106 protein-coding genes, 1 tRNA gene and 1 pseudogene (1 of these 108 cut by a window edge) are annotated in these 113,829 nt (G+C 71.2%); 46 read left to right on the top strand and 62 right to left on the bottom strand.

What is annotated here, in order from left to right:
- The 6 genes from hemQ to hemE form a co-directional block, all read right to left on the bottom strand.
- On the bottom strand, positions 1-261 hold the 5' portion of the coding sequence (gene hemQ / locus HP445_RS12625; RefSeq protein ID WP_175330816.1) for a hydrogen peroxide-dependent heme synthase. 507 nt of this gene lie to the left of the window's left edge; the window shows 261 of its 768 coding nt (coding positions 1-261); the start codon lies at positions 259-261; its stop codon lies beyond the left edge, outside the window.
- Positions 262-329: 68 nt separating this feature from the next.
- Positions 330-560 carry a DUF3618 domain-containing protein gene (locus tag HP445_RS12630; RefSeq protein ID WP_027467026.1) on the bottom strand — a complete coding sequence of 77 codons (231 nt, stop codon included), beginning with the start codon at positions 558-560 and terminating at the stop codon, positions 330-332.
- Positions 561-601: 41 nt separating this feature from the next.
- Positions 602-1,060, bottom strand: coding sequence for a phage holin family protein (locus tag HP445_RS12635; RefSeq protein ID WP_071404474.1), 459 nt, complete (start codon positions 1,058-1,060; stop codon positions 602-604).
- Entirely contained in the window at positions 1,057-1,311 is a 255-nt protein-coding gene (locus tag HP445_RS12640; protein WP_017887727.1) for a hypothetical protein, read from the bottom strand. The genes HP445_RS12635 and HP445_RS12640 overlap by 4 nt, the downstream gene beginning before the upstream one ends.
- 100 nt (positions 1,312-1,411) lie before the next feature.
- Entirely contained in the window at positions 1,412-2,728 is a 1,317-nt protein-coding gene (locus HP445_RS12645) for a protoporphyrinogen/coproporphyrinogen oxidase (RefSeq protein WP_128780275.1), read from the bottom strand.
- Complete coding sequence (gene hemE / locus HP445_RS12650; RefSeq protein WP_128780276.1) at positions 2,725-3,861, bottom strand: uroporphyrinogen decarboxylase; 1,137 nt, start codon at positions 3,859-3,861, stop codon at positions 2,725-2,727. Before hemE ends, HP445_RS12645 begins: the two co-directional genes overlap by 4 nt.
- A gap of 38 nt (positions 3,862-3,899) precedes the next feature.
- Here hemE and HP445_RS12655 point away from each other — a divergent pair, with 38 nt between their 5' ends.
- Together HP445_RS12655 and HP445_RS12660 are read left to right on the top strand one after the other, a co-directional pair.
- Positions 3,900-5,222 carry a glutamyl-tRNA reductase gene (locus HP445_RS12655; RefSeq protein ID WP_128780277.1) on the top strand — a complete coding sequence of 441 codons (1,323 nt, stop codon included), beginning with the start codon at positions 3,900-3,902 and terminating at the stop codon, positions 5,220-5,222.
- Between the two features lie 35 nt (positions 5,223-5,257).
- A complete protein-coding gene (locus HP445_RS12660; protein WP_128780278.1) occupies positions 5,258-5,656 on the top strand; it encodes an NUDIX hydrolase in 399 nt (132 codons plus the stop codon).
- Positions 5,657-5,659: 3 nt separating this feature from the next.
- Here the strand turns inward: HP445_RS12660 and HP445_RS12665 are convergent, their stop codons facing one another.
- Together HP445_RS12665 and HP445_RS12670 are read right to left on the bottom strand one after the other, a co-directional pair.
- Positions 5,660-6,928, bottom strand: coding sequence for a Fic family protein (locus HP445_RS12665; protein WP_206647597.1), 1,269 nt, complete (start codon positions 6,926-6,928; stop codon positions 5,660-5,662).
- Positions 6,929-6,997: 69 nt separating this feature from the next.
- The gene (locus HP445_RS12670) at positions 6,998-7,273 is read right to left on the bottom strand and encodes a hypothetical protein (protein WP_071404469.1); all 276 of its coding nucleotides are present in this window, start codon (positions 7,271-7,273) and stop codon (positions 6,998-7,000) included.
- Positions 7,274-7,372: 99 nt separating this feature from the next.
- Between HP445_RS12670 and HP445_RS12675 the strand changes: the two genes are divergently transcribed.
- A complete protein-coding gene (locus HP445_RS12675; RefSeq protein ID WP_128780279.1) occupies positions 7,373-8,059 on the top strand; it encodes a DUF4232 domain-containing protein in 687 nt (228 codons plus the stop codon).
- Positions 8,060-8,173: 114 nt separating this feature from the next.
- Here HP445_RS12675 and HP445_RS12680 read toward each other — a convergent pair whose 3' ends face one another.
- The 3 genes from HP445_RS12680 to HP445_RS12690 form a co-directional block, all read right to left on the bottom strand.
- Positions 8,174-10,384: an MMPL family transporter gene (locus HP445_RS12680; RefSeq protein WP_128780280.1), complete on the bottom strand. Its 2,211-nt coding sequence runs from the start codon at positions 10,382-10,384 to the stop codon at positions 8,174-8,176.
- A gap of 135 nt (positions 10,385-10,519) precedes the next feature.
- Positions 10,520-11,179, bottom strand: coding sequence for a response regulator transcription factor (locus tag HP445_RS12685; protein WP_111022404.1), 660 nt, complete (start codon positions 11,177-11,179; stop codon positions 10,520-10,522).
- Entirely contained in the window at positions 11,176-12,342 is a 1,167-nt protein-coding gene (locus tag HP445_RS12690) for a sensor histidine kinase (RefSeq protein ID WP_128780281.1), read from the bottom strand. The genes HP445_RS12685 and HP445_RS12690 overlap by 4 nt, the downstream gene beginning before the upstream one ends.
- A 129-nt stretch (positions 12,343-12,471) precedes the next feature.
- On the opposite strand from HP445_RS12690, the gene HP445_RS12695 reads away from it, so the two are divergent.
- A complete protein-coding gene (locus tag HP445_RS12695) occupies positions 12,472-12,666 on the top strand; it encodes a hypothetical protein (RefSeq protein WP_111022407.1) in 195 nt (64 codons plus the stop codon).
- Between the two features lie 197 nt (positions 12,667-12,863).
- Here the strand turns inward: HP445_RS12695 and HP445_RS12700 are convergent, their stop codons facing one another.
- Positions 12,864-13,802 carry a serine hydrolase gene (locus tag HP445_RS12700; protein ID WP_128780282.1) on the bottom strand — a complete coding sequence of 313 codons (939 nt, stop codon included), beginning with the start codon at positions 13,800-13,802 and terminating at the stop codon, positions 12,864-12,866.
- On the bottom strand, positions 13,802-15,766 hold the full coding sequence (locus tag HP445_RS12705) for a M13 family metallopeptidase (protein WP_128780283.1): 1,965 nt from the start codon (positions 15,764-15,766) through the stop codon (positions 13,802-13,804). The genes HP445_RS12700 and HP445_RS12705 overlap by 1 nt, the downstream gene beginning before the upstream one ends.
- An 81-nt stretch (positions 15,767-15,847) precedes the next feature.
- Here HP445_RS12705 and HP445_RS12710 point away from each other — a divergent pair, with 81 nt between their 5' ends.
- On the top strand, positions 15,848-17,185 hold the full coding sequence (locus HP445_RS12710) for a uracil-xanthine permease family protein (protein ID WP_128780284.1): 1,338 nt from the start codon (positions 15,848-15,850) through the stop codon (positions 17,183-17,185).
- 165 nt (positions 17,186-17,350) lie between these two features.
- Here the strand turns inward: HP445_RS12710 and HP445_RS12715 are convergent, their stop codons facing one another.
- Positions 17,351-18,115, bottom strand: a complete 765-nt coding sequence (locus tag HP445_RS12715; RefSeq protein ID WP_128780285.1) for a hypothetical protein — start codon at positions 18,113-18,115, stop codon at positions 17,351-17,353.
- Positions 18,115-18,690 carry an RNA polymerase sigma factor gene (locus HP445_RS12720; RefSeq protein WP_056072533.1) on the bottom strand — a complete coding sequence of 192 codons (576 nt, stop codon included), beginning with the start codon at positions 18,688-18,690 and terminating at the stop codon, positions 18,115-18,117. The genes HP445_RS12715 and HP445_RS12720 overlap by 1 nt, the downstream gene beginning before the upstream one ends.
- A 213-nt stretch (positions 18,691-18,903) precedes the next feature.
- On the opposite strand from HP445_RS12720, the gene HP445_RS12725 reads away from it, so the two are divergent.
- The 3 genes from HP445_RS12725 to HP445_RS12735 all read left to right on the top strand — a co-directional run bounded on the left by HP445_RS12725 (position 18,904) and on the right by HP445_RS12735 (position 21,949).
- Positions 18,904-20,238 carry an MATE family efflux transporter gene (locus HP445_RS12725; RefSeq protein ID WP_372496369.1) on the top strand — a complete coding sequence of 445 codons (1,335 nt, stop codon included), beginning with the start codon at positions 18,904-18,906 and terminating at the stop codon, positions 20,236-20,238.
- A 68-nt stretch (positions 20,239-20,306) separates the two neighbouring features.
- Positions 20,307-21,527 carry a lipopolysaccharide biosynthesis protein gene (locus HP445_RS12730; RefSeq protein WP_128780286.1) on the top strand — a complete coding sequence of 407 codons (1,221 nt, stop codon included), beginning with the start codon at positions 20,307-20,309 and terminating at the stop codon, positions 21,525-21,527.
- Complete coding sequence (locus HP445_RS12735) at positions 21,524-21,949, top strand: hypothetical protein (RefSeq protein WP_128780287.1); 426 nt, start codon at positions 21,524-21,526, stop codon at positions 21,947-21,949. Before HP445_RS12730 ends, HP445_RS12735 begins: the two co-directional genes overlap by 4 nt.
- Positions 21,950-22,119: 170 nt before the next feature.
- Here the strand turns inward: HP445_RS12735 and HP445_RS12740 are convergent, their stop codons facing one another.
- Complete coding sequence (locus HP445_RS12740; RefSeq protein ID WP_175330817.1) at positions 22,120-23,253, bottom strand: substrate-binding domain-containing protein; 1,134 nt, start codon at positions 23,251-23,253, stop codon at positions 22,120-22,122.
- Between the two features lie 115 nt (positions 23,254-23,368).
- On the opposite strand from HP445_RS12740, the gene HP445_RS12745 reads away from it, so the two are divergent.
- A complete protein-coding gene (locus HP445_RS12745) occupies positions 23,369-24,685 on the top strand; it encodes an MFS transporter (RefSeq protein WP_128780288.1) in 1,317 nt (438 codons plus the stop codon).
- A gap of 12 nt (positions 24,686-24,697) precedes the next feature.
- On the opposite strand, the gene HP445_RS19180 is transcribed toward HP445_RS12745, so the two are convergent.
- The 6 genes from HP445_RS19180 to HP445_RS12775 form a co-directional block, all read right to left on the bottom strand.
- Positions 24,698-26,221: a helix-turn-helix domain-containing protein gene (locus HP445_RS19180; protein WP_128780289.1), complete on the bottom strand. Its 1,524-nt coding sequence runs from the start codon at positions 26,219-26,221 to the stop codon at positions 24,698-24,700.
- Positions 26,218-27,312, bottom strand: a complete 1,095-nt coding sequence (locus HP445_RS12755; RefSeq protein WP_111055261.1) for a DUF917 domain-containing protein — start codon at positions 27,310-27,312, stop codon at positions 26,218-26,220. Before HP445_RS12755 ends, HP445_RS19180 begins: the two co-directional genes overlap by 4 nt.
- A 103-nt stretch (positions 27,313-27,415) precedes the next feature.
- Positions 27,416-28,540, bottom strand: a complete 1,125-nt coding sequence (locus HP445_RS12760) for an S-methyl thiohydantoin desulfurase family protein (RefSeq protein WP_128780290.1) — start codon at positions 28,538-28,540, stop codon at positions 27,416-27,418.
- A complete protein-coding gene (locus HP445_RS12765; RefSeq protein WP_217499914.1) occupies positions 28,537-29,721 on the bottom strand; it encodes an S-methyl thiohydantoin desulfurase family protein in 1,185 nt (394 codons plus the stop codon). The genes HP445_RS12760 and HP445_RS12765 overlap by 4 nt, the downstream gene beginning before the upstream one ends.
- Positions 29,718-31,274, bottom strand: coding sequence for a hydantoinase/oxoprolinase N-terminal domain-containing protein (locus HP445_RS12770; RefSeq protein ID WP_071404451.1), 1,557 nt, complete (start codon positions 31,272-31,274; stop codon positions 29,718-29,720). Before HP445_RS12770 ends, HP445_RS12765 begins: the two co-directional genes overlap by 4 nt.
- Before the next feature lie 177 nt (positions 31,275-31,451).
- Complete coding sequence (locus HP445_RS12775) at positions 31,452-32,840, bottom strand: purine-cytosine permease family protein (RefSeq protein WP_128780291.1); 1,389 nt, start codon at positions 32,838-32,840, stop codon at positions 31,452-31,454.
- A gap of 175 nt (positions 32,841-33,015) precedes the next feature.
- On the opposite strand from HP445_RS12775, the gene nucS reads away from it, so the two are divergent.
- From nucS to HP445_RS18685, 4 genes and pseudogenes are all read left to right on the top strand, one after another.
- Positions 33,016-33,711 carry an endonuclease NucS gene (gene nucS, locus HP445_RS12780; protein WP_017887754.1) on the top strand — a complete coding sequence of 232 codons (696 nt, stop codon included), beginning with the start codon at positions 33,016-33,018 and terminating at the stop codon, positions 33,709-33,711.
- A gap of 101 nt (positions 33,712-33,812) precedes the next feature.
- Positions 33,813-34,487, top strand: coding sequence for an HAD hydrolase-like protein (locus tag HP445_RS12785; RefSeq protein WP_128780292.1), 675 nt, complete (start codon positions 33,813-33,815; stop codon positions 34,485-34,487).
- Positions 34,484-35,764, top strand: coding sequence for an MFS transporter (locus tag HP445_RS12790; protein WP_128780293.1), 1,281 nt, complete (start codon positions 34,484-34,486; stop codon positions 35,762-35,764). The genes HP445_RS12785 and HP445_RS12790 overlap by 4 nt, the downstream gene beginning before the upstream one ends.
- Before the next feature lie 314 nt (positions 35,765-36,078).
- Positions 36,079-36,624: pseudogene (locus tag HP445_RS18685) on the top strand (ArnT family glycosyltransferase); the annotation flags it as partial.
- A gap of 1,353 nt (positions 36,625-37,977) precedes the next feature.
- On the opposite strand, the gene HP445_RS12795 reads toward HP445_RS18685, so the two are convergent.
- Together HP445_RS12795 and HP445_RS12800 are read right to left on the bottom strand one after the other, a co-directional pair.
- Entirely contained in the window at positions 37,978-38,811 is an 834-nt protein-coding gene (locus HP445_RS12795; RefSeq protein ID WP_111088836.1) for an SDR family oxidoreductase, read from the bottom strand.
- Between the two features lie 103 nt (positions 38,812-38,914).
- Positions 38,915-39,556, bottom strand: a complete 642-nt coding sequence (locus HP445_RS12800) for a nucleoside/nucleotide kinase family protein (RefSeq protein WP_128780295.1) — start codon at positions 39,554-39,556, stop codon at positions 38,915-38,917.
- A 54-nt stretch (positions 39,557-39,610) separates the two neighbouring features.
- Here HP445_RS12800 and HP445_RS12805 point away from each other — a divergent pair, with 54 nt between their 5' ends.
- Positions 39,611-39,979 carry a VOC family protein gene (locus tag HP445_RS12805; RefSeq protein WP_128780296.1) on the top strand — a complete coding sequence of 123 codons (369 nt, stop codon included), beginning with the start codon at positions 39,611-39,613 and terminating at the stop codon, positions 39,977-39,979.
- A 74-nt stretch (positions 39,980-40,053) separates the two neighbouring features.
- Positions 40,054-40,242, top strand: coding sequence for a hypothetical protein (locus tag HP445_RS12810; RefSeq protein WP_128780297.1), 189 nt, complete (start codon positions 40,054-40,056; stop codon positions 40,240-40,242).
- Positions 40,243-40,267: 25 nt separating this feature from the next.
- On the opposite strand, the gene HP445_RS12815 is transcribed toward HP445_RS12810, so the two are convergent.
- From HP445_RS12815 to HP445_RS12830, 4 genes are all read right to left on the bottom strand, one after another.
- On the bottom strand, positions 40,268-40,708 hold the full coding sequence (locus tag HP445_RS12815; protein ID WP_027466986.1) for an NUDIX hydrolase: 441 nt from the start codon (positions 40,706-40,708) through the stop codon (positions 40,268-40,270).
- A 291-nt stretch (positions 40,709-40,999) separates the two neighbouring features.
- Positions 41,000-41,590 (bottom strand): TetR/AcrR family transcriptional regulator, encoded by a 591-nt coding sequence (locus HP445_RS12820; RefSeq protein ID WP_128780298.1) that lies wholly within the window; start codon positions 41,588-41,590, stop codon positions 41,000-41,002.
- Between the two features lie 77 nt (positions 41,591-41,667).
- Positions 41,668-42,990 (bottom strand): carboxylesterase family protein, encoded by a 1,323-nt coding sequence (locus HP445_RS12825; RefSeq protein ID WP_128780299.1) that lies wholly within the window; start codon positions 42,988-42,990, stop codon positions 41,668-41,670.
- 113 nt (positions 42,991-43,103) lie between these two features.
- Positions 43,104-44,402: an MFS transporter gene (locus tag HP445_RS12830; RefSeq protein WP_111032468.1), complete on the bottom strand. Its 1,299-nt coding sequence runs from the start codon at positions 44,400-44,402 to the stop codon at positions 43,104-43,106.
- 227 nt (positions 44,403-44,629) lie between these two features.
- Between HP445_RS12830 and HP445_RS12835 the strand changes: the two genes are divergently transcribed.
- Positions 44,630-45,430, top strand: a complete 801-nt coding sequence (locus HP445_RS12835; RefSeq protein ID WP_171907779.1) for a sugar phosphate isomerase/epimerase family protein — start codon at positions 44,630-44,632, stop codon at positions 45,428-45,430.
- Positions 45,427-46,542, top strand: a complete 1,116-nt coding sequence (locus HP445_RS12840; RefSeq protein ID WP_111032470.1) for a Gfo/Idh/MocA family protein — start codon at positions 45,427-45,429, stop codon at positions 46,540-46,542. Before HP445_RS12835 ends, HP445_RS12840 begins: the two co-directional genes overlap by 4 nt.
- 112 nt (positions 46,543-46,654) lie before the next feature.
- On the opposite strand, the gene glgX is transcribed toward HP445_RS12840, so the two are convergent.
- The 5 genes from glgX to HP445_RS12865 form a co-directional block, all read right to left on the bottom strand.
- Complete coding sequence (glgX, locus tag HP445_RS12845; protein ID WP_128780300.1) at positions 46,655-48,673, bottom strand: glycogen debranching protein GlgX; 2,019 nt, start codon at positions 48,671-48,673, stop codon at positions 46,655-46,657.
- 59 nt (positions 48,674-48,732) lie between these two features.
- On the bottom strand, positions 48,733-49,347 hold the full coding sequence (locus tag HP445_RS12850) for a TetR/AcrR family transcriptional regulator (protein WP_027466979.1): 615 nt from the start codon (positions 49,345-49,347) through the stop codon (positions 48,733-48,735).
- Between the two features lie 135 nt (positions 49,348-49,482).
- Positions 49,483-50,019: a MarR family winged helix-turn-helix transcriptional regulator gene (locus HP445_RS12855; protein WP_111099732.1), complete on the bottom strand. Its 537-nt coding sequence runs from the start codon at positions 50,017-50,019 to the stop codon at positions 49,483-49,485.
- A gap of 18 nt (positions 50,020-50,037) precedes the next feature.
- Positions 50,038-50,220, bottom strand: a complete 183-nt coding sequence (locus tag HP445_RS12860) for a hypothetical protein (protein ID WP_071248776.1) — start codon at positions 50,218-50,220, stop codon at positions 50,038-50,040.
- 70 nt (positions 50,221-50,290) lie between these two features.
- Complete coding sequence (locus tag HP445_RS12865; RefSeq protein WP_128780301.1) at positions 50,291-50,752, bottom strand: MarR family winged helix-turn-helix transcriptional regulator; 462 nt, start codon at positions 50,750-50,752, stop codon at positions 50,291-50,293.
- A gap of 50 nt (positions 50,753-50,802) precedes the next feature.
- Between HP445_RS12865 and HP445_RS12870 the strand changes: the two genes are divergently transcribed.
- From HP445_RS12870 to HP445_RS12885, 4 genes are all read left to right on the top strand, one after another.
- Complete coding sequence (locus tag HP445_RS12870) at positions 50,803-51,546, top strand: alpha/beta fold hydrolase (RefSeq protein WP_128780302.1); 744 nt, start codon at positions 50,803-50,805, stop codon at positions 51,544-51,546.
- A 109-nt stretch (positions 51,547-51,655) separates the two neighbouring features.
- Positions 51,656-52,114 (top strand): Hsp20/alpha crystallin family protein, encoded by a 459-nt coding sequence (locus HP445_RS12875; RefSeq protein ID WP_128780303.1) that lies wholly within the window; start codon positions 51,656-51,658, stop codon positions 52,112-52,114.
- A gap of 11 nt (positions 52,115-52,125) precedes the next feature.
- Complete coding sequence (locus HP445_RS12880; protein ID WP_071404424.1) at positions 52,126-52,452, top strand: hypothetical protein; 327 nt, start codon at positions 52,126-52,128, stop codon at positions 52,450-52,452.
- A 236-nt stretch (positions 52,453-52,688) separates the two neighbouring features.
- Entirely contained in the window at positions 52,689-53,093 is a 405-nt protein-coding gene (locus HP445_RS12885) for a hypothetical protein (RefSeq protein ID WP_128780304.1), read from the top strand.
- A gap of 134 nt (positions 53,094-53,227) precedes the next feature.
- On the opposite strand, the gene HP445_RS12890 is transcribed toward HP445_RS12885, so the two are convergent.
- Entirely contained in the window at positions 53,228-54,214 is a 987-nt protein-coding gene (locus HP445_RS12890; RefSeq protein WP_128780305.1) for a hypothetical protein, read from the bottom strand.
- Between the two features lie 273 nt (positions 54,215-54,487).
- Entirely contained in the window at positions 54,488-55,369 is an 882-nt protein-coding gene (locus tag HP445_RS12895) for a manganese catalase (RefSeq protein ID WP_111022461.1), read from the bottom strand.
- Positions 55,370-55,710: 341 nt separating this feature from the next.
- On the opposite strand from HP445_RS12895, the gene HP445_RS12900 reads away from it, so the two are divergent.
- Both HP445_RS12900 and HP445_RS12905 read left to right on the top strand, forming a co-directional pair.
- Positions 55,711-56,922: a sensor histidine kinase gene (locus HP445_RS12900; protein ID WP_239001374.1), complete on the top strand. Its 1,212-nt coding sequence runs from the start codon at positions 55,711-55,713 to the stop codon at positions 56,920-56,922.
- Positions 56,919-57,590, top strand: a complete 672-nt coding sequence (locus tag HP445_RS12905; RefSeq protein ID WP_111022462.1) for a response regulator — start codon at positions 56,919-56,921, stop codon at positions 57,588-57,590. Before HP445_RS12900 ends, HP445_RS12905 begins: the two co-directional genes overlap by 4 nt.
- Here HP445_RS12905 and HP445_RS12910 read toward each other — a convergent pair.
- A complete protein-coding gene (locus HP445_RS12910; RefSeq protein ID WP_241660389.1) occupies positions 57,587-58,339 on the bottom strand; it encodes a TetR/AcrR family transcriptional regulator in 753 nt (250 codons plus the stop codon). The two genes, HP445_RS12905 and HP445_RS12910, sit on opposite strands and share 4 nt — an antisense overlap.
- A 79-nt stretch (positions 58,340-58,418) precedes the next feature.
- Here HP445_RS12910 and HP445_RS12915 point away from each other — a divergent pair, with 79 nt between their 5' ends.
- Positions 58,419-59,261 (top strand): NmrA family NAD(P)-binding protein, encoded by an 843-nt coding sequence (locus tag HP445_RS12915; protein WP_128780307.1) that lies wholly within the window; start codon positions 58,419-58,421, stop codon positions 59,259-59,261.
- Here HP445_RS12915 and HP445_RS12920 read toward each other — a convergent pair.
- The 8 genes from HP445_RS12920 to HP445_RS12955 form a co-directional block, all read right to left on the bottom strand.
- Complete coding sequence (locus tag HP445_RS12920; protein WP_128780308.1) at positions 59,254-60,021, bottom strand: triose-phosphate isomerase family protein; 768 nt, start codon at positions 60,019-60,021, stop codon at positions 59,254-59,256. The genes HP445_RS12915 and HP445_RS12920 overlap by 8 nt on opposite strands.
- Positions 60,018-61,724, bottom strand: coding sequence for a dihydroxyacetone kinase family protein (locus tag HP445_RS12925; RefSeq protein WP_128780309.1), 1,707 nt, complete (start codon positions 61,722-61,724; stop codon positions 60,018-60,020). Before HP445_RS12925 ends, HP445_RS12920 begins: the two co-directional genes overlap by 4 nt.
- Entirely contained in the window at positions 61,721-63,112 is a 1,392-nt protein-coding gene (locus HP445_RS12930) for an MFS transporter (protein ID WP_128780310.1), read from the bottom strand. The genes HP445_RS12925 and HP445_RS12930 overlap by 4 nt, the downstream gene beginning before the upstream one ends.
- A 120-nt stretch (positions 63,113-63,232) precedes the next feature.
- The gene (locus HP445_RS12935; RefSeq protein ID WP_128780311.1) at positions 63,233-64,018 is read right to left on the bottom strand and encodes an SDR family NAD(P)-dependent oxidoreductase; all 786 of its coding nucleotides are present in this window, start codon (positions 64,016-64,018) and stop codon (positions 63,233-63,235) included.
- A gap of 15 nt (positions 64,019-64,033) precedes the next feature.
- Complete coding sequence (locus HP445_RS12940) at positions 64,034-64,987, bottom strand: 3-hydroxyacyl-CoA dehydrogenase family protein (RefSeq protein WP_128780312.1); 954 nt, start codon at positions 64,985-64,987, stop codon at positions 64,034-64,036.
- A complete protein-coding gene (locus HP445_RS12945; RefSeq protein WP_128780313.1) occupies positions 64,984-66,006 on the bottom strand; it encodes a sugar phosphate isomerase/epimerase family protein in 1,023 nt (340 codons plus the stop codon). Before HP445_RS12945 ends, HP445_RS12940 begins: the two co-directional genes overlap by 4 nt.
- 93 nt (positions 66,007-66,099) lie before the next feature.
- The gene (locus HP445_RS12950) at positions 66,100-66,816 is read right to left on the bottom strand and encodes a GntR family transcriptional regulator (RefSeq protein WP_017887786.1); all 717 of its coding nucleotides are present in this window, start codon (positions 66,814-66,816) and stop codon (positions 66,100-66,102) included.
- A gap of 241 nt (positions 66,817-67,057) precedes the next feature.
- Entirely contained in the window at positions 67,058-67,402 is a 345-nt protein-coding gene (locus HP445_RS12955; RefSeq protein ID WP_128780314.1) for a DUF7674 family protein, read from the bottom strand.
- A 488-nt stretch (positions 67,403-67,890) separates the two neighbouring features.
- On the opposite strand from HP445_RS12955, the gene HP445_RS12960 reads away from it, so the two are divergent.
- Positions 67,891-68,112, top strand: a complete 222-nt coding sequence (locus HP445_RS12960) for a hypothetical protein (protein ID WP_111028806.1) — start codon at positions 67,891-67,893, stop codon at positions 68,110-68,112.
- A gap of 107 nt (positions 68,113-68,219) precedes the next feature.
- Here the strand turns inward: HP445_RS12960 and HP445_RS12965 are convergent, their stop codons facing one another.
- Entirely contained in the window at positions 68,220-68,588 is a 369-nt protein-coding gene (locus HP445_RS12965) for a hypothetical protein (RefSeq protein ID WP_128780315.1), read from the bottom strand.
- Positions 68,589-68,622: 34 nt separating this feature from the next.
- Positions 68,623-69,147: an NUDIX hydrolase gene (locus HP445_RS12970; protein ID WP_164941151.1), complete on the bottom strand. Its 525-nt coding sequence runs from the start codon at positions 69,145-69,147 to the stop codon at positions 68,623-68,625.
- A gap of 120 nt (positions 69,148-69,267) precedes the next feature.
- Between HP445_RS12970 and HP445_RS12975 the strand changes: the two genes are divergently transcribed.
- Positions 69,268-70,152, top strand: a complete 885-nt coding sequence (locus HP445_RS12975) for an aminoglycoside phosphotransferase family protein (protein ID WP_128780317.1) — start codon at positions 69,268-69,270, stop codon at positions 70,150-70,152.
- A gap of 21 nt (positions 70,153-70,173) precedes the next feature.
- On the opposite strand, the gene HP445_RS12980 is transcribed toward HP445_RS12975, so the two are convergent.
- The 9 genes from HP445_RS12980 to HP445_RS13020 all read right to left on the bottom strand — a co-directional run bounded on the left by HP445_RS12980 (position 70,174) and on the right by HP445_RS13020 (position 83,778).
- On the bottom strand, positions 70,174-71,091 hold the full coding sequence (locus HP445_RS12980; RefSeq protein ID WP_206647599.1) for a GNAT family N-acetyltransferase: 918 nt from the start codon (positions 71,089-71,091) through the stop codon (positions 70,174-70,176).
- A 180-nt stretch (positions 71,092-71,271) separates the two neighbouring features.
- A complete protein-coding gene (locus HP445_RS12985) occupies positions 71,272-73,218 on the bottom strand; it encodes a S9 family peptidase (RefSeq protein ID WP_128780318.1) in 1,947 nt (648 codons plus the stop codon).
- Positions 73,215-75,026: an N-acetylglutaminylglutamine amidotransferase gene (locus HP445_RS12990; protein WP_128780319.1), complete on the bottom strand. Its 1,812-nt coding sequence runs from the start codon at positions 75,024-75,026 to the stop codon at positions 73,215-73,217. The genes HP445_RS12985 and HP445_RS12990 overlap by 4 nt, the downstream gene beginning before the upstream one ends.
- A complete protein-coding gene (locus tag HP445_RS12995; RefSeq protein ID WP_128780320.1) occupies positions 75,026-77,590 on the bottom strand; it encodes a carboxylate--amine ligase/circularly permuted type 2 ATP-grasp protein in 2,565 nt (854 codons plus the stop codon). Before HP445_RS12995 ends, HP445_RS12990 begins: the two co-directional genes overlap by 1 nt.
- A 482-nt stretch (positions 77,591-78,072) precedes the next feature.
- Positions 78,073-78,951 (bottom strand): ABC transporter permease, encoded by an 879-nt coding sequence (locus HP445_RS13000; protein WP_027466954.1) that lies wholly within the window; start codon positions 78,949-78,951, stop codon positions 78,073-78,075.
- Positions 78,948-79,820 carry an ABC transporter permease gene (locus tag HP445_RS13005; protein ID WP_071404408.1) on the bottom strand — a complete coding sequence of 291 codons (873 nt, stop codon included), beginning with the start codon at positions 79,818-79,820 and terminating at the stop codon, positions 78,948-78,950. The genes HP445_RS13000 and HP445_RS13005 overlap by 4 nt, the downstream gene beginning before the upstream one ends.
- 74 nt (positions 79,821-79,894) lie before the next feature.
- Positions 79,895-81,115 (bottom strand): ABC transporter substrate-binding protein, encoded by a 1,221-nt coding sequence (locus HP445_RS13010; protein ID WP_204166168.1) that lies wholly within the window; start codon positions 81,113-81,115, stop codon positions 79,895-79,897.
- A complete protein-coding gene (locus tag HP445_RS13015; protein ID WP_372496370.1) occupies positions 81,112-82,293 on the bottom strand; it encodes an ABC transporter ATP-binding protein in 1,182 nt (393 codons plus the stop codon). The genes HP445_RS13010 and HP445_RS13015 overlap by 4 nt, the downstream gene beginning before the upstream one ends.
- Positions 82,294-82,323: 30 nt before the next feature.
- Positions 82,324-83,778 (bottom strand): gamma-aminobutyraldehyde dehydrogenase, encoded by a 1,455-nt coding sequence (locus HP445_RS13020; RefSeq protein WP_128780322.1) that lies wholly within the window; start codon positions 83,776-83,778, stop codon positions 82,324-82,326.
- A 133-nt stretch (positions 83,779-83,911) separates the two neighbouring features.
- On the opposite strand from HP445_RS13020, the gene HP445_RS13025 reads away from it, so the two are divergent.
- The 9 genes from HP445_RS13025 to HP445_RS13065 all read left to right on the top strand — a co-directional run bounded on the left by HP445_RS13025 (position 83,912) and on the right by HP445_RS13065 (position 94,655).
- Positions 83,912-84,394 (top strand): Lrp/AsnC family transcriptional regulator, encoded by a 483-nt coding sequence (locus HP445_RS13025; RefSeq protein ID WP_035809531.1) that lies wholly within the window; start codon positions 83,912-83,914, stop codon positions 84,392-84,394.
- Positions 84,391-85,848 carry an aspartate aminotransferase family protein gene (locus HP445_RS13030; RefSeq protein ID WP_111028817.1) on the top strand — a complete coding sequence of 486 codons (1,458 nt, stop codon included), beginning with the start codon at positions 84,391-84,393 and terminating at the stop codon, positions 85,846-85,848. Before HP445_RS13025 ends, HP445_RS13030 begins: the two co-directional genes overlap by 4 nt.
- 2 nt (positions 85,849-85,850) lie before the next feature.
- Positions 85,851-87,215, top strand: coding sequence for an NAD(P)/FAD-dependent oxidoreductase (locus tag HP445_RS13035; RefSeq protein ID WP_128780323.1), 1,365 nt, complete (start codon positions 85,851-85,853; stop codon positions 87,213-87,215).
- Entirely contained in the window at positions 87,215-88,582 is a 1,368-nt protein-coding gene (locus HP445_RS13040) for a flavin monoamine oxidase family protein (RefSeq protein ID WP_128780324.1), read from the top strand. The genes HP445_RS13035 and HP445_RS13040 overlap by 1 nt, the downstream gene beginning before the upstream one ends.
- The gene (locus tag HP445_RS13045; RefSeq protein ID WP_128780325.1) at positions 88,579-89,232 is read left to right on the top strand and encodes a DUF1345 domain-containing protein; all 654 of its coding nucleotides are present in this window, start codon (positions 88,579-88,581) and stop codon (positions 89,230-89,232) included. Before HP445_RS13040 ends, HP445_RS13045 begins: the two co-directional genes overlap by 4 nt.
- Before the next feature lie 449 nt (positions 89,233-89,681).
- On the top strand, positions 89,682-90,716 hold the full coding sequence (locus tag HP445_RS13050; protein ID WP_128780326.1) for a nitrilase-related carbon-nitrogen hydrolase: 1,035 nt from the start codon (positions 89,682-89,684) through the stop codon (positions 90,714-90,716).
- On the top strand, positions 90,713-91,723 hold the full coding sequence (locus tag HP445_RS13055; RefSeq protein WP_128780327.1) for an agmatine deiminase family protein: 1,011 nt from the start codon (positions 90,713-90,715) through the stop codon (positions 91,721-91,723). Before HP445_RS13050 ends, HP445_RS13055 begins: the two co-directional genes overlap by 4 nt.
- 132 nt (positions 91,724-91,855) lie before the next feature.
- Positions 91,856-93,268, top strand: coding sequence for an APC family permease (locus HP445_RS13060; RefSeq protein ID WP_128780328.1), 1,413 nt, complete (start codon positions 91,856-91,858; stop codon positions 93,266-93,268).
- Between the two features lie 22 nt (positions 93,269-93,290).
- Positions 93,291-94,655: an NAD-dependent succinate-semialdehyde dehydrogenase gene (locus tag HP445_RS13065; RefSeq protein ID WP_128780329.1), complete on the top strand. Its 1,365-nt coding sequence runs from the start codon at positions 93,291-93,293 to the stop codon at positions 94,653-94,655.
- Between the two features lie 324 nt (positions 94,656-94,979).
- On the opposite strand, the gene HP445_RS13070 is transcribed toward HP445_RS13065, so the two are convergent.
- The 4 genes from HP445_RS13070 to gabT all read right to left on the bottom strand — a co-directional run bounded on the left by HP445_RS13070 (position 94,980) and on the right by gabT (position 99,483).
- Positions 94,980-95,138: a hypothetical protein gene (locus HP445_RS13070; protein ID WP_155896911.1), complete on the bottom strand. Its 159-nt coding sequence runs from the start codon at positions 95,136-95,138 to the stop codon at positions 94,980-94,982.
- Positions 95,139-95,198: 60 nt separating this feature from the next.
- Positions 95,199-96,569, bottom strand: a complete 1,371-nt coding sequence (locus HP445_RS13075; protein ID WP_128780330.1) for a flavin monoamine oxidase family protein — start codon at positions 96,567-96,569, stop codon at positions 95,199-95,201.
- A complete protein-coding gene (locus HP445_RS13080; RefSeq protein ID WP_128780617.1) occupies positions 96,566-98,053 on the bottom strand; it encodes an NAD-dependent succinate-semialdehyde dehydrogenase in 1,488 nt (495 codons plus the stop codon). The genes HP445_RS13075 and HP445_RS13080 overlap by 4 nt, the downstream gene beginning before the upstream one ends.
- 68 nt (positions 98,054-98,121) lie before the next feature.
- Positions 98,122-99,483 (bottom strand): 4-aminobutyrate--2-oxoglutarate transaminase, encoded by a 1,362-nt coding sequence (gene gabT / locus HP445_RS13085; protein WP_128780331.1) that lies wholly within the window; start codon positions 99,481-99,483, stop codon positions 98,122-98,124.
- 92 nt (positions 99,484-99,575) lie between these two features.
- Between gabT and HP445_RS13090 the strand changes: the two genes are divergently transcribed.
- Together HP445_RS13090 and HP445_RS13095 are read left to right on the top strand one after the other, a co-directional pair.
- The gene (locus HP445_RS13090) at positions 99,576-101,111 is read left to right on the top strand and encodes a PucR family transcriptional regulator (RefSeq protein WP_128780332.1); all 1,536 of its coding nucleotides are present in this window, start codon (positions 99,576-99,578) and stop codon (positions 101,109-101,111) included.
- Positions 101,112-101,131: 20 nt separating this feature from the next.
- Entirely contained in the window at positions 101,132-101,749 is a 618-nt protein-coding gene (locus HP445_RS13095; RefSeq protein ID WP_164941152.1) for a TetR/AcrR family transcriptional regulator, read from the top strand.
- On the opposite strand, the gene HP445_RS13100 is transcribed toward HP445_RS13095, so the two are convergent.
- Positions 101,732-102,433 carry an NUDIX domain-containing protein gene (locus HP445_RS13100; protein WP_128780334.1) on the bottom strand — a complete coding sequence of 234 codons (702 nt, stop codon included), beginning with the start codon at positions 102,431-102,433 and terminating at the stop codon, positions 101,732-101,734. The genes HP445_RS13095 and HP445_RS13100 overlap by 18 nt on opposite strands.
- A gap of 90 nt (positions 102,434-102,523) precedes the next feature.
- Here HP445_RS13100 and HP445_RS13105 point away from each other — a divergent pair, with 90 nt between their 5' ends.
- Positions 102,524-103,003, top strand: coding sequence for a hypothetical protein (locus HP445_RS13105; protein WP_128780335.1), 480 nt, complete (start codon positions 102,524-102,526; stop codon positions 103,001-103,003).
- Positions 103,004-103,089: 86 nt separating this feature from the next.
- On the opposite strand, the gene HP445_RS13110 is transcribed toward HP445_RS13105, so the two are convergent.
- Positions 103,090-103,176: transfer RNA gene (locus tag HP445_RS13110), tRNA-Leu, on the bottom strand.
- Positions 103,177-103,262: 86 nt separating this feature from the next.
- Between HP445_RS13110 and HP445_RS13115 the strand changes: the two genes are divergently transcribed.
- The 7 genes from HP445_RS13115 (at position 103,263) to pknB (ending at position 112,442) form a co-directional block, all read left to right on the top strand.
- Positions 103,263-103,943, top strand: a complete 681-nt coding sequence (locus HP445_RS13115; RefSeq protein ID WP_017887797.1) for an FHA domain-containing protein — start codon at positions 103,263-103,265, stop codon at positions 103,941-103,943.
- Positions 103,940-104,491, top strand: coding sequence for an FHA domain-containing protein FhaB/FipA (locus tag HP445_RS13120; protein WP_111022491.1), 552 nt, complete (start codon positions 103,940-103,942; stop codon positions 104,489-104,491). The genes HP445_RS13115 and HP445_RS13120 overlap by 4 nt, the downstream gene beginning before the upstream one ends.
- A gap of 6 nt (positions 104,492-104,497) precedes the next feature.
- Positions 104,498-105,850, top strand: a complete 1,353-nt coding sequence (locus HP445_RS13125; RefSeq protein WP_111032512.1) for a Stp1/IreP family PP2C-type Ser/Thr phosphatase — start codon at positions 104,498-104,500, stop codon at positions 105,848-105,850.
- Positions 105,847-107,292: an FtsW/RodA/SpoVE family cell cycle protein gene (locus HP445_RS13130; protein ID WP_071404142.1), complete on the top strand. Its 1,446-nt coding sequence runs from the start codon at positions 105,847-105,849 to the stop codon at positions 107,290-107,292. Before HP445_RS13125 ends, HP445_RS13130 begins: the two co-directional genes overlap by 4 nt.
- A complete protein-coding gene (locus HP445_RS13135) occupies positions 107,289-108,743 on the top strand; it encodes a peptidoglycan D,D-transpeptidase FtsI family protein (protein ID WP_110863675.1) in 1,455 nt (484 codons plus the stop codon). Before HP445_RS13130 ends, HP445_RS13135 begins: the two co-directional genes overlap by 4 nt.
- On the top strand, positions 108,740-110,506 hold the full coding sequence (locus tag HP445_RS13140; RefSeq protein ID WP_111032513.1) for a serine/threonine-protein kinase: 1,767 nt from the start codon (positions 108,740-108,742) through the stop codon (positions 110,504-110,506). Before HP445_RS13135 ends, HP445_RS13140 begins: the two co-directional genes overlap by 4 nt.
- Before the next feature lie 121 nt (positions 110,507-110,627).
- Positions 110,628-112,442 (top strand): Stk1 family PASTA domain-containing Ser/Thr kinase, encoded by a 1,815-nt coding sequence (pknB, locus tag HP445_RS13145; RefSeq protein ID WP_258727777.1) that lies wholly within the window; start codon positions 110,628-110,630, stop codon positions 112,440-112,442.
- A 234-nt stretch (positions 112,443-112,676) separates the two neighbouring features.
- Here pknB and HP445_RS13150 read toward each other — a convergent pair whose 3' ends face one another.
- Positions 112,677-113,321 (bottom strand): anthranilate synthase component II, encoded by a 645-nt coding sequence (locus HP445_RS13150; RefSeq protein WP_111022494.1) that lies wholly within the window; start codon positions 113,319-113,321, stop codon positions 112,677-112,679.
- Between the two features lie 81 nt (positions 113,322-113,402).
- Between HP445_RS13150 and HP445_RS13155 the strand changes: the two genes are divergently transcribed.
- Positions 113,403-113,657, top strand: coding sequence for a cell division protein CrgA (locus tag HP445_RS13155; protein ID WP_071404137.1), 255 nt, complete (start codon positions 113,403-113,405; stop codon positions 113,655-113,657).
- Positions 113,658-113,829: the final 172 nt, after the last annotated feature.

The following is a 113,829-nucleotide window of genomic DNA, read 5'->3' on the forward strand; positions in this document are numbered from 1 at the left end:
GAAGGCCGAGACGTCGTAGAAGCCACGGATCGTGACCCCGCGCTCGGCGGCGCTGGCGATCACGGTGTCGAGTTCGGCCACGGCGTCGTCGCCGACGCGGTGGACCGGACCGAGGGGCCGGCGGAACACTGCCCAGAGGGCGTAGGCCGTCAGCAGGTTCGGGTCGATCCCGGAGTCCGGCTGGCCGGTCTCGGCGGGTTCCGTGTGGGGGTGGTCGTGCGCGGGCACGGGCCCGGTGTTCGTGGGCGCGTCGGAGCTCATGGATCCATTGTCCTATCGGTTGCCAGGGTGTTGGCCGCCCCGCATCCGGTGGACCGCGCTCGGGCGGTCTACCGCCGTCGGAGCACCATCACGACGATACCCCCGACCACCGCTACGCCGGCTGCGAGACCGGCCAGGTAGGGCACCGGCTTCTCGTCGAGGCCGCGCTTGAACTTCGACGCCGCGATCCCGATCTGCTTCGGGACGTTGAGCTTGTCCTCGATCGCGTCGAGGGTGTCGAACAGCTGGGCGCGGGTCGCGGCGACGCGAGCAGCGAGATCGTCGTGCGGGTCGGTCACGGTTCCTCCGTCGGTGGTGCGGCTGTCGGGGCTGTCGGCGCTCAGGAGCGGCCGTCGACGTCCGGCTTGCGGCTGCCGTACTGCGTCGGCGGGGTCGGCTTCTTGCCGAGGCCCTTGACCGCGTTGATGTCGTCCTTGACGCTGGCGATCGTGCGCTTCGGCGTGATCGGCAGGCCCTTCTTCAGGCGCTTCCAGCCGATCAGGCCGAGGATCGCGGCGATGATCAGCATCACCACGGCCACCACCAGTGCGGCCAGCCACGCCGGCATCACGGTCGCGAGACCCATCACGGCTGCGGTCAGCAGGACGCCGATCGCATAGAGCACGACGACGAGCGCACCGACCAGCAGGCCGGCTGCGAGACCGAAGATCTTCGCCTTCGCGAGCATCTCGGCCTTGAGCAGGTCGATCTCGCCCTTGACCAGGCCCTTGACGAGCTTCGGGACGTCGCCGACCAGGCCGAACAGCGAACGCGACTTGCGATCGCGGGTGTCGGTCATGAGGTGGTGGTGTCCTTCTTCTGGCCGACCTTGCGGACGGCCTTCTTGGTCGTCTCACCGATGAACTCGGCGACGTCCGGGGTCTTGTCGGCGATGAAGTCCTCGGCGACGTGCACACCCTTCTGGACGCCGTTGCTGTTCCAGACCTTGCCGCTGACGGTCTTGATCTGCTCGTACCGCGCCCGTCCGGCTCGCGATCCCAGGACGTACCCGAGTGCGGCGCCGGCGACGAACAGGAGCTTTCCGCGCATGTGCGATTCCTCCGTGCATTGGTTGTGCGGTGGTCATGCACCGAACGGAATACGTCCGGCGGTCTCACCAACAGTAGCCCTCAGGGGCTGCGCGGTCCGCTCAGGAACCGAGGATCTCGTCGGCTGCCTTCCGAGCGGCGGCGATGATCCCCGCCAGGCCGCGTCCGGTCGAGGCCTCGCCGATCCCGACGACGCCCTCGGCCAGCCCGGCCGCGGTGAGGTCCGGTCCGTACCAGCCGACACGTGCGGCACCGGTGACGCGGTCGGCCGTGATCGGCACACCGAGCAGCGTGGACGCGTCCTGCAGCGCACGGCTGCCGACGGGGTCGGTCGGGTCGACCGGGAGGCTCGTGGCCACGCCCGCAGGGTCCGTCGCGGTGGTCGCGTAGCTGAGCCGCAGGACGTGGCGTCCGTCCGCCACGTCGGCCAGCCACGGCCACTTCACCGTCGCGTGCGTGAGGGCCTTCGCCGACACGGCCTGCGCGTCCGGGTGCACGAGCATCCCGGTTCCGCGCGGGGCGGCGTCGAGCTCCGGCTGGTCGACGACGAGCGTGACGAGCTGGATGCCCGTCCGGTCGGGGGCGGCGGCGCGCTCCGGGTCGGCGACGGAGGACAGGGTGTGCTGGGCCGGCAGCCGTTCGGTCGTGCCGTCGGCGCCGACGATCTCGACCGCGTGCGCCTCGATGCGGGTCGCCCGGGTGTGCAGCCGGACGTCCACCCCGTAGGTCGCCATGTCGGCGACGAGCTCGTCCACCAGGCGCACCGTCCCCCCGCGGATCCCCTGCACCGGGGTGCCGGCGGCCGCGCGTGCCCGCAGCGACAGGACGGCCCGGGCGAGTGAGCCCTCGCGCAGCAGCGCGGCGCGCAGGCCCGGAGCGACCCGGTCGGGGTCGAGCTGGTCGGGGTGTGTGGAGTGCACGCCACCGGCGATCGGCACCACGAGGTCGTCGAGCACCCGCTCCCCCATGCGCCGGCGGACGAGTTCGCCGAGCGAGGAGGCCTTGGCGCCCACCGGTGCCGGCAGCAGCGAGTCCATCTGGGCGCGCAGGCCGCCCTTCTGCCCGACCACGGCCAGCACGTCGGCGGCCATCGGGGTGCTCGGGATGCCGAGGAGTCCGGTCGCCGGGATCGGGGAGGTCCGGCCGTCGCGGGTCATCAGCCAGGCGCCGCGGGGGTCGGGGGCGACGACGTCGTTGCCGAGCCCGAGCTCGATCGCCAGGCGGCCGACGGCGTCCGTGCGGGTGGCGAAGGAGTCCGCCGCCATGTCGAGGTCGATCCCGCCGACGGTGTGCCGACGGATCATGCCGCCGAGCTCACCCGAGGACTCGACGAGCACCACGTGGGCGCCGCCCTTGGCGAGGTCACGGGCGGTGACGAGCCCGGCGATCCCGCCGCCGACCACGACGACGTCGGTCACGCGCCGGCTCCGTCCTGCGCTGCACCGTCGTCCGAGCGGCCGTCGCCGAGCGAGTGGACCAGCTCGACCACGCGGGTCAGGACGTCCGGGTCGGTCTCGGGCGGGACCCCGTGGCCGAGGTTCACGACGTGGGCCCGTGCGGAGCCACCCCGACGGACGACGTCGCGGACGTGCGCTTCGAGGACATCCCACGGCGCCGAGAGCATCGCCGGGTCGATGTTGCCCTGCACGCTGACGCCGGTGCCGACGCGCTGGACCGCCTGGTCGAGCGGCAGGCGCCAGTCGACCCCGACCGCGTCGACGCCGACGGTGTCCGTGCCGAAGGTCGTCATGTCGGCCAGGACCTCGCCGCTGCCGACGCCGAAGTGGATGCGCGGCACCCCGAGCTCGGCGACGTGCGACATCGCCTGCGCGGAGTGCGGTGCGACGGACCGGACGTAGTCGGCGCGGGAGAGCGACCCGACCCACGAGTCGAAGAGCTGCGCGGCCGAGGCTCCGGCGAGCACCTGTGCCCGGAGGAACATCCCGGACACCTCGGCGGCCCACGCGAGCAGGCGCGACCAGGTCTCGGGGTCGGCGTGCATGAGCGTGCGGGCGCGGATGTGGTCCTTGGACGGGCCACCCTCGACCAGGTAGGCGGCGAGGGTGAACGGCGCCCCCGCGAAACCGATCAGCGGGGTGTCGCCGAGCTGCTCGACCGTGCGGCGGACGGCCTGCTCGATCGGGGCGAGGGCCGCGGGGTCGAGCTGCTCGAGGGCGTCGACGTCGGCGGGGGTCCGGATCGGCGACGAGAGCACCGGGCCACGGCCGGGGACGATCTCGACGTCCACACCGGCGAGCTTGATCGGCACCACGATGTCGCTGAAGAAGATGCCCGCGTCGACCCCGTGCCGGCGGACCGGCTGCAGGGTGATCTCCGACGCCATCTCCGGGTCGAGGCACGCGTCGAGCATGGCTGTGCCGATCCGAAGCTCCCGGTACTCCGGAAGGGACCGTCCGGCCTGCCGCATGAACCACACCGGGAGCGTCTCCGGACGGTCACCCCGCAGGGCCCGCACCAGGCGGGAACCACTCGTCCGCCCTGATGCCAGGGGGTGGGAGTCGGGGAGGGATGTGGTCGTCGCTTCGGTCACCGGATGATTCTCCCATCGAGCGCGTTACCATTGACTACGTGCTCATCTGTCTCACGGCGTCGCATCGCAACGCCAGCTTCGATCTCCTGGAGCGACTGAGCATCGGTGCACCCGCGGCAGCCAGCCGACTCGTCACGGATGCCGGCGTCCTGGACGGTGCAGTGGTCCTCGCGACCTGCAACCGCTTCGAGGCGTACCTCGACATCGCGGGCGACGAGAGCGACTCCGCCGTCTCCGCCACCGTGCAGGCCGTGGCCGCCGCGAGCGACCTGGACGCCACCGAGGTCCTGGACTCCGTCAACGTGCTGGACGGCAAGGACGTCGTGCAGCACCTGTTCGCCGTGTCGAGCGGACTCGAGTCCGTCGTCGTCGGCGAGACCGAGATCTCCGGCCAGGTCCGTCGCTCGCTCGAGGACGCCCGGTCGAACGGCACCACCACCTCGGACCTCGAGCGCCTGTTCCAAGAGGCCGCGCACACGTCCCGCGGCGTCAAGACCCGCACCCGCATCGGCGCCGCCGGCCGGTCACTCGTGCGCCTCGGCCTCGAACTCGCCTCGTCGCGGGTCACCGACTGGGCCCGCACCCGCGTGCTGCTCGTCGGCACCGGCAGCTACGCGGCCACCACCATCGCCGCCCTGCGCGACCGCGGCGCCACGAACATCCAGGTGTTCTCGCCGTCGGGCCGGGCACCCTGGTTCGCCGCCAAGCACGACCTCGTCGCCGCCCGTGACCTGCGCCAGGCCATCGGCGAGAGCGACGTCCTGATCACCTGCACCTCGAGCGAGGTCCCGGTCGTCGCACCGGTCGACCTCGACGACGGGGTCCGCCGCATCGTCATCGACCTCGGGCTCCCCCGCAACGTCGACCCCGCGGCCGCCGGTGTCGACGGCGTCGAACTGCTCGACCTCGAGACGATCAGCATCCACGCCCCGATCTCCGAGCTGAACGCCGAGTCCGAGGCCCGCGCGATGGTCGACGACGCCGTGTCCCGGTTCCGCGCGCAGGCGATGGAGCAGTCGACGACCCCGGCGCTCGTGGCGTTCCGCAAGCACGTGTTCGACATCCTCGACGACGAGATCGAGCGGGCCAAGCGCCGCGCGGACGCCGACGGCGAGTCCGTCGAGCACACCGAGCGGGCGCTCCGGCACCTGGTCGGCGTCCTGCTGCACCGTCCCTCGGTCCGCGCCCGTGAGCTCGGTCGCGCCGGTCGCGGCGAGGAGTTCGTCGGGGCGATCGACTCCCTGTACGGCGTCCGGCCGGAGGCCGAGCCGGAGCTGCCGTCGCCCGTCGTCCCCCTGGCCGACCGCACGGCACTGGACCCGGCCGCCTCGGATCGCGACGACCAGGCGGACGCGAGCTGAGCCTCCAGACAGGCTCGCAACCACCCACGCTGCGCGTGAGTGCGCTGCTGCTGGTGCGTGACCGACGTGTCCTGATGGTGCGCGCCCGGGCGCGCGACGTGCTCTACCTGCCCGGCGGCAAGGCGGAGCCGCACGAGACCGACGTCGAGGCCGCCGTGCGCGAGGCGTACGAGGAGACCGACCTGCGGCTCACCGCCGACGACGTCGACCCGTTCGGCGTCGTGCTCGAGCCCGCCCACGGGCAGGCTCCGGGGACGATGGTCGCGATGACGCTGTTCCTGGTCCGGCCGGGAGGCCCGCTGGACTCCGCCACGCCCGTCGCCTCCGCCGAGGTGGACGAGGTCGAGTGGGTCACCTCCGCCGACGCGGACCGCTGCCCGCCTGCGGGCGTGGAGACGCTCCGCCGCCTGGTGGCGGCGGAGCTCATCGACTGACCGTCAGGCTCGCGGCGGAGCTGCCGGCACGTGCCTGGTCGGCGGCACGACGCCGGTGTCACCGGCAGGAGAGGCGAGACGGCGTTCCAGCAGTGCCAGCGCGCCGATCACGGCGTCTGCCTCGAAGACACGGTTCCGCCGTCCCGCCGATCGTTGTGTCAGGACGCCACGCTCGACGAGGACCCCCAAGGCCGTGTTCGCGGCCTGCTCGCTCCGGCCCGTCGCGGCGGCGAACGTCTGCGCGGTGAGCACGGGCATGCGGGGCGCGAGTTCGAGCGCCGACCACGCAGCGGAGTCAGAGCGGACTCCGACGAGCGCAGATCGCCAGGACTCCTTGATCCGGACGAGCTCGTGCTCGAACTGCGCCATCCGGTCCACGACCTCGGCCATCGCCTCGGCGAAGAGCCGGACGAACTGCCCGACGGCCCGCTGCGCTGGCTCCGATGACGGCGGCTCGGTGGAGCGGAACCGCTGGAGCCCCGCTTCGTAGTCGACAGCACGGGTCGCCAGGACCAGGGACACCGGTGGAGACGACTCGACGGTCAGACCCCGTGACCGCAGGACAGCGTGGATCAGTGCGCGTCCGATGCGACCGTTGCCGTCGGCGAACGGGTGGATCGTCTCGAACTGCGCGTGTGCGACGGCGGCGATGGCGATCGTCGGCAGCGTGCTCGAGTTCACGAACGCCAACAGGTCGTCGAGGAGTCCTGGCACCCGCTCCGGCACGGGAGGGACGAACACCGCTGCGGCAGGCGTCGGTCCGCCGATCCAGTTCTGCACCGCTCGGACCGTGCCCCCGACCTCGGGGGTCGCCGAGGCCTCCATCAGCCGCCGGTGCGCCTCGAGGAGCAGGTCGAGGGTCACCGGGGAACCCGGACCGACCGACTCGGTGAGGAAGGTCATCGCGTCGATGTTGCCGAGGACCTCGGTTGCGGTGCTCCACTGCCCGAGCGGGCTCCGTCCGCGCGCCTCTTCTTCGAGCAGCTTCCGCGGGGAGACCTCGAGGCCCTCGATCATCGACGACCCGACCGCTTCGGCTCGGAGGAGCATCCGGCCCAGTGCGTCTCCGCTGCCGAGCAGCGTGGATCTCGTCTCGGCTTCCGTCACCGCAGCGGTGGCCTCGAGCACGGCCGCTTGTTCGGTCGGTCCGAGATCGACCGTTCGGCCCTGCAGCGGATCCGGCACGTAGGCGTCGAAGACCATCGGCATCCGAAAGGCGCGTGTCGCGGCCGCCGGGTCGCCCGTGCGGCGGATCGTCTCGTACGAAGCCATACATGGATCATCCCATGATCAAGGATGGCTGCCTATCCTTGATCATGGGATGCGTTCCACTCGGGTCCGTCAGGCCTTGTCGGTGTCGGTGTACTCCCCGACCTCGCCGTTCTGGGCCGGCTCGGCCTCGCCGGGGATGTCCGAGTCGACGTACTCGCCGTCGGGTCCGGTTCCGGTCGGTCGCGTCTCGCCGGGGATGTCGCTCGAGACGAACTCGCCGACGGGCTCCGTCGACTCGACGTGCTCCTCGCCCGGGATCTCGCTGTCCGTGAAGGCTCCGGCGCGGGGTTCGACCCCGTCCGCGCGACCCTCGTCGCCTCGTGCCTGTTCGTGCTTGCCCGTCATGTCCGACCTCCGCTGCTCGGGTTGCTTGCCTCGGAGTGTGCCCGTGGTCCCTGGACGCCGACCGAACCGGATGCGGCGTTCGGTGGTTGCCTGTGCACCATGCAACGCAGCAGCCGATCGAAGTTCCTGCTCGTCGTGACCGGGCTCGTCGCCGTCGGGACACTGGCGGGGTGCGCCTCGGACGGGCAGCCCGCCGCCACCGAGACCGTCACGGCGCCCCCACCGTCGCCGTCCGCTTCGGCGTCCACGCCGCAGTCGTCCGAGGAGCCCGCCTCGGCGGCACCGTCCTCCGGGTCCGGTTCTGGGCCGTCCGCCGGATCCGGTGCCACCGGCCAGGCTGCCGGCGACCGGTGCGCGGTGTCATCGCTCGCCGGACGCATCGAGGCCGGCAGCGGTGGTGCCGCCGGCAGCGTCATCGTGCACCTGGTGCTCGAGAACACCGGGTCGACGACCTGCACGGTGCAGGGGTGGCCCGGCGTCTCGTTCGTCGGGGGTGGCACCGGCAAGCAGATCGGAGCGGCTGCGACGCAGGAGAAGAGCGCGCCGCACCCGACCGTGACCCTCGCTCCCGGCAAGACCGCCGTCGCGCCGCTCAAGATCGTCCGGGCCGAGAACTACTCGGCGGGCGACTGCTCGCCGCAGACCCCGGACGGCTTCCGCGTGTACCCGCCCGGGTCGAAGCAGTCCCTGTTCGTGAAGGACACGGACTACCAGGCGTGTGCGTCCACCGATGCCTCACTGCTGTCCGTGCAGGCGTTCGTGCCGGAGGGGCAGGCGACCTCGTAGCGGTCAGCCGGGCGATCTCGGCGGGTCCCGAGCGCGGGCTGCTGCCGCCACGGACGGAGCCGTCCCGCTGCGATCGCAGCGGGACGGCTCCTTCGGTCCTGAGGTGCTGGCCGACTAGCTGACCGGCACCGGGACGGCCCCGGTCCCCCGGTCGTGCTCGGGAGCCCGGTCGAGTCCGTGGCCCTCGGTGTCCAGGTTCGGGATGACCTTCCGCATCCAGCGCGGCATCCACCAGGCTGCTTCCCCGCAGAGCGTGAGGAGCGCCGGCATGATCATCATCCGCACCAGGAAGGCGTCTGCGAGGACCCCGACGAGCAGCCCGACGGCGATCGAGGCAGCGACGGCCATCTCACTCGTGGCGAAGCCGGCGAAGACGACGGCCATGATCGTGGCTGCTGCGACGAGGACGGTGCCGGACTTGGTGAACCCGGAGAACACGGCGTTCTTCGGGCTCAGCCCACGGGAGTGTTCTTCCTTCATCCGGGACACGAGGAACACCTGGTAGTCCATCGCCAGCCCGAACAGGACCCCGACCAGGATGATCGGCAGCAGGCTCAACATCGGGTCGCCCTGGGGTGCGGCGATGAGCGGGTCGAGCCAGCCCCACTGGAAGATCGCGACCGATGCGCCGAACGCCGCCCCGACGGAGAACAGGTACCCGAGGGTGGCGAACAGGGGCACGAGCAGGGATCGGAACATCACGATCAGGAGCAGGAACGACAGCGCGACGATCACGATGATGTAGGTGATCAGTGCCCGGTTCATCTGCGCGGTGTCGTCGAGCCCGATCGCGGTCTCGCCGGTCACCTCGACGCGCACGCCGCTGATGGCCGTGGTCTCGTCGCGGATGTCCGTGACGAGCTGCTTCGTGCTCTCGGCGATCGGACCGCCGGTCGGGATGACGGTGAGGAGTGCGGCGTCGTCGGTCTTCGTGACCTGGCCGGGAACGACGGCTTCGACGTGGTCGAGGCCCGTGATCTCGTCCTCGACCGCGGCGAGGTTGCTGGTGACGTCGTCACCCTGCACGAGCACGAGCAGCGGGGACTGGATGCCGCCGAACTCGTCGACGATCAGGTCGTAGGCCTTCCGCTCGGACGACGTCGGGTCGGAGCCCCCGGGGATGTTGGAGGCCGTCTTCATGTCGAGGACCGGTGCGGCGACGAGCCCGAGGACGACGACGGCGCCGAAGAGTGCGAGCCACGGGCGTCCGGTGACGAACCTGGCCCACCCGCGGAGGAAGTTCTTGCGGTTCGCGGGACGCTGCGGGATCGGCTGGCCGGCGGCGAGGAGTTCCCGGTGCTTCCGGGGCAGGGCGCGCAACCCGAGGGTCCCCAGGATGACGGGGAGCAGCGTGAGGGCCATCAGCACCGCGATCAGGACGCTGAACGCTCCGGCGAAGCCCATCACGGTGATGACCTCGTTGCCGGTCACGACGAGACCCACGAGGGCGATGATGACCGTGAGGCCCGCGAACACGACTGCGGTGCCCGCAGTGCCGGTGGCCCGGGCGACCGCGTCGACGACGCTGCGTCCCTCGCGGAGCTCCGAGCGGAACCGGGTGAGGATGAACAGCGTGTAGTCGATCCCGACCGCGAGGCCGAGCATGGTCGCGAGCGTCAGGGTGGTCCCCTGGATCGGGTTGATCGCGGAGTACGCGAGGACACCGACCGTCCCGACGGCGACCCCGGAGATCGCGACGAGCATGTTCGCTCCGGCGGCCAGGAGCGAACCGAACGTCAGGAACAGCACCAGGAACGCGACCAGGATCCCGATGACCTCGCCGGGACCGAAGGTGGCGTAGGTGTCCCCGAACAGGTGCCCGTCGACCTCGGCGTGGAAGGCAGCACGGTGGTCTGCTGCGAAGTCCAGGACGGTGTCGTACGTCTTCTCCTGGTTCGCTTCGGTGACGCCGGAGAAGGTCAGCGTGGAGATGACCGTGGTGCCGTCCTTCGAGACCATCGGGTTCCGCTGGGCGAACGGGTTCGAGACCGTCTGCACGTGCGGAAGGCCCTTCGCGTCGGCGAGGACTGCCTGCACCTCGGCGGCGGTGGCCCGGTCCGTGACCTTCGCTCCGTCTCGCGCCTGGAGGACGAGCTGCAGCGTCTTGGCGTCGCCCGACGACGAGGAACCGAGGTCGAACTTCTCGTTGACGACGGTGAGTGCCTTCGCGGCGGCGGTCGTGTTGCCGGCCGAGCCGGTGGCACTGGTGTCCATGCCGGCGGCGGTGACCGCGGTGAGGCTCGCGAAGAGCACCAACCAGACGGCGACGATGATGAGCCGGTGCCGGGCGCTGAAGCGTCCGATCGCGGCGAGGACCTTGGGCATGATGCTCCCGGAGAGAAGAAGAGGAAGCCACGCGGAGACCGTCGCGGCGGGTACTCCTCAATGCTCCGAGCAACGCTCCGTCCGGCCGTCGTCCCGTCGGAGCGACGGACCTACTGCGTCCGCAGTAGGTCCGGGTCAGTCGACGAGTCCGGCGCGGTAGGCGAGGGACACCAGCTGCGCACGATCACGGACGCCGAGCTTCGCCATCGCGCGGTTGGCGTGGGTCTTCACGGTGTAGGGCGAGACGAACATCTCCCGGCCGATCCGGTCGTTGTCGCCTCCGCGGGCGATCGCCACCACCACGTCGTGTTCACGCGGGGTCAGCGCTCGGAGACGTTCCTGCGCATCGGTGTCGATGACGCGGTCGGACTGGGAGCTGACCTGCGCGATGACCGCGGCCTGCGCAGCCGCGGAGAGTGCTCCACCACCGAGGACGACCTCGTTGATGCCCGCCACGAGCTCGCGGGGTCCGACGGTCTTGCCGAGGAAGCCGTTCGCACCGGCCCGGAGCGCCGAGACCACGATCTCGTCCTGCTCGAACGTCGTCAGGATGACGATGCGGAGCTGCTCGGCGGAGAACCGCTCACGGAGGCGGCGTGTGGTCTCGACGCCGTCGATCCCCGGCATCCGCACGTCCAACAGGACGACGTCGACCGTCGTCGTCTCGAGGAACCGCAGGGCCTCGAAGCCGTCGCCGGCCTCACCGGCGACGGTGAGGTCGTCGTGCGCCTCGAGGATGGTGCGGAGCCCGACGCGGATCATCGCCTGGTCGTCGACCAGCAGGATCGTCGTCACGACAGCTTCCTTCCGTCCAGCGCCAACACGGCGTGCACGACGAACCGATCGGGTCGCTCGTCGACGTCCAGTGTCCCGCCTGCTGCCCCGACGCGTTCGCGCATGCCCACGAGCCCGAACCCCGAACCCTGCGTCTGCTTGGTCCGCGGCGCGCGTGGGTTGTCGGAGACCACGTGGAGTCGACCCTGCTCGGCGCGGACGGTGATCGTCACCGTGCCGATCCCGTACCGGTGCGCGTTGGTCAGGGCCTCCTGCACGACGCGGTACACGGTGACCTCGACCACGGGGGCGACCGGTTCGTCCGGCAGCTCGACGTCGGCCACGACGTCGAGCCCGATCGACGTGAACGACGACACCAACGCGGGCAGCGAGCCGAGCCCGGCGACCGTCTGGTCCGGAGCGGCGTCCCGTGACCGGAGGAGCTCGAGGATCTGCTGCGTCTCGGCGGTGACCATCCGCAACGCCTCACGCGCGTCACCTGCTGCGCGTGCCGCCGTCACCGGGTCGCGGTCGACGGTGACCTCGACCGCACCCAGGTGCATGCTCGCCACCGCGATCTGGTGACCGACGACGTCGTGCAGGTCGCGGGCGATGCGGAGCCGCTCGGCGTCCACGCGTCGGCGGGCTTCGAGGTCCCGTGACGCGATCGCCTCGCGGGCTTGCTCCCGCAGGGCCGACCAGTACCGGAGCTGTGCCCAGACTGCGGCCCCCGTGGCGCCGGCGGCCGCACACGCCGCGACCGCCGCCAAGGCGTCGGGACTGACCAGCCCCGCGCCGGACTCCACCGCGACCACGAGGTAGAGCGGCAGCGCGGTCGCGACGACCATGCGGAACGGGGCCGCACCGCGGAGGGTGACGGAGAACAGCGCGAACACCACGATCGTCCACCCCACGATCGGGTCCCACCCCTGCACCGCTGCCACCGCACAGCCGACCACGGTGAGCAGCACCCCCGGCCACGGGTACCGACGAGCCACGGCAACACCGGCGATGCCGAGCAGCACACCGACCAACGGGAAGACCCCGGCACCCGCGACGAGGACTCGGACGATCTCCACCGCTGCACCGGCCACGGCGAGGCCCGCGGCCAGCTCGGGCAGGAGCGCCGGGGACCGGAGCCACCACGGGTTCGGTGGCAGCACGAGATCGCCGTCGTTCGTCATCCCCCGAGTCTCCTGCCTCCACCCCACCGACACGTACTGCGGACGCAGTAGGTTCGACGATCCGCGACGACGACGAGGCACCGCGTCCCGATCCGGAGGATTGGCACCAATCCCACCGGAAGGCACCCCATGACGACCATCACCGCTCCCCGTTCCGCTCCGACGGCCCGACGGCACTCGCTCACCCGCGCACCGCAGCTCACCGCGTGGGCCGCCCTGATGGGTGTCTCCGAGGTCGTCCGCTTCGCCGGGTTCATGACCCTGCTCGTCGCGATGGGCGTCGAAGCCGGTGCCCGACGCGTGATCGACCACGAGGAGGCATGAGCATGCGTCCCATCCGCCCCGAGGACATCACGCTCCCCGACACCCGACCGATCGACATCACCGCGTCCATGCGCGAGGTCGAGTCCGGCGAAGCGGACTCCGCCGATCGCTGAGACTCCACGACCAGGACCGCTGAGCACGAACGGCACCAGGCGTCCACGCTCCCCGAGCACGCCGGACGCCGAGTGCGAGCGACCTCAGCGACGAGCCGGCGCGTGCACGGCCTCGAGCACCTCGGTCCCCATGGTCCGCAGCGCCTCGAACACGGCCAACCGCCGCTGCAACGAAGCGTCGTCGAACGTCACCGTCACGGCGTAGCTGACCGACGACCCGGGCCCCCGCAGGATCCCCGCCTCCGCCCGCACGCCGGTGCTCGACCCGGTGACCGCGACGACCTGCAACCCGTGGTCGAGCGCCCGGTGCGCCAGGGGATCGAGCCCGAAGGACCCGGCGACCAGGTTCAGGTCATTCGCCAGGGACAACCAGCCGAGCACCCGGTTCGACACCGCCTCGTCGACGACCTCGCCGAGGGCCAGTCCGCGCATCACCCACGACAGCTCCCCGGTCGGTGCGACGGAGGCGTCGGGGGCGTCGTCCGGGCCGCGGCGGTCCCGCACGCGGTCGATCAACGCCGTGCGCTCGATGCCCAGGGACTCCGCACGCTCCCGGACGGCGTCGATGCCCACGGTCGACAGCAGTGCGTTCATGGCCCAGGCGTCGGCGGTGGCCCCGACCAGGGTCGCCAGGTCGGGCACCTGCATGGTCGGCTCCTGCAGGAACTGCCACAGCCCGGCACCGGTCGCGGTGTCGCGGGCCATGCGCTGCAGTCGGTCACCGTGCAGGCGGCCGTCCTCGAGCTGGGCGGCGACCTCGATGAGCAGCAGGACGCGGCCCAGGCTCGCGACCGGCTGCACCAGGGTGTCGTCGATCGCGAGCAGGGCCTTGCCGCTGGAGGTGTCGATCACCGAGGCGCTGACCCCGGCGCCCTCGAGCGCGAGGGCACCGAGGGCCTCGGTGGTGGCGGTGAAGCGGTCGTCGGCCCGGCCGCTGTGCCGCCCACGACCGCGGCCGCCACCTGCTGGGCGGTCGTCCGGTCGCCGGCGGCGCGACGACCGGGCCGCGTCCGGCTCCGTCATCACCAGATCGCGACGCGCTCGGCGGGGTCGAGGTACATCGCGTCCTGCTCGGTCACGCCGAATGTGTCGTACCAGACGTCGATGTTCCGCACGACCTGGTTGCAGCGGAACTCGTTGGGCGAGTGCGGGTCGATGCTCAGCAGACGAGCCGCCTCTTCCGGGCGGATCGCCATGCGCCAGGCCTGGGCCCAGCTCAGGAAGAAGCGCTCGGCACCGGTGAGGCCGTCGACGACCGGGGGCTCCTGGCCGTCGAGGGACAGCAGGTAGGCCTTCCACGCGATCGACAGGCCACCGAGGTCACCGATGTTCTCGCCGATCGTCAGGGCACCGTTCACGTGGCTGTCGGGCACCTCGGTCGGCACCAGGGCGTCGTACTGGGCGATGAGGGCCTTCGTGCGCTCCTCGAACGCCGCACGGTCGGCCTCGGTCCACCAGTTCTCGAGCTTGCCGTCGCCGTCGTACTGCGACCCCTGGTCGTCGAAGCCGTGGCCGATCTCGTGCCCGATGACGGCACCGATCGCGCCGTAGTTCGCGGCGGCGTCGCGGTCTGCGTCGAAGAACGGGAACTGCAGGATCGCGGCCGGGAACACGATCTCGTTGAACCCGGGGTTGTAGTACGCGTTGATCGTCTGCGGCGTCATGAACCACTCGTCACGGTCGATCGGCTTGCCGATCTTGCCGAGCTCGCGGTCGACCTGGAACGAGGCGACCGCGCGGACGTTCGCGACCAGGTCGTCGGACAGGACGGGCAGCGCCGAGTAGTCGCGCCACTTCACCGGGTAGCCGATCTTCGGCGTGAACTTGTCGAGCTTGTCGAGCGCACGGGCACGGGTCTCGTCGGTCATCCAGTCGAGCGCCGTGATGCTCTGCCGGTACGCCTCGACCAGGTTGGCGACGAGGTCGTCCATCTTGGCCTTCGAGGTCTCGTCGAAGTGCTCCTGCACGTAGATGCGGCCGACGGCTTCACCCATCGCACCCTCGACCAGCGAGACGCCACGCTTCCAGCGCTCGCGCTGCTTGGGCGCACCGGTCAGTGCGGTGCCGTAGAACGAGAAGTTCGTGGCCGAGAACGCGCTCGTCAGGTACGCGGCGGAGCCACGGATGACCTGCCAGCGCAGCCAGTCCTTCCAGACCTCGAGCGGCTGGTCGTTCAGCAGGTCGGCCAGGCCGGTGATGAACGAGGGCTCGCGCACCACGACGGTCTCGAACGCACCGGCGGGGGCGTCGATGGCCTGCCACCAGGTCTGCAGGTCGACGCCCTTCGCGAGCGCGGCGACCTCGGCCCAGGGCAGCTTGTTGTAGGTCTTCTGGCTGTCGCGGGTCGTGACGTTGTCCCAGTGCTGGGCGGCGAGCGCCGTCTCGAGCGCGATGACGTGCTCGGTGCGGGCGCCGCCGTCGTCGAACCCGGCGAGCGGGAACATCGCCGCGACGAACTCGCGGTACTTCTCGCGGATGTCGGCGAAGCGCTCTTCGCGGTAGTACGACTCGTCGGGCAGCCCGAGGCCGGACTGCTCCAGGAACACGACGTAGGACTCGGGGTCACCCGGGTCGTTGTCGACGAAGAGCTGCAGGAAGCTCGGCAGGCCGATGCGCTCGAAGCGGCCGACGGCGGCGATGACCTCGGGCACGGACTCGATGGCGGTGATCTCGGCGAGCAGGTGCTCGATCGGTGCGGTGCCGAGCTCCTCGAGCCGGGCTTCGTCGGTGAACGAGGTGAAGAGGTCACCGACCTTGCGCTCCTCGGTGCCAGGGGCGGCCTGCTGCGAGCGCTCGATGATGTCGCGCACGGCGATCTCGGCGGCCTCGGCCAGCACCGTGAAGGAGCCGTACCGGGCCTTGTCGTCGGGGATCGGCGTCGCCTCGATCCAGGTCCCGTTCACGTGGCGGTACAGGTCGTCCTGGGGGCGCACCGCGGGGTCGAGTTCGTCAGTGTGGATGCCGGAGGCACGTGCGACGTCGGTCATGCGGTCCACGATAGCCACCGACCCCATGGGGCAGGTCGATCCGGGTCGTCACCGGCGCACGGCTGCCGGTACGGTCATCGCATGGGACTTCCGTGGAAGCTGCACGGCGACGGCAAGACCGTCTCCGCGACGACGATCGTGGCACCCGACGAACGGCTCACCTGGCCCCGGACGATCGGCCTCGGCGTGCAGCACGTCGTCGCGATGTTCGGCGCCACGTTCCTGGTGCCCCTGATCACCGGGTTCCCGCCGTCGACGACGCTGCTGTTCAGCGGCATCGGCACGATCCTGTTCCTGCTCATCACGGGCAACCGCCTGCCGAGCTACCTCGGCTCGTCGTTCGCGTTCATCGCCCCGATCGGCGCGGCCACCAAGATCGGCGGCATCCCGCTCGCCCTGTCCGGCATCATCGTCGTCGGCGCGCTGCTCGCGATCGTCGGGCTCGTCGTGCACCTGGCCGGCGCCGGGTGGATCGACCGGCTGATGCCCCCGGTGGTCTCGGGCGCGATCGTCGCCCTGATCGGCTTCAACCTGGCGCCGTCGGCCCGGGACAACTTCACGGAAGCCCCGGTCATCGCGCTCATCACCCTCGCGACGATCATCCTGGTCACCGTCCTGTTCAGGGGCCTGATCGGCCGCCTGTCGATCGTCATCGGCGTGCTCGTCGGGTACGTCGCCGCGCTCATCGGCGGTCAGGTCGACTTCTCGAAGGTCGGCGACAAGCCGTGGATCGGTCTGCCGGACTTCACCGCTCCCGCGTTCGACCCGTCCCAGCTCCCGATCTACCTGGCGTTCGTACCGGTCGTCCTGGCGCTGGTCGCCGAGAACGTCGGCCACGTCAAGGGTGTCGGACAGCTGACCGGCCGTGACCTCACGCCGCTCACCGGTCGCGCGCTCTTCGCCGACGGCATCTCGACCGTCCTGGCCGGCGTCGGCGGCGGCTCCGCCACCACCACCTACGGCGAGAACATCGGCGTCATGGCCGCCACCCGCGTCTTCTCCACCGCCGCCTACTGGGTCGCCGCGATCGCGGCCGTCCTGCTCGGCCTGTCGCCGAGGATCGGCGCCGTCATCTCGTCGGTGCCCGCGGGCGTGCTCGGCGGCGCCACCACCGCGCTCTACGGCCTGATCGGCATCATCGGCATCCGGATCTGGGTCGAGAACCGCGTCGACTTCTCGAAGCCGAAGAACCAGCTGACCGCCGGAATCGCCCTGATCATCGGCATCGCGAACTTCACGTTCACGTTCGGCCAGGCGAGCTTCGGCGGCATCATCGTGGGCACGATCGCCGCGATCGTCGTCTACCACCTGATGGACGTCATCGGCCGGGCCCGCGGCACCGACGAGCCCTCGACCGAGGCCGCCGACCCCGCGCACGCCGCCACCGGCGCCGTCCCCGCGGAACCGCGCGCCGACTGACGCGAGTGGTCGGCCGGAACGCGCGTCCGGCCTGACGACGTGGGACCACCGGACTGGAGGCCCGTGGCGGACACGGCCACGGGCCTCCAGTCCGTCACGTGGTGCGTTGCGGACCGGAACGCCCCCCAGTCGGTCGCTCCGGTCCGCACGCGCTCCTCGCCCGGTTCAGCGGGGCGCGCTGGGCGACGGGGTCGCGGTCTGCACCGACTTCTGCTCGTCGATGTACCGCTGATCGAGCGGGACCTCATCGGCGACCCCCGGGGTCCACTGCCCGACCACGGTCGTGCCGTCGGACTCGTACACGTCGCCGCCGTCCGGCTCACTCCACAGAACCCAGCCCTTGCGGCCGTTGTCCGCCCTCCCGGGGACCAGATCCGGGTGACCCGACGCGTTCGGGACTCCGTAGGTCTGGCCCTTGTCGTTGACCGCCCAATCCGACGTGACCGCGTTGGCGTACTGCAGCGTCGCCGTCCACCTCGTCCCCGCCGACGCTTCGATGCTGAACGTCGTCGTCCCTCGCTCCGGGAGCCGGCCGTCGACGACGCGCATCGTCCCTTCGTCCCGACAACTCAGGCCGGATGCGCCCCTTCCGACGGTGAGGACCCGGACCATGCCGACGTCGTTGCGGCACGTGATGTCGACGATCACGGCACCCGCGGTGTCGGGAGCCTGCCCGATGTCGATCAGTGCGGGGCCGGTGTGCGTCGCAGTGGTCGTGCGCCCGACTGCTGCCGTCGTCGTGGTCCCCGGGAGCCCGGCGACGACCAGGGCGGCGGCGCTCGTCGTCACCGCGATCGCCGCGACGGAGACGATCGAGACGCCGATGCGTGCACGTCGTTGCTGGCGCTGCAGGGCGCTCCGTCGTGTCCCGATGGCGGCCAGCTCCGAGCGGACCGCTGCTGCAGCGTCGGGGTTCATGTCGATGCTCATCAGTAGGTGCCTTCCGGTGCGTTGCGGACACTGGGACGAAGGTCGTGCAGGTCGCGTTGCAGGCGCTGCCGCATCCGGTGCAACCGCACGCGTGCCGCCGGCGGTTTGAGACCGACCGCCTGCGCGGCCTGCCAGACCGGCATCTCCTCGACCCCGGTGAGCACCAGCAGTGCGGCGTCCTGCGGCGCGAGTCCCCGGATCGTCGTCCTGAGGCGTTCGCGGGCCTCGAGGTCTTCGGCGTCCGTGGCAGGAGCGTGGGGATCGTCCCGAGGGAGTGCGTCGAGGAGCTTCCGGTACCGCGCCGCTGCGCGTCGGTGGTTCTGGGTCAGGTTGACCGTCGTGACCAGCAACCACGGAGCGACGGAACCGGCCACGAGGGTGACGCTCTTGCGCTTGCGCCAGAGCTCGTAGAACGCCGCCGCTGTGATGTCCTCGGCGTCGTGCGAGTTCTCCGTCAGGCTCAACGCCCGTCGGTAGATGCGTGGTCGGTGCCGGTCGAACAGCGCGGCGAACGCAGCCCCGTCATCACGGACCGCTCGCGTCCACAGCGGGCCGTCGTCCTGTTCGTCCTTCACACTCTGGAGTGTCCGGTCATGGCTCCAGCGTTACAGACGCCAGCGGATCGGCTCGTCGCGCAACGAGGTCGTCCCTGGCGCAAGCCCGAGGACGTGGGACCACCGGACTGGAGGCCCGTGGCGGACACGGCCACGGGCCTCCAGTCCGTCACGGGGTCGCGCCCACCGCGCCCGGCGACCACGACGCGTCGGCATCGCCGACAGAATGGGTCGGTGCACCGACCGACGCGACCCGCTGTGACCGCTGAGCGGCGCGCGGTCGACCGCGACATCGTGCGGCTGGCGGTGCCGGCGCTCGGAGCGCTCGTGGTCGAGCCGCTGTTCCTGCTGACCGACACCGCGCTGGTCGGGCACCTCGGGGCGACGCCGCTGGCGGCCGTCGGGCTCGCGAGTGCGGTGCTGTCGACGGTGACCGGGCTGCTGGTGTTCCTGGCGTACTCGACGACCCCGGCCGTGGCGCGGGCGCTCGGCGGTGGCGACCGTCGCGGAGCCGTGCACGCGGGCATCGACGGGATGTGGCTCGCGCTCGTGCTGGGGGTGGTGCTGGCGCTGGTCGGGTGGCCGCTCGCCGGACCGCTCGTCGACCTGTTCGGCGCCTCGGCCGAGGTGTCGGCCGCCGCGACCGCGTACCTGACCATCTCCCTGATCGGGCTGCCCGGCATCCTGGTCGTCACCGCTTCGACCGGACTGCTGCGTGGGCTGCAGGACACGAAGACCCCGCTCGTCGTCGCGACCATCGGGTTCGTCGCGAACGGGCTGCTCAACGCCGTCCTGATATACGGCGCCGGCTGGGGCGTCGAGGGATCCGCCGCCGGCACCGTCATCGTGCAGTGGGCGATGGCCGTCGTCTACGTGCGCATCGCGGTGCGGGCCGCTCGGTCGTCGGGGGCGCCGCTGCGACCCGGTGCCTCGGGCGTCGCTCGGGCCCTGCGATCGGGGGCTTGGCTGTTCCTGCGCACCGCGTCACTGCGGATCGCGATGCTCGCCACCGTCGGTGCCGCCGCCGGGCTGGGGACCACCGGGCTGGCGACGACGCAGGTCGGGCTGACCGTCTTCTCGACGCTGGCGTTCGCGCTCGACGCCCTGGCGATCGCCGGGCAGGCGCTCGTCGGACACGGACTCGGCGGACGTGACCCGGAGCGGGTGCGACTGGTGACGCGACGGCTCGTGCTGCTCGGGATCGCCGGCGGTGTGCTGCTCGGGGTGCTGACCCTGGCCGTGAGCGGCGTCCTCGGGCCGGTGTTCTCGGACTCGCGGGCGGTGCGGGACGCCCTGCCCGTCGTGCTGGTGCTCATCGCCGTCGGGATGCCCGTCGCCGGGTACGTCTTCGTGCTCGACGGGGTGCTGATCGGCGCCGGGGACGCGCGGTACCTGGCAATCGCCGGAGGCGTGAACCTCGTCGTCTACCTGCCGCTGCTGTGGTGGGCCGGCGGGACGCTCGCGGGGTTGTGGGCGGCCTTCGCCCTCGGGTACATCGGGGTCCGGGCGGTGACGCTCGGGGTGCGGGCGCACCGGCGCGGCTGGGTGGAACAGGCGTTGGCGCGGTGAGCGGGTCTTCTCCGGCTGGGCCTGCTTCGTCTGCCTCGTCTGCTGAGACTGCGGGCCCGTCGTCTTCGGTGGCTTCGTCGGCCGTGCTCGCCACGGTCGGCATCGGGGTGCAGGGCGTCGCGAAGCTGCTCGTGACCGTCGTCGTCGGTCGGGTGTTCGGCACCGAGACCCTCGGGCAGACCACGGCGCTGCTGTCGCTCTCGGTGTTCGTCGCCCTGCTCTGGCCTAACGCCGCGGGCAACACCGCGTCGCGGTTCCTGGCGATCGCACTGCGGGGTCGACGGTCGGACGCCGCGGTGAACCGGCTGCTCGGGGTGTCGATGCTGGTGTCGAGCGTGGTGCTCGCGGCGGTCACCGTGCCGATCATGCTGGCCTGGGGCAACGGCCCCGGCATGGTGCTCGGTGGTGCCGCGGTCGTCGTCGGCTACGGCCTCTACTGCTACGCCCGCGGCGCGCAGCTCGGCTACGACCGGGCGCCGCGGGTCGCGCTCTGGGACTCCGTGACGAGCGTGCTGGCGCTCGGGTTGCTCGTGGTGGCGTGCGTCGCCCGCCTCGAGCCGTTCGTGCTGCTGCCCCTGGCCATCGGGTACACGGTGTTCGCGATCGCGTGCTGGCCGCGGGGCAACGGCTTCTCGCCGGCTTTGCACGAACCCGCTGCGGGCGTGCTCGGGTTCGCGGCATGGAACGTGCTGGCGGTGGTGACCTCGAACGGGTTGCTGCAGTTGACGATGATCTCGGCGCAGGTGACGTCGTCGGCGCACGACGCCGGTGTCTACGCCGCCGCCTTCACCCTGGCGACGCCGGCGTCGATGCTCGGGCAGGCGCTGGGGCAGGTGCTCGTGCCGGCGTTCGCACACCGGACCGATGGTGGATCGTTGCGCTCTCGTGGGGCGCTGCTGCTCGTCGTCGGGTTCGCGGCGGCATCCGCCGTCGTGTTCGGCCTGGTCGCACTGCTCGCCGGGTGGTTCCTGCCGATCGTCTACCCCGCCGAGGGTTCCGCTGCCGTCGCAGACCTGCGGTACCTGATGGTCGCGGTGTGGGTGTTCACCGTCGGGCTCGTGCCCGCCGCGTTGCTGCTCGCCGCCGGACGCTCACGCCAGGTCGCCCTTGCCTCGGTCGCCGGGTTCGTCGTCGGGGCTGGGCTCATGGCGGTGCTCGGACCCGTCGCAGGTGTCGCAGGCGGGACCACGGGGTTCCTGGTCGGGAGTGCGGTGAACCTGGTCGCGGTGGTGGGGCTCGGGGTTCGCACCAGCGCCGTGCCTCGACGATCCGTAGGGAATGTCGCATGAAGCTCGCACGGAACCACTCGCGGACCCCGCTGCTCACGAGCATCGGGATCGTCGCCGCGGTCGCGTTGGCCGGCTGCTCCGGACACAACGTCCCGACCGATGTCGGAGGCGAACCCTCCGACGCCTCGGAGACCGCCGCGAGACAAGCAGCGGTCGAGGGTCTCAAGGAGCACGACGAACACCGCTTCGTGTCGGCGGTGGGACAGGATCAGCGTTCCGGCGCGGTCACGGCGTGGAAGGTCTGCGAGCCGCTCCTGACACCGGGTGCGAAGGTCACCTCGAACGATGCGGTGATGACGACCATCGTCGGCGTCTTCGTGCACCCTGCCGACAAGCGGGCGAAGGACTGCTGGGTCACGCTGTCGTGGACAGAAGGTCAAGGGTGGAGCATGACGGCCGAACTGTCCGCCGCCGACGACTAGGCCGCACACGTTTCGTTCGCGGGAGCCCGTGACCGTGGTGCGGCGAGCTCGAGCACTTCACCGTCGACGAACTCCAGCTGTGGATCCCCGTGCACGGCTCGATCCGGGAACGTGACGGCGTGCTCGGGGTGGCTCCGTAGCGGCGCAAGCAGCCAGGCGCAGTGCTTTCGTCAGCCGGGGCTCGGAGCTGGCGGCGGCCCCGTCGTGTCCCCCACCCGCAACTCCGACGTGAACGACGCCGGCTGCGGCTCCGCCCCCTCGAGCATGGCCAGGGCGGCACGGGCAGCGGCTTGGCCCTTCTGCACGAACGGCTGCACCAGGGTGGTCAGGTGCCGGATCGGGGTGCGGTGGAGCAGGCTGTCGTCCACCGTGATGCCGTCGAAGCCGACGATGCTGACATCCTCGGGGACACGGAGTCCGGCGTCGAGCGCGGCCGAGATCACCCCGACGGCGATCAGGTCACTCTGCGCGATGACGGCGGTGGGGCGGGGGCCGTCCGGCGCGAAGAGTTCGGTGCCGGCGAGACGCCCCTCTTCCACCGAGCTGCCGGCGGTCTCGATCGCGACGGCGTCCGGGTAGACCTGGCGCACACCACGCAGGCGTTCGAGCGTGGTGAAGGCGATGCCCTCGGTTTGCCGGGCTGCGTCGATCGGGCCACGGCGGCGTGCGGCATCGAGGGGCAGGGTCACGACGGTCACGTCCTGGTGGCCGAGCCCCTGCAGGTACTCCGCAGCACGGCGTGAGGCATCGCGGTTGTCGAGCTGGACGGGGACAGCACCCTCGATCTCGTCCGCCTCGATCGCGACGACGGGGATCTGCCGACGGCGCAGCACGGCGACGGCCGGGTCGATCCGGACGTTGCACCCGACGAGCACCACGGCGTCCATCGGCGCATCCACCAGCGGGCCGGCGCCCTGCTCGTCGTCGAGCGGACTGCGGACGAGCAGCAACGAGGCACCGGCGGCACCTGCGACCTCGGCGATGCCGTCGAGCGTCAGGACGTTGACCGGGTCACGGAAGGCGTCGCTCAGACGCTCGTCCATCACGACGCCGATGACGCCGGAACGACCACGGCGCAGCGAACGGGCACGCGGATCGGGGCCGCCGTAACCGAGGTCGGCGGCAGCGGCGAGCACGCGGGCCTTGGCGTCCTCGGACACCGGGCCGAGACCGCTGAAGGCGAGCGAGGCCGTCGACGGCGCGACACCGGCAGCACGGGCGACCGCGGCCAGCCTCGGGCGCGACGAACGGCGGACGCCGCCGCGGGAAGGCGACGCGCCGGGTCCTGTTGCCGGTTCGTCCATCGCCCGTTAGCGTAGCCGGAACGAGCAGTCGAATCGATTCGACCGCCGCAAGACCAGCACCGACACGCACCAGAACGCGCAGCACCGAGCGCGCCGCAGCACGATGGGAACCACCATGACGACGCCGTCCACCCGCACCGTCCCGACCACCAAGGCCTGGATCATCGCGGTGTTCGTGGTGTTCACCCTGTCCGGGCTCGACATCGCGACGTGGCTGGGCCGGATCCCGAGCGTCCGCGACTCCCTCGGGGCGAGCACGTTCGAGATGGGCCTGCTCGTGCTCGGCATGGCCGTCGGTTCGATCGGCGGTCTGACCTTCGCCGGGCACATCGTCGCGAAGCTCGGTGCGAGGCGGGGCGTGCAGGTGGCTGCGGCGTGCCTGGCGGTCGGCATGATCTTCGCGGGGGTCGCGGTCACGCTCGGGTGGGGCTTCGCCGCCATCTGGGTCGCGCTCATCGCGTTCGGCTTCGGCAACGGCCTGTGCGACGTGTCGATGAACGTCTCCGGCGCCGCCGCCGAGAAGGCCGGCGGACGCACGATCATGCCGCTGTTCCACGCCGCGTTCAGCCTCGGCACGCTCGCCGGCGCAGGCCTCGGCGCCCTGGCCGAGAAGCTCGAGATCCCGGTGTCGTGGCACTTCATCGTGCTCGTCGTCATCACGAGTGCCGCCATGCTCGTCGCCGTCGCGAAGTTCCAGGACGAGCACCTCGTCGAGCAGCCGGTGTCCACCGACACCAGCCCGGTCGCGACCCCGCTCACCCGCTGGCAGGTCTGGGCACAGCCCTCCACGCTGCTCATCGGCGTGATCGTGCTCGGCATGGCGCTGGCCGAGGGGTCTGCGAACGACTGGCTGCCCCTCGCGATGATCGACGGCCACGGGCTCGACAACGCCGGCGGTGCCGCCGTGCTGACGGTGTTCCTCGCCGCGATGACGGCCGGCCGCGTCGCCGGCAGCCCGCTGATCGACAAGTTCGGCCGCGTGCCGATCCTGCGCATCAGCGCCGCCGTCGCGGTGGTCGGCCTCGGCATGCTCATCTTCATCGACAACGTGCCGCTCGCGATCGTGGGCGTCGTGCTCTGGGGCCTCGGTGCCAGCCTCGGCTTCCCGATGGGCATGTCCGCCGCGGCCGACGACCCCCGCACCGCGGCCGCCAAGGTCAGCGCCGTCGCGACGATCGGCTACGTGGCGTTCCTGGCCGGGCCGCCGCTGATCGGGTTCCTCGGTGAGGAGATCGGCCTGCTCGGGGCGCTGCTGATCGTCTTCGTGTTCATCATCGCGGCCGGCCTGGCCTCGGGAGCAGCGCGCGAGACCGGCGCCGCCGCCCGGCCCGCCCGCGGGACCGACAAGACGAGCGGGACCACGAAGCGGGAGACCGAGCACGAGCACGACACCGCGACCAGCGAGACCGAGCGAGCCAGCGACCGCAGCTGACGCAACGAGCCCTCAGCCGCCGTCCCCCGCCCGCGCCCGCGTCGCCAGGTGCAGGGCAAGGCGGGTCTCCGGGTCGGACAGGTCGACCCCGAGCAACCGCTCCACCCGCGCGATGCGGTCGGACACGGTGTTCCGGTGCACCCCGAGCACCGCGGCGGTCTCGGCGATCGACGACTCCGCGTCCAGGTAGGCGGCGAGCGTCGTCAGGAGCGCCCCGCCACCGCGTTCGAGCGGTGCGAGCAACTGCCGTGAGGCCGGCAGGAACGTGTCCGTCTGCGTCCACGCGAGCAGCAGCTGCGCGAGCCCGAGCCGGTCGACGTGCACGAAGTGCCCGGACTCCGGACGGCTGGCGGCCAGGCGGGCGGCGTCGCCGGCCTCGCCGAGCGTCCGGACCAGCCCGGCAGGGCCCGCCTGCAGACTGCCGACGCCCACGTTGGTCTCCACGGTGGTGCGGAGCGTGTTCTGCGCGCGCCGCAGCCGACCTGCGATGTCGGCCACTGCCTCCCGTCCGGGTTCGTCGGGTTCCGACAGCCACAGCACCCAGCCGTCCGCCTGTTCGACGACGACCGCGTCGAGTCCCTCGGCGCGCACCGCGGCGTCGACCTGCTGGCGGAGCGCGACCAGGTCGACGCCCTGCCGCGCGACCACGCGCGCTCCGACGTGCCAGGCGTCCAGCCGCCACCCGGCGGCGATGGTCCGCTGCACGAGCTGCGGGGCCGGTGCCCCGTCGGCCGCGCGGAGTTCGTCGAGCATCGCCATCCGGTAGCGGGCGTCGCGCTCGTCGTCGAGCCGGGTGAGCAGCAGCCGGTGCCCGACGGCGACGGCTGCCACCTGCAGCGCACTCGCGACCACCTGCTGTTCGGCGGCGATCGGGACGGGCAGGCCGACGGCCAGCCAGGCGCGCGGTCCGATGCCGGTGCCGACCGGGATCGCCACGAGCGTCTCGTCGACGCCCTCGGCGGTCAGCACGTCGCTCGTGCCGGCGCGGCGGACGAGGACGGCGCGGGCCGCGTCGTCGACGGCGGCTCCGCGGAGTGCCAGGCCCGAGGCGTCGAGGAACCGCACCGGGTGGCCGAGCGACCGGTCGAGCCGGGCGAACAGGTCGTCGAGTTCGGGGCCGGCGTCGAGCGCGACGCGGGAGGCGTCGAGGGCTGCCCGGGCCGCCGGGCCCATCCCGGTGCCGATGAGTTCGTGCAGGCGGACCGAGGTCGCCCACGGGTCCGGGGTGGCGAGCACGGCGACGCCGAGCCGGTCGGCGAGCGTCGTGGTGCCGGGGCCGAGTTCCAGTGCCCCGTCGACGACGAGCAGGGTGGTGCCGGCCGCGGACGCCCGGCGCAGCAGCACGTCGAAGCGTGCATCCGCGCGGTCGACGGGGGTGAGCAGCACGACGACGTCGTCGCCCTGTGACAGGGACCGGCCGACCTGGTCGGGGGCCCCCACGACCCCGCGGACGCTCCGGACCGCGGTGCTGCCGGGGCCGACGAGCAGGCGGGTGCCGGGCGGCAGGAGCGGGAGCAGGTCGCCGACGGCGTTCACGCGAGCACCTGGCCCACGGCCTCGGGGACGACGTCCGCGTCGATGCCGAACGCCCGCGGCCCCATGCGCGCGGTGCGGTCGGGGTCCGCCCACCACCACGGCGCCGACGGCAGCACGAGCACCGCGAGCTCGTTGCCGACCCGCGTGCGGTCGGTCGCCACCGGCGCGAGCGAGCGCGCGTCGACGACGGTGATGACGCTCGGGGTGCTGGCGACCGGCAGGCCGTCGACCAGGCAGTGCACGTACTCGCTGCCCGCCTCGACCCGGGCGACCGCGCCGGTGCCGGCGTCGCGGATGGCCAGGCTGCTGCGGACGAACGCGAGCGCGTCCCCCTCGCGTTGGACGTCGATGACCCGGCCCTGCGCGACGACCCGGCCGCCGATGAGCGCGGCGAGTTCCGCCGCGTCGCGTGCGCCGCCGGCGGCACGTCCGATCCGGAGGGCACGCTGCACGCTGCCGACGACGGCCCGCTCGCGCAGCAGCGCGACCGGGACCGGGCCGATCGCGAAGGCCGCCCACCCGCCGCTGTGCGAGACGGCCTCGCGCCACACCGTCTCGACGTCGTGGGGGTGCCGGGCGTCGACCACGATCCGCAGGCCGCTCGTGGTCGCAGCCGCTGCCGTGACCGTCGTGGTCGGGCCGACGAAGACCGACAGCTGGTCGATGCGCGGGACCGCGCGGCCGACCAGGTCCGCGTCGACGAGCGGCAGTCCGGCGGCGTGTGCGGTGAGGGCTGCGGCCGGTCCGGTCACGCCGCCGATCTGCGCGGCGACGACGGCGTCGGCACGGGTGCCCGTCCAGCGTTCGACCGCCGCGAGCGCGGCCGGCAGCTCCTCGCCGCTCGGCATCTTCTCCTCGAGCACGGTGGTCGACCCGATCAGACCGACGGCCACCACCGAGCCGAGCGCGGGGTCGTCGAGGTCGACGACCGGCACGCTGCGGTCGCCGAGCGCGAAGCGGAGCGCGCTGACCATGTGGTCGACGCGGCCGCCACCGCCGCAGCCGAGCAGGGCGGTGCCGCGTCCGAAGACGGTCGCGTCGTCGGCCTGGAGGCCCGCCACACCGCCGCCCCGCCGCTCACCCTGGTCCATGGGTCCATTCTGCTGCCGTGGTCGCGTCCCGGGGCCGGAGCCCGGGGCCGGGCCCGGGGTCGGGTGCCTGGGCCGGGCGCCGGGGTCGGCGCCCGGCCGTTCGTCAGCCGACCGCCGGGGCGGCCGGGCGGACGTGCTCGTGCAGCTCCTCGACCGGGACGAACGGCTCGTCGAGCCCGAAGCACGACGGCCCGAACACGGCGAGCGCCTCCGGGGTCCGCATCAGGTCGGGGGTCGAGATGCCGATCACCCGGACGCGCTGCCCGAACCGCAGGCGCTCGGTGGTGATCGGTTCGGCGGTCTCGGCGTCGAGGACGCAGATCAGGTCGGGCACGACGGCGACGAGCTGCCCGTCGCGCCGGGCGACGAGGTTCTCGTTCTGGAACCGGAGCTCGAGCTCGGAGCCGTCGGTCCCCTGCACGGTGGCACGACCGCGGGCGAACCCGTCGACCGTGCGGCGCTCGACGTCGACGACCTTGCCGTCGAACAGCTCGCGCAGGTGCGTGTAGATCGTCGTGCCGAGGGCCTCGGCGAGCGCGTCGATGGGGTCACGGTGGGCTTCGCGGGCGACCCGGATGGCCCGACCGACGGCGAGTGCCAGGGAGAGCGTGCGCGGGACGGCGGTCTCCTGCACCTGGCGGCCGGACATGGCGTACTCGGCGATGTAGGCGACGCCGCCGAGCCGGATGGTGACCCCGCGGGCGAGCCACTCCATCTTCTTGTTGTCCGTGCCGGTCTCGATGATGACGCCGTGGCCGTTCTCGTCGCTGATCGCCAGTGGACTGCCGGGGACCCCGTAGACCGAGAACGTCTCCATCTGCAGCTCGGGGAACGCGCGGCCCATGCCGTCCGCGTCGACGACGGGCAGGCCACCGGTGGCACCGACGAGCAGCGGGATCATCGAGTTGATGCCGCCGCACTCGATGGGCATCGTCGCGGTCGCCGTCCGGCCCAGGTGGGCTTCGAGCCGACGGAGTGCGCCGAGGGGTTCCGGTCCGGCCGGGATGCGTTCGAGCACCACGGTCGGTGCGCCCATCTGCGCGGTGGGGATGACGAGGGCGTCGTCGGGCACCTCGGACGGGTCGAGGATCGTGACGGGGCCGTGCTGTTCGATCGCGGCACGGACCAGGAGCATCCCGATGGTGGGGTCGCCCCCGCCGCCGGTGCCGAGCAGGGCGGCGCCGCGGGCCAGGTCGGGCAGGTCGTCGACGTCGAGGATCCAGCTCATCGGTGCGCTCCCGTGTTCGTCTCGCCCGCGCTCGTGGTGCCGTCGTGGCGGACCGCGGGGGTGTCGTAGCCGAAGTACCGCGGGCCGGCCAGGCGGAGGCCGTCCGGGGAGTGCCAGCGCTCGTCGGCCGGTGCGGTGACGATCCGGATGCGGGCGCCGAACCGCAGGGCCTCGGTGGTGATCGGCTCGCCGGTCTCGGCGTCCAACGTGATGATGAGGTCGGGAGCCGTGGTGCGGACCTGGCCGGCCACCTCGACCAGCAGGTGCTCGTTCTGGAACCGGAGCACCGCCTCCAGGCCGGTGTCGCTGCCGGAACCGGCGATGCGGGCCGTGCCACGGGCGAACCCGGTGACGGTCTTGCGCTCGATGTCGGCGACCTTGCCCTCGAACACGACCGTGCCGCCGAGCACCTCGGTGACCGCCGTGACGGGGTCCGCGTTCTCGCTGCGTGCGCGGACCAGCGTCTCACCCAGCCGGACGCTCAGCGACAGGCTGCCGCGGACGAACGACTCCTTCACCTGCGCGCCGGACATGGCGTACTGCGCCGTGATCGCGGAACAGCCCATCTCGACCGTCGCCGTGCGGGCGAGCCGCTCTGCCCACCGGTTGTCGACCGTGTCGAAGACGACGGTGTTGCCCTTCTCGTCGGCCAGGGCCATCGGTGTCGCGCTGACCCCGGACAGGGTCGGCAGCACCATCTGCACCTCGGGGAACGCGCGGCCCATGCCGTCGCCGTCGACCAGGGGCAGGCCGAGTTCGGCCGCGGCGACGATCGGGGTCGTCGAGTTCACGCCACCGACCTCGATGCAGGCCAGGTGGGTCGGGGTCACGTTGAGGAACGCCGACAGGCTGCGGATGGCCTCGGCGAACTGGCCGGCGGACGGCAGCTTCTCGACCATCACGGTGGGGGCGCCGATCATCGCGACCGAGAGCACCACGGCGTCGTCGGGCAGGTCCTCGACCTGGACGATCTCGACCGGGCCGTGGGCGCGGACGGCGGCCTCGGCGAGCAGGCGTCCGATGTAGGGGTCACCGCCGCCACCGGTGCCGAGGATCGCGGCGCCGCGGGCGAGGGCCGAGCAGTCCGCCCCGATGGAGGTGATGGGGACCTCAGCGGACTGCTCGGCGGTCTGGGAGTTGGAGGTGGTCGTGGGCGGGGTCGCCGTCTCGGTGGCGCTCATCGGACCAGCGCCCCGAGTGCCAGGTCGCCGACCGCCTTGGCGCGGATCCGCGTCGCGTTGCCCGGCAGGTACGGGATCGGGACCTCGTCGAAGTCGACGATGTCCACCGAACCGGGGTCGGCGCCGGCCGCGATCGCACGGTCGACCGCCTCTTGCCGGGCCTCGTCGACCACGGCGGACCGGCGACCGTCGCTGATCGCGTAGACCTTGTCGACCTCGCCGCTGACCTGCGCGATCGCCGCACCGATGGCGTTGGCGACCGAGTAGTGCTCCGGGCGGTGCACGGTGCCGAGTCCGGGCAGGGTGTCCGGCAGCAGCACCGAGCCGCCGCCGACCGCCACGACGGGCAGCGGGTCGGACGAGGTGCGCATCCGCTCGACGATGTCGGCGACGCGCTCCGCGATGACGTCGAGCGCGCGGGCGGCGACCTCGGCCGGCACCCCGGCGACGAGCGACGGGTCCCCGATCGCACCGCGGCCACCGCGGACGGCGACGTCGGTGGCGGTCAGGGTGGAGCCGCCGAAGACCAGGCCCTCCTCGGTCAGGCGGTACCCGACGGAGTCCGGCCCGACGACGCTGCCGTCCTCGCGGATGCGGGAGCCGCCGCCGATGCCGACGGACAGGACGTCGGGCATCCGGAAGTTCGTGCGGATGCCGGCGACGGCGACCTCGCCGGTGGCCTCACGCGGGAAGCCCGCGGTCAGGACGCCGACGTCGCTCGTCGTGCCGCCGACGTCCACGACCGCGCAGGTGTCGAAGCCGGACAGCACCGCGGCGCCGCGCATCGAGTTCGTCGGGCCGGAGGCGAACGTCGCGACCGGGTAGCGGCGGGCGTACTCGACGTCCATCAGCGTGCCGTCGTTCTGGCTCAGGAAGAGCGGTGCGTCGATGCCGCTGCCCGTGACCGACCCGGACAGGCCGTCGACGATGCGGTCGGCGAGCTCACGGAGCGCCGCGTTGATGATCGTCGCGTTCTCGCGCTCGAGCAGGCCGATGCGACCGATCTCGGACGACAGCGAGAACGCCACGTCCGGCCCGAGCTCGGCGGCCATGATCTCCTGCGCACGCTGCTCGAACTCGTCGTTGATCGGGGAGAACACCGACGAGATCGCGACGGAGCGGATGCCCGCGGCCGCGATGGCACCGGCGTGCCGCTTGAGCTCCTCGGGGTCGAGCTCCGAGATGACACGGCCGTCGAACTCGTGGCCGCCGTGTGCCAGGAACGGCTGCGCGTGCACGGCCGACACGAGGTGCCCGGGCCAGTCCGTGAACGGGGGCAGCGACGCCGTCGCCGGCAGGCCCAGGCGGACCGCGGCCGTCGGGGCGAGGCCGCGTGCCTCCACCAGGGCGTTGATGAAGTGGGTGGTGCCGATCATCACGCCGTCGATGTCCGTGGGGCCGAAGGCGTGCTGCTCGCGCAGGCCGTCGAGCGCGGCGACGATGCCCGAGGTGACGTCCGGGGTGGTGGACCGCTTGACCGCCGCACGGACGGTGCTGCCGTCCATCAGGACGGCGTCCGTGTTGGTGCCGCCGACGTCGATGCCGATGCGCATGGGGGTTCCCTTCGGTGGTGCGGGTGCGGGTGTGGGTGCGGTGGTGCGGGTGCGGGGTCTTCGCGGGGGGGTGTTGCTGGGTCGGGGGGGGTGCTGGTTCGTGGAGTGGGGACCGGCCGCGCCGTCGCGCGGATCAGGGGTGCGGCGACGCGACCGGCCGTTCGGGGAGCGCCCGGGTCAGGCGGCGGGGGTGGCCGGTGCTTCGGCGACCGGGGCCTCGGTGGCAGCCGGCGCGGCCTCGGTCCGACTGACACCGACGCCGCGGATCAGCCCGACCTTGCCGGCGACCACGTAGAGCACGAAGGCGATGACCACGGAGCTGATCGACGGGATGCCGACGGCGACGAAGTACCCGATGAGCGAGGCGACCGCCCAGATGACCAGGGTGGCCGGCACCCAGGTGGGCGAGGTCGCCGGGATGTTCTCGGCGTCGCTCAGCTCGCGGCGCCAGCGCTTCACGACGAAGTACTCCGCCACCATGATCCCGGCGATCGGCGGGAAGACGACCCCGAGCACGGACAGGAACGGTGTGAGGGCCCCGAGGAACCCGACGGCGGCGAGCACCGAGCCGACGACGCCCATCACGAGCGTCACGAGCCCGCGGTTCACCTGCTTGCCGAAGACCGCGTCGATGAAGTTCGTGACGCCGAGGCTCGAGCTGTAGATGTTCCAGTCGTTGATCTTGAACGTGCCGAGCAGGATCACGAGGATGCCGACCCAGCCGACGCTCGACGTGATCACGCGGGTGATGTCCGCGGAGCCGACGGCGTGGGCGAGCAGGACACCGGCCAGGCCGATGACGTACTCGCCGAGCGTCACGCCGAGCAGCGTCTGCTTCACGACGTCGCCGACCGACCGGTTGAAGCGCGTCATGTCCGGCGTGATCACCGCACCGACGATGAACCCGCCGGCGACCAGGGTGGTGCCCGCCACGAAGCTCAGCTCCGGACCGGCCGGGGCACGCGCGGCGAGCTCGGCGATCGAGTGGCGGCTCAGCTCGACGATGACCGCCCAGCCGACGAGCACCAGGAACAGCGGCACGGTCACGTTCGCCAGCCACTGCATCGAGTGGAACCCGCGCAGGACGATCGCGGTGACGAGCAGCCCGAACACGAGCGACCACGCCCAGGCGGGCAGGATCGGCAGGATCGAGACGAGGCCGGCCGCCGAGACACCCGACTGGATGCCGAACCACCCGATCAGGCTCAGCCCGATCGCCAGCCCGACCAGCGCCGAGCCGGCCTTGCCGAACCCGGTCCAGCGGGCGATGACCGAGGTGTTCAGGCCCTCCTTGACGCCGATGACGCCGACGAGGACCGAGACGATCTCCAGGATCACGGCGCCCAGGGTGATCGCCCAGAAGGCGTCCCAGAAGCTCATGCCGAAGCCGAGCGTCGCACCGAGCAGGAACTGGGACAGGGCCGAGATCTGCCCGAAGCGCTGCACGGCGACCTGGAACCAGCCGTAGCGCGCGGACATCGGGACTCGGCTGAGCGAGTAGTCGTCGACGGCGACCGACTCGGAACGGGGGGTTCGTGGTGCTGACACTGCGGTCTCGCTGGCCATCGTGGCTCCTCGGGGAGGGGTGTCGGCGTGGGCCGATCGGGGTGTCAGCCACGGTAGGACGGCCTCGGATTGCGGTACATGTGCAGAACGTCGTTACGGGCATGTGAATCCGTGCGCGCTGCACAGGCCGCGCGCCCGGTCCGGCTCATCACACCACGCCGGTTAGGCTTCCGGGGTGCGTCTCGTCATCGCCCGGTGCTCCGTCGACTACGCGGGCCGGCTCTCAGCCCACCTGCCGCTCGCGACCCGCCTGCTCATGCTCAAGGCGGACGGCTCCCTGCTCGTGCACTCCGACGGCGGCAGCTACAAGCCGCTGAACTGGATGAGCCCGCCCTGCTCGATCGAGATCACCGAGCCAGACGAGGAGCAGTCGGTCGCCGGCATCACGCAGGTGTGGACGGTGACGCAGAAGAAGACGCAGGACAAGCTCATCGTCTCCCTGTACGAGGTGGTGTCCGACGAGACCCACGACCTGGGCGTCGACCCGGGCCTGGTGAAGGACGGGGTCGAGGCGCACCTGCAGCAACTCCTGGCCGAGCAGATCGAGCTCCTCGGTGACGGCCACACCCTGGTCCGTCGCGAGTACATGACGGCGATCGGGCCGGTCGACATCCTGGCCCGCGACGACGCAGGGGCGAGCGTCGCGGTCGAGATGAAGCGCAACGCCAACATCGACGCGGTCGAGCAGCTCACCCGGTACCTCGAGCTCATGAACCGCGACCCGCACCTGCGTCCGGTGCAGGGCGTGCTCGCCGCGCAGACGGTGGCACCGCAGGCACGCACCCTCGCCGAGGACCGCGGTATCCGCGTCCTCGTGCTCGACTACGACGCGATGCGCGGCATCGAGGGCGGCCACACCCGCCTGTTCTGAGCCGCGTCGGGCCGTCCGGCCTGGAGGCACGGCGCACCCCCGCCCCGCCGCCGACGGATCCCGGATGGTCGCCGCCACGGCCCGGCTAGGGTGGGCAGGACATGACCAGCCCGTTCTCCGCCATCCTGTTCGACCTCGACGGCACCATCAGCGACTCCGCTCCGGGCATCCTCGAGAGCCTGACGCACACCTTCCGCACCGTCGGCGTCCCGGTGCCGGACCACGACACCCTGATGTCGTTCGTGGGCCCGCCGATCATGGACACGTTCCGGATCGCGATGGGCATGGACGAGGAGCTCGCTGACCGCACCCTCGCCGTCTACCGCGAGCACTACTTCTCGCACGGGGCGCTCGACTCCGAGATGTTCCCGGACATCGACGTCGTGCTGCGCACCCTGCACCAGGCGGGGCTGCCGATCTCGACGGCGACGAGCAAGCCGGAGACGCCGGCGACCTACATCCTCGAGCACTACGGGCTCACCGGGGACATCGACATCATCACGGGTGCGAGCGACGACGAGGTGCGGTCGAGCAAGGCCGACGTCGTCGAAGAGGCACTGCGACGCCTCGAGGCCCACGGCTTCGACACCAGCCGCCCGGTGCTGATCGGCGACCGGAAGCACGACGTCGAGGGCGCGACCGTGCACGGCGTCCCGGTCGTCTTCGCCGAGTGGGGCTACGGCTCCCCCGACGAGGCCGAGGGCACCATCGCCCGCGCCGCCACCCCGCTCGACCTGCTGCCGATCCTGCTGCCGTCCGCGACGCCGTCCGCATGAGCGACGACGTCGTCCGGCGGGGCCTCCGCGGCGCCGCCTGGTTGCTGCCGGCGGCCATCGTCCTGATCGCCCTGAACTTCCGCGGCCCGATCGTCGCGACCGCCCCGGTCATCGGGGACGTCCGCGCCGACCTCGGCCTGACCGCGACGATCGCCGGGCTGCTGACGACGATCCCGGTGCTGTGCTTCGCCCTCGCGACGCCGTTCGCCAGCTGGGTCATCGCGAAGGCGGACCCCGAGCGCGCAGTCTCGCTGTCGCTCGTCATCGTGCTCGCCGGCACCGTCGTGCGCTCGATGCCCTCGTCGGCGGCGCTGCTGATCGGCACCGCGGTCATCGGCATCGGCATCACGATCGGCAACGTGGTGATCCCGGTCGTCATCCGGCGGGACACCTCACCGGAACGCGTCGGCCTGGTCACCGGCGTGTACACGTCGGCGCTCAACGTCGGGTCGATGATCACGTCGCTCGGCACCGCTCCCCTGGCCGCCCTGTGGGGGTGGCCGGTCGCCATCGCGATCTGGGCGGTCTTCGCACTCATCGCCGCCGCGGCCTGGACCTACACGGTCGGTGCTCGCGCCGCCTGGCGACGCCCGCTGCCCTCCGAGCGGGACGAACCACTGCCCGTCACCGGCCCGATCGACCAGGTGCTCGACACCGGGGCGATCCGGACCGCCCGCGCGGCCGAGGCCGCACGGGTCGCCGCCGCCGAGCCCATCCGACCGGCACGACGGCTCATCACCTGGGGCCTGACGCTCGCGTTCGGCGGCCAGGCGTTCTCGTACTACGCCCTCACCGCGTGGATCCCGACGCTGCTGCACGACGAGATCGGCTTCTCGAAGGCGTCGTCGGGCGCGAGCTCGTCGGTGTTCCAGATCCTGGCCGTCGTCGGGGCGCTCGGTGTCCCGCTGCTCGCGACCCGGTGGCGTCCGGCAGCGATCATCGCCCTGGTCGGCACGCTGTGGCTGGCGATGCCGCTCGGGCTGCTGTTCGCCCCGCAGCTCTGGTTGCTGTGGTCGGTGCTCGGCGGTGCAGCCCAGGGTGGTGGCATCACCGTGATCTTCATCGTCATCGTGCGGATCGTCTCGAGCGACGCCGACGCCCGCCGGATGTCCGCGTTCGTGCAGGGCGGCGGGTACCTGCTCGGGTCGGCCGGGCCGCTCGTCGCCGGCGCGCTGCACGGTGCGACGGGGAACTGGACGGCGCCGCTGCTCGTCTTGCTCGTCGCGGTGCTCACCCTCGGTGTCGTCGGGACGTTCGCCGCGCGACGGGTGTCCTGACCCCGAACCCGAACGCCGGCTGAGACCCCGCTCCGGCTCGACCCCCGAGGCGCTGACCGACGGGGGCCGCACCCGCACGACCCCTCAGCGCGCGGACCGGCTTCGGGGCCAGCTGGCGGCACGGTCCCGGCCGGTCGTCATCCCGGACGGCCAAGGTCCGGAGAGTGGACATCCGACGACCCGCCCGGTGGCGGGACCAGCCGCTCGCGGCACGGCTCACCCTGCTCGTGATCGCGGGCGGCACGACCGTGCTGCTCGCCTGGAACCTGGGCCGTGGCGGGGACTTCAGCTTCTACCAGGCGTCGGCGCGGTCGATGTCCGAGTCGTGGCCGGCGCTGTTCTCGGGCGCGTTCGACCCCTCCGCGACGGTGACGCTCGACAAGCTCAGCGGCTTCGCCGTCCCGCAGGCGCTGAGCCTCCGGCTGTTCGGGCACTCCACCGCCGCACTCGCGTTCCCCCAGGTCGTCGAGGGGCTCGTCACCCTGTGGGCATGCTCCCTGGTCGGACTCCGCTGGGCCGGCGTCGGGACGGGCCTCGTCGCTGCCGCAGCAGCCGGGTCGACGCCGGTCTTCGTGTCGATGTTCGCGCACCCGATGGAGGACGGCATGGTCACCGCCGCGCTGGCCGTCGCCCTGCTGTGCTGGCAGCACGCGGCACTGACCGGGCGCTGGTGGCCGCTCGTCACCGCGGGCCTGGCCGTCGGCGTCGGGTTCCAGGCGAAGATGGTGCAGGCGTGGTTCGTCCTGCCGGCGCTGCTGCTCGGCACCCTGCTGGCCTCGGCCGGGCACGACGGCCGTCCCTTCCGCTTCGGCACCCGGGTGGTCCGTGCCGGAGTGCTCGGGATCGTCGCGGTCCTGGCGTCGGTGTCGTGGGTCACCGCGCTGGCGCTCACGCCGTCGGGTTCGCGGCCGTGGGCGGACGGCTCCACCGACGACAGTCCGCTCGCGATGGTGTTCGGGTACAACGGCATCGACCGGTTCCTGCCCGGCGCGGTGCCCGGGTCCGTCCGGTCGTTCACGGTGCCGTTCGGCCCGCACACCTGGCGCGGTGGTCCGGCCGGGTTCGGCAAGCTGCTCGGACCGCACCTGGCGTCACAGGTGGCCTGGCTCCTGCCCGCGGCGGTGTTCGGCGTGGTGGTCGCGGCCGTGGTGCTCGTCCGCCGCCGTGCGGAGCGGCCCGGTGCCCTCGGCTCCCCGTTCGGGCGCGCCTTCGACACCCGTGCCAGCGCCGCCACCCTGGCCGTCCTGGTGGTCTGGCTCGGCACCGCGGCGGCCGTGCTCTCGGTGGCCGCCGTGCCGCACACCGCCTACGTCGCCGCGATCGGCGTGCAGCTCGCCCTGCTCGCAGCCCTCGGGTGGCGTGGTGCGGTCGGGCTCGTCCGGGCGCAGTCTCGAGGGCTCCGGGCGCTCCCGGTCGTCCTCGCCGCGGCACAGTTCGGCTGGGTGGTGTTCCTCGCGCGGGGCACCGCGATGCCGAGCGTGCTCGCCGTGCCCGCGATCGCCGTCTCGACGGTCGCTGTCGTCGCGACGCTGTTGGCGATGTGGCGGCGACCCCGCTGGGAGGCGACGCGCGGGCCGGACCGGCACCGGGCCTCCAGGACGGTCATCGCGCTGGCAGCCGGGCTCGCGCTCGTCGCCGGACCCGCCGCGTTCTCACTGCAGGCGCTCGACGCGACCCGCGACGGCAGCGGCGTCGACGCGTCGGTCGGGCCGTGGCCCGCACGCTGGCCGATCCCGGCCGGCAGCCCGGACGTCTTCCACGTGTCGCGCCCGGACCCGTGGGGCGGGTCGACGCCCTACCCGCGTGCCCTCAGCCGACTCGTCGCGACCGCGCGACGCCTGGAGGGGTACCGGCACGACGAACCGCTCTTCATGACGGACACCTGGCACATCTCCGCACCCGTGATCGACGCGACCGGGCTGCCAGTGCTGACGGACGGCGGGTTCTCGGGCACCGTGCCCGTCTTCACGACGCACCAGATCCGCCGGAGGATCGCCGACGGCCTGCGCGTCCTCGTCGTCGAGGCCCACGCGCCCCGCACCGACCCGGTCCTGCGCGCCGCACTGGTCGGGGGCTGCCGAGCACTCACCAGCGGCACCCGGCACGCACGCCTGCCGATGCAGCCGCGCCGGGCGGACGGCATCACGTGGACGGTCTGGCACTGCGGGCTGCCCGGGCCGTCGGTCGGACCCGGCGCGCACCGGCACCACGGGTCAGCTCGCGGCGAGCACCTCGCGCAGGGACATCGGCGGACGCCCGGTGATGCGTTCGACGTCGCCGGACACGTGCGCGAGCGCCCCCTCGGCGATGGCCGTGTAGGTGCTCACCCAGGCGTCCGCCTGCCACGGCTCCGGGTTCCACTGCGCACGTGATGCGTACGCCTCGTCGAGGGTCTCCGGGTGGTAGCTGACCGTCCGGCCGCGGACCTCGGACACGATCGCCGCCGCCTGGGCCAGGGTGATCGCCTCGGGGCCGGTCAGCTCGTACGTCTGGTCGCGGTGGGCGTCCGGGTCGTGCAGCACCGCGGTCGCGACGCGGGCGACGTCGGCACGGGCCACCGCGGCCATGGCGCCGTCGCCGGCCGGGCCGCGGATCACGCCGTCCTCGCCGACCAGGTCCTCGACGAAGTCCAGGTAGAAGCTGTCGCGCAGGAACGTGAACGCCATCCCGCTCTCGCGGATCGCCTGCTCCGTCGCCCAGTGGTCGCGTCCGAGCGTGAAGGTCGCGTCGGGAGCCGCGCCGAGGAACGACGTGTAGACGACGTGCCGCACGCCCGCGTCGGCCGCCGCGGCGACGAACGCGCGGTGCTGGTCGAGGCGGTCCTGGGCCTCGGCCGCCGAGACCATGAGCAGCACCTCGACGCCCTCGAGCGCCACTCGGCTCGCGTCGGCGTCGGCGAAGGTCGCGACGGCGACCTCCGTGCCGGGCAGCTCCGGCGCACGGGAGGCGTCGCGCACGAGCATCCGGAACGGCACGGCGTCCGCGGCGAGCGCCGCGCTCACGGCGCCCCCGATGTTGCCGGTCGCTCCAGTGATGGCGATGGTCATGGTCGCTCCTCGTGTCGGTGTCGCGTCGTGGTGGTCGGGGTCGTCGTGGTCACGTCGTTGTCGGGGTCGCCTGGTGGTCGTCGACGGTCGCGTCGGTCGGTGGTCACGTCCACACCGTCCTGGAGGCCCGGATCACCGTGGGCGCGACCCTCGCGGCGTTCACGCCGTCCACCTCCACCGCCCACGCGCGGGCGGCGTCGTGGTCGCGGCCGTGCCGCATGTGCCGGCCGACCAGGCGGTCGAGCCGCACGTCGTCGGCGACGGCGCAGAACCAGGTCTCGGTGAAGAGCGCCGGCAGCGTCGACCACGGTGCGGTGTCGTCGAGCAGGTAGTTGCCCTCGGACACCACGAGGCGGGCGGCGCGGGGTACCGCGATGCTGCCGGCCACGGGTTCGTCCACGCGACGGTCGAAGTCCGGCGCCCACACCACGTCCTCGTCGGCGGCGACGAGTCGGCGGACGAGCGCGACGTAGCCGTCGGCGTCGAAGGTGTCCGCCGCGCCCTTGCGGTCGTGCCGGCCGAGGGCGTCGAGCGCCGCGTTCGACAGGTGGAAGCCGTCCATCGGGACCTGCACCGCCGTGCCGGCACCCAGGCGGTCGTCGACGGCGGTGACGATGCGACGGGCGAGCGTGGACTTGCCAGCGCCCGGTGCTCCGGCGATCCCGAGCACCGTGCGGCGGCTCGAACGGGCCAGTTCGACGGCGCGCTCGACGGCCTGGTCGACGGTCGTGCCGGAGTCGCTCACGGCCTCATCCTCGCAGAGCGCACCGACGCCGGGCCGCGGTGGTTCACTTGCCGCATGGTCGATGCGACGAAGGCGTTCAGCGGGTTCTCGGTGCGCGACGTGCCCGAGGCGAAGGCGTTCTACCAGGACGTCCTGGGGGTCGAGGTCACCGAGGACCACGGCATGCTCTTCCTGCAGCTCGGCGGTGGACACCAGGTGCTCGTATACCCGAAGGGCCCGGGTCACGAACCGGCGGCCTTCACGGTGCTGAACTTCCCGGTGCCGGACATCGACGCCGCGGTCGACGAGCTCACCACCAAGGGCGTCGTGTTCCTGCAGTACGAGGGGGTGACCGACGACCGGGGTGTGAACCGGAAGGGCGGGCCGCTCATCGCCTGGTTCACCGACCCTTCGGGCAACGTCCTCAGCGTCATCGAGGACTGAACATGTTGTATTCCGAGAGCTCGCGTCGGCGCTGCTGATCGTCCTATCGTCCTCTCACCGACGAGAGGACGGCCATGACGAAGGTGCTGGGACGGCAGTGGACCCGCGAGGAACTCCTGGCGGAGCGGGCGAGGGTCCGCGCGCAGTGGAACCTGGACGAGCGGGAGTTCGCCCCGACCGAGCAGTGGCGGGACCTGTTCACGGACGAGTACCTCGCACAGAACTGGCTCGACAGCATCTCCGCCCTGCTGGGGGAGCGATGACCGAGCAGGCCGCGGGTTGACGCGGTCAGCGGGACAGGGCGCCCGCCCAGCCGAGGGCGATCGGCACGAGCAGGCCGTGGCGGTGGTGCGGGAGCTCGGCGACGGGGATCCACCGCGACTCGTCGGTCGAGCCGTCGAGCTCGTGCCGCAGGGCTCCCCCGGTGATCGTCGCCCGGAACACCACCTGCACGGCCTTCATCGGGCGACCGTTGGCGTGGATGCGGCGTTCGGCGGGGACGATGTGGTGCCGGACCCCGAGCAGGGCACCGGCCTGGGCCTCGTACCCGGTCTCCTCGCGGATCTCGCGCACGACGGCCTGCTCGACGGTCTCGTCGAACTCGACCCCGCCGCCCGGTAACGTCCACGTGCCCGCGTCGGGGTGACGCAGTTTCGCCAGGAGCACGCGGTCACCGTCCGTGATCACGCCGTAGGCGGCGAGCCGGGTGTCGTAGTCCGTGTACTCCATGGGCCGACCATGCCAGGTGGGTGCACCGACGTCTGCCAGCCGCGCCGGGCCTCCAGGCCGTGGACCGGGGTGGTGCGGACGCTCCACCAGCCCGCCACCGGTCACGACCCCCCGCGGCCCGCACGCCGAGCGGTCACAGACCGTCGGCCCCGCCGCCCGCAAACGACGGAACGTGACCACGCGACGCAGCACGTGCGGTGTGTCGCGACCACTCCCCGGGCCGGCAGGCGCGAGTCGCCGCCGCCATGGGCCTCCCGGCCAACCGGACCCGACGTGCGCGCCCGACCCGGATCAGGCGTCGACGCGTGCCGCTGCCCAGCCCACGCGCATCCGGGCGACCGCCCGGTCGAAAGCGCTGAGCGGCTCCCCGTCGTCGCGGATGACGGACTGCAGCTGGAGCCCCTCGTACAGCGCCATGAGCTGCTCGGCGGCGTGCCGGGGCGAGGCGCCACGGGACTCCCGGCCGGCGACGACGTCACGGACCAGGGCGAGGGTGACGTCCTCGAACGCCCGCGTGTACTGCGTGCGGAACCACCCGGCGGCCGGGTGCTCGGGGTTCGAGGCGGCGCTGAGCACGGCGACCCGGAGGCGCACGAGGGCCGGGTCCTCGACGCCCGCGGCGAGCCGGGCTCGCAGGTAGGCGACCGTGCCGGCCCGCTCCGCGATCGGCCAGAGCTCGAGTCGGCTGCCGTTGTTCCACTTGTCCATGACCGCGACCACCAGGAGTTCCCACATCGGGTACGCCCGGTGGAACTCGTCGGCCGTGACCCCGGCGTGCTCGGCGACCTCGTCGGGCCCGACACGGTGGAAGTCCCCGGCTCGGTAGGCACTGATCGCCCCGGCGACGATGCGTGCGCGGAGGTCGACATCGGTCGTGGGCATGCTGACGATTGTGCGGGGCCGGTCAGCGGCCCGCGACCGCCAGTTCAGGGGGCGCGGCCTCCGTCGCCGGCTCCCGGTCAGCCGCGGTCGAACGTCAGCGTCTCGTCGTCGGGCGCCCGGACCTCGCCGGTGCGGGCGAAGTCGGCCCAGATCGCCCGGAAGGCCCGGCCGCGGCGCTCGACCTCGGCCCAGTCGCGTTCGGGGACGAACCGGGTGCCGGCCCAGGCCTCGCGGCCGCCGAGCAGCAGCGGCAGGTCGCTCATGTGCACGGCTCCGGTCGGGGCGCTCGTGACACCGCGGTGCAGTCGGTACGAGGTCGCCCGGCCGCCGGCGCGTCGGTGCCGTTCGGTGAACCGTCGGGCATCGCGGCCGTAGATGACGTCGGACAGCGGGCGCACGACCCACCACCGCAGGGCCGACCGCAGCACCCGTGACCGGGTGACCCGACGCAGGCCGGGCACGAGCGGCACGTACATGCCGGCCTCGTCCGAACCGGACCCGATCAGCACGTCCACGTCGGGGGCGACCCGGCTCCACGCGGCGTCGAGGTCACGCTCGGCGGGCAGCGGCGCGAACCCGTACTGAGTGCCGAACGGCATGCCGGCGGCGAGCCCGTACGGCGCTGCGGCACGGGTTCCGAGTGCCTGACGGTCGAGCAGGTCCTCGAGCGGGGTGTCGGCGTGCACGGCGCCGACCGCCTGGACCATGGCGCGGTTCATCCGTGCCCGACGGCGGGACAGCCCGAGCGGAGCGCTCTGGATGATCGCGCGGCGGAAGAGCCCTCCGGCGCCGGCGCTGATCATCAGGTGCGCGGCCGCGTCCCCGCCGGCCGACTGCCCGAAGACGGTGACCAGGTCGGGGTCGCCGCCGAACGAAGCGATGTTCGCGCGCACCCAGCGCAGCGACTCGACCAGGTCGAGGAGCCCGAGGTTCGCCGGGATCGTCTCGCCGTCGCCGAGGAACCCGAGCACGCCGAGCCGGAACGTGACCGACACCACGATCACGCGTTGCTCGGTCACCAGGTCGCGGGCGTCGTAGATCGGCAGGTCGCCGCCGCCGATGACGTACGAACCACCGTGGATCCAGACCATCACGGGCAGCTGCTCGTCCGGCCGCACGTCGGCGGGCAGCGTGATCGAGAGCCGCTGGCAGTGCTCGTCGACCTCGATGCCCTGGATCGGGTTGAGCAACAGGTCGACGAACTCCTCGTGCGGCTGCGGTGCGACCGGCGACGGGGTGGACGCGTGCAGCTCGCCATCGAACGGTGGCATCGGCTGCGGCGGGGCGAACCGTTCGGCCTGCGCGTACGGGATCCCGAGCACCCGCACCACGTCGCCGTCGAGCGTCCCGACGATGCGGCCGGCGGGGGTGTCGAACGGGGCAGGGGCGGCGGCGAGCATGTGGATCACGCTATCGGGGCCGGCTGACGCAACCAGGCAGACGGACGGGAGGCCCGTGGCGGCGTCGCCACGGGCCTCCCGTCCTCCTCTTGTCGCGTTGCGCGACGGGGGCGCTACCGCACCCGCTTGATGGGGATCACGACGAGTGCGCCGATGAGGGCGATCGCCCCGGCGGCCCAGCACATGAGCTCGTAGTTGTCGGCGGCTCCGTCGGACCCGACCTTCAGGAAGAACAGGGCGATCGCCGGCGCGAGTGACTGCGGCAGCGCGTTCGCGATGTTGATGACACCGAGGTCCTTGCCGGGCCGGTCGGCGTTCGGCAGCACGTCGACGACGAGCGCCGTGTCGATGGCCGAGTAGATGCCGTAGGCGAAGCCCATGATGACCTCGGCGACGTAGAAGCCGGTGACCGTGTCGGCGTGCGCGAGCGCGACGAGCCCGACCGCGAACATCGCCGTCGACCCGCCGACGAACACCTTGCGGCGACCGAGCTTGTCCGACGCCCAACCGGACAGCGCCGCACTGACCAGCAGCGCGATCGTGTAGAGCAGGACGCCGAAGGCGACGGCGGCCGTGGCGTCCTTCGGCTTCTCGATGCCGATGTGCTCCTGCATGTAGAGCAGGCGGTACGTCGTGAACATGAACGTCGCGAGGATGATGAGGAAGCGCGACCACCACGCGAACGCGAAGTCCGGGTTCTTGACCGGGTTCGTCCAGAACGACGCGACGAGGTTCAGGAACGTGAACTTCTTGAGCGTGTAGGTCGGCAGGTCGTCACGAGCGACGACGGCGTACACGGCGACCAGGATGATCGCCAGGATGCCCGGCGCGATGAACAGCACGGGCAGGTTCGCGACGAAGAAGACCGACAGGTAGGTGCCGGCGAGCACGGCGATGTTCTGCGCGAGCGCGATGATGCTCGAGGACCGGCCGCGCTGCAGCTGCGGCACGTTGTCGGCGAAGCTCGCGAGCAGGGTGGCGAGCGTGGCGTTCGCGGCGAGCTGGGCGAGCAGCCAGGCCAGCGTCAGGTTGAGGACGTCGGGCGAGTAGGCGATCCACGCGAGGGCGATCGCGAAGACCACGACACCGCTGAGCAGCCAGGGGCGACGACGGCCCCAGCGCGTGCGGGTGCGGTCGGACAGGGCACCCGCGAGGGGGTTCATGATGAGCGCACCGAACGCGCCGATCGGCAGCACCGAGCCGATGACGTTCGCAGCGTCGTCGCCGACCAGGGCCTGCGCCTTGAGCTGCATGCTCACGTAGACGGGCGCCATGAGCGCGACGAAGAGGCCGAACTGCCCGAGGAACAGGGCGATCTGGTAGCCGATGCCCACCTTGACCGTGCTGACGGGCTGGGTGATGCCCTCTTCCGGGTTGAGCAGTGCCGGGCTGCCGGGTTCGGGTGTGCTCATGACGCCTCCTTGAGTCGATGAAAACCTTGCCTGACAAGGTTTTTCCGACGCGAGCATACATCGACACGTGTTGTCTGCAACACCGACCGCCTCCCGGGCCGCGTCACACGGGGCAGCAAAAACTACACACCGGGTGGTTTTTGGGGTAGCGTCGTCATCGATCTCGCCGCGGAGCATCGCTCCTCGACGGGCCGCGACACCCAGACAGGATCGAAGGAGCCTCTGCAATGCCCACCACTTCTGTGCAGCTGTACTCGCTGCGCGACGCCATCGCCGAAGACCTCGACAAGGCCATCGCCCGTGTCGCCGAGATCGGGTACGAGAACGTCGAGCCCTACGCGTTCGTCGAGCGCGCCACCGACCTCGAGCGTGCGTTCGCGGCCACCGGCCTCAAGGCTCCGTCCGGCCACGTCGCCGTGATCGACGCCGAGGACACCGCGCCGATCTGGGACGCCGCCGAGCGCCTCGGCATCCGCACCGTCATCGACCCGTTCATCCCGACCGACCGCTGGCAGACCGCCGACGACGTCGCGAAGATCGCCGAGCGCGTCAACGAGCTGACCGCCGAGGCCGCCGGCCGTGGCCTGCAGTTCGGGTACCACAACCACCAGTGGGAGTTCACGAACAAGGTCGACGGCCGCACCGTCTACGACCTGTTCGTGTCGCAGCTGTCGCCGGAGACCGTCCTCGAGGTCGACACCTTCTGGGCGACCGTCGGTGGCGCCGACGCTCCCGCCGTGCTCAAGGGCCTGGGCGACCGCGTCGTCGCCATCCACGTCAAGGACGGCAAGGTCGACGGTGACATCCGCACCGCGCTGCCCTCGTCCGAGAGCGCCCTCATCGTGCCCGAGGCACTGCAGCGCGCCTTCGAGAACCAGACGCCGGCCGGTCAGGGCGACGTCGACGTGACCGCGATCCTCGCCGCCGCACCGCAGGCGATCCGCGTGGTCGAGTTCGACGCGTACAAGGGCGACGTCTTCGAGGGCATCACCGAGTCCCTCACCTGGCTCAAGGACAACGACAAGTGAGCCGTGTCGGGATCGGCATCATCGGTGCCGGCAACATCTCCACCCAGTACCTCGAGAACCTGACCAAGTTCGCCGACGTCGAGGTCCGCTTCGTCGCCGACGTGCTGCTCGACCGCGCTGCTGCCCAGGCGGCAGAGTACGGCGTCGCCTCGTCGGGATCGGTCGAGGAACTCCTCGCCCGCGACGACATCTCGATCGTGATCAACCTGACGATCCCGGCCGCACACGCCGAGGTCGACCAGCAGATCATCGACGCCGGCAAGCACGTCTGGAGCGAGAAGCCGATCGCGACCGACCACGCGTCGGCCGCCGCGGTGCTCGAGTCGGCGAAGGCCAAGGGCCTGCGCGTCGCGACCGCTCCGGACACCGTGCTCGGCGCGGGCATCCAGACGGCGCTCCGGGCCATCGCCCGCGGTGACATCGGCGAGCCGCTGTCCGCGACGACGCTGTTCCACGTCCCCGGACCCGAGGCGTGGCACCCGAACCCGGACTTCCTGTTCGCCACCGGTGCCGGCCCCCTGTTCGACATGGGCCCGTACTACGTGACGACCCTGGTGCACGCGTTCGGCACCGCCTCGCGCGTGCAGGCCGTCTCGTCGAAGTCGCTCGACCGTCGCACGATCGCGTCCGGCCCCCGCGCCGGCGAGACGTTCCCGGTCGAGGTCCCGACGCACCACGCCGCCCTGATCGAGTTCGCCGGCGGGCAGTCCGCCCAGTCGACGTTCTCGTTCCAGCACGCCCTGCCGCGCATGGGCTTCGTCGAGATCAACGGCACGCTCGGCACGATCTCGCTGCCGGACCCGAACACGTTCGAGGGCTCGTCGCAGCTCTGGCGCTACGGCCAGGAAGAGCCCGAGACGCTCGAGGCGGTCGGCTCCACCTGGGGCCGTGGCACCGGTGTCGTCGAGCTCGCCCGCGCCATCGCGGAGGACCGCCCCGAGCGTGCCTCCGGCGCCGTCGCCCTGCACGTGCTCGATGTGCTGCTCGGCATCCGTGACGCGGCCGAGTCGGGTTCCGCCGTCGACATCACGTCGACCGTGGACGCGGTCCCGCCGCTGCCCGAGGACTTCGACCCCGCGGCAGCCGTGCTGACCGCGGGCGCAAACGCCTAGGAGCGCCGCGAGCACCACGCGCACCACTTCGTGAGCAGGAATGGTCGGGTCCCCAACGGGAACCCGACCATTTCTGCTCACCAAGCGAAACCGCGCCGCGCGAGCTCCCCCCTCAGACCAGCGCGGTGAAGGACGCGTCGCGCACGAGCAGCGTCGCCGCGTCGCCCACGACGGCCTGGTCGGGGTCGCTCGACAGCCCGAGGGACCAGCTGCCCCCACCCGGACGCTCCGGCAGCGTGAACTCCACCGTGGTGTCCGACGCGTTCAGCAGCACGGCCACGGTGTCGTCGCCCTGGTGCAGCACGAGCGTCACGGCCCGGTTGCCGCCGTCCGCCCAGTCGCCGTCCTCGAACCCGGCGGCGTCGGCACGGAACACGCTCACCGTCGACTCCGAGTCGCCCGGCGCGGTGCGGAACCACTCCGGACGCAGTGCCCGGTGCTGCCGGCGGAACGCGATCGCCGCCGTCGTGAAGGCGAGCAGGTCCTGGTCGGCGGCGGCCCAGTCGAACCACGAGATCTCGTCGTCCTGGCAGTACGCGTTGTTGTTGCCGCCCTGTGACCGGGCGAGCTCGTCGCCACCCAGGATCATCGGCACGCCGGCGGAGAGCAGCAGGGTGCCGAGGAAGTTGCGGCGCTGCCGGTCGCGGTAGTCGTTCACCGCGCCGTCGTCGGTCGGGCCCTCGATGCCGCCGTTGAACGAGGTGTTGTCGCTCTCGCCGTCGTTGTTGTCCTCGCCGTTCGCCTCGTTGTGCTTGTCGGCGTACATCGTCAGGTCGGCCAGGGTGAAACCGTCGTGGGCGGTCACGAAGTCGATGGAGCACAGCGGGGAGCGCCGCGAGCCCTCGTAGACGTCCGGGCTGCCCAGGACCCGCTGCACGGCGTCACCGAGGGCGCCCTCGTCGCCGCGCCAGAACGCGCGCAGGTCGTCGCGGTACTTGCCGTTCCACTCGGACCAGTCGGCCGGGAACCCGCCGACCTGGTAGCCGGCGGTGTCCCACGGCTCGGCGATCATCTTGACCTCGCGCAGCACGGGGTCCTGGTGGATGATGTCGAGGAACGCCGAGTGCTTCTCGGCCTCGCCGTCCTGGCGGGTGAGCGTCGTGGCCAGGTCGAACCGGAAGCCGTCGACGTGCATCTCCTCGACCCAGTAGCGGAGCGAGTCCATGATGAGTCCGAGGGCCGCCGGGTGCCCGACGTTCAGGCTGTTGCCGGTGCCGGTGGTGTCGAAGTAGTTCGCCTCGTCACCCTCGACCAGCCGGTAGTACGACTGGTTGTCGATCCCCTTGAACGACAGCGTCGGGCCCATGTGGTTGCCCTCGGCGGTGTGGTTGTAGACGACGTCCATGATGACCTCGAGCCCCGCGGCGTGCAGGGCCTTCACCATCTCCTTGAACTCGGCGACCTGCTGCCCGGCGGTGCCTGCGGACGAGTACTCGTCGTGCGGCGCGAAGAAGCCGATGCTGTTGTAGCCCCAGTAGTTGCGGAGGCCCTTGTCGAGGAGCGTCGAGTCCTGCACGAACTGGTGCGTCGGCAGCAGCTCGACCGCGGTGACGCCGAGGTCGGTGAGGTGCTTGATCGCCGCCGGGTGGGCCATGCCGGCGTAGGTGCCGCGGATCTCCTCGGGGACGTCCGGGTGCTGCTTCGTGAAGCCCTTGACGTGCACCTCGTACACGACGGTGTCGGCGAGCGGGGTCCGCAGCAGGGTGTCACCGTCCCAGTCGAAGGACCGGTCGGCGACGACGGACTTGGGCATCGCCCTGGCCGAGTCGGTCTCGTCGATCTGCTCGGGCTCGTTCATGTCGTGACCGAAGAGCGCCTGGCCCCACTCGTACTCGCCGTCGATCGCGGTGGCGTAGGGGTCGAGCAGGAGCTTCGCGCCGTTGTGGCGCAGGCCGTTCGCCGGGTCCCACGCGCCGTGCACGCGGAAGCCGTAGCGGGTGCCGACGGTCACGCCGGGGACGACGTCGTGGAAGGTGTAGCCGGTGCGGTTGCGGAGCTCGGTGCGGTGCTCGGTGCCGTCGTCGTCGAAGGTGCAGAACTCGACCCGCTCGGCGGTGCTCGAGAACAGGGCGACGTTGGCGCCCCCGTCGACGAGCGTGACGCCGAGCGGGGTGCGCGTGGAAGTGGTCATGCTGCCCTTCTACCGGCCGGTCGCTGTGCCACCGGCGGTCTGGGCGTACCCCTGGCCGCTCAGCGCACCGGCGGGACGAGCTGCTCGAGCAGCCGCAGCACCCGCTCGCCGTCGACGGCGTCGGGGTCGAGCAGCCACTGGACCTGCAGCCCGTCCGATGCCGCGATGCTCAGGCTCGCCAGGTCGACCGGGTCCAGGTCGGCGCGGATCCGGCCACTCGCCTGGTCCGCCTCGATCAGTTCGGCGAGTTCGGCGCGCAACCGGGCGAAGCGTTCGCGCATGAAGTCGCGCGTGGCCGGGTGGCCCTCCTGCACGGCGTCGGCCGCGAGGGTCGTGTACAGCTGCACCAGCCCCGGCACGGCCCGGTTGCGCGATGCGCTCTCGCGCATGTCGCCGATCGCCGACTTCATCCGGTCGGGCGCGCCCTGCTCGCGGACCTCGTGCTCCCGGTAGACGGCGAGCAGCAGTTCGTCGCGGCTCGGGAAGTAGTGGCGGAGTGCCGCGTGCGTGATCCCGAGGGCCTCGGCCACCGAGCGGAGCGACGATGCGTCGACCCCCTGCTCCGCGACCATGCGGATCATCTCGTCCAGGATCTGCGTGCGCCGCTCGGCGCCCTTGCGGTACCCGCCGCGGCGCGGCTGGGCCGCGTCGGCGTCGTCCGCGGGGTGGGTCATGCACCCAACTTACCGCTGGAAGGTTTTCTCGCCACCGTCCGGACTGGAGGCCCGTGGCGGGCGCACCACGGGCCTCCCGTCCGTATCGGGGTCGCGTCGCACCCCGCCGGGTCGCGTCAGCCGGGTGCGCTCGCGTCAGTCCTGGTCGTCGACCGTGTACTCGTCGACCGGCGCGGGCGCGCCCGCGGCGAGCGCGTCGACGATCTTCGTGAGCGAGTCGGCGAGGACGGCGTTGTCCGCGTCCGGCAGTTGTTCGAGCACCTCGACGACGGCCGCGTGGAAGCGCGCGTACGAGGCGTCGATCTTCTCGGCGGCCTGGTCGGTCGGGGCGAGCACCTGCGCACGACGGTCGGTGGGGTGCGCCGTGCGCGACAGCAGGCCCTTCTGCACGAGCCCGTCGACGATCTTGGTGACCGAGGCGTTCGAGACGGCGAGCATCACGGCGAGGTCCTTCGGGCCCATCGTGCGGCCGTCCCGGTGTGCCTGGAGCATGTACCGGACGGCGAGGAACTCGTTCTTCGACAGGCCGCTCTCGATGCGGGCGGACTCGATCTGCTGGTCCTCGGCGTGCTGCAGGCGGAGCAGCGCGTCGACGGCGGTCTTCGCGACCCCGGACTCGGGTTCGCGGGCGTAGAGGTGGACGTGCTCTCGACGGACGACGGTCAACGGCATGGGGTCATGCGCTCCTTGCTAAACGGCAGGCGTGCTGAAGAAGTCCGCGTAGGACGGCTCGGAACGACCGGCGAGCAGCGAGGGGTCCTGGATGCGACGCTCGACGTACGCGTCGATGATCGCCGGGTCGGTGAGACCGACGCGGGTGTGGCTGCCACCGATCCGTGCCGTCCGAGGCATCCCGGAGTACGTGCTGTGCATGTCGTGTCCCGCCCTTCTTGCCTGCCGTGTGTCCCCTGCGGACGGCTGAACTCTTTCACAAAGTGAACGGTCAGTTCAACGAACCATTCGCGCTGTGTACGTTTTGCGCGCCGAAGGGTTCAGCGGAGTCCGTCAGGGTCGTGAGGAGCTGCAGGAGCGCCGCCCGTCGCGGCTCGTCGAGCGGTGCGAACAGGGAGTCGAGCACCCCCTCGGCGATGCGGTGCCCCTCGTCGAGCACCCGCCGTCCGTCCTCGGTGATCGCGTGCTCGATCCGCCGACCCCGACCGGCGGTCCGGGTGATGAGCCCGCGGTCGAGCATCCGGTTGGCGAGGGTGCCGAAGGCCTGGTCGCTCTGGAACGTCGCGACGGCGAGGTCGTGCCCCGATGCGTGGGGCATCCGGTCGATCGCGCGCAGGGCGTCCCACTGCACGAGCGTCACGCCGAGGTCGCGCAGGGCGGCGTCCATCGTGCGGTGGTTGCGGTACTGCGCCCGCTTGACGGCGTGGCCCAGGGCTTCGAGGTCGGTCGGCATGGTGCTACGGTATCAACACTCGTACATAAACATGTTGATACGGAGCACCCATGACCGACACCCGCACCCGCACCGCGCTCGTCCTGCACGGTGGCGGCGGCCCCCGGACCGTCGCACCGATCGTCGCGCACCTCGCACCCACCTTCCACGTCGTCGCCCCGACGCACCCCGGATGGGACGGCACCCCGCGCCCGGACGGCATCGACTCCGTCCCGGCCCTGGCGACCGAGTACCTCGAGCAGCTCCTCGCCGCTGGAGAGCAGGACGTCGTGCTCGTCGGGTCCTCCATCGGCGGCTGGATCGCCCTCGAGATGGCCGTCCAGGCTGCTGCCGACGACCGGTTCGCCGGGGTCGTCGGCGCCGTCGTCGACATCGACGGCGTGGGTGCGGTGGTCGAGCGCGAACCGATCGCCGACTTCTTCGCCCTCGATGCCCGCGGGCTGGCCGAGGTCGCCTGGCACGATCCCGAGCGGGGGTACCAGGACCCGGCGTCCGTCACCGAGGAACAGCGGGCGGTGCAGCGCTCGAACGGGCAGACCATGGCGGTCGTCGCCGGCCGGTCGATGAGCGACCCGACGTTGCTCGATCGACTCGGGTCCGTGCGGGTGCCGACGCTCGTCGTGTTCGGCGCGAGCGACCGGGTCGTGACCCCGGCGTACGGTCGCGCGGTGGCGGCGGCCGTGCCGGGTGCGGTGTTCGCCGAGGTCCCGGCCGCAGGGCACCTGCCCCACCTCGAGGCCCCCGACGCGACGTGGGCGGTCATCGACCCGTTCCTGGCACCCCTGCTCGGCTGAGTTCTCGGCGTCCTCTGAGCGACCTTTTGGCACTCACCAGGGTCGAGTGCTAAAACGGTGGCAGTTGAGTCGAGGGGACTCAACGAGAACCACGAAGGAGTTGATTTCGATGACGATGAACTTCGATCCGTTCCGCGAGCTCGACCGACTCGCGGGTTCGCTCCTCGGCACCGCCGCCGGACCGCGCTCGATGCCGATGGACCTGTACCGCACCGGGGACCACTACGTCCTCGACGTCGACCTGCCCGGCATCGACCCGGGCTCCGTCGACATCGACGTGGACGGTTCCGTCCTGACCATCCGAGCCGAGCGCACCCTGGGCGCGCCCGAGGGCTCGCAGTGGCTCACGCGTGAGCGCCAGCCCGGCACGTTCGTCCGGCAGCTGACGCTCGGCGACGGCCTGGACGCCGAGCGCATCACCGCCGGGTACGACAACGGCGTGCTGAGCGTCACGATCCCCGTCAAGGAGTCCGCGAAGCCGCGCAAGATCGCCGTCACCGTCGGTGGCGCGTCCGAGCAGCTCGCGGTCGGTTCCGGCGCGGTCGGTTCCGGCGCCGCCGCAGAGTGAGGAGCTGACCGATGACGTCCGTCCTGCTGAACGCGGTGGTCGCGGTCCTCGTCGTCACCGCGGCGCTCGCGCTGACGAGCCTGGACCGGCGCACCGCCCTGCTCCTCGGGGCCACCGGCAGCCTGACCGGCACGTTCCTGACCTGGGTCGCCGCACCCCGGCTGTTCGAGCAGTCGCTCCTGGCGCCCTGGGTCGCGGCGGTCCTCGGCACGGCCCTGCTGATCGCGGGGTGGAGCGCGGTCCGCGCCTACTCGGGCATCTTCGAGGCACCCCGCGACGAAGAACCCGAGACGGGGGCGCTGATGACCGTGGGTGGGTCCGCCCCGTCGGTGCGGTGACCACCTGACGGACAGGAGGCCCGGTGCACGTCGTGCGCCGGGCCTCCTGTCATCCGTCGGTCGCGTGGTGAATAAGGCTCGTCCCTCATCGGCCCGGCGGCAATCGGCACGCGAACCGCAAATACCGTCGGGCGACACCGCATCACGGGTGCGCTTGCCTCGTCCAAGGACGAGATCATCACCGCGGTCCGCGCTGCGCTCCAGGGAACGGGTTAACGCTCACGAATCGGTCGATCATGACGCCGCTCGCACCGCCTGGCCGTTCAGTCCCCTGTGAGGTGCGTCTCGTTCTTGAGTTCCCTGTACGACGAGCGAAGGCGTTTCACGCACATCCACACGACGCCGAAAAGATGCGCTGCACCGAGGACGAGGAGAGCTGTGATCCACGAGCCTGTCGGAACAAGCACGCCCGCCTTGGTGTGGTCTTGAGTCGCTGCTACAACGAGAGCGCCGGCCGTGACTGCAAACGAGACGACAACGGCGTAAAGGACATTCGCAAACAGTTCGTCAACGAGCTGCGGAAGCAGTGCACGACGCTGAACCCTGGGGTCATGGCTGATGCCCTGGCGCATCTGAAAGACGTATATTACGACGCCGAAGAGGAAGCCCGAAAGAACGGACGCGCCCCCAACGATGGCTGATGCATCATTGATTCGAGCCCCGAATGTCCAGCTGGCCGCTGCGAGGCCTACCGGCAGCGCGATCTGAGCTACGACGTCTCGCCACAGGAACTGTCCGGTCCTGTGGTTTCGAAGAGTGCTGAAGTGCTCCCGGATCAGGCCGCGTCGGGATGATGGGGGCTGATTCGGGTCGCTAGTGCTTGATCCGACCACTGTCCGCTCTTCCACTGGTCCTGCCATGTCAGTCCCATCCCGTCGAAGTAGTCGCGTGCTTCATCTTGAGCTCTGCGGAGAAGCGCCGTATCCGTGAGGGCAGTCTCGCCGTAGTCGGTGAGAAGAGCCCGAATCGCGGGGACTCGCTCCTTCTCAAGGGCGAAGGTCTTGCGCCGCCCGTCACGTCCTTCGACCCGAACGATAGTCTCATCCACTGACGTTCCCTCACCGAAGCCGAGGAAATCCGACGCGCCGAGCTGCCGGTTTTTCAGCTTGTCCCACAGCCAGCGAGGGAGGATCCGTTCCCCCTTCTCGGGAACCAGCGTGTGTTGAAGACGGCCCAGCTTGGTCGGCTGCGCATCTGGGCCATCAGCGATGTCGGGGGCGAAGTTGTACGAGACGGCGGTCACCTCGACGAGGTCTGCAGCAGCACTCCATGCGGATGTCTCGAGGACCGTCTCCGTGTCGAACGAGTAGTCCGAGAACTTGGCCACGAGCGATCGCTTAAAGAGGTCGATCAACCCCATGCCCGCGCCCTCGTTGCCCTGCCGTTCCACTCCGAAGATCCCGATCGTTCCCGACGGGGGAACGGTGAGGACCAGCCTCGTCCGTACGGTCGCAGAGTCATCGGCCTTCCGATCGTGTTCCGTTGCATGGGTCCTGACGTTGATCGTCTGACCAGTCTCGCCGTACCACCCGGAGTTCGCGACAACCACCACGCTTCGCCCGTTTGGCTTCACTTCCTCGATCCGCGTGTAACGGCCACGCTGCTCGTCTCGCAAGATGTCCTTGTCTAGATCGACATAGAGGCCGTAGAAGAGCTCGAGGAGGTCCTCACCGTGGATGTCGCTGAGGTCACCGTAGTTCTGCTTGTGATTGCGGCCTGGTCGAGCCTTGATCGTTTCGAGACCGAGAGTGCGTCGTGGCACTGAGTTCCTTTCGTGCGGCGCACCCAAAGCGGTAAGGATGCCTCACGAACCCTAATCGGGACTGAGGACGCCTCGGTTAGTTTGATCGACGGCGTGTCTCGAAGATGCTCAGCGGCTTCTGCCCGTGCATGTACCGAGGGACGTGGGCACCGCACACGAAGGTCGCTGATCTGCAGACCCGGATACCCAGTTGGTCGGATCCGACAGGAGGCCCGGTGCACGTCGTGCGCCGGGCCTCCTGTCATCCGTCGGTCGCGTGGGCGACCGTCGGGACTACTCCTTGTTCAGCTTGTCCTGCACCAGGCCGGCCGTCTTCTCGACGACGTTCGGCAGCTCGGTGGTGCCGTAGAGCCGGACGTCAGGGTGCGTGGGCGGGGGCATCGGGACCGAGGTGGTCGGGCCGTCGTGGTACGAGTACTCGCCCTTGCCGTCGAACGAGGGGCCACTCGCCCACGGGCCGTTCTTCGCCTCGGCACCGTCGGAGAAGTTGAGGTACTGGTAGTTGACCTCCTGGTTCTCCTTCGACTGCGGGAAGTTGCTCGGCACGGGGAAGCCCTCGACGCCCTTCTCGCGCAGCTCGGCGGCAGCGGTCGCCCACATGTTCTGGTGCATGGTGTCGCGGGCGATGAGGAAGGACAGCAGGTCCCGCACGCCGTGGTCGTCGGTCATGTGGTAGAGCCGGGCGGCCTGCACACGACCCTGCATCTCGGCGTTCTCGTTCGCCGTGAAGTCGGCGAGCAGGTTGCCGCTGGCGGTGATGTACGAGCCCTGCCAGGGGTTGCCGTTGCTGTCCACCGGACGGGCACCCGCACCGGCGACGATCGCGTGCTGGACGTCGGTGCCGCCGACGATCGCGGCGACCGTGGGGTCGTCCTGCAGCGCGTCCTCTGTGATGCCGAGCGGGGACTTCTCGAGCAGCTGCGCGATCATCGTCGCGAGCATCTCGACGTGGCCCATCTCCTCGGCACCGATGCCGAACACCATGTCGCGGTACTTGCCGGGGATGTGCATGTTCCACGCCTGGAACTGGTACTGCATGGCGACGGAGATCTCTCCGTACTGGCCACCGAGCACCTCCTGCAGCTTGCGGGCGTAGATCGCGTCGGGCTTGTCGGGCGTTGCCTTGAACTGGAGTTCCTGCTTGTGGAAGTACAAATCGTGCTCCTTCGTCTCGATCGAGCGATTGCACGGCCGATGGTTCGCCGGGGGCACTGAGCGGCCGTCCAAGGTGGCCGGATCACGCAGAGGGTGTCCCGGATGCGCCGTTCCACGGTTCCGGGTCCACCGTCGGCTTCACCCGGCAGGACGAGGCCCTTCGGTCCCCCGCCCGATGCCGTCGGCCGTCCGGTTGCCCAGGCTGGGAGCATGCAGACCTCGACCAAGCACACGATCGCCACCCTGCTGCTCTGCGCGGCGATCGTGGTCGCCACCGTCATCGCACTGATGGCCATGGCCCCGCCCGCGTGACGCCGGTACGGCATGGGAGGATCGCTCTCGTGACCGAACGGGGCAGGTTCCTCCGGCCGCTCGCCACCCGGTCGATCGTCATCGACGTGGCCTGGGCGGTCCTGGCGGCGTTCGTCTTCCTGCTGCCCATCGACCTCGAGCTCGAGCACGCGAGCCTCGCCGCAGTGTTGTCGGCCTCGGTGGCGATCGCCCTGCGCCGCATCTCCCCGTCCGCCGCGATGGCCATGGTCGTCGTCCTCGGGGTGATCCAGGTCGGCGGCGGCGAGCGCCCGTCGCTGGTGGACCTCGCGATGTTCGTCGTGATCGGCACCGCCGCGGTCGTGGGCACCCGCACCGAGGTCGTCGTCTCCGGCGTGCTCGCGGTCGTCGCCGGAGCGGGGGCCACGGTCTACCTGGCGTCGACCGGCTTCCGGTTCCTCGTGCTCATCAACGGCCCGCGCGACCAGGCCTTCCTGGCGATGGCCGCCCCGGTGACCGCGCTGCTCGGGGTCTGGGCGGGCGGGGTCGCCGTCCGGGCCTTCCGCTCCCGCGACCGCGAGTCGGAGCGCCGTGCCGACGCCGAGGCCGCAGCATCGCGTGCCGAGGCCGTCGCCACCGAGGCCGAGGCCACCGCCACCCGCGCGATCGACGTCGCCGAGTCCGAACGCATCCGCGCGGACATCGCCCGCGACGTGCACGACGTCGTCGGCCACTCGCTCGCGGTCATCATCGCGCAGGCCGACTCGGTGCCGTTCCTCGACGACGAGGCGCGCATCCGAGCGGTCAGCGCCACCATCGCGAGCACCGCCCGGAGCTCCCTGGTCGAGGTCCGACAGGTCCTCGGGCACATCGACGGCTCCGCCGAGGCGACCGGTCCGGGCTCGCTCGAGGAGATCGTGCAGGGCATCCGCGACGCCGGGGTCGACGTCGACCGCACGGTGCGCGGGGTCCCGCTGGCCCTGCGCCCGGACACCGGCACCGCTGCCCGCCGCGTGCTGCAGGAGATGCTCACGAACGCCCTGCGCCACGGCGCCCCCGGCAACCCGGTCGTCGTGCGGGAGACCTGGCGGAACGCCGACCTGGTGCTCGAAGTCGAGAACGTTGCCGGCGACGGCACCACCGCCGGCTCGGGCCGCGGGATCGACGGCATGGACTCGCGCCTCGGCGCCCTCGGTGGGTCGTTCGACGCCGCCGTGCTGGACGACGTGTTCACGGCACGCGCCCGCATCCCGTTCGACGTCCAAGGGGGCCCCGTCCGATGACCGAACCGATCAGGATCCTGCTCACCGACGACCAGGCGCTGTTCCGCGCGGGGCTCCGGGTGGTGCTCGACGCCCAGGACGACATGCGGGTGGTCGGTGAGGCCTCCGACGGGGCCGAAGCGCTCGCACTCATCCCCGAGGTGCGCCCCGACGTGGTGCTGCTCGACATGCGGATGGCCGGCATGGACGGCGTGGAGACCGTCCGGCAGCTCTACTCCGGTGCCGTCGCGGGCCCGCTCCCCCGCGTCGTCGTGCTCACCACCTTCGGGCTCGACCCGGCGGCGGCGACCGCCATCCGGCTCGGCGCCAGCGGGTTCCTGCTCAAGGACACCACGCCGCCGTTCCTGTTCGCCGCGGTGCGTGCCGTGCACGAGGGCAGCTCGGTCATCGCCCCGAACGACCTCGCGCAGCTGTTCGGCACCGACGTGGCACGGGCCCCGGCACCGCAGCCGCCGGAGTTCGCGACCCTGACCGAGCGGGAGCGCGTCGTGTTCGGGTGGGCGTCCCGCGGCCTGTCGAACGCCGAGATCGCCACCAGGGAGTACGTCACCGAGTCGACGGTGAAGACCCAGATCTCGAGCATCCTGGGCAAGTTGTCACTGCGCGACCGGGTGCAGCTCGTCGTCTACGCACACGACCACGGGCTGGCGGGCACCCGCGAGGACTAGTCCGCGGCGATCCGGTCGAGCCACTCCGCGAGCATCGTCCGCTCCGCTGGCGACAGTCGATCGAGCCGGGGCGCTGCGGCACGGAGCGTGATCGCGGCGCTCGTCACGGCGTCACGCCACCGGCCCTGACCACCCGGGGTCGCGCCGCCGTCGTCCGTCGTCGGCCCGCTCGGCACGAGGATCCGCCCGAGCACGGCGTCGAGGACGTCATCGGCGAGCGACGGGTCCCGCTCGTCCGACGGAGCCGCCAGGATCGCGAGCACCGCACCGGTGCCGGCCGCGTGCACGAGCTCGACCGCCCGGTGCTCCGGCACGGCAAGTCGTCCGGACTCGGCCACCCGCCGGATGCGTTCGGCGAGCAGCGCGGTGCCGGCGCGGGCGGCTGCCGACCGACGGCCACGCTCCGGGTCGCTCAACAGCACGAACAGGTCGGGGTTCGCCAGCCCGAAGCCGATCGTCATCGACCACCCGGTGCGCAGGTCCTCGACGGGGTCGGTCGCCTCGTCACGAGCAGCCCGGACGGCATCGGCCTTCATCGCCGAGAACGTCGCCATCGCGTGCTCGGCGACCGCTTCGAGCAGACCGTCCTTGTCGCCGAACAACCGGTAGATGGTCGGTGCCTGGACCCCTGCGCCGTCCGCGACCGCCCGCGTGGTCACCGCCGCGGCACCGCGTTCGCGCAGCATGGTGCCGGCGACCTCGACGATGCGCGCACGCGTCTCGTCGCGCTGGCTTCCCTGCTCGATCACGGAACAACGATAACGGATCTGTGCTATCACTGTGCTACCAGCGCTACCGACGCGCTGTTTCCACCGATACGGAGAAGCCATGATCGTCATCACCGGGGCCACCGGAGCCCTCAACGGCGCGACCGCCGACCACCTGCTCGAGCACCTCGCGCCGTCCGACCTGGCGGTGGTGGCCCGTGATCCGGCCCGAGCACAGCGGTTCGCCGACCGCGGCGTCGAGGTCCGCCGAGGCGACTACGCCGAACCGGAGACCCTGCCGGCAGCCTTCGCGGGCGCCGACCAGCTCCTGCTCGTCTCCTCGAGCGACCCAGCCGCCGACGCCGTCGCGCTGCACCGTGCTGCGGTCGACGCAGCCGTGGACGCCGGCGTCGGCCGGGTCCTGTACACGAGCCACCAGGGCGCCGCGCACGGTTCGCCCTTCGTGCCCGCAGCGCACCACGCCGCCACCGAGGACCTGCTCCGCGACTCCGGACTGCCGTGGACGAGCCTGCGGAACGGCTTCTACGCGCACAGCGCCGCCTGGATGACGGGACCGTGGCAGGAGACCGGCACGGTGTCCGTCCCCGTCGACGGCCGGGTGTCGTGGACCGCCCGCGAGGACGCCGCAGAGGCAGCCGCCGCGATCCTGCTCGCCGATCAGCCGTTCGAAGGGCCGGTGACGCTCACCGCTCCGGACGCGCCGACCTTCGCCGACCTGGCTCGGCAGGCGTCCGAGGTGTCCGGTCGGACGATCGGGTTCGAGGCCCTGGGCGAGGACGAGTGGCGTGCCCGTGCGCTGGCCGCGGGGCAGGACCCGCACATGGTCGCGTTCCTGCTCGGCATGTACCAGGCCGCCGAGCGGGGCCTGTTCGCCGGCACCGATCCGCTGCTCGGCGAGCTGCTCGGTCGCGCCCCACGACCGGTCCGCGACCAGCTCAGCTGAGCGCCGCGACCTCGTCGAGGATCGCCTCGACCGCTGCGGGGTCGTGCGCGAACCGTCCGAGGAACAGCCCGCCGATCCGGCCCTGCCCCCGGGTGAGCAGACCCGGTCCCGCGCTGCCCCCGTAGAGGACGGTGCTGGGGTGCAGCTCGGGCCGGGTGGCGAGGTGCTGCTCGATCCCGTCGAGCACCGTCACGATGTGCTCGTCCGGCGCGGGTGCCGGAGCGCCGATCGCCCACACCGGCTCGTAGGCGACGGTCAGGGGTCCGGCGAGACCGTCGGCGAAGGCGGTCGAGACGGCCCGGTCGAGCTGCGCGGTCACCGCCGCCACTGCTTCCGCTGCACCCGACCGGGAGGCCCGGGTGGTCTCCCCGACGCAGACCAGCGGACGCAGGTGGTTGCGGAACGCCGCGTGCACCTTCCCCGCGATCGTCGCGTCGTCCTCGTGGAACAGGGAGCGCCGTTCCGCGTGCCCGATCTCGACCAGGTCGACGCCGATCTCCCGCAGTTCGGTGCCCGAGACCTCGCCGGTGAACGCGCCTGCGTCGGCCCACGACAGGTCCTGCGCGGCGAGGAGCACACCGGTGCCGGCGAGCAGGTCACGCACCGGGACGAGGGCCGGGAACGTCGGCGCCACGAAGAGCGACGCCGCACCCGAGCGCACCGCGGGGTGTCGCCGGGCGATGTCCGCGACCTCGGCGGCCCACGACAGCGTCCGGGCCTGCGAGAAGTACGTCTTCAGCGACACCCCGACGGTGATCACGGCGCGACCGTCTCCACGACGAGGGCGAAGGACAGCGCGCCTGGGTCCGCGGTGCCGACGGCCTGGTCTGCGTGGGTGCGCGCCCGGCCCATCTTCGGCACGAGGGACTCCGTGGCGTCGGCGGCTTCGCGAGCGGCACGGACGGCGTCGCCCCAGGCCTCGGCGAGCGCCGCCCCGGCGTCGAGCCGGGTGCGGAGCACCTCGTCGAACGGCACCAGGGCGTCCACCATCGTCTTGTCACCGACGGTGGCGCCGAACGCGAGCACGGCCTCGGTGGCCGCGCGGACCCCCTGCGCGACGGTGGCGCCCGACGGACGCGAGTCGTCCCCGACAACGCGACCCAGTGCCTCCAGGGCGGCACCCCAGATCGCACCGGACGTGCCGCCGGCCTTGTCGGACCAGGCATCCGCGGCGACCAGCAGGACGGTGCCGGCACCGGCACCGCGGCTGACCGCGTCGGCGGCTGCGACGTCGGCGGCGTGCGATCCGCGCTGCATCCCGATGCCGTGGTCACCGTCACCGGCCACGGCGTCGACGCGGCCGAGTTCGTCGGCGTGTTCGTCGAGGACGGCTCGGACCGCGGCGAACCCGGCGGCGACCTGCTCGGCGACCGCACGGGACTCGTCGGTCGCCGGGCCGATGCCGACACCCTCGGCGTCCGCCGCCACGGTCGACGGGTCGACCCGCTGTTCGGCGACGGCACCGCCCTTGCGGTAGGCGGGGGTGTCCGCGGGTGCTGCCCAGAGGTCCTCGAGCTCGTCGTCGAGCCAGAACAGCGTCAGGGAGACCCCGGCCATGTCGAAGCTCGTGACGAGTTCGCCGACCTCGGGCTCCACGATGACGACGCCGGCGTCCGCCAGGCGCCGCTGCACCGAGCGGTAGACGACGAAGAGCTCCTCGTACTTGACCGAGCCCAGGCCGTTCAGGATCGGGACCACCCGCTGGCCCTCGAGTGCCACGCCGTCGGGCAGTTCGTCGAGCAGCCGGGACACCAGCAGCTCGGCCAGCCCGTCCGCGGTGGGCACGTCCGTCTCGTCGATGCCCCGCTCGCCGTGGATGCCCATGCCGACCGCCATCCGGCCCTCGGGCACCGTGAACAGGGGTTCCTCGGCGCCGGGCAGGGAGCACCCGGAGAACGCGACGCCGAAGCTGCGCGTCCGGTCGTTCGCCCGTTCGGCGACGGCGGTGACCGTGTCGAGGTCGTCCCCGCGCTCGGCGGCGGCGCCGGCGACCTTGAAGACGCAGAGGTCACCCGCGATGCCGCGGCGCTTCGCGCGGTCGTCGGCCGGGGCGCTCGTCACGTCGTCGGTGACGCGGACCGTCCGCACCGGGATGCCATCGGCCTCGAGTGTGCGCGCCGCGGCGTCGAAGTTCAGGACGTCACCGGCGTAGTTGCCGTAGCTGAGCAGCACACCGCCACCGTGCTCCGCGGCCTTCGCGACCCCGGTGACCTGCTGGGCGCTGGGGCTGGCGAACAGGTTGCCCATCGCGGCACCGGCGGCCAAGCCGTGGCCGACCAGCCCGCCGAACGCGGGGTAGTGACCCGAGCCCCCGCCGATCACGACCGCGACCGTGCCGTCGGGGCTCGTGGTGGAGCGGGCGACCCCGCCGTGCACCTTCCGCACCCACCGCTCGTTCGCGGCGACGAAGCCGTCGGTCGCCTCGTCGGCGAAGTCCGCCGGGTCGTTGAACAGTCTGGTCATCGCTTGCTGCCCTTCGGGTCGGTGGTGCGGACGTGCGAGGTGTCGAGCAGCTCGTCGGCCTTGGCCCCGCGGAAGAACTTGGTGCAGAAGATCATCACCGCGGCGACGAACGCCAGGACGCCGAGCGAGACGATGCCGAACGCACCGCTGTCGGTGGGCACCACCTCGTTGATCGCGGTGCGCATGATCGGGGCGACGAACCCACCGAGGTTGCCGAGCGAGTTGATCAGGCCGATGCCCGCTGCGGCTGCGGCACCGGTCAGGAACGCCGTCGGGTACGCCCAGGTGATCGGGCCGACGGCCAGGAAGCTCGCGACGGCCAGGGTGATGAACAGGATGCCGAGCACGGGCTGCCCGTTCGCACCCGCCCACGCCGAGCCGAGGATCGACAGGCCGGTCGTGACGTAGAACAGCGTGCCCCAGCGCCGGCGGCGTCCGACGGAGTCCGCCCGCGACCCGATCAGGTAGCAGGCGACGAGCCCGACGAGCCACGGGACCGCGGACACCAGACCGACCTGCCAGCCGACGTCCTGCCCGAGCAGCGAGGACACCTGCTGCGGCAGGTAGAACGTCGTGCCGTAGACGGCGACCTGCAGGCAGAAGTAGATGATCGTGAAGTACCAGACGCGCCCGCTCGCCATCGCGCGCCAGATGCCCTTCGGGCCGTCCTCGCTGCGGGCCGTGTCCTCGCGCTCCATGGCCGCGGTGAGCGACGCCTTCTCGCCCGGTTCGAGCCACTTCGCCTGCTGCGGACTGTTCGTCAGGAACACCAGGGCCGCGATGCCCGCCAGCACCGCGAGGATCCCCTCGCCGGCGAACATGACCTGCCAGCCGTGGAACGGCGTGACCTGGTCACCGATGCTGATCAGGCCGCCGGACAGCGGGGCGCCGATCATCTGCGAGAACGGCTGCGCCAGGTAGAAGATCGCGAACATGCGCACGCGCACCTTGTTCGGGAACCACTCGGACAGGTACATGATCACGCCCGGGAACAACCCGGCCTCGGTCACACCCAGGATGAACCGCAGGATGATGAACATCGTGTCGTTCGTCGTGAAGGCGAACAGTGCGGCGACGATGCCCCACGTGACGGCGATGCGGGCGAGCCAGAAGCGCGCACCGAACCGCTTGAGCAGCAGGTTCGACGGGATCTCGAAGATCGCGTAGCCGATGAAGAAGATGCCGGCGCCCAGGGCGAAGGCGGCGTCGGAGATGCCACGGTCGACGCGCAGGGCCTCTTCGGCGAAACCGACGTTCGTGCGGTCGAGGAACGCGACGAAGTACAGGATGACGAGCATCGGCATGAGGTGCTTCGTCGCCTTGCCGATGGCGGACTTCAGGCCGGGGTCGTTCGTCGACCCGAGCGCGGGGGCAGGGGGTAGTGACACGGGTTCGCTCCTTTGCGAGCACGGTGCGGTCGTTCTGGCGTCCGGCGGTCGGTTCGGTCGTCCGGGCGGGAGGCACGGATCGCGTCGCCCGGTCGGCGCGCGCTCCGTGGGCGGCTGGCCCTAGTGCATGTACAGGCCGCCGTCGACGTTGAGCGTCTGGCCCGTGACGAACCCGGCGTCCTCGCTGATCAGGTACGCGATGGCGGCAGCGATGTCCCGCGGGGTGCCGATGCGCGGCAGCACGCCGTCGGCGGCCATCTCGGCCTTCCGTTCCTCGGACAGGGTGCCGCCCATGATGTCGGTGTCGATCGGACCGGGGGCGATCGCGTTGACCGTGACGCCGCGCGGGCCGAGCTCGCGCGCCAGGCCACGGGTCAGGCCGATCACGCCGGCCTTCGCCACCGTGTACGGGGTCTTGCTGAAGGTGCCGCCGCCGCGCTGGGCGGAGACCGACGACAGGTTCACGATGCGCCCGTAGCCGGACCGCACCATCGACTCCGCCGCCCGCAGACTGGCGAAGTGCACGCCGTCGAGGTTGATCGACAGCACCCGGTGCCACTCCCCCTCGGGCAGGTCGAGGTAGGCGTGCGCGGAGGAGACCCCAGCCAGGTTCACGAGCGCGGTGATCGGCCGGAGTTCGGCCTCGATCGTGTCGAAGGCCGCACGGACGGCGAACTCATCGGCGACGTTCGCACCGACACCGACGGCCCGCACGCCGTGCTGTTCGCGGATCTCGGCGGCGACCTGCTCGCTCGCCGTCTGGTCGAGGTCGATGATCCCGACGTCCCACCCGGCCTCGGCCAGGTGGTGGGCGGTGGCGCGGCCGATGCCCCGCGGTGAGGCGGCCCCGGTGAGGACGACGGTGCGGTCCCGGTGCTGGCCGGCTGACTGGTTCTGGTCGCTCATGGTGTCCCTCCCGCCTCAGTGGATCGGTGCCGGGCCGAGCTCGTCGAGGAGCTTCTGCATCGCGACGTACGCCTTGTTCCGGTAGGCCACGAGCTCGGGCGTGCGGTCGGCCGGCACCTCGAGGTACCCGGCGCCGGACTTCGTGCCGAGCTCACCGGCGTCGACGTGCTGCTGCAGCGACGGCGGGGTGGCGAAGCGCTCGGGCCAGCGGGTCTGCAGCGACTCGAAGCAGAACGCGTAGACGTCGAGCCCGGCCATGTCGGCGATCGCGAACGGGCCGAAGAACGGCAGGCGGAACCCGAACGTGGTCCGCACGATGGTGTCGATGTCGTCGGGGCTCGCGATGCCCTCGTCGGCGATCTTCGTGGCCTCCTCGAACAGCGCGTACTGCAGGCGGTTCAGGACGAACCCCGTCGAGTCCTTCACCCGCGCCGACTGCTTGCCGGTCGCGGCGACGACGGTCTCGCCGACCTCGATCGCGTGCTCGTTCGTGGTCGGGTGCGGGATGAGCTCGACGCCGGGGATGAACGGTGCCGGGTTCGAGAAGTGCACGCCGAGGAACCGCTCCGGGCCCACGACCGCCTCGGCCAGCGACTCGATCAGGATCGTCGAGGTGTTCGAGCCGATCACGGCGTCGGGGCGGGCGGCCTCGCTGATGCGGCGGAGCGTGGCGTGCTTGATCTCGAGCTTCTCGGGCACGGCCTCTTCGATGAAGTCCGCGTCGGCGACGACGGCCTCGATCGACTCTGCGGCGCTCAGGTGTGCGCGGACCCGTTCGACGGCGTCCTCGGGGAACAGCCCGTCGGCGACGAACTGTGCGGTCTCGCCGAGCAGTCGCTCCAGGTTCTGCTGGGCGATCTCGGCCGAGACGTCGGCGATCCGGACGGTGTGGCCGGCGAGGGCGAGGACCTGGGCGATCCCGCCGCCCATGTAGCCGGACCCGACGACGGCGATGTCGAGGGTGCTCATCGGATTGCTCCTTCGGTGCTGGTTGCTGCAGTCGGGGTCGCCGTCGCGTCGAGCTTCGTCGTCGCGAGGACGGACCGGATGTACTGCTGGTTGGTGGCGCAGACGCCGAGGCTGTCCCCGCCGTACTGCTCGGTCATGACGATCCCGCGGAACCCGTCGGCGACGGCGTCGCGCAGGACCTGGCGGTAGTTGATGAGGCCCGTCTCCATGGTGCTCGGCGCGCTCGTCGCCCAGCTGCCGTCGCCGGCCTCGTCACGCGTGTAGTTCTTCACGTGCAGGTAGTTGGTGTGCGGCATGGTCTTCGCGAAGAGCTCCCGCCAGTCCTCGACCGGACGGTGCAGACGGATGAGGTTCGCGACGTCCGCGTTCAGCCCGACGTTGTCGAGCCCGATCTCCTCGACCAGGCGGACCGCACTGTCGGCGGTGCCGAGGTACGTGTCCTCGTACAGCTCGAGCGCCATCGGCAGCCCGACGCTCGCAGCGTGCTCGCCGAGCTCCCGCAGTCGCTTGACCGCAGCGGCCCAGACCTCCGGGTCGTCCGGGTCCTTCGGGCCCGGCGCCGTCCAGAACCACAGCGCCCGCTTCTGGGCGTCGGTGAACGGCTGGTGCAGCCCGGTCGAGAACACCTGCATGCCCCACTCGGCCGCCGCGTCGATGGTGCGGTGGGCGTACGCGAGGTTCTCGTCCTCGTGCCCGGGCTGGATGACGCTCTTGCGTTGCAGGTGCACCGAGGGGATGCCGATGCCGTGCGCCTTCGCGACGGCGAAAAGCTCGTCGCGGCGCGAGGCTTCGAGGTCAGCGGGGCGGATGTGGCTGTCAGCGAGTTCGGCGAGCGAGAAGCCGACGGCCTCGATCTGCCCGAACACCTCGTCCCACACTGCGGCGGGGGCGTCGTGGAAGGCCGTCCCGTCGCGGGTGACCTGCGCGAACCCGTGCAGGCAGGCGGCGATCGGCCAGGTCTTCGACGTCCAGGTGGTGGGATCCCAATCCTGGTCGACCCAGTCCTGTGGAGTGGTCACGGAATGCTCCCTTGCATGTCGTGGTGGTTCAGCCTTGAACCTCTTTCCTATAGGAAAGATACTCGCACGACGCCGGAACGCAACCCCTCTGCCTCAGCTCGTGTGGGACGCGTCCGCGCGCGAACGCAACCGGACGGCGTCGATGTGGAGCCGCATCGCGGCGACGGCCGACGTCGGGTCCGCAGCCAGCGCCTCCAGGATGGCCCGGTGTTCCTGGACCGCACGATCCGTGTCGTCCCCGCCACCCTCGACGATCTGCCGCATGCGGTGCACGCGCGTCGTGATGATCTCGGACATCTCCTCGAGGAACGGGTTCCGTGTCGCGTCGAAGATCAGCTGGTGGAACTGCCAGTCGCTGCGGAAGAAGCGGGCCATCAGTTCTTCCGGAGCGTGCGCAGCACCGACGGACGCGACCTCGGCGGCGACCGCAGCCTGCTCGTCGAGCGCTGCCGCGAGTCGCTCGCGCAGGCCGTCGACGTCACCGCGGGCCGCGAGCTCGACGGCGCCGCTCTCGACGATGAGCCGGGCGTCGAACAGGGCCTCGAGCTGGTCGCCGGCCAGGGGCGGGGAGACCCGGTAGCCCTTGTTCGCTTCACGGGTGACGAGGCCGGTGCGTTCGAGTTGCACCAGGGCTTCGCGCACCGGGGTCGGGGACACCCCGAGACTGCGGGCGAGGCCGTCGATCGACAGTCGCATGCCCGGTTCGACGTCGTGGCCCATCAGGACCTCGAGCACCCGGTCGTAGACGCGGTCGCGCAGACCGAGCTGCGTGATGCGCTCCGTCCCGAAGCCGGGCATGGTCGTGGACATGGGTCGATCCTAGAGAATCCACGACTCGGGGCTCGGTGGGAGGGGGCCGAGCCAGGCTGCCCACGGCCGTCACCTTCTTCGATGTGGTCGCGGCATCACGCTCATGTCGTTGCCGGACTTGCTCGATTGCCTCTCCCTGCGCGCCCATATGGCGCTCTTGTGTCAACGGGTAATCGGCTAAGGCCTCAGGAAAACACGCGCCAAAAACGTAGCTGAACAACGGAACCGCACTATCAGACGCCTACTTCACGTGCAACATCTCCCGAGCAACTTGGCGCAGTTCCGGCCCGAGGATCTCGACGATAGGGGATCGCCGACCGAGACTTTCGACGAATGATACAGCTATCGCATTCTGCAACCATTCCTCGCCGCGGGCATAATCGATATCTAAATCGTCAAGCGTCATCTGAATGCGTGCACCCGTGGGATCGAGCCGGTATGCGGCGGAGATCTGGATGACAACGTCGCCTAGGAACAAGTGCTCCATCAGATTCTGGTTGTCATCCCAATTGACCGGGTCGTCGAGCAGTTGCTTGTATTCAGGGTGCTTGACCACGAACTGTTCGCCCCATTCGGTCGGCGTCAAGGCTTAGCCTCCCATCGCGTTCTGCAGATCGTCCAGGAGCGCCTGTGCCACTTGCCGATCGTGTTCGGAGAGGGGTCCTGACTTGCCCCCCAGCTTCTGGATCTTCTCAGCGGCAGCATCGAACTGGTTGGGCCAGGACGGATCGTACGGAACGAGCACAGTTCGCACTCTAGATCCCGCTGCGGTCGAGCCGCTGCCCGGCCGCCGATCGGCTTACGAGACGTGTCAGGGCGACAGTTCGCCCTTCTCCCTGGGAGGCCGCCCGCTGGCTCACCAAGTCAGTGAGCGAGCGTCCCGTGATCTTTGTCGCGTCGGGCCCTTCGCTTCGCGGTGATCATGTCGGTACTCGCCCGCGACTGGCCGGGCGGGTCGTCGAGCGGTCCTTCCGGCGCCCGGGCGGCTCCACCCGCCTCCGACGTCCGGTAGCCCATCGGCCAGCGGCCAACTACGCCTCATCGCCATCAAGTCGACCTGGTTGGGTGGAGTCCATGTGGATCCCCGGACTCATCGCTGGGCCGGCGATCGTTGCGGTAGCGGTCGCCGCGTTCGTGCGTCCGGTGCCGATCGCGCAGTACTTCGTTGACGCACAGCGGAGCAGCGGCGGTCCGCAAAGTGCGATGACTCCGGGGCTCGTCCGTGTGCTCGCTGTGGGGCTGGCGATGATCGGCCTCGTCTGGACACTCCTGTCCATCTTCGGTCACTCCGAGTGACTGGAGAGTCGCAGGCGCGACCAAATCGAGTCCGGTAGCGGATGGCTCACTGAAACGGGGACTGCGGCCGTTCGATCCCGACTGCCGCGACGGCGAGGTGCAGCGATCTACGTGTTCGTCGCCGCCTTGAGGATGACGACGGCGACCGCGGTCAGCAAGAGGGCGCCGCCGAGGCCGGCGAGGGGGTACCAGACGCCGCCGGCGCGGTGGTGGCGGCGGATGCCGAACGCACCGCCGGTGATGACTGCCGCGAAGCCGCCGAATAAGGTGAGGCCCATGCTGCTGTACCAGCCGGCATCCCCGCAGGAAACGGTGCGGGCGGCGCAAGTGCTGTACGAGATGAGGCTCTCGTCCAGGATGTAGCCGACGCAGCCGATCGCGGCGAGCAGGCCGACGACGATGACGACCCAGATGAGGACGAGGTTCCACAGCGCGCCGCGGTCGCCGAGCGGTGCGCGTTGGATGCGGGACGCCATCGGGCTCCTGTTCTGGTCCGTCTCTCGGATGTCATCAGAGTGCCATGCGGGCAGCGAGGATCGATGCCATCGCCGCTGGCCACAGCGCATCCAGCCGCGGCCCCCATGGTTCTGCCATCACCCCACTCTGGCGAAGCGCGGCGACCTCCGACAGGGAGACCCAACGCCAATCCATCACCTCGGTCGGATCCGCTCGCACCGCTGAACCACTCGGCTCCTGCACGACGAAGAGGTCCACGAGCGCCGTCTCCTCGGTGAAGCGGCCGACGCGGCGCAGCGCCTCGGGCTCGACTGTGACGTTGGTCTCCTCGAGCAGCTCTCGGCACGCAGCTGCAGGACCAGTCTCGCCTGCGAACGCGCTCCCACCGGGGAACTCCCACCCGAAGGCGAACTCCTTCGTCGGAGCCCGCTGCGTGAGCAGGACGGTTCCGTCGGCTCGGTAGACGCACACCGTGACCACCAGATGGAACGCCCCACCCGGCCAACCCGCGTCACCGCGCCGGAACGTCCCACCCGTCGGCACCCCGGCCGCGTCAACAAGATCCCACCACTCGTCCACACCGCCAGCGTAGGACGAACCGGCACGCGGAACGTCGACATGCGGCGTCCGGCAGCGGATCGGCTACCGAGACGTGGACGAGGGGTTCCAGTGGTCGGAGCAGGACGGTAACGTGCCGCCATGCACTGGGGGGACACCGGACTCGACGACGAGCAGATCGCGTTCGTGCAGCAGACGCTCCCCGACGCCGTCGTCGTGGCCGATGAGTCGTGGGGGCTCCTCGACACGAGGGTCCTGCACGTCCGCGCTGGCGACGACGGCTTCACCGTGAAGGCCTCCAGCCAGACCAACACGCACTTCCCTCGCGAGCTCGACGCCCACCGCACCGCCACCGCCGCCCTCCGAGCCAGCGGGGACGCCGGTGCCCTCGTCGCCGCGAACGAGGAGCACCGCGTCCTCGTGCTGGAACGCGTCCCCGGGCACCTCGCCCTCGGGACCCCGGACGAGCACGACACCGACGTCCACCGTCAGGCCGGGGCAGTGCTCCGACGGCTGCACGACCAGGACACCCGCCACGACCCGACGTTCCTGCAGCACGAGCAGGCGAAGGCACTGGCCGCGCTCGACGCCCCGCACCGGATCCCCGACGACGTGGTCGCCCGCGCGCGAGCAGCACTGCGCGCACTCCCGACCGACCACGCGACGCAGCCCCTCGTCCCGACCCACGGCGACTTCCACCCGCGCAACTGGATCGTGGACGACGACGCCCGCGACAGCCGCGACGACCGGCACCGCAGGCTCCGCGTCATCGACTTCGGCCGGTTCGGCTGGCGCCCCGCGTCCTTCGACCTCACCCGCCTCGCGGTGCTCCACTGGCAGCACGATCCCGCCCTCGAAGCGGCGTTCTTCGACGGGTACGGCGACGACCCGCGCACTGCGGACGCGTGGCGCTGGCTGCAACTCCGCGAAGCAGTGGGCACCGCGACCTGGGCCTACGCGGTCGGCGACGAGGGCTTCGAGGCCCAGGGCCACGACATGCTCCGCCGCGCCCTCGCCGCGTTCTGACCCGTCAGACCAGGACGCAGCTCACGGCACCCGCACGAACCGCGGCGCCCCACGGTCCCGCAGTCGGAAGCCGAGGTGCTGGTACAGCCCGATCGCCCCGGTGTTCCCGGCGGCCGCGTGCATCAGCGGGGTCTCCCCACGCTCCCGGATCCCGTGCGCGACGGCGAGCACCAACCGACGCCCGAACCCCTGCCCCCGGTACGCCTCGTCCGTGCACACCGCGCTGATCTCGGTCCACCCCGGCGGGTGCAGGCGCTCCCCCGCCATGGCGACGAGCCGCCCGTCCCGCCGGATGCCCAGGTACGTGCCGAGCTCGATCGTCCGCGGCAGGAACGGCCCGGGCTTCGTCCGCTCCACCAGGGCGGTCATCTCCGGCACGTCGTCGGGCGTCAGCACGACGGCTTCGTCGTCCGGCGCACCCTCGATCGCCTCACCGGTCAACTGCACGCCGCCGGCACCCTCGACGAGTTCCCACCCCTCGGGCAGGACGGCAGCCGCACCGACGCCGAGCATCCCGCCCGACCCGAGCAGCGCCCGGACGTCCTCCCAGTCCTGCGCGGTGGGCTGCGCGGGGATCCCCGTCCACACCGACACGTCGGTCTGGTAGCGGACGACGTCGCCACGCCGCTCGGCGAACCGCGCGTGGTGGCTGTTCAGCGCGGCCATGGCGGGTGCGTCGAGCATGCGTGTCGGGGTGCCGTCGTCGGCGATCGTCAGGTCGAGCGTCCGGAGCGCCTCGCCGCGGGAGTCTCCGCCGCGGAACCCGAGGTCCTCGATCCGCCGTCGATCGCCGTCCGCCCACCCGGCGGTGTCTGCGACCACGCCCGAGGCGTACTGGTTCGTGGCACGTTGCACGACCAGCTCGACGTCCGCTGCCGAGGCCACGAGGACCTCTCCCGGTCGGGGCAGCGCGGTCGAGGTCGGCGCAGTCGTCGTCATCCCACCATTCTCCGCCCGCGGCGAGCGCCGCCGACGCATCGTTGCACTCGGTGACGCCGTGCCGCGGCTCGCACGGTGCGAGGGGGCCCACGGCCTGTGCGAGGTTCCGTGCTCGGTGCGGGGGCACGTGCACCGCACGGAGTACGGAACCTCGCACCAGACCGAGCGACCCGCCCCGTCTCACCCCAGCCGGGCCGCCACGAACTCCACCATCCGCCGCACCAGCAGCGCCTGCGACGCCGACCGCCGGTACTCGTGCCCCTCGCCCTCGAGCTCCAGGTACTCCACGTCGTGCGACCGCTCCCGCAGCGCCGCGACCACCTGGTGCGCCTCACCGATCGGCACGTTCGTGTCGAGCTCACCGTGCACGACGAGCAGCGGCGCCGTGACGTCGTCGATCGCACGCATCGGCGACAGTGCCGCGAGCAGGGCTTCGTCCTCGACGGGGTGGCCGTACTTCGTCGCGGCAGCGGCCGCGATCCACGGTTCGGTGTCCCGGTAGAAGGTCGCGAAGTCGCTCATCCCGCACACCGCGACCCCGGCCGCGAACACGTCGGGCGTGAACGCCAACGACGCGAGCGTCGCGTACCCACCGTACGAGCGACCCTCGACGGCGACCCGGGAACGCTCGGCGTACCCGTTGGTCACCAGGAACCGCGCGCAGTCGACGACGTCGGCGAGCGCGTTCCACCGCAGCGCCAGGTCGTCGGCGTGCACGAACTCGTGGCCGTACCCGCTGGAGCCACGGATGTTCGGCGCGAACACGGTCACCCCGGCGGCGGCGAGCGCCTGGTGCTGCGGCGAGAACGTGGGTCGCTCCTGCGACTCCGGTCCGCCGTGCAGGTGGACGAGCGCTGCGCGGCCGGGAGGCCCGACATGCGTTCCGACGTCGGCTCCCGCCACCGACGCGGTCGGCTCCACGGCCCGGTACAGCCACCCGGTCAGCTCCAGTCCGTCGCGGGCGGCGAACCGCTCGAGCGTCGGCTCGACCAGCTGCACGTCGGGCAGCACCGGCAGGTCGGTGACCCTGCTCCAGGTCAGCGCGTTCGTGTCGAGCCGCCACAGTTCGCGCGGACGGGTCGGTCCCTCGACGGCGAGCAGCACGCTCCGGCCGTCACGGCTGAGCACGGGGTCGGTGACGACGTACCCGGGCAGGTCCGGCACGGGGGTGCGCGAGGCGTCGTGCGTGTTGATGAGGTCGAGTTCGCTGCGACCGTCGACGTTCCAGACGAGCAGCAGGGTGCGGCCGGCGTCGTCGGCGTCCAGGTACTCGAGCTCGGCGTCGTCCCGCTCGACGATCCGTCGGGGTGTGCCGCGCCAGCCGTGCGGCCCGACCGGCTGCGCGACGAGTCCGCGGCGGGGCAGTCCGGCCTCGGTGGCGACGTAGGCGACGAGCGGGCTGGTCTCGCTCGCGGGCGAGGGCCGCAGGAACGCGATCTCGGCGGACCCGTCGGGGTCGTCGGCGAACAGGGCGTGGCTCTCGTCGGTCAGCCGGTCGACCACCACGACGAACTCCTGGCCGCGCTGCCCGTCGCTCAGCACGACGAGCCGTTCCTCCACCGACAGGTCGAGGATGTGGATGAGCTCCCCCACGGCCAGGTCGTCGCGGTCCCCGGTGACCGGGTCGACCAGGTACGCACGGGCCGGCTGCTCGGGCTCGGTCGAGGGCAGGGTGATGACGACCCGGTGTCCGCTGCGGCTCCACGGTCCGAGTTCGGCGTGCTGGTACCGCGAGCCGGCGATCTGCGCGGCGTCGGAGCCGTCCGGCCGCACCACCCAGACCTGTTGCTTCACGCCGCCGTCGGTCGCGATGGCGACGGCGAGCCACTCCCCGTCGGACGACCACGACACCCGGATCACGGGGTCGTCGGAGAGCGCGATCCGCACCGGTTCCGGCAGCTCGCCGCCGATGACGACGTCTTGCACGAACACCTCGGGGGTGCCGTGCCGGTCGCTCACGAACGCCACGCGCCGGGCGTTCCGGGTCATGGTCGGTCCCCACGACCCCCAGGCGGCGGTGAGCCGCGCACCCAGGTCGGCCGCCGCCCTGGTGGTGACCGACGGCTCGACGGTGGCCGACGACGCGACGCCCTGCGCGCCTCCAGTCCGGACGGAACCCACGGTCACCGCACCCCCTGCTGCTGCAGCCACATCTCGATCAGGCCGAGCTGCCAGAGCGCGTTCGCGCCGATCGCGGTCCTGGTGCTGTTCGGGTCCTGCAGCATCCGCTCGACGGTGGCGGGGTCGAAGAGCCCGCGCTCCCGCGCCTCGGGTGCGTGCAGCGCGTCGCGGACGCGCTCCAGGTACGGGCCCTCGAGCTGCCGGATGGCGGGGACCGGGAACGAGCCCTTGCTGCGGTCGATGACGGCGTCGGGCACGATCCCGCGTGAGGCGCGCTTCATCACGCCCTTGCCGCCGTCGGTGAGCTTCATCGACGGCGGGATCGCGGCGGCGAGCTCGACGAACTCGTGGTCCAGGAACGGCACGCGGGCCTCGAGCCCCCACGCCATCGTCATGTTGTCGACGCGCTTCACCGGGTCGTCGACGAGCATGATCGTCGTGTCGCTCCGGAGCGCAGCATCGACGCTCGTCTCCGCGCCCGGCCGTGCGAACTGGCGGTCCACGAACGCCGACGGGGTGTCGTCGTCGCTCTTCCACCGCTCCCCGAGCAGGCCCTGCAGCGCCGGCCAGCGGCGGTCCATGAACACGGAGCGGTAGGCCTCGGCCGCCTGGTCGCGCGGCACGTCGGCGAGTGGCGGGTACCAGTCGTAGCCGGCGAGCACCTCGTCGGCGCCCTGGCCGGACTGCACCACCTTGACGTGCTGCGAGACCTCCTGCGACAGCAGGTAGAAGGCGACGCAGTCGTGGCTGACCATCGGCTCGCTCATCGCGGCGACCGCACCGTCGATGCCGTCGAGCAGCCGCGACGAGGGGATGTGGATGCGGTGGTGGTCGGTGCCGAAGTGCTTCGCGACCTGGTCGGAGTACTCGAACTCGTCGCCGGACTCGCCACCGGCCGCCTCGAACCCGATGCTGAACGTGGCGAGGTCCTGCTGCCCGGCCTCGGCGAGCAGCCCGACCACGAGCGAGGAGTCGATCCCACCGGAGAGCAGCACCCCGACCGGGACGTCAGCGACCATCCGGCGCTCGACGGCGGTGCGGAGCGAGCCGATGAACGCCTGCTCCCAGTCGCGCTCGGACCAGTCGGACTTGGCTGGGTCACGCTCGAAACGGGGCTCCCAGTAGACGGTGTCGTGTGTGGTGCCGTCGGGGTCGATCACGCGGACGGTCGCGGGCGGGAGCTTGCCGACGCCGGACAGGATCGTGCGGGGTGCGGGGACGATCGAGTGGAAGCTCATGTACGAGGCGAAGGCGACGGGGTCGATGGACGTGTCGACTTCCTTGGTGCCGGAGCCGCTCGCGCCGCAGTCCCCCGCCAGGATCGCGGGCAGGGAGCTTGCGAACCTCAGCCCACCCGGGACGGGCGCGACGTAGAACGGCTTGATGCCGAGCCGGTCCCGCGCCAGCACCAGTCGGCCACTGCCGTGCTCCCAGATGGCGATGGCGAACATCCCGATCAGGTGGTCGACGAACGCGGTGCCCCACTCGGCGTACGCCAGGGCGATGACCTCGGTGTCCGACGTCGACGCGAACCGGTGCCCCTTGCCGTGCAGCTCGTCGCGGAGCTGCCGGTAGTTGTAGACCATCCCGTTGTAGGCGATCGTCAGCCCGGCCTCGGCCAGCACCATCGGCTGCGCGCCCGCGGTGGACAGGTCGACGATGGACAGCCGTCGGTGCCCGAGCGCGACCGGGCCGCGAGCCCACAGGCCGTCGCCGTCCGGGCCGCGGTGCGTCATGCAGCCGGTCATCCGGGCGACCGCCCCGACGTCCGGCGCTCGGCCGTCGAACCGGATCTCACCCGCGAGTCCACACATCAGCGCTCTCCCTCGGTGTCCGCCGGGGCGTTCCCGACGATCCACGTGTCCTTCGCGCCGCCGCCCTGCGACGAGTTGACGACCATGCTGCCCTCGGGCGCGACGCGCGTCAGGGCGACGTCGGCCAGGTGCACGTCGTCCGGTCCGGTCCCCGTCGCGTAGACGAAGGCCCGCAGGTCCACGTGCCGCGGGTCGAGTCCGGCCGGTCCGATCGTCGGGTGCGAGGACAGCTGCACCACCTCCTGCCCCACCCACCCGGCGGGGTCGGCCGCGATCTCGCGCCGTCGCTCGGCCACCTCGGGGGCGCTCGCGCTCGGTCCGATCAGGACCCCGCGGCCGCCCTCGCCGTCGACCGGCTTCGTGACGAGTTCCCCGACGCGGTCCAGGACCGACAGCCGTTCGACCTCGATGCTCGTGCGGTACGTCGGCACCGATGCCAGCAGGGGTTTCTCGTCCAGGTAGTACCAGATCAGGTCCGGCACGGTGACGTACATCGCCTTGTCGTCGACGAGCGCGTTGCCCGGCGCGTTCGCCAGGTAGACGCGGCCTGCCTCCGCCGCGTCGAGGATCCGCGCACCGAGGTCGGGAGCGTGCTCCGCCGTCAGCGCACTGACGTCGCGGTCGATCCGCAGGTACAGCCCGTCGAGCACGTCACCCGTCGTCGCGTCGACCACGCGTCCGTCACGGACGTCCAGGTCCGACCCGGACAGGAGGCGCAACCCGGCCCCGTCGGCCAGCCTGCGGTGCTCGAACCACGCGCCGGCGGCGGGGCCGTCGCTGACCAGCGCGATCACGGGGTCGGTCGCGCCCGTCACCGCGGTGGTGTTCGCGCAGAGGGTCCGGCGCAGCCGGTCGATCACGCCGTGCGGGTCGCGCAGGTGCGCCGGCCGCGGGGCGTCCGGCACGACGTCGTCCATCAGCTCACGCAGGGCGATGCCGTACGCGACGCCCGAGGGCGAGCGGACGTTGTCCTCGAGCACCCGCCAGCCGCCGAACTCGTTGCGCACCAGGTCGAACCCGAGCACCGGCGCACGGACCGCCGTCGCCGGCAGCCGGGTGGCGTCCGGGTCCCAGCCCTTCGCGCCGACGAAGTGGTCCGCGTCCAGCACGCCGTCGGCCACGATCCGCCGGTCGCCGTACGCGTCACGCAGGAACAGCTCGATCGCGCGGGCACGCTGCCCCAGGCCACGCTCGAGCTGCGACCACTCGTACGCGCTGATCGTCCGGGGCACCAGGTCGCAGCCGAACGCCTGCGCCCCGCCGTCCACCACGAAGCCGACGTGGTGCTCGCGGGTCCAGACGTCGCGGTCGGTGCAGCGCTCGATCGCGGTCTCGGCGTCCCAGCCGTCGAAGAACGCCGCCAGGTCACGGAACGCCGGACGGGGGCGTGCCCCGGGGCCCACCGCCTCGTCGCCGGCGCGGACGCGGTACCCGGGGATCGGGACCACCGGGTCCTCGTCGCGTCCGGACGGGAGCCCCGCGGTGTCCTCCACCACCAGGGCGACGACGTCGTCCATCTCCCCGCGCTCGGCGTAGGCGGTGCGCTGCCGGTCGGTGGAATTGCCGCGGGCCAGGGTCGCGTCGAGCAGCTCCGTCACCGTCCCCCAGTCACCGAGTTCCTCGAGCTCGGGGCGCAGGCGGGACACGAGCTGGCGCACCGCGACCTCGGCGGGCAGGCGTTCGGGGTGCTGCCCGAGGCCGACGAGTTCCCCGCTCAATCCGGAGCGGGCGGCCTGCCACATCGCCGCACGGTGCAGGGGTTCGCTGCGCGGGTGCCACTCGGCGCCCGACACGACCGACTTCTCGGCTTTGCGCACGGCGGCGCGGAAGAGTCCGGCGATGAGCACGGCGTCGTCCACCACCGGGGTCGCGTCGCAGACCCGCAGCTCGAGCGTCGGCGCGTGCGACGACGGCCGCACGTCGAAGTAGGCCATCTTCTTGTCGGCGATCACGCCCGAGGCGATCAGGTCGTCGAGCACCCGGTCGTACTCGGTGGCGTCCTCCACCGGACCGAAGCTGCCGGCCGACGGCCACCGCTGCCAGATGATGCTCCGGAACGAGGCGTACCCGGTGTCCTGCCCGTTCCAGAACGGACTCGACGCGCTCAGGGCCAGCAGTACCGGGAGCACCGGCGCCACCCGCTGGGCGATCAGCACCGCCAGGTCGCGGTCGCTCACCCCGACGTGCACCTGCAGGCCGCAGATGAGCTGTTCGTCGACGAGCATCCGGTACTGCTCCTGCATCCGGCCGTACCGACCGCCGGAGCTCAGCTCGAAGTCGGCGTACTCCGACCTCGGCGCGGTGCCGACGGCGGCGATGGTGACCCCGGCCGGGGCGATCGCGGCGCTGAGCTCACTGCGCAGGTCGACGATCACCCGCCGCAGGTCGTCGAGGGTCCGCACCACCGGGGTGTTCGTCTCGATCGTCGTGCGCTGCAGCTCGGCGCCGAAGCGGTCGGTGGGCAGTTTGGGCAGAAGGCGCGGGGCCTTCGCGGAAAGTCGGCCGGACTCGAGGTCGATGAGGTGCAGCTCTTCCTCGGCGCCGAGCGTCAGCTCTGCACTCATGGCTGGAACCTACGCGCGGCGGCTGTGGTGCGCACTGCGGCACACCGCCCGACTCGTGCCCGTAACACGCACGTCCATCGCGCGTCACGAGCACTGAACTCCCGCCCGCCCCGTGGGAGGCGCGCCACCCCGTGCGAGGCTCCACGCACCGTGCGCCGCTACAAGCACGCACCACGCGCGCAACCCCGCACCAGCCCACGCAACCCGCACCGTGCGACCCGCGCCAACCCCGCACCAGCCCGCGAAAGCCGCACCGTGCGGTGGACGCACCACCCGCACTCGGGAGGCACGGCGCCAGCCCGCCACGCGCCTCCCGTCCGCACCGTGCGCACCTCTTCACCCCGTGCGAGGTTCCACGCACCGTGCGCCGCTACAAGCGCGCACCACGCGCGCAACCGCGCACCAGTCCGCGCAACCCGCACCGTGCGCCCCGCGCCAACCCCGCACCACCCCGCGCAACCCTGCACCATGCGTGCCGGCGCCTACCCGCGGGTCCGGGCCAACCGCCGGTTGAGCGCCCCGTTCAGCAGCGCGACGAGCAGCCCCACCGCGAACACGAGCGTCCCGAAGCACAGCACCTGCGGCGGCATCCCGGCCTTCGCGGCGCCGTAGACGAACAGCGGGAAGGTGACCGCGGGCCCGGCGACGAACGAGGTGATGACGTAGTCGTCGATCGACATGGCGAGCGCCAGCAGCCCGGCGGCGAGCATGCCCGGTGCCAGCAGCGGCAGGGTGACGAGCCGGAAGGCCTGGAACGGCGTCGCCCCGAGGTCACCCGCGGCCTCTTCGAGTGCACGCGAGGTTCCCGCGATCCGGGCCCGCAGCACCACGACCACGTAGGCGACGTCGAACGCCACGTGCGTGATGAGCACGGTCAGGAACCCGGTGCCGAGCCCCACCGACAGGAAGAACGAGAGCGACGCGGACCCGACGACGATCGACGGCGCAGCGATGTCGGCGAACACGACGGTGTTCACGACACCGCGACCCGGGAACCGGTACCGCTCCAGCGCCAGCGCGAGGGGCAGCCCGATCGCGACGGAGATGATGGCGGCCAGGAACGCGACGAGCACCGAGGTGACGAACGCCGCCCCGAGCCCGGACACGTTCACCAGGTTCGCGTACCAGTAGGTCGTGAAACCGTTCCAGGCGAACGACAGCCGGTTGGTGGGGGCGTCGTTGAACGAGTACACGATCATGTAGACGATCGGCACCAGGGTGATCGCGATCGTCACCCAGTACACGATGGCGAGCCAGGGCCCACGACGGTTCACGCCGTGACGACGCGGACGGCCGGCGACGGAACCGGTCACGGGCGAGGCCGGAGCGGCGGCGGATCGGGACGGTGCGACGGCGGTCATACGAGGTCCTCGAGGTCGTCGGTGCCGGAGACGCGGGCGTAGATGAACAGGATGATGCCGAGCACGACCATGAGCACGGTCGACAGGGCTGCGGCGACGTTGTACTGCTGGTTGCCGGAGTAGGCGTCCTGGATCGCCTGACCGATCGTGTACGTGTTCGTGCCGCCGAGCAGGGCCGAGTTCACCGGGTCGCCGACGCTGTCGATGAAGACGAGCAGCACCCCGGCGAAGATGCCCGAGCGGGACAGCGGCAGCGTGGTGTGCCAGAACGCCCGGAACTTGCCGGCGTACAGGTCGTTGGCGGCCTCGCCGAGTCGTGGGTCGATGCGCTCGAGGGCGGCGTAGATCGGCAGGACCATGAAGGCCAGGTCGTTGTAGGCGTCGCCGAAGATCACCGCGCCGCCGGTGCCGAGGATGTGGAAGTCCTTGCCGGCCAGCCCGAGCGCCTGCAGCGTCGTGACGACCGGCCCCTGCGACGCGAGCACGAACGCCCACATGTCGGTCCGGATGATGAACGACACCAGGAAGCTGATGAACACGAGCATGAGCAGCGGGTTCTTCCACCGCGGGGACACCCGGAACGCGATGAAGTACGCCACCGGGTACCCGACGACGATGCAGGCGATCGTGGCGGCGGCGCCGTACCAGAGCGACCGGAGCAGGAACGTCAGGTAGGGCACCTGCGGGTCGACGAACAGCGAGCCGTAGATCCCGAAGTTCCAGGTGAACGTGTAGCCGTCGTCCGGGTTGCCGGTCATGAGCGAGACGATCAGCCCGGACACCAGCGGGATGACGAAGAACACGCAGAGGTACGCGGTGCCGACGAGCGCCAGGAAGAACGGTGTGCTCCGACGGCGCCCCCGGCGCACCGGCGCGGAACCGGAAGGACCGGCGGAACCACCAGGACCACCGGGACCGAGCCCCGGCGCCACCCCGACCGCGCTCACGACTGCACCACCGCGTTGAAGATGCCGTTCCACTCCGAGTACTCGTCGTAGTTCTCGAACACCCGGAACTCGTGCGACTGCTCCAGCACGTCCGCAGAGGGGAACACGAGCGGGCTGTCCGCCACGGTGGCGTCGTCGAGTTCGTCCCGCACGTAGTCCTCGGCCGCGGGCACCGGGCAGACGTAGTTGACCCAGTCCTCGACGATCCCGGCGACCTTCGGCGTGTAGTAGAAGTTCATCCACTCGAGCGCCGACACCGGGTTCTCGGCCTGCCGTGGGATGAGCATGTTGTCGTGCCAGGTCATCTGCCCCTCTTCCGGCGTGACGAACTCCAGGTCGGGGAACCCGGACTGCTGCGCCTGGAAGACGTCGCCCGACCACGCCTGGGTGATCCAGGTGTCGCCGTTCTCCAACCGGTTGATGTAGCTCTGGTCGTAGAAGCCGGTGACGCTCGGCCGCAGTTCGCGCAGCCAGGCCTGGGCCTTCCGCCAGTCGGCGGGCGTCGAGGTCTCCGGGTCGATGCCGAGCGCGAGCAGTCCGAGCGACCCGAGTTCGGTGTTGTCGCTCATCAGCCCGATGCGCCCCTTGAAGGCCGGGTCCTGCAGGTCCTTGAGCGAGGTGATCTTCCGCCCGGTGTACTTCGGGTTGTAGGCGAGCCCGGTGAACCCGGTCTGCCACACGACGGAGTGCTTGTTGCCCGGGTCGTAGATGGGGTCCTTCACGGAGTCCGAGGCGTTCGCGGCGAAGTTCGGCAGCCGCGAGTGGTCGAGCTCGCACACGAACCCGTTCTTGATCATCTGGGTCAGCTCGAACCCGTTCGTCATGACGACGAGGTCGTAGCCGGTCGCACCGTGCGCCCGCAGGATCGGTGAGACGGTCGCGTAGAAGGTCGCGTTGTCCTGGATGACCGCCTGGTAGTCGACCGCGATGCCCGTCTCCTTCTTGAACAGCGCCAGGGACTCGGACTTGCCGTGGTCGGAGTCGATGTACAGCGGCCAGTTCGCGAAGTTCAGGGTGCCGGTCGCCTTCGCGTCCTTCCAGAACGCCGCCCAGTCGACGGTGTCCTCGGCGCCGGCGGCGGCGGAGCCCTTGATGCTGCAACCGGTGAGCAGTGCGGCGAGCGCGGCGGCCCCGCCGCCGGCCAGCAGGCCGCGTCGGCTGACGCGGGCCGACGTCAGCCCGCGCAGCAGGTCCGGACCGGGCACCGCGCCGGTCACGCGAGCGATCCTGCCGTGGCGGGGACGGCCTGGAGGCCCGGGTCGTCCTGGGTGGTGACGGTCGCGTCGGACGCGGGGTGCGCCTCCAGGCCGAAACCGTGGTTGACGCCCCACGTGAGCCAGACCTCGGTGCCGGTCGCGATCCGCGGCCCGCCCTTCGAGTTCTGCGCGAACACCGAGACGCGACCGGCGCCCGGCACGTCGACCAGGTACTGGGTGCTGACGCCGGAGAACGAGACGTCCACGACCCGACCGGGGCCGAGGATGTTCCGTCCGGCCTCGGGGGTGGGTTCGGCGGTGCGGATCTTGAGCTTCTCGGGCCGGACGCCGACGACGACGCGACCGGTCGTGGCGACGGCTCGGTCGGCCGGCACCGCGATGGAGCCGGCCGCGGTCGCGACGACGAGCAGGCCGGCGTCGGTGCCGCGCACCTCGCCCTCGAGCAGGTTCGACTGGCCGAGGAAGTTCGCGACGAACGCCGTGCGCGGCAACTCGTACAGGTCCTGCGGGCTGCCCATCTGCTCGATCCGACCGCCGTTCATGACGGCGACCGTGTCGGCCATCGTCATCGCCTCTTCCTGGTCGTGGGTGACGTGCAGGAACGTGAGCCCGACCTCGGCCTGGATCGTCTTCAGCTCGAGCTGCATCTGGTGGCGGAGCTTCAGGTCGAGGGCGCCGAGGGGCTCGTCGAGCAGCAGCAGCGCCGGCCGGTTCACGATCGCGCGGGCCAGGGCGACGCGCTGCTGCATGCCGCCGGAGAGCTGGGCGGGCCGCTTCGACGCCGACCCCTCGAGCTCGACCAGCCGTAGCGCTTCCGTGGCCTTCGTCATCGGGTCCGGGATGCGCCGGCGCTTCAGCCCGAACGCGACGTTGTCGAGCACGCTCATGTGCGGGAACAGCGCGTAGTTCTGGAACACCGTGTTGACGGGCCGCTGGTACGGCTTCGTGTCGGTGACGTCCTGACCGCCGATGGTGATGGTGCCGCTCGTGGGTTCCTCGAGCCCGGCGACGAGCCGCAGGGTCGTCGTCTTGCCGCAGCCCGACGGGCCGAGCAACGCGAAGAACGAGCCGGCGGGCACCGTCAGGTCGAGGCTGTCCACCGCGGTGTGGCCGGGGAAGGACTTCGTGATCTGGTCGAGCCGGAGATCGGCTCCCGATTCGGCGAACGTTCCGGTCATTGCCATGGTGCCTCCAGGGGGTGGTCGGCCTCAGCCGATGTAGGACATGACGTGCTTGATGCGGGTGTAGTCGTCGAAGCCGTACTGGGAGAGGTCCTTGCCGTACCCGCTGTGCTTGAACCCGCCGTGCGGCATCTCGGCGACGATCGGGATGTGCGTGTTGATCCACACGCAGCCGAAGTCCAGGTCACGGGCGAAGCGCATCGCCCGCGCGTGGTCGGTCGTCCACACCGAACTCGCCAGGCCGTACTCGACGCCGTTCGCCCACGTCAGGGCCTGCTGTTCCGTCGAGAACCGCTGCACGGTCTGCACCGGGCCGAAGATCTCCTGCTGCACGGCCCGGTCGTCCTGGCGCAGGCCGGCGACGATCGTGGCCTCGTGGAAGTACCCGCGGTCGCCCTGTCGTGCGCCGCCGAGCTCGATCGTCGCGTGGTCGGGCAGCGTGTCCAGGAACGACTGCACGTGCGCGAGCTGGTTCGCGTTGTTGACGGGGCCGTAGTAACCGTCCGACCCGGTTCTCGCATTGACGCGTGCCTCTGCTGCGAGCGCCGCCACGAACTCGTCGTGGATGCCGTCCTGCACGAGCAGCCGGGTGGCGGCGGTGCAGTCCTGTCCGGCGTTGAAGAACCCGGCGGCGACGATCCCGGCCACCGCCGAGGGGATGTCCGCCTCGTCGAACACGATCACGGGTGCCTTGCCGCCGAGCTCCAGGTGGGTGCGCTTGAGGTCACCGGCGGCGGCGCGGGCGACTTCCATGCCGGCACGGACGGAGCCGGTGATGGACACGAGCTGCGGAGTGGGGTGGTCGATCATCGCGGCGCCGGTGGTGCGGTCCCCCACGACGACGTTCAGGACCCCCGGCGGCAGGAACTCGGCGGCGACCTCGGCGAGCAGCAGGGTCGACAGGGGTGTCGTGTCGCTCGGCTTGAGCACGGTGGTGTTCCCCGCGGCGAGCGCCGGCGCGAACTTCCACACCGCCATGTTGAGCGGGTAGTTCCAGGGGGTGACCTGGGCGACGACGCCGATGGGTTCACGCCGGACGAACGAGGTGTGGTCGGTCATGTACTCGCCCGCGCTCCGGCCCTCGAGGTTCCTGGCGGCGCCGGCGAAGAAGCGGATCTGGTCGACGGACAGCAGGATCTCGTCCTCGACCAGGGTGGCGCGGGGCTTCCCGGTGTCGAGCGACTCGAGGTCGGCGAACTCCGACGCCCGCTGCTCCATCGCGTCGGCGATCCGGAACAGGGCGAGCTGCCGTTCGCCGGGGGTGGTGCGGCGCCAGGTCTCGAACGCGGTCGCGGCCGCACCGAAGGCGGCGTCGACGTCGGCGGGGGTGGACACCGGGGACGTGCCGTAGACGTGCTCGTCGGTCGGGTCGACCAGGTCGAACGTGGTGTCGGCGGTCGACTCGACCCAGGTACCACCGACGAAGTCCCGCAGGACCCGGGTGTCGGTGTCCGCCGTCGCCGTGCTCTGTGCGTCCAGCATGGCGGTGATCCTGACACGGATTCCGGCGGCGCGGAAGAAGGATCCGGAGGTTGTGGAGAACTGTAACAACGGAAATCGTCGCGAAACACGGAGTTCACAACGGAATCCCTTGCGCACCCCGAACCTCGCTGCCATGCTGTCCGGCATGGCGGCAGCACCACGACGTCCGGGACCGATCGACGACACCTCGAAACGGATCATCGAACAACTCCAGGCGGACGGGCGTCGCCCGTACGGCGAGATCGGCAAGGCCGTCGGTCTCAGTGAAGCGGCGGTCCGGCAGCGCGTGCAGAAGCTGACCGAGACCGGCGTCATGCAGATCGTCGCGGTCACCGACCCGATGCAACTGGGCTTCCACCGCCAGGCGATGATCGGCATCCGGGTCAGCGGCGACACCCGAACCGTCGCCGATGCCCTGGAACAGCTGCCGGCGGTCGACTACCTCGTGATGACCGCCGGCAGCTTCGACCTGATGGTCGAGGTCGTGTGCGAGGACGACGACGACCTGATCGAACTGCTCAACGGCACCATCCGGGCCATCCCGGGCGTCGCCGGCACCGAGACCTTCGTCTACCTGCAACTCCGCAAACAGCTCTACGACTGGGGAACGCGATGACCATCTCCGAACAGGCCACAGGCCGGACCTCGACGGGCCCGGCCGCCCGCCTCCACTCCTACGACCCGTTCGCACCGGTCGACGACGCCGACCTGCAGCGGAAGTCCCGGGACCACCTGTGGATGCACTTCGCCCGGCACGGTGCGAACCAGGCCGGCGCCGACGTGCCGATCATGGTGCGCGGCGAGGGCCACCACGTCTACGACAGCCACGGCAAGGAGTACATCGACGGGCTGTCCGGCCTGTTCGTCGTCGCTGCCGGGCACGGGCGGAAGCGCCTGGCCGAGATGGCCGCGAAGCAGGCGGAGACGCTGAGCTTCTTCCCGATCTGGTCGTACGCGCACCCCGCGGCGATCGAGCTCGCCGACCGGCTGGCCGAGCACGCCCCCGGTGACCTCAACAAGGTCTTCTACTCCACGGGCGGCGGCGAGGCGGTGGAGACCGCCTTCAAGCTCGCGAAGTACTACTGGAAGCTCCAGGGCAAGCCGATGAAGCACAAGGTGATCTCCCGCGCGGTCGCCTACCACGGCACCCCGCAGGGCGCCCTGGCGATCACCGGTATCCCGGCGATGAAGGAGATGTTCGAGCCCCTGACCCCCGGCGGCTTCCGGGTGCCGAACACGAACTCGTACCGCGCCGAGGAGATGGGCTTCCCCGGCGGCACCGAGGAGCAGTTCGGCTTCTGGGCGGCGGAGCGGATCCGCGAGATGATCGAGTTCGAGGGCCCCGACACCGTCGCCGCGGTGTTCCTCGAGCCGGTGCAGAACTCCGGCGGCTGCTTCACCCCGCCGCCCGGGTACTTCCAGCGGGTGCGCGAGATCTGCGACGAGTACGACGTGCTGCTGGTCTCGGACGAGGTCATCTGCGCCTTCGGCCGGATCGGCACGATGTTCGCCTGCGACACCTACGGCTTCGTGCCGGACATGATCACGTGCGCCAAGGCGATGACCTCCGGGTACTCCCCGATCGGCGCGACGATCATCAGCGACCGGCTGTTCGAGCCGTTCTCCAAGGGGGACACGACCTTCTACCACGGCTACACGTTCGGCGGGCACCCGGTGTCGGCCGCCGTCGCGATGGAGAACCTCGACATCTTCGAGGAAGAGGGGCTGCTCGCCAACGTGCAGCAGAACGCCCCGCTCTTCCGCGCCGAGCTCGACACCCTGCTCGACCTGCCGATCGTCGGGGACGTCCGCGGTGACGGTTACTTCTACGGCATCGAGCTCGTCAAGGACAAGGCCACCAAGACGACCTTCGACGACGACGAGTCCGAACGGCTGCTGCGCGGGTTCCTGTCGAAGGCACTCTTCGACGCGGGGCTGTACTGCCGCGCCGACGACCGCGGTGACCCCGTCGTGCAGCTCGCACCTCCGCTGACGATCGGGCAGCCGGAGTTCCGCGAGATGACGTCGATCCTGCGGAGCGTCCTGTCCGAGGCCTGGACGAAGATCTGACCGTGAGCGGCTACCGGGGCGTCTCGTTCTGGCTCGACCAGCTCGCGTCCACCGGACGCGACGACCTGACGCCACGGCCGCCGCTCGAGGGCGACACGACGGCCGACGTCGCGATCGTGGGCGGTGGACTGACGGGTCTCTGGACCGCGTGGTACCTGCACCAGGCCGACCCGGGCCTCCAGATCGTCGTCCTGGAACGCGAGATCGCCGGTTTCGGCGCGTCCGGTCGGAACGGCGGCTGGTGCTCGGCGCTGTTCCCGCGGTCCGCCTCGGCGATCGCCGAGGAGCACGGGCGCGACGCCGCGCTGGCGCTCCGCGCAGCGATGCGCGACACCGTCGACGAGGTCGGCCGCGCAGCGTCCGAAGCCGAGGTTGACTGCGACTACGTGAAGGGCGGGACCGTCCTCTACGCACGCTCCGCCGTGCAGGAACGCGCCGCCCACGACGAGGTCGCGTCCTCCGCGACATGGGGCGACGACATGGAGTGGCGGGCCGCTCGACCAGGTGACGCCGCCGGATCGGCGGGGGTCGCCTGGACCCCGGACTGCGCGCGCGTGCAGCCCGCCGCGTTGGTGCGTGGCCTCGCGGCCGCCCTGGAGGCCCGTGGCGTCCGGATCGCGGAGCACACGCCCGTCTCGTCATGGGATCGCGGGCGTGTGGTCACGTCGCGCGGCACCGTGACGGCGGGCGCCGTGGTGATCGCGGTCGAGGGGTACGGCGCCCAGCTGGAGCAGACGAAGCGGCGGATCCTGCCGCTGTACTCGCTCATGATCGCGACCGCCCCGCTGCCGGCGTCCGCGTGGGCGCGCATCGGACTCGAGCACGGGCAGACGTTCTCCGACTACCGGCACCTGCTCGTGTACGGGCAGCGCACGGCCGACGACCGGCTGGCGTTCGGCGGCCGCGGAGCCCGCTACCACTGGGGATCCTCGATCACACCCGGGTACGACCGGGTGCCGCGGGTCTTCGAGCACCTGCGGAAGGCCCTGGTCGACCTGTTCCCGGTCGTCGCGGACGCCCCGGTCACCCACACGTGGGGCGGCCCGCTCGGGGTGCCGCGCGACTGGTGCGCCTCGGTGACCTGGGACGGACACGTCGGCAGCGCCGGCGGGTACGTCGGGGACGGTCTGTCGACGACGAACCTGGCCGGACGGACCCTCGCCGACCTCGTGCGCGGGGAGTCGACGGCACTGACCGCGCTGCCGTGGGTGAACCACCGATCGCCCGACTGGGAGCCCGAGCCACTGCGGTTCCTCGGCGCGAACGCGGGACTCGTCGCGACCGACCTGGCCGACCGCGAAGAAGCGCTGACCGGGCGGCCGAGTCTGGCCGCTCGGCTCATGGCGCCACTTACCGGAGGGCACTGATGGCTGCCGGTCTCGACGCCGACGTCGTGGTCGTCGGGGCGGGGGTCGCCGGGCTCGCCGCCGCCCGGGCGCTCGCGCTCGGCGGGCAGCGGGTCGTCGTGCTCGAGGCCCGCGACCGGATCGGCGGGCGCACCTGGACCGACGCGTCACTCGGGGTTCCGGTCGACCTCGGCGCCTCGTGGATCCACGGGGTCGACGGCAACCCGCTCTGGGCCCTGGCGTCGGCGTTCGGCATCGACACCGTGGAGTTCACGGTCGGCAGCTTCCAGTTCGACGGCCGGCCGATCGCCTGGCACGACCCGTCCGGCGCCGCTCTCTCCGCCGAGGACACGTCGGCGTTCGTCGCGGACCTGCACACCGTCGACGCGGCGCTCGATGCCGTCGTCGCGCATGCTCCCCCGCCCTCGACCTACGCGGCCGCCGTCGACACCGTGCTCCGCTCGCTGCGGTGGGAGGGCGACCGAGCGGCGCGCGTCCGCGAGTACACGGCCCACCGCTCCGAGGACCTCTGCGGTGCCCCCGTGACCGTCCTCGACGCGCACGGTCTCGACGAGGAGCACGTCCCCGGTGACGAGGTGGTGTTCCCCGGTGGCTACGCCCAGTACGCCCGCGCGCTGGCCGAGGGTCTCGACGTCCGGCTGTCGTCGGTCGTGCGGTCGGTGACCCAGGCCGGTGACTCGGTGACCGTGGGGCTCGCCGACGGCACCACCGTCGTCGCGCCGCAGGTCGTCGTCACCGTGCCGCTCGGGGTGCTGCAGTCCGGCGACGTGGTCTTCGACCCGCCCCTGTCCGCGTCGGTGACCGGAGCGCTCGACCGGCTCGGGATGGGCACCTACGACAAGGTGTTCCTGCGGTTCCCCACACGGTTCTGGGGCGACTCGTGGGTGGTCCGGCAGCAGGGGTCCGCCGGTGTCGACTGGCACTCCTGGTACGACATGTCCCGGGTGACCGGTGCGCCGGTGCTCGCCGCCCTGGTCGGTGGCGCCGGAGCCCGTCGGCTCGAGACCCTGCCGGACGCCATGGTCGTCGACGAGGGGGTGGCGGCGCTGCGGAAGATGTTCGGCCCGTCCGTCCCCCAGCCCGAGGCGTTCCGGATCACCCGGTGGGCCGAGGACCCGTTCTCACGGGGCTCGTACTCGTACCTGCACGTCGGGGCGTCACCCGACGACCACGACCTGCTCGGCACCCCGTCCGGCCGGGTGCAGCTCGCCGGCGAGGCCACCTGGAGCGACGACCCGGCGACCGTGCACGGTGCGCTGCTGTCCGGGCTGCGGGCGGCCGGGCGGTTGCTCGGCACCGAGGTCGAGCCGCTCTCGCTCGCCGACCCGCTGTCCCCGGTGTCGGCCCGTGCGACACTCGCTCCGTGACCCCGACGAGGACCCGACCGCGACACGAACACCGGGCACCGGTCGCCGTCGCGGTCCTGGTGAACCTGGCGTTGAGCCTGTTCCTGCCCGACGAGGTGCTGTTCTTCCCGTCGTGGGTGGTGCCGGTCCTGGGCGTCCTGCTGCTCACGCCGCTCGTCGTCTTCAACCCGCGGCGTCTGACGCGCGAGACCACGTGGTCACGGTGGCTGTCGTTCGCCCTGGCGGCCCTGCTCACCGTCGCCAGTCAGCTCACCGTCATCCGGACCATCACCGAGCTGCTCGGCGGCCACGCGGACGGTGCGGCGGTGCTGCTCACCGCACTGCAGGTCTGGGTGAGCACGATCATCGTGTTCGGGCTCGTCTACTGGGAGCTCGACCGCGGGGGTCCGGTGGCACGGCGACGCCCCGAACTGTGGGCGACGGCCGAAGCGGACTTCCAGTTCCCCCAGGAGACCGACCCGAAGACCGCGGACTGGCGGCCGGTCTACCTCGACTACCTCTACGTGGCGATGACGAACATGATGGCGTTCAGCCCGACGGACACGATGCCGATGACCGTCCGGGCGAAGATGATCATGGCGTACCAGGCGCTCAGCGGGTTCATCCTGCTGGCGCTGGTCATCTCGCGCGCGGTCAACATCATCAGCTGACCCACCCGACGGGCACCCCGCGCGAGATGCGCGGGGTGCCCTGGGGCTCAGCCCTTGCGCCACAGCTCGACCAGGAACCGGGCCACGGTCACGAGCAAGCTCGCGATCCCCAGCCACGGCACCGGACGGCCGCGACACGGTTCGGTGTCGTTCGACATCGGACCACCTTCGTGTCAGCGCCGGCGGACACGAGAAGTGCAGGCCGAGGGATGCAACTCGCTCGACGAGCGCGTTACACTGGCTCCGAGTTTCAGGCTCGGGACCCAGTTCGTCCCTCGTTCTCCATTCGGAGGACAAATCGAAGCCCACCACTGTTGCTGCAGTGGTGGGCTTCTTCTCTGCCCGGGTCCGCGTCCCGGCGACGACACGGAGCCCGAGAGCAGCATACTGATATTCGAGAGTCGAAGCCGGGGTCTTGCTTCAGTTGACCATATGATCAACAATGGCGCATGGACCTCGTCACCGCACCCTCGCTCCCGTCGCCGCTGCACGCCGACACGGGCGCACCCCGCCGATCGCTCCGCGTCGCCCTCGTCCAGATGCGGTGGCTCCCCGACCCGGACGAGCACCTGGCCCAGCTCGCCGACGGCATCGCGACCGCCGCAGCGCACGGAGCCACCGCGGTGTTCCTGCCCGAACTCACGCTGCGCCGCTACCCGGGCGACACCCCTGCGAGCGGGACCCCGAAGGACCTCGCCGAGTCGCTGCAGGACGGCCCGACCGTCGCCTTCGCCCGTGCCCAGGCGATCGAGCACGGGGTGTTCGTGCACGCCTCGCTGTACGAGCGGCCGGGCGACGACGACCAGCCCGACGACCCCCGCGGCTACAACACCGCCGTCCTCGTCGCCCCCGACGGCACCCTGGTCGGCCGGACCCGGAAGACCCACATCCCGATCAGCGCCGGCTACCACGAGGACACGTACTTCCGCCCGGGGACCGACGACGATGCCTTCCCGGTGTACGAGCCCGCCGGACTCGGCGCGCGCCTCGGGCTGCCGACCTGCTGGGACGAGTGGTTCCCCGAGGTGGCCCGGTCCTACGGCCTCGCCGGGTCCGAGGTGCTCGTGTACCCGACGGCCATCGGCTCCGAACCGACGTTCCCCGACTTCGACACCGCGCCGATCTGGCAGCGGGTGATCGTGGCGAACGGCATCACCGCCGGGCAGTTCATGGTCGTGCCGAACCGGTGGGGCGACGAGGGCGACATCACGTTCTACGGCTCGTCCTTCATCTCGGACCCGTTCGGCCGCGTGCTCGTCGAGGCTCCCCGTGACGCGAGCGTGGTGCTCGTCGCCGACCTCGACCTCGACGCCCGGACGGAGCGGCTCCGGCTGTTCCCCTTCTACGTGACCCGGCGCCCCGACCTGTACGCCGGACTCGTCGAACCCGTCGACGAGGAACGCCACGCGTACGGCGCACGCGACGCGATCGACGCAGCCCTGGCCGTGGAACCGACCACCACCGGGCGCGAGGCGCGCGCATGACGTGGGTGATGCCTCCCGAGACGGCTCCGCAGGAACGCACCTGGATGGCGTTCCCGCGCCCCGGCCTGACGCTCGGCGACGACGCGGCGAGCGCCGACGCCGCGCGTCTGGCATGGGCGACCACGGCCAACACGATCAGCGAGTACCAGCCGGTGACCGTCGTCGTGGACCCGGTCGCACGGGCAGATGCCGGTCGCCTGCTGTCGGTCGGCGTGGACGTGCTCGAGGCGCCGCTCGACGACTTCTGGATGCGCGACACCGGGCCGACGTTCGTCGTCGACGACGTGACCGGTGCGCTCGGCGCCGTCGACTGGGTCTTCAACGGCTGGGGCGCGAACCCGTGGTCGACCTGGACGCGTGACGCCGCGGTCGCCGCCACGGTCGCCGGTGCTGCGGGAGCCAGGCGGATCCCGTCGCTGCTCGTCAACGAGGGCGGTGCGATCCACGTCGACGGCGCCGGCACCGTGCTCGTGACGGAGACGGTGCAGCTCGACCCGCGACGGAACCCGTACGCCGACCGGGAACGCGTCGAGCTGGAGCTGGCGCGCACGATCGGCGCCACACGGGTGGTCTGGCTGCCCCGCGGTCTGACGCGCGACTACGACGGCTTCGGCACCCGGGGGCACGTCGACATGGTGGCGACCTTCGCCGACCCGGGCACGGTCCTGCTGCACGCCCAGCCGGATGCGGGCCACCCGGACCACCTGGTCATGCCCCAGATCCGGCGAGCGCTCGAGCAGGCGACCGACGCGACGATCATCGAGTTGCCCGCCCCCTCGACGCTGTCGGACGACGGTGGACCGGTGGACTGGAACTACGTGAACCACGTCGTGGTGAACGACGCCGTGATCGCCTGCGCGTTCGGCGACCCGGTCGCTGACGACCGCGCCAGGGGCATCCTCGCCGAGGCGTACCCGGGCCGACGGGTCCGCTCGATCGACGCGCGACAGGTGTTCGCGCGCGGCGGCGGGCTGCACTGCATCACGCAGCAGCAACCGGTGACCTGAACCACTGCCGCGGTGTACAGCGGGTCCCGATCACCTGTACACCGCGGCCGGTCCGCCCGCTGCCGACCCGTCGGTATGGTGCTCCGAACTGATCCGGGCGACGCTGCCCGGCCCCGAAGAGCAGGGAGTCACATGGCATCACCGATCGCGGTCACCGCGCCGGCAGCACCGGTGCGCGGCGGGTCGCTGAAGCGGAGCCTCGGGCTCTGGGCGATCGTCGGACTCGGCCTCGGCTACATGACCCCGACGGTCGTGTTCGACACCTTCGGCATCGTCTCCGAGCAGACCGACGGCGCGGTGCCGAGCGCGTACCTGATCGCACTCGTCATCATGGCGCTCACCGCGATCAGCTACGGGAAGATGGTGCGCGTCTACCCCGCCGCCGGTTCCGCGTACACGTACGTCCGGGAGTCGATGCACCCGAACCTCGGCTTCATGGTGGGCTGGGCGTCACTGCTCGACTACCTGCTGCTGCCGATGGTGAACGCCCTGATCACCCGGCTCTACCTGGAGCAGGTGTTCCCCGGGCTGCCGCCGTGGGTGACCGTCGTCGTCTACTCGGTCTTCGTGACGACGGTGATCTGCCTGTCGATGCGCGGCACGTCGAACCTGAACATGGTGCTGCTCATCGGCGCGGTCCTGGCGATGATCGCGTTCGTGGTCTTCACCGTCATCGAGCTCACCCACGGTGCTGGTGCGGGCACGATCGTCAGCGCCGAACCCTTCGTGCACGACGGTGTGACGATGTCGGCCCTGCTGACCGGGGCGACGGTGGTGTGCTTCTCGTTCATCGGCTTCGACGCCGTGACGATGTACACGGAAGAGGCGAAGTCGATCCGCATCATGCCGAAGGCGATCATGCTGACCGTCCTGCTCGGCGGCGCGATCTTCCTGGTCTCCGCCTACTTCGCCCAGCTCCGCTTCCCCACCAACGCACCGTTCGGCGAGTTCACCGACGACCCGCTCCCCCAGATCGGCCTGCTCGTCGGCGGTCCGGTGTTCCAGGCGGTCCTCGTGTCGGCCGGGTTCGTCGCCGCGCTCGCCTCGGGGCTCGCGTCGCACGCCAGCGTCGCCCGCATGCTCATGGTGATGGGCCGGAACAACGTGCTGCCGAAGCGGGTCTTCGGCTACGTGCACCCCCGCACGCACACCCCGGTGTTCAACGTCGTCTTCGTCGGCGCGGTCACCCTGCTGGCGATGAGCTTCTCGCTCGACACGATCGCGGCCTACATCAACTTCGGCGCGCTCATCGCGTTCACCTTCGTCAACGCCACCGTGATCGTGCACTTCGCGATCCGGAACGGACGTCGTCACACGGCGGGCGACCGCTGGCGCTACATCGTGCTGCCGGGGGTCGCGATGCTCCTGACCGGGGTGCTCTGGTCGCAGCTCCATGCCGACGCCCTGATCGCAGGAGGAGTGTGGGCGGCGATCGGGTTCGTCTACCTGCTCGTCATCACGAAGGGCTTCCGTGTCGCACCGAAGGGCTTCGACGAGAACCAGCCCGTCACCGGTGTGAACAAGCAGCTGACCGACCAGGCCTGACCGGCCACCACGAGAGGACGCCATGTACGCCGTCACCGACCCCACCACGGGCACGACCCTCGAGACCTACCCGACCATCACGGACGCCGAGCTGCGCGACGCCGTCGCAGCCGCCGACCGCACGCACACCGAGTGGTCACGGACGACGACGGTCGCCGACCGCGCAGCCCTGCTCCACCGGGTCGCGGACCTGTACCGGGAGCGGCACGCCGAGCTCGCCGCCACGATCGTGCGCGAGATGGCGAAGCCGATCGACCAGGCCGAGGGCGAGGTCGACTTCTGCGCCGACATCCACGACTACTACGCGGACCACGCCGAGGCGTTCCTGGCGGACCAGCCGATCACCCTGGCGGACGGGTCCGAGGGGTCGGCGTTCATCCGCAAGGCCTCCATCGGTGTCGTGCTCGGCATCATGCCCTGGAACTTCCCCGCCTACCAGATCGCCCGGTTCGCCGGACCGAACCTGGTCATCGGCAACACCGTCCTGCTGAAGCACGCGCCGCAGTGCCCGGAGTCCGCCCTGGCCATCGAGCGGATCTTCCACGACGCCGGCTTCCCGGCCGGGGCCTACACGAACGTGTTCGCGACGAACGACCAGGTCGCCGACGTCATCGCCGACCCGCGCGTGCAGGGCGTCTCGCTCACCGGTTCGGCGCGCGCCGGTGCCGCGGTCGCCGAGATCGCCGGCCGGAACCTGACGAAGGTGGTGCTCGAACTCGGCGGCTCGGACCCCTTCATCGTGCTGTCCACCGACGACCTGGACGCCGTCGTCGAGTCCGCCGTCACCACCCGGCTCGAGGGCAACGGCCAGGTCTGCAACGCCCCGAAGCGGTTCCTGGTGGTCGACGGCCTGTACGACGACTTCCTGGCGAAGTTCACCGCGGCGATGTCGGCGGTCGAACCGACCGATCCGAGCGTGCCCGGTGCCGAACTCGGCCCGTTGTCGTCACCGGCCGCGGCCGACCGGCTGCAGGAGCAGCTCGCTGCCGCCGTCGAGCAGGGTGCGACCGTCGTCACGGGCGGCGACCGCCAGGGCAACGCCTTCCTGCCGACGATCATGACCGACGTCACGCCGGACAACGACGCCTACCGCGAGGAGTTCTTCGGCCCCGTCGCCGCCGTGTACCGCGTCGCCGACGAGGACGCGGCGATCGCCCTGGCGAACGACACCCCGTACGGCCTCGGTTCGTACCTGTTCACCACCGACGCCGACCAGGCACTCCGGGTCGCCGACCGGATCGAGGCCGGCATGGTCTACGTGAACATCGTCGGCGCGGACAGCCCGGAGCTGCCGTTCGGTGGCGTCAAGGGCAGCGGCTTCGGCCGCGAGCTCGGCCCCCTGGGGGCCGACGAGTTCGTGAACAAGAAGCTGATCCGCATCGGCTGACCGGCGCGGAGACGCCGGTGTCTGCGCCAGACGCCGCCGAATCCGCCGGCGGCTCGCTGACGTGACGGCGTCCGATCAAGACGCCGGTGTGTTGCAGCGGGCCCACGACGGACGGGAGGCGCGGTGCCAGCTGGCACCGCGCCTCCCGTCCGTCCGTCGGTCGCCGCTCCCACGTCGCCACCGGAAGACGCCGTCGTCACGCTTCGACGCCGCGGAATGCGCGAGACGCCGGCGGATCCGGCGGCGTCTCGCCGACGTGGAGGCGTCGAGCGAACACGCCGGCGTCTCACGCCGCCGCGCCGCCGCGCCGCCGTGCGGTCGCCGCTACTGCTGCGGGTCGGCGGGCTCGCCGCCGGAGTCCGTGTCGCTGTCCTGCTGCGGGTCCTCCGTCGCGTCGCCCGTGGGCGACCCGTCCGGCAGGTCCTCGGTGTACTGCTCCTGGTCCTTGGTGGGGTCGCTGGACCCGTTCGCTGCGTCACTCATGGCCCGGACGGTACGCGCGAGCGCCTGAGCACAGCACACAGCAGTGACTGTTCGAGGTGGTTACTGTGCTGCAGCAGCCTGCGGAACGACCGCCAGGATCTCCTCGGCGACCTCCCGCCCGATGCGCACGGCTCCGTCGACGTGCTGGTAGCCCTGCCCGGCCAGGTCGCTCGACGCGAACCGGATCGGACCGACCGCGGCACGCTGGTCGGCACCGTAGCGGACGAGCCCGCCCAGGTCAAAGCTCGCGGCGTAGGCGCCGCGCGTCCACTCCTCGGTGCCCCAGTCGCTCTCGTAGTAGACGACCGGCGACAGGGCCTCGTCACCGTAGTAGTGCGCCAGCGAAGCGAGCACCCGGGCCCGGCGTTCCTCGGTCGACAGCGCGAACAGGTCGTCGGCGTGCTGGTCGGAGACGAACCCGACCAGGGTCCCCTGCTCGGAACCGTGCGAGGTGTTGTCGTACGCCTCGTGCACGACCTCGTACGGGCTGAACGCGGTGCCGGACAGGCCCGCCGCACGCCAGAAGGGACGGTCGTAGACGGCGTGCACCTTGATCACGAAGCCCATCGACAGGTGCTGGTGCAGCTGGTGCTGGCGTCGGGGCAGCGGCGGCTCGTACGAGATCCGCGAGTACAGGGGCGGCGGCACCGCGACGAGTGCCTGTCGGGCGTGCACCTCGATCCCGCCGTCGGCGAGCGCGACGACCCCGTCGTCGCCCCACCTCAGCGTCCGGACCGGGGCGTTCAGGTGCACGTCGTCGCCGAGGCGCTCGGCGAGCCGTTCGGACACCTGCTGCATGCCGCCGACGACCCGCTTGTCGAGGATGAAGTCGGCGTCGACCAGGTTGGTGAAGCTGCCGGCGGACGCCGCCATCAGCAGGGCCTGCAGCGCCGAGAACGCGTGCGCGGGCTTCGTGAGCATGGCGCCGGCGATGAACAGCTCGACGTTGTCGGTCGCGACCCGGTCCGGGCTCAGGTCGTGCAGCCAGGCGCGGAACGAGACCTCATCGAGGGCGGCCGCGTCCGGCGTCTCCCAGGGGCGCGCCGGGTCGACCCTCGCGACGTACTCGTCGACGACGGCGACGAGGCGTTCGATCTCGTTCGCCGTGGCCTCGGGCAGGGGGAAGATGTCGCCGGTGTACTCGGTGCGGGTTCCCTCGGCGTCGACGTAGACGCTGGAGCCCTCGCGGTACCGGTCGTACGTCTGCAGCCCGAGCTCGTCGAGGGTCTCGAGCAGTGCGGTCTGGTCGGGCGAGACCCACTGCCCGCCGATCTCCAGGGTCACCCCGTCGATGTCGTTCGTCCAGGTGCGACCCCCCACGCGGTCGCGGGCCTCGAGCACGGCGACCCGCAGGCCGGCGGCCCGCAGGCGGGTCGCGGCGGTGAGACCGGCGACACCGGCTCCGATGACGACGACGTCCTTCTCGATCATCGAGCTGCTCCTTGTGCGGTCGTGGTGCTGTCGGTGTGCCGGAACGGGTCCGGGGTGAGCGTGTACATGGTCTCGAGGTACTCGGCGATGCCCTCGCCGCCGCCCTCGCGACCGAGGCCGGACTGCTTCACGCCGCCGAACGGGGCCGAGGCGTTCGACACGACCCCGGAGTTCAGCCCCAGCATGCCGGTCTCGAGCCGCTCCATCAGGCGCTGCCCGCGTGCCGGGTCCTCGGTGAACGCGTAGCCGACCAGACCGTACTCGGTGTCGTTCGCGGCGGCCACGGCCTCGTCCTCGGAGCGGAACGTGCTGATCGCGAGCACCGGCCCGAAGATCTCGTCGTCGAGGATCGCGCTGCCGGGCTGCACGTCGGTCAGGACGGTCGGCGCGTAGAAGGTGCCGGGCCCGTCGACCGGGTGCCCGCCGGTTCGGACCGTCGCCCCGCGCTCGACCGCGTCGGTGACCAGGCGGTGGGCCTTGTCCACGGCGCGGGCGTCGATGAGCGGCCCGATCGTGGCGCCGTCCTCGGTCCCCCGACCGACCCGCATCGCGGCGACCCGTTCGGTGACCCGGCGGGTGAACTCCTCGGCGACGTCCTCGTGCACCAGGAAGCGGTTCGCGGCGGTGCAGGCCTGTCCGGTGTTCCGGAACTTCGCGGCGAGTGCGCCCTCCACTGCGAGGTCGAGGTCGGCGTCGGCGAACACCAGGAACGGGGCGTTGCCCCCGAGCTCCATGCTCGTCCGGAGCACGTTCTGCGCCGCCTGGCCGAGCAGGGTGCGTCCGACCGGCGTGGAACCCGTGAAGGACAGCTTCCGCAGGCGGCGGTCGGCGATCACGGGCGCGGAGACGTCGGCGGCGTGCGTGGTCGGGACGACGTTGACGACGCCGGCGGGCACGCCGGCCTCGACGAGCAGATCGGCGAACAGCAGGGTGGTCAGCGGCGTCAGTTCGGCCGGCTTCACGACGACGGTGCAGCCGGCGGCGAGCGCCGGAGCGATCTTGCGGGTCGCCATCGCCAACGGGAAGTTCCACGGCGTGATCAGGAACGCGGGCCCGACGGGCTTGTGCGAGACGATGGCGCGGCCGGTCCCCTCGGGGTTGGTGCCGTACGAACCGCCGATCCGGACCGCTTCCTCGGAGAACCAGCGGAGGAACTCGCCGCCGTACGCGACCTCGCCGCGGGCCTCGGCCAGGGGCTTGCCCATCTCCAGCGTCATCAGGAGCGCGAACTCCTCGCGTCGCTCCTGCAGCAGGTCGAACGCGCGGCGCAGCACCTCGGCGCGCTGCCGCGGGGGCGTGGTCGCCCAGCCGTGCCGTGCGGCGACGGCGGCGTCGAGCGCCTTCCGGCCGTCCTCGGGCGAGGCGTCGGCGATGCGCAGCAGTGTTTCGCCGGTGGCAGGGTCGACGACGGCGAAGGTCGCGTCGTCGGCCGCCGGCTGCCAGACACCGTCGACCAGGAGGCCCGTGGGGACGCGGTCGAGCACCGCCTGTTCGGCTGCTGGTCCCGTGGCGTCGGGGACACTGGGCCAGGCAGTCGCGGGGATGGTCGCGCTCACGACGCGGCCAGCCCGTCGAGGACGACGGTCAGGCCGTCGCGGAGCAGGTCGTCGTCGATCGACAGCGGCGGCAGGAAGCGGACGACGTTGCCGTACGTGCCGGCCGTGAGGGCGATGACCCCGTGCTCGAACGCGTACCGCACCACCCGTCCGGTGAGCCCGGGGTCGGGATCACCGGTGGCGGGGTCGACGAGCTCCATCGCGACCATCGCACCGCGGCCGCGGACGTCGCCGATGCGGGGGTCGTCGGCCTGGGCGCTGCGCAGGGCGTCGAGCAGGACCGCACCGATGGCGCCGGCGCGCTCGACGAGTCCGTCGTGCTCGAAGGCGTCGATGGCCGCGAGGGCTGCGGCGCAGGCGATCGGGTTGCCGCCGTAGGTGCCGCCGAGGCCGCCGACGTGGGCGGAGTCCATGATCGCTGCACGCCCGGTCACACCGGACAACGGGAGTCCGCCGGCCATCCCCTTCGCGGTCGTGACGACGTCGGGCACGATCCCCTCGTGCTCGCTGGCGAACATCGCGCCGGTGCGGGCGAACCCGGTCTGCACCTCGTCCGCGATGAACACGACGCCGTTGGCGGTGGTCCACTCGGACAGCGCGGTCAGGAACCCCGGTGCCGGGACGACGAAGCCGCCCTCGCCCTGGATCGGTTCGATCAGGACCGCGGCGGTGTTCTCGGCGCCGACCTGCTTCTCGATCTGGCTGATCGCACGCTTCGCCGCCTCGGGGCCCGACAGCCCGTCGTGGAACGGGTACGACATCGGGACGCGGTAGACCTCGGGTGCGAACGGCCCGAAGCCGTTCTTGTAGGGCTGGTTCTTCGCGGTCAGCGCCATAGTCAGGTTCGTGCGGCCGTGGTACGCGTGGTCGAAGACGACGACGGCCTGCCGACCGGTGTGCTTCCGGGCGATCTTGACGGCGTTCTCGACGGCCTCGGCCCCGGAGTTGAACAGCGCCGTCCGCTTCTCGTGGTCGCCGGGGGTCAGACGGTTGAGCGCCTCGGCCACGGCGACGTACCCGTCGTACGCGGCGATGGTGAAGCACGTGTGCGTGAAGGCGGCGACCTGCTCGGTGACGGCGGCGACCACGCCGGGGTGGGCGTTGCCGACCGACGTCACGGCGATCCCGGACCCGAGGTCGACGAACGAGTTGCCGTCGGCGTCGACCACGACACCGCCACCGGCCGCGACGACCGCGATCGGCACGGCCACACCGACCCCGGCCGCGACGGCACCGGCCTTCCGGGCGAGCAGCTCCTGCGATCGCGGGCCGGGGACGGCGGTGACGAGCCGTCGTTCCTGGGGCAGCGACGGGCCGCCGGTGGTCGCTCGGGTCGCGGACGCTGCGGTGGAGGACATGCCGCGATGGTAGGAGCCACCACGGCACACTCGTACTGTCCACGGCGTACATCGACCCCCGGGCGGATCGACCCGGTGGATAGGGTGACCGCATGCCCGCAACGCTGCGCTCCCTGCTGCACCGGCGTGAACTCCACCTGCGCCCGCTCACCGACGCGGACGAGCACGCCCTCGATGCCCCGCTGTCCTGGCTGCACAGCTCGGACCTCGAGGACCCGACCCCGTTCCTCGCCGAGGGACAGGGACTGCTCACGACCGGCACCCAGTTCGGTGCCGAGGCCGAGGTGCGCGACGACGTCGCCGAGGCCTACGTCCGGCGGCTCGTGGACGGCGGTGTCGTGGCGCTCGGCTTCGGCACCGAGGTGGTCCGGGCCGGCACCCCCGACGCCCTGGTCGCCGCCTGCACCCGGAACGGACTGCCGCTGTTCGAGGTGCCCTACGAGACCTCCTTCATCGCGGTCGCGCAGGCCAACGCCGAAGCGGTCGCCCGGGATGCCAACGCACGCGGTGCCTGGGCCCTCGCGGCGCAGCGGGCCATCTCGCTCGCCGCGATGCGACCGGACGGACTCGGCGCGACCATCGCCGAGCTGTCCCGGCAGCTCGACGGGTGGGTCGGCCTGTTCGACGTCTCCGGGCGGCTCGACCGCGGACACCCCGCCGACGCGCTGCCGGCTGCCGACCTCGACCTCCTGCGGACCGAGGCGCTGCGGCTGCTGCGCTCCGGGCAGCGGGCGAGCCTGCCGGTCGCCACGGACCGGGGCGTCGGGTACACCCTGCAGACGCTCGGCAGCGGCGGGCACCTGAGCGGCGTGCTCGCGATCGCGAACGGCGGAGCACTCGACCGGGCCGGACGCGAGGTCGTCACGGCCGTGATCGCCCTGGCCGGCCTCGCCCTGCAGCAGAACCGTGAACTCGCCCGCGCCCGGGGACTCCTGCGCACCGGACTCCTGACCATGCTGTCCGTCGGCGAACCCGAGGTGGTGCAGGCGACGTCCCGCGAGGTGTGGGGGCCATTGCCCGCCGAACCCGTCCGGATCGCGGCCGTCGACGTCCCCGACCACGAACTCGACACCGTGGTGGACCTGCTCGAACTGTGGGTGCAGGAGCGTCCGGGGCACCTGTTCTTCGCGGTCGACGACGCCGTGTTCCTCTGCGTGAACGCGGACGACACCGGGATCGTCGCCGAACTCGTCGACCGCTTCGACCTGCGCGCCGGCCTGTCCGACGGCGCCGCGTACCGGTCCTTCGGGCGCGCCCGCACCGAGGCCGTGCAGGCACTCGACCGACGTCGTGAAGGACGCCCGGGCACCACCGAGTTCGGCGACCTCGCCCGAGAGGGGGTGCTCGCCCACCTCGCCCACGTCGACGTGGACGCCGGTGCCGTCGCCCGCGCGTTCCTCGCCCCGCTGCTCGACCACGACCGGACGGCCGGCACCGAGCTCACGGGCACCGTCCGGACCTGGCTGCAGGAGAACTGCGAGTACGACCGCGCCGCACGGGTCCTCGGCATCCACCGGCACACCGCCCGCGCCCGGGTGGAGCACGCCGGTCGGCTCCTCGACCGTGACCTCTCCGTCTTCTCGACCCGGGCCGACCTCTGGGCAGCCTTCGTGGTCGAGGGCGCGTGATGCGCGGATACGGTGGGACGATGCCGTCGACACCGGCCCGCCGGCGCCTGAGCCCGGCCGAACGCGGATCCCAGATCACGGCGGCCGCCGTCGACCTGGCGCGTGCCGAGGGCCTCGCGGCGGTGACGCTCCGCGGGGTCGCCGCCGTGATCGGGGTCGCGCCCTCGCTCGTCGCCCACTACCGCCCGAGCATGGAGGACCTGGTCGGCGAGACGTTCCGCACCGTCGCGGACGCCGAGGTCGCCGAGGTCCGCGCGATCGTCGCCGCTGCGCCCGACCCCGTCTCCGGTCTCCGCACCCTGCTCGGTTGCATCGCCGATCCCGCCCGCGACGACGTCGCCACCCTGTGGGCCGACGCGTGGAGCATCGGCCGCACGAACGCGGCACTGGCGACCGCGGCACGGGACGTCATGGACGACTGGCAGCTCCTCGCCACCACGATCGTCGTCGACGGGGTGCACGCGGGGGTGCTGCACACCGACGACCCGGACGGCGTCGGACGCCTGCTCTTCGCGCTCGTCGACGCCACCAACGGGTACGCCCTGGTCGACTACCTCGACCGCCCCACCCGCGAGGGCCTGGTCCGCACGACGATCGCACGAGCGGTGGGCCTGGACGGGTCAGCCCTGTCGGGGTGACACCCGCCGCAGTGCCACTGACCGCATTGCCACCCACTGCAGCAGCATGATCGTCTTGCCGTCGGCGATCCGACCGTCCGCCACCATCGCGAGCGCCTCGTCGAGCTGCACCTCGAGCACCTCGATGTCCTCACCCTCGTCCTCGATGCCGCCGCCGGCCTCGACCCGGTCCGCCGGGGTGTACGCGCCGAGGTAGAAGTGGACCCGCTCGGTGACCGAACCGGGGCTCATGAACACGTCGCCCAGGTGCTCGAGCGCGCCGAGCCGGATGCCGAGCTCCTCGGCCGCTTCACGCCGGACCGCGGTCTCGGGATCGTCCTCGTCGAGCAGTCCCGCCGCGGCCTCGATCAACATGCCGTCCGGGTGTCCGTTCACGTACGCCGGCCACCGGAACTGCCGCGTGAGCAGGACGGTGCCGCGCTCGGCGTCGTACGGCAGCACTGTCGCGCCGTTCCCGCGGTCGTAGGTCTCGCGCTGCTGCCGGTCCCACCGACCGTCACGGCGCCGGACGTCGAGGGTCGTGCGGCGGAGCACGTGCCACCCGTTCGACACCACCTCGACGTCCCGCACGACGACGTCGGGGTTGCGGTCGAGGGCACGGCCCACGGCGTCGAGGCCCGTCCGACCACGGTCGTCGGGGACGTTCACTCCGGGACGCTGGACGGTGGTGCGTTCGTCGGTCACCCGGTCACCGTAGCGGGGCACCTCAGCAGGACCCCGTCCGCTCGGTACGCTCGACGTGCCGCACCAGGGAGCGGCAGAGGACGGTGCAGCATGACCAGGACGTTCATCCTCCGACGACCGGACCGACCGCAGGTGGTCACGGTGTCATTCGTGCTGTGGCTGGTGTGGGTGGCAGCCTGCGTCGCCGCCACGGTGCTCCAGTTCTTCGCGACGGACGCGGCGGTCGGCCAGGCGCCGGTCCTCGCCGGGATCGTCGCCCTGGTGCTCTGGGCCCTGGTGACGTGGGCGGTGTTCCGGATGGCCGCGGGCTCCCGCGTCGCGCGCATCGTGCTCGTCGTCGTCGCGGCCTTCCGCGCGCTCCTGAGCGTCACCGGCGGCGAACTCGCGGTCCTGACGATCGCGCTGTCGGTCGTCGCTGCGGTCCTGCTCTTCCTGCCCAGCGCGCGCCCGTTCTTCGCCCAGCAGCAGGCCCGGAGAGCCGACCACGGGTTCGACGGAACCGGCGTGTCGGGGCCGAGCCGTGCCTCCAGGCCGGATGCCGACCACACGACGGACGCCGACCGGGGCTGAGGCCGGACGCGTCGACGGCCGTCCCCGGCCCGGCCCGAGAAACAGGAAAGGCCCCGGATTCCTCCGGGGCCTTTCCTGTTTTCGCCTGGTGCGCGAGGGGGGACTTGAACCCCCACGCCGTTTCCAGCACACGGACCTGAACCGTGCGCGTCTACCAATTCCGCCACTCGCGCCAGCCCCGAAACACTACCACGCACAGACGGGTGTCAACGCCAACCACTACCATGCAGTGGTTGACGACCGACGACACGGGAGACGCATGGGCCTGCTGGACAACTTCGAGCGAGGGTTGGAACGCGCCGTCAACGGCGCGTTCGCGAAGACCTTCCGCTCCGGGGTGCAGCCCGTCGAGATCTCGAGCGCCCTGCGGCGCGAGCTCGACACGAAGGCCGCGGTGGTCTCCCGCGAGCGCATCCTCGTGCCGAACGAGTTCACCGTGCGCCTGGCACCGCCGGACTGCACGCGCATGAACGACGTCGGTCGCCCGCTCATCGACGAACTGACCCAGATGGTGCACCAACACGCCGTCGCGCAGAACTACTCGTTCTCCGGCCCGGTCACCATCCGGCTCCAGCAGGACGGCACGCTCTCGACGGGCATCCTGCAGGTCGACTCCACCACCGTGCAGCGCGACGTGGCCTGGATCCCGGTGCTCGACATCGGCTCGCAGCGACACCGACTGCACCGAGGGCGCACGGTGATCGGGCGCGGCAGCGACGCGGACATCACCATCGCGGACACCGGGACGAGCCGGAAGCACGTCGAGGTGCTGTGGGACGGCAAGCACGCCCAGGCCACCGATCTCGGCTCCACGAACGGCTCGAAACTGAACGGTCAGCACTTCCAGCAGGCGATCGTTGAGCCGGACTCCACCATCGAGATCGGTCGTACCCGTATGGTGTTCCGGGTGATCCCGGAGAACGACGGAGGTGCTCGATGACCACAGGCCTGACCCTGCTCGTCCTGCGCTTCGCGTTCCTCGCGGTGCTCTGGCTGTTCGTCTTCGTGATCGTGTTCGCCCTGCGCAGCGATCTCTTCGGCCAGCGCGTCCGCACGATCCCGACCGATCCCAAGTCGGCGCCGTCCGGGCCCAGCACCCCCACCGTCCCCGCTGCGGCGGCCCCCGGGCCCGCCTCGAGCGGTGCCTTCACCGACGTGATCGGTCAACCGGGTGGTGGGCAGCGGCCCGCCTCGCCGGCCGCGGCCCGACTCGTCATCACCGAGGGTGCGCGTGAGGGCATGGAGATGCCGCTGGGTGGCGGCCCCATCACGATCGGGCGTTCGAGCGAGTCGAACGTCGTGATCCGTGACGACTACACCTCGACCAACCACGCCCGCCTCGACCTCCGCGCCGACGGCTGGCTCCTCACCGACCTCGAGTCCACGAACGGCACCTTCGTCAACGGTCAGAAGGTGAGCGCTCCCGTCCTCGTGGCAGAGGGCACGCCCATCACGATCGGGACGACGACGTTCGAGCTGCGGCGGTAACCCGGCATGACCGCTCGCACGCTGAGCGCCGCTGTGTCCCACGTGGGGCGCATCCGCGCGAACAACCAGGACTCCGGCTACGCCGGGGCGCACCTGTTCGCGGTGGCGGACGGCATGGGCGGCCACGCCGGCGGTGACGTCGCCTCGGCGATCGCGATCCGACGCATCCGCGAGGTCGACCGCGAGTTCCCGTCGGCGCACGACGCCGAGTTCGCGCTGCAGTCGGCGCTCATCGCGGCGAACCAGCTGATCACCGAGACCGTGTTCGAGCACCAGGAGCTCACCGGCATGGGCACCACGGTGTCCGCGATGATCCGCGTCGGCGAGCAGATCGCGATCGCGCACATCGGCGACTCCCGCATCTACCGTCACCGCGACGGCGAGCTGCAGCAGATCACGTCGGACCACACCTTCGTCCAGCGGCTGGTCGACAGCGGCCGGATCACGCCGGAGGAAGCCGCGGTCCACCCGCGTCGCTCCGTGCTGATGCGCGTCCTCGGCGACGTCGACGCCGCACCCGAGGTCGACACGGCGATCATGGACATCCAGCCGGGCGACCGCTGGCTGCTCTGCTCCGACGGCCTGTCCTCGTACCTGGCCGAAGAGCGCATCCGCCACGCCCTGGCCTCGAACATGGACGCCAACCAGGTCACGCAGCGCCTGGTGAAGGAGACGCTCGACCACGGCGCCCCCGACAACGTCACCGTCGTGGTGATGGACGTCACGGACACCGAACCCGAGGACGACGACGACGCGGCCACCACGGTCGGTTCCGCCGCGGCACCGCTCACCTTCGAGGCGTCGACCGGCCGCAAGCCGATCCGCCTCCCCACGATCCTGCTGCACCCGCTCAAGGTCACCACCGCCCCCGAGGACTCGCACTTCGAACCCGAGTCCGACCAGTTCTTCGCCGAGCTCATCGCCGAGGACCGCCGACGCCGCATCCGCCGTCGGGTGTCCTGGACCGTCGCGCTCGTGGTCGCCGTCGCCGTGCTCGTCGGCGCGGTGTTCGTCGGCTGGCGGATCACGCAGGACCACTACTACGTCGGCACCGACCGGGGCACCGTCGCGATCTACAAGGGCGTGCAGCAGTCGATCGGGCCGTTGGCGCTGTCGGACGTGTACGAGGACAGCGACATCACGGTCTCGTCGCTGCCGGACTACACCCGCGAGAACGTCCGCTCCACGATCAACGCGCAGTCGCTCTCCGACGCACGGGACATCGTCGAGCGCCTGCGCAAGGCCGCCGCGACCGGTGAGGACCAGGCCGGCACCGGTGGGGACGGCGACGCCAGCTCGTCGCCGTCGCCCTCGCCGACCCGATCGCCGTCGCCAAGCCCCACGCGGAGCGCGCGATGAGCAACGCCACGGCCGCCCAGTCCTTCACCCAGGCGATCACGATCAAGCTCCGGGAGCCCGCTCGCGCGCGGAACCTCGAGCTCTTCCTGCTCGTCATCGCGTGCGGCATCTGCGCGGGTGCGATGGTGCTCGTGCAGCTCGGCACCAAGGGCCGGCTGTTCGACCAGTCGGTGCTGTGGGTCGGCGGCGGCATCCTCGGCCTCGCGCTCGTCATGCACGTGGTGCTGCGGGTCGTGGCCAAGAACGCCGACCCGTTCATCCTGCCGATCGCGCTCGTCCTGAACGGCATCGGCATCGCCGAGATCTACCGCATCGACGTCCACAACGGCCTGTCCGGCTGGGACGCCATCGGCGTGAAGCAGATCGTCTGGACGATGCTCGCGATGGTCCTGGCGATCATCACGCTCGTCGCCGTCCGGAACCACCGGTTCCTGCAGCGGTACCGCTACATCTTCATGGCGCTCACGATCGTCCTGCTGCTCCTGCCGATGCTGCCGGGGATCGGCACGAACATCGGTGGCGCGCGGGTCTGGATCAAGATCGGCCCGTTCTCGTTCCAGCCCGGTGAGCTCGCGAAGATCACCATGGCGCTGTTCTTCGCCGGGTACCTCGTCACCGCCCGCGACTCACTGTCGATCGTCGGCAAGAAGTTCCTCGGCATGACGTTCCCGCGTGCCCGTGACCTCGGCCCGATCCTGGTCATGTGGGGCGCCGCGATGGCCGTCCTGGTGTTCCAGCGCGACCTCGGCACCGCCCTGCTCTACTTCGGCCTGTTCCTCGTGATGATCTACGTGGCCACGGCACGGATCAGCTGGGTCGCGATCGGTCTCACGCTGTTCATCGGTGGCGCCCTCGTCGCGCAGAGCGTCCTGGAGTACGTCCGCGGTCGCTTCGAACAGTGGCTCGACCCGTTCAACCAAGAGGTCTTCAGCCGCGACACCCAGGCGAGCTACCAGCTGGTGCAGGGCCTGTTCGGCTTCGCGAACGGCGGGATCACCGGCACGGGGCTCGGGCAGGGCCGGCCGTACATCACACCGGTCGCCAACGCCGACTACATCGTCGCGTCGCTCGGTGAAGAGCTCGGCCTGATCGGCGTCTTCGCGATCCTCGCCCTCTTCATCGTGTTCGCCTCGCGTGGCATCCGCGTCGGGTTCATGGCGCAGGACGACTTCGGCAAGCTGCTCGGTGTCGGCTTCGGCTTCATCATCGCCCTGCAGGTGTTCGTCGTCGTCGGTGGCATCACCCGGATCATCCCGGTGACCGGTCTGACGACGCCGTTCATGGCCGCCGGTGGTTCCTCGCTCATCGCCAACTGGATCATCGCCGCGATGCTGCTGCGACTCACCGATTCCATCCCAGCCGAACAACGCGTCCAGCAGGGCGCGATCCCCGCCGCGAGCGGGCGGTCTGCGCGCGCGACCAGGAAGGAGCGTCGTCGATGAACCGACAGCTCCGCGGTGTCTCGACCGTCATCGTGCTCATGTTCGTCGCACTCTTCGTGTCGACGACGTCGATCCAGTTCTTCGCGGCCGACTCGTTGCGCGCCGACTCCCGGAACTCCCGAACCATCTTGGACAGTTACTCCACCAAGCGTGGCGCGATCCTCGTCGACGGCAGCCCGATCGCCGAGTCGACCCCGGTGGACGACCAGTACCAGTACCAGCGCAAGTACACGAACGGCGACCTGTACTCCGCGGTCACCGGGTACTTCACGATCGGGCAGGGCAACACCGGCATCGAGAGCGCCGAGAACACCGTGCTCTCGGGCAACTCAGACGCCTCGTTCTTCCAGAACCTGAACTCGATCCTCACCGGCCAGGACGTCCAGGGCGACAACGTCAACTTGACCATCGACCCGGACGTGCAGCAGGCCGCGTACGACGCGCTCGGCACCAACAGCGGCGCCGTCGTCGCGATCCAGCCGAAGACCGGCAAGATCCTCGCGATGGTATCGAAGCCGAGCTACGACCCGAACTCGCTCACCTCGCACGACACGGCCGAGGTCAAGCGGCAGTACGACGCGCTGCTCGGGGCCGACACCGCCCCGCTGCAGAACCGTGCCATCGGCGGCGACCTGTACACCCCCGGATCGGTGTTCAAGCTCGTGGTGGCCTCCGCGGCACTCGAGGGCGGCAAGTACAACCTCGACTCCACGTTCCCGAACCCGTCGCGACTGCAGCTGCCCGGCACGAGCTCGTACATCAACAACGCCGAGGGCGGCACGTGCGGCGGCGGCGACAAGGTCAAGCTCCGCACGGCCATCCAGTACTCGTGCAACATCCCCTTCGCCGAACTCGGCCAGAAGCTCGGGTACGACGCGATCAAGAGCATGGCCGACAAGTACGGCTTCGGCGACGCGATCGAGATCCCCATGGCGGCGACCGCCAGCCAGTACCCCGACGTCGACTCGACGGCCCAGCTCATGCTGAGCGCCTTCGGCCAGGCGAGCGTCCGGGTCTCCCCGCTGCAGATGGCGATGGTGTCGGCCGGCATCGCGAACGGAGGCAAGGTCATGCAGCCCTCACTCGTCGACTCGATCACCACGAGCGACCTGAAGACGGTCGAGTCCTTCTCCCCGAAGCAGTACAGTGATCCGCTGTCGTCCTCCGAGTCCGCTGACCTCACCGAGGCCATGCAGAGCGTCGTGAGCGCGGGGACCGGTACCAATGCCAAGATCGACGGTGTCGACGTCGCCGGCAAGACCGGCACGGCCGAAGGTGGCACCGGCGATCCCTACACGCTCTGGTTCACGGGGTTCGCCCCCGCCAAGGACCCGGAGGTCGCCGTCGCGGTCGTCGTCGGCAACGGCGGCGGGCTCGGGCAGTCCGGAGTCGGCAACACGGTCGCGGCCCCGGTCGCGAAGAAAGTCATGGAGGCGGTGCTGAACAAATGAGACCCACCAGCGGACTCACCTTCGGTGGGCGGTACCAGCTCTCCTCCCGGGTCGCCATCGGCGGCATGGGCGAGGTGTGGCAGGCGACCGACCTCGTCATCGGCCGAACCGTCGCACTCAAGATCCTCAAGGACGAGTACCTCGGTGACCCCGGCTTCCTCGAGCGCTTCCGCGCCGAGGCCCGGCACGCCGCGCTCGTCAACCACGAGGGCATCGCCAACGTCTTCGACTACGGCGAGGAGGACGGCAGCGCCTACCTCGTGATGGAGCTCGTCCCCGGCGAAGCCCTGTCGACCATGATCGAGCGCGAGCACACGCTCCCGGTCGACAAGGTGCTCGACATCGTCGCGCAGACCGCGAATGCCCTCCAGGCCGCACACGCGGTCGGCCTGGTGCACCGCGACATCAAGCCCGGCAACCTGCTCATCACGCCCGACGGCCGCGTCAAGATCACCGACTTCGGCATCGCCCGCATCGCCGACCAGGTCCCGCTCACCGCGACCGGTCAGGTGATGGGCACGGTGCAGTACCTGTCGCCCGAACAGGCGAGCGGCCACCCCGCCTCGCCGTCGACCGACATCTACTCGCTCGGCATCGTCGCGTACGAGGCCCTGGCGGGTCGTCGTCCGTTCACCGGTGAGTCGCAGGTCGCGATCGCGATGGCGCACATCAACGAGCAGCCGCCGCCGCTGCCCGGGGACATCCCCGAGCCCGTCTCGGCCCTGGTCATCTCGTGCATCGCGAAGAAGCCGGCCGACCGTCCCGCGACGGCCGCGAACCTCGCCCGCGCCGCACAGGCGCTCCGCCGTGGTGACGTCGCCGCAGCCACCGTGGCCGTCCCCGCGATCGCCCAGAACGGCACCGTCGCGTTCAACCCGCCGCAGGGCCAGGGGAACGACGCCGCGACCGCACTCCTCGGCACCCAGGCCGGAGCGATGGCCGGCGGACCGGGCACCCCCCGCTCGCCCGTCTCCGACGAGCCCGAGGAACCGAAGAAGAAGCGCGCCTGGATCTGGTGGGTCGTCGGCATCATCGTCGTGCTCGCCCTCGCCGCCGGCGCCGCGTACGCCCTGAACGCGAACAACGCCCCGGAACCCGAGCCCACGAAGTCCTCGAGCGCGCCGAAGCCGACCCGCACGCCCACGCAGACCCCGTCCCCCGAACCGACCGAGACCCGCGTCACGGTCTCGGCGGCGGACTACCAGGGGCAGAACGCGGAGCAGGTCGCGAACCAGCTCCGCGCCCGGGGCCTGCAGGCCGAGGTCGTCGCCGGGTCGAACGCCACGTCGTCCGACCAGGTCGGCACCGTCGAGTCGCTCAGCCCCGAGGGCAGCCTGGCCCCCGGCACCCTCGTCACCGTCAAGGCGTTCGGCGACGTGCTGACCGCAGCGGCGCCCGAGCGTGCCACCGGCGGGACCGTCAGCGAGTCCGGTCGCGTGACCTTCAGCTGGCCCGCGTACACGAGCTGCCCCGCCGGGTACTCGGACGTCAGCTACACGTACACGATCGACAACGGCACCGTCCCCTCGAACGGCAGCAGCTCCGGCTCCACCTCCGGAACCGCGGTGACCGTCGCCGGCGCCCAGTACGGCAAGGTGACCCTGTCGTACAAGGTGACCTGCAAGTCGCCGCAGTCCGATTCCTCGGTGGTCTCCGCGTCCTCACCGGGCGCGCAGGTCGAGTGGACCGAGCCCACGGACCAGGAGACGACGAACCCGGACGACGGGATCAACCCCACCGAGACCCCGCAAGACGACCTGTGAACGACCCCCGGACGGGGACTGTCGACACCGTTCGGTAACGGTTCGGTCGACCCCTCCCTGACCAGCGTCTCACCAGGTGGTGCTGCCGTACACTAGCCCGGACGAACAGACGGAGGAGTACGTGCCAGAAGGTGTGACCGCGGGGATCACGCTCCTCGCCAATCGCTACGAGATCGGTGACGTCATCGGTCGGGGCGGCATGGCGACCGTGCACCTCGGCAACGACACCCGCCTCGGCCGCAAGGTCGCGGTGAAGCTCCTCAAGCCGAGCCTCGCCAACGACCCGGCCTTCCGCACGCGGTTCCGGCAGGAAGCCCAGGCCGCTGCACGCATGGCGCACCCCACCGTCGTCCGCGTGTACGACGCCGGCGAAGAGACGGTGTCCGAGCCGTCGGGCGCCGAGGTGCAGGTCCCCTTCATCGTCATGGAGTACGTCGAGGGCCGTCCGCTCTCCGACATCATCGCCGAGGGCGCCGTCGCCCCGGACGAAGCCGTGCGCATCACCGAGGGCATCCTCACCGCGCTCGAGTACTCGCACCGTGCCGGCGTGGTCCACCGTGACATCAAGCCCGCCAACGTCATGGTCACCCACACCGGCCAGGTCAAGGTCATGGACTTCGGCATCGCCCGGGCCATCACCGACACCTCGGCGACGGTCGCGCAGACCACGTCGATCCTCGGCACCGCCTCGTACTTCTCACCGGAGCAGGCCCGCGGCGAGACCGTCGACGCCCGCACCGACCTCTACTCCACCGGCGTCGTGCTCTTCGAGCTCCTCACCGGTCGCGCACCGTTCCTCGGGGACACCCCGGTGGCGGTCGCCTACCAGCACGTCAGCGAGCAGCCGGTCGCACCGTCGACGATCTCGCCCGACGTGTCCCCGGCCCTCGACGCCGTGACCCTCCACGCCCTGGTCAAGGACCGCACGCGCCGGTTCCAGAACGCGGCCGAGTTCCGCTCGGACCTGCAGCAGGCCGCAGCCGGCCGGGTGCCCGCGTCGACGAAGAAGCAGCAGCAGAACGCGGCGAACGACGCCTCGACCGTGCTCTTCGGCGTCGACCCCCGCACGACGACCAACGCCGCATCGGCGTTCCGCGAACTCGACGACGACACCGCCGAGCACCGACCGCAGCGCACGCAGAACCGTCCCCCGGTCGCGTGGATCTGGGTCGGCATCCTGCTCACCGTCGCGGTCATCGTCGCCGTGGTGTTCTTCGTCGCGAACCTGCAGCCCGGCAAGCCGCCGGTGTCGTCCTCGGTCAGCGTGCCCAACGTGGCAGGGTCGACCTACAGCGCCGCGGCCAGCGCCCTCGACAAGAAGGACCTCAAGCCCGTCAAGGTCGAGGAGAACTCCGACAGCGTCGACAAGGGCACGGTCATCCGGACGGACCCGGGCTCCGGGGTGAACGTCGGGCGCAACCAGAACGTCAACGTCGTGGTCTCCCTCGGCCCGGAACGCGTCCCTGTGCCCGAGCTCGACGGGCAGTCGCAAGCGGCTGCGCAACAGTCCCTCGACGACGCCGGATTCCGTCTCGGCGCGATCTCGAGCGACTACTCGTCTGACGTCCCCGAGGGCACCGTGCTGAGCTCCGACCCCGAGTCGGGTTCCCTGCACACCAAGGGCATCGTGATCAACCTCACGATCTCCAACGGCAAGGTGCAGCTGCCCGACGTCACGCAGCAGCAGTACTCGGCGGCGAAGGCCACCGTCGAGCAGCTCGGGCTCACCGTGAACCCGGCGCCGTCCTACTCGTGCACCGGCGGACTCGTCACCCAGCAGGACACCCCTGCCGGAGACGTCGCCCAGGGCAGCGCCGTCACGCTCACCTACTGCGCGCGAGCTGCGGCGCCGCCGAAGGCACCGTCGTCGAACAACGACAACAACAACAGCGCGAACAACGATCGCGGTGACGACCAGGGCGACGACGGCCGCTGAGCCGACCGTCTCCTGACGCGACCGACCTGACGGACGGGTGACGGGCCTCCCGTCCGTCCTCCGTGCCCACAGGCACGTCCGCTCGTCGCCTTCGCTCCTGACGGCCTGGAGGCACGGCGCACGCCCGCAACCGACGGCACGTCACGCAGACGGTGCGGTCCAGTGCCGGAAGACGCCGTCGTGTCGGCACGACGCCCCCGAACGCACGAGAGCGTCTGCCGGCGCGGGCGTTCGTCAGGCGCGGTGCGTCGCGATGAGCGGCCCGAGGTCGGCGGCGCGTTCGGCGGCTCCCGACAGCCCGGTGGTCTCGAGCCAGTTGCCGACCATGCGGTACCCGCCCTCGGTCAGGACCGACTCGGGGTGGAACTGCACGCCGAACACGGGGTGCGCGCGGTGCTGGACGCCCATGATGACCCCGCCCTCGGTCCGCGCGGTCACGGTGAGCTCGTCGGGGACGGTGCCGTCGACGATCGCGAGCGAGTGGTAGCGCGTGGCCGTGAAGGGGTGCGGGACGCCGGCGAAGAGCGCGCTGTCGTCGTGGTCGACCTCGGAGGTCTTGCCGTGCATGAGCTCCTCGGCGTGCGTGACCGTGGCGCCGAGTGCCTCCGCGATGGCCTGGTGTCCGAGGCAGACACCGAGCAGCGGGGTCTCGGCGGCGATGGCCGCGTGCACCGTGGGGATCGAGACGCCGGCAGCCGCCGGTGTTCCCGGGCCGGGCGACAGCAGCACGCCGTCGTACTCGGCGATGCGGTCGGCGATCTCGGACTCGGGGAAGGCATCGTTGCGCACGACGTCGGTCTCGGCGCCGAGCTGCTGCACGTACCCGTTGAGCGTGTAGACGAAGCTGTCGTAGTTGTCGACGACGAGGATCCTGGTCATGGCGGTTCACCGTACTCGTGGGAGATGTGTGCGACGGTCCGCGGGCCGATCCACACACGTGGTCACGGTAGGATACCGGCCATGGCCAAGGACAAGGACCGCACCAAGCCCGCCCGGACGACCCGAGCTGACTCGGTCGACACCGCGGGGGACGCCCCCAACCCGGTGTGGTTCAAGCCGGTCATGTTCGGCTTCATGCTCATCGGTCTGGTGTGGGTGATCGTCTTCTACATCTCGAACGCCACGCTGCCGGTTCCGAGCCTCGGCTCGTGGAACATCGTCGTCGGCTTCGGCATCATGTTCGTCGGCTTCCTCATGACCACCCGCTGGCGCTGACCCCCAGCCCGCTGTCCTCCCGACGCCCGTCGCACCGCAAGGTGCGGCGGGCGTCGTCGTTCTCCACAAGCTCGGGCGTTCCGGGAACGCACATCCTCGAGGATCCCGCCGTTCTCCACACTTTTCCCCACTCTCCACACCGTCATCCACACCCCGACCCCGGAGTTATCCA

The sequence above is a fragment of the Curtobacterium flaccumfaciens genome (genome assembly GCF_013359815.1).
Lineage (GTDB): Bacteria > Actinomycetota > Actinomycetes > Actinomycetales > Microbacteriaceae > Curtobacterium > Curtobacterium flaccumfaciens.

Excerpts from the sequence above, each read along its gene's own strand:
- HP445_RS12635 (WP_071404474.1), bottom strand. The coding sequence starts at position 1,060 with ATGACCGACACCCGCGATCGCAAGTCGCGTTCGCTGTTCGGCCTGGTC.
- HP445_RS12640 (WP_017887727.1), bottom strand. The coding sequence starts at position 1,311 with ATGCGCGGAAAGCTCCTGTTCGTCGCCGGCGCCGCACTCGGGTACGTC.
- HP445_RS12665 (WP_206647597.1), bottom strand. The coding sequence starts at position 6,928 with ATGGCTTCGTACGAGACGATCCGCCGCACGGGCGACCCGGCGGCCGCG.
- HP445_RS12670 (WP_071404469.1), bottom strand. The coding sequence starts at position 7,273 with ATGACGGGCAAGCACGAACAGGCACGAGGCGACGAGGGTCGCGCGGAC.
- HP445_RS12675 (WP_128780279.1), top strand. The coding sequence starts at position 7,373 with ATGCAACGCAGCAGCCGATCGAAGTTCCTGCTCGTCGTGACCGGGCTC.
- HP445_RS12680 (WP_128780280.1), bottom strand. The coding sequence starts at position 10,384 with ATGCCCAAGGTCCTCGCCGCGATCGGACGCTTCAGCGCCCGGCACCGG.
- HP445_RS12690 (WP_128780281.1), bottom strand. The coding sequence starts at position 12,342 with ATGACGAACGACGGCGATCTCGTGCTGCCACCGAACCCGTGGTGGCTC.
- HP445_RS12695 (WP_111022407.1), top strand. The coding sequence starts at position 12,472 with ATGACGACCATCACCGCTCCCCGTTCCGCTCCGACGGCCCGACGGCAC.
- HP445_RS12700 (WP_128780282.1), bottom strand. The coding sequence starts at position 13,802 with ATGACGGAGCCGGACGCGGCCCGGTCGTCGCGCCGCCGGCGACCGGAC.
- HP445_RS12705 (WP_128780283.1), bottom strand. The coding sequence starts at position 15,766 with ATGACCGACGTCGCACGTGCCTCCGGCATCCACACTGACGAACTCGAC.
- HP445_RS12710 (WP_128780284.1), top strand. The coding sequence starts at position 15,848 with ATGGGACTTCCGTGGAAGCTGCACGGCGACGGCAAGACCGTCTCCGCG.
- HP445_RS12715 (WP_128780285.1), bottom strand. The coding sequence starts at position 18,115 with ATGAGCATCGACATGAACCCCGACGCTGCAGCAGCGGTCCGCTCGGAG.
- HP445_RS12735 (WP_128780287.1), top strand. The coding sequence starts at position 21,524 with ATGAAGCTCGCACGGAACCACTCGCGGACCCCGCTGCTCACGAGCATC.
- HP445_RS12740 (WP_175330817.1), bottom strand. The coding sequence starts at position 23,253 with ATGGACGAACCGGCAACAGGACCCGGCGCGTCGCCTTCCCGCGGCGGC.
- HP445_RS12745 (WP_128780288.1), top strand. The coding sequence starts at position 23,369 with ATGACGACGCCGTCCACCCGCACCGTCCCGACCACCAAGGCCTGGATC.
- HP445_RS12755 (WP_111055261.1), bottom strand. The coding sequence starts at position 27,312 with ATGGACCAGGGTGAGCGGCGGGGCGGCGGTGTGGCGGGCCTCCAGGCC.
- HP445_RS12760 (WP_128780290.1), bottom strand. The coding sequence starts at position 28,540 with ATGAGCTGGATCCTCGACGTCGACGACCTGCCCGACCTGGCCCGCGGC.
- HP445_RS12765 (WP_217499914.1), bottom strand. The coding sequence starts at position 29,721 with ATGAGCGCCACCGAGACGGCGACCCCGCCCACGACCACCTCCAACTCC.
- HP445_RS12770 (WP_071404451.1), bottom strand. The coding sequence starts at position 31,274 with ATGCGCATCGGCATCGACGTCGGCGGCACCAACACGGACGCCGTCCTG.
- HP445_RS12775 (WP_128780291.1), bottom strand. The coding sequence starts at position 32,840 with ATGGCCAGCGAGACCGCAGTGTCAGCACCACGAACCCCCCGTTCCGAG.
- HP445_RS12785 (WP_128780292.1), top strand. The coding sequence starts at position 33,813 with ATGACCAGCCCGTTCTCCGCCATCCTGTTCGACCTCGACGGCACCATC.
- HP445_RS12790 (WP_128780293.1), top strand. The coding sequence starts at position 34,484 with ATGAGCGACGACGTCGTCCGGCGGGGCCTCCGCGGCGCCGCCTGGTTG.
- HP445_RS12795 (WP_111088836.1), bottom strand. The coding sequence starts at position 38,811 with ATGACCATCGCCATCACTGGAGCGACCGGCAACATCGGGGGCGCCGTG.
- HP445_RS12805 (WP_128780296.1), top strand. The coding sequence starts at position 39,611 with ATGGTCGATGCGACGAAGGCGTTCAGCGGGTTCTCGGTGCGCGACGTG.
- HP445_RS12810 (WP_128780297.1), top strand. The coding sequence starts at position 40,054 with ATGACGAAGGTGCTGGGACGGCAGTGGACCCGCGAGGAACTCCTGGCG.
- HP445_RS12815 (WP_027466986.1), bottom strand. The coding sequence starts at position 40,708 with ATGGAGTACACGGACTACGACACCCGGCTCGCCGCCTACGGCGTGATC.
- HP445_RS12820 (WP_128780298.1), bottom strand. The coding sequence starts at position 41,590 with ATGCCCACGACCGATGTCGACCTCCGCGCACGCATCGTCGCCGGGGCG.
- HP445_RS12825 (WP_128780299.1), bottom strand. The coding sequence starts at position 42,990 with ATGCTCGCCGCCGCCCCTGCCCCGTTCGACACCCCCGCCGGCCGCATC.
- HP445_RS12830 (WP_111032468.1), bottom strand. The coding sequence starts at position 44,402 with ATGAGCACACCCGAACCCGGCAGCCCGGCACTGCTCAACCCGGAAGAG.
- HP445_RS12835 (WP_171907779.1), top strand. The coding sequence starts at position 44,630 with ATGCCCACCACTTCTGTGCAGCTGTACTCGCTGCGCGACGCCATCGCC.
- glgX (WP_128780300.1), bottom strand. The coding sequence starts at position 48,673 with ATGACCACTTCCACGCGCACCCCGCTCGGCGTCACGCTCGTCGACGGG.
- HP445_RS12850 (WP_027466979.1), bottom strand. The coding sequence starts at position 49,347 with ATGACCCACCCCGCGGACGACGCCGACGCGGCCCAGCCGCGCCGCGGC.
- HP445_RS12855 (WP_111099732.1), bottom strand. The coding sequence starts at position 50,019 with ATGCCGTTGACCGTCGTCCGTCGAGAGCACGTCCACCTCTACGCCCGC.
- HP445_RS12860 (WP_071248776.1), bottom strand. The coding sequence starts at position 50,220 with ATGCACAGCACGTACTCCGGGATGCCTCGGACGGCACGGATCGGTGGC.
- HP445_RS12865 (WP_128780301.1), bottom strand. The coding sequence starts at position 50,752 with ATGCCGACCGACCTCGAAGCCCTGGGCCACGCCGTCAAGCGGGCGCAG.
- HP445_RS12870 (WP_128780302.1), top strand. The coding sequence starts at position 50,803 with ATGACCGACACCCGCACCCGCACCGCGCTCGTCCTGCACGGTGGCGGC.
- HP445_RS12875 (WP_128780303.1), top strand. The coding sequence starts at position 51,656 with ATGACGATGAACTTCGATCCGTTCCGCGAGCTCGACCGACTCGCGGGT.
- HP445_RS12880 (WP_071404424.1), top strand. The coding sequence starts at position 52,126 with ATGACGTCCGTCCTGCTGAACGCGGTGGTCGCGGTCCTCGTCGTCACC.
- HP445_RS12885 (WP_128780304.1), top strand. The coding sequence starts at position 52,689 with ATGACGCCGCTCGCACCGCCTGGCCGTTCAGTCCCCTGTGAGGTGCGT.
- HP445_RS12905 (WP_111022462.1), top strand. The coding sequence starts at position 56,919 with ATGACCGAACCGATCAGGATCCTGCTCACCGACGACCAGGCGCTGTTC.
- HP445_RS12915 (WP_128780307.1), top strand. The coding sequence starts at position 58,419 with ATGATCGTCATCACCGGGGCCACCGGAGCCCTCAACGGCGCGACCGCC.
- HP445_RS12925 (WP_128780309.1), bottom strand. The coding sequence starts at position 61,724 with ATGACCAGACTGTTCAACGACCCGGCGGACTTCGCCGACGAGGCGACC.
- HP445_RS12935 (WP_128780311.1), bottom strand. The coding sequence starts at position 64,018 with ATGAGCGACCAGAACCAGTCAGCCGGCCAGCACCGGGACCGCACCGTC.
- HP445_RS12940 (WP_128780312.1), bottom strand. The coding sequence starts at position 64,987 with ATGAGCACCCTCGACATCGCCGTCGTCGGGTCCGGCTACATGGGCGGC.
- HP445_RS12950 (WP_017887786.1), bottom strand. The coding sequence starts at position 66,816 with ATGTCCACGACCATGCCCGGCTTCGGGACGGAGCGCATCACGCAGCTC.
- HP445_RS12960 (WP_111028806.1), top strand. The coding sequence starts at position 67,891 with ATGTGGATCCCCGGACTCATCGCTGGGCCGGCGATCGTTGCGGTAGCG.
- HP445_RS12965 (WP_128780315.1), bottom strand. The coding sequence starts at position 68,588 with ATGGCGTCCCGCATCCAACGCGCACCGCTCGGCGACCGCGGCGCGCTG.
- HP445_RS12975 (WP_128780317.1), top strand. The coding sequence starts at position 69,268 with ATGCACTGGGGGGACACCGGACTCGACGACGAGCAGATCGCGTTCGTG.
- HP445_RS12980 (WP_206647599.1), bottom strand. The coding sequence starts at position 71,091 with ATGACGACGACTGCGCCGACCTCGACCGCGCTGCCCCGACCGGGAGAG.
- HP445_RS12990 (WP_128780319.1), bottom strand. The coding sequence starts at position 75,026 with ATGTGTGGACTCGCGGGTGAGATCCGGTTCGACGGCCGAGCGCCGGAC.
- HP445_RS12995 (WP_128780320.1), bottom strand. The coding sequence starts at position 77,590 with ATGAGTGCAGAGCTGACGCTCGGCGCCGAGGAAGAGCTGCACCTCATC.
- HP445_RS13000 (WP_027466954.1), bottom strand. The coding sequence starts at position 78,951 with ATGACCGCCGTCGCACCGTCCCGATCCGCCGCCGCTCCGGCCTCGCCC.
- HP445_RS13015 (WP_372496370.1), bottom strand. The coding sequence starts at position 82,293 with ATGACCGGAACGTTCGCCGAATCGGGAGCCGATCTCCGGCTCGACCAG.
- HP445_RS13020 (WP_128780322.1), bottom strand. The coding sequence starts at position 83,778 with ATGCTGGACGCACAGAGCACGGCGACGGCGGACACCGACACCCGGGTC.
- HP445_RS13025 (WP_035809531.1), top strand. The coding sequence starts at position 83,912 with ATGCTGTCCGGCATGGCGGCAGCACCACGACGTCCGGGACCGATCGAC.
- HP445_RS13030 (WP_111028817.1), top strand. The coding sequence starts at position 84,391 with ATGACCATCTCCGAACAGGCCACAGGCCGGACCTCGACGGGCCCGGCC.
- HP445_RS13040 (WP_128780324.1), top strand. The coding sequence starts at position 87,215 with ATGGCTGCCGGTCTCGACGCCGACGTCGTGGTCGTCGGGGCGGGGGTC.
- HP445_RS13050 (WP_128780326.1), top strand. The coding sequence starts at position 89,682 with ATGGACCTCGTCACCGCACCCTCGCTCCCGTCGCCGCTGCACGCCGAC.
- HP445_RS13055 (WP_128780327.1), top strand. The coding sequence starts at position 90,713 with ATGACGTGGGTGATGCCTCCCGAGACGGCTCCGCAGGAACGCACCTGG.
- HP445_RS13060 (WP_128780328.1), top strand. The coding sequence starts at position 91,856 with ATGGCATCACCGATCGCGGTCACCGCGCCGGCAGCACCGGTGCGCGGC.
- HP445_RS13065 (WP_128780329.1), top strand. The coding sequence starts at position 93,291 with ATGTACGCCGTCACCGACCCCACCACGGGCACGACCCTCGAGACCTAC.
- HP445_RS13070 (WP_155896911.1), bottom strand. The coding sequence starts at position 95,138 with ATGAGTGACGCAGCGAACGGGTCCAGCGACCCCACCAAGGACCAGGAG.
- HP445_RS13075 (WP_128780330.1), bottom strand. The coding sequence starts at position 96,569 with ATGATCGAGAAGGACGTCGTCGTCATCGGAGCCGGTGTCGCCGGTCTC.
- gabT (WP_128780331.1), bottom strand. The coding sequence starts at position 99,483 with ATGTCCTCCACCGCAGCGTCCGCGACCCGAGCGACCACCGGCGGCCCG.
- HP445_RS13090 (WP_128780332.1), top strand. The coding sequence starts at position 99,576 with ATGCCCGCAACGCTGCGCTCCCTGCTGCACCGGCGTGAACTCCACCTG.
- HP445_RS13095 (WP_164941152.1), top strand. The coding sequence starts at position 101,132 with ATGCCGTCGACACCGGCCCGCCGGCGCCTGAGCCCGGCCGAACGCGGA.
- HP445_RS13105 (WP_128780335.1), top strand. The coding sequence starts at position 102,524 with ATGACCAGGACGTTCATCCTCCGACGACCGGACCGACCGCAGGTGGTC.
- HP445_RS13115 (WP_017887797.1), top strand. The coding sequence starts at position 103,263 with ATGGGCCTGCTGGACAACTTCGAGCGAGGGTTGGAACGCGCCGTCAAC.
- HP445_RS13120 (WP_111022491.1), top strand. The coding sequence starts at position 103,940 with ATGACCACAGGCCTGACCCTGCTCGTCCTGCGCTTCGCGTTCCTCGCG.
- HP445_RS13125 (WP_111032512.1), top strand. The coding sequence starts at position 104,498 with ATGACCGCTCGCACGCTGAGCGCCGCTGTGTCCCACGTGGGGCGCATC.
- HP445_RS13130 (WP_071404142.1), top strand. The coding sequence starts at position 105,847 with ATGAGCAACGCCACGGCCGCCCAGTCCTTCACCCAGGCGATCACGATC.
- HP445_RS13135 (WP_110863675.1), top strand. The coding sequence starts at position 107,289 with ATGAACCGACAGCTCCGCGGTGTCTCGACCGTCATCGTGCTCATGTTC.
- HP445_RS13140 (WP_111032513.1), top strand. The coding sequence starts at position 108,740 with ATGAGACCCACCAGCGGACTCACCTTCGGTGGGCGGTACCAGCTCTCC.
- HP445_RS13150 (WP_111022494.1), bottom strand. The coding sequence starts at position 113,321 with ATGACCAGGATCCTCGTCGTCGACAACTACGACAGCTTCGTCTACACG.
- HP445_RS13155 (WP_071404137.1), top strand. The coding sequence starts at position 113,403 with ATGGCCAAGGACAAGGACCGCACCAAGCCCGCCCGGACGACCCGAGCT.